Genomic DNA, 111,574 nt, shown 5'->3' on the forward strand with positions numbered 1-111,574 from the left:
TTCCGCTGCCTCGCCGCGCGCCAACGCGGCGGCGAGGTCACGCTGACCTCCAAGTCCGGCAAGCCGCTCGGGCGCTACTTTCCCGATGTTGTCGCAATGCTCGGAGCACTCCAGGCAAAGGACTTCCTCCTCGACGGCGAACTCATCATCCCGGTCGGCAACGCGCTTTCGTTCGATGCGCTGCAGCTCCGCCTTCATCCGGCCGAGAGCCGCGTGCGCAAGCTCGCCGCCGAACATCCGGCCGAGCTGATGCTGTTCGACCTGCTGGAGCTCGACGGCGTCGACCTCACCAGCAAGCCGCTTGCTGCCCGGCGCGAGGCGCTCGAAGACTTCTTTTCTGCAAACCAGATTCCGGGGCTGCACCTGTCCCCAGCCACTCTCGACCGCAGCACCGCTGTGGGCTGGCTCGAGCGCAGCGGCGGCGCGCTCGACGGGGTGATCGCGAAGCGCACCGATCTCGAATATCGCTCCGGCGAGCGGGCGATGATCAAGGTCAAGCAACAGCGGACCGCCGACTGCGTCGTGGGCGGCTTCCGCTATGGAGCCAAGCAACGCCAAGTCGCGTCACTCATGCTCGGCCTCTACAATGACGCAGGCCAGCTCGACCATGTCGGCTTTACCTCGGCGATTCCGACTGCCGACCGGCCGGCCCTGACGGACAAGCTCGAAAAGCTCGTCGGCGGCAGCGGTTTTACCGGCAATGCGCCGGGCGGGCCGAGCCGCTGGAACCGCGGCAAGGAAGTGCCGTGGCAGCCGCTCGAACCCAAACTCGTCGTCGAGGTCCGCTACGACCAGATCAGCTCGCGCCGCTTTCGCCACGGCACCGGCTTTGTCCGCTGGAGGCCCGAAAAGGATCCGAAGCAATGCACATTCGACCAGCTGGCGCCGGAGCTGAAGCCGTCCGAGCTCAAGGAATTGTTCGCCCAGTGAGCCTGCTGTTCGACGCCCCTTTGATCGACGGGCTCGTCTATCGCGACGAAGTCATCTCCGCCGCGGACGAACAAGCGCTGGTCGCGCAGCTTAGCGCGACTGACCTCGCGCCGTTCCGCTTCCATGGCTGGACCGGCAATCGGAAGACGAAGAGCTTCGGCTGGCGCTACGATTTCGACGACGCCAGCTTCTTGCCGACGGAGCCGGTGCCCGACTGGCTTAATCCGCTGCGGCAAACGGCAGCCGCCATCGCCCAAGTCGCACCGACCGACTTCGTGCATGTCCTTCTTGCGCGATACGATCCTGGTGCCGGTATCGGCTGGCACCGCGACCGCGACGTCTTCGGCCAGGTGGTGGGCTTCTCCCTCGGCACGCCCGCAACCCTGCGCTTCCGCCGCCGCAAGCCAGGCGGTTTCGACCGGGCCAGTATCGACGTCCTGTCGCGCTCGGCCTACTTGCTTTCAGGCGCCGTTCGCACAGATTGGGAGCATAGCATCGCGCCCGGCGACCAGCTGCGCTTCTCCATCACCTTTCGCACATTGTCGGAGAAGGGGCGGCGGATCGCCGCCGCCTAGCGACTTTCGAGTCCGGCGATGCACTCGGCGACCCAGCGCGCGGCCGTCAGTGCACTGAGGTCCGTGCTGTCGAGCGGCGGATCCCATTCGGTGAGGTCGATAACGCGGACGCGGTGATCGCCGGCAATACGCCGCACCGCCCAGAAGAAATCGTTCACGTCCATGCCGCCAGGCCTTGCACCGGGCGCACCGGGCATTTGCGCGCGGTCGATCACGTCGATGTCGCAGTCGAGCACGATGGCATCCGCGTCCGCGAGGTGAGCGAGCGCCCTGTCGACAGCGGGGCGGATGCCTTCCCGGCGCACCTCTTCGATGCTGACGACCAGATTGCCGGCGGCGAGCGCGTCCCGGTGCATCTTCGCGGTATTGGCGAAGCTCGCGAGGCCGATCTGAGCGATATTCCTTCCCGGCAGTCCATCGGCGAGGAGCGCCCGAACCGGATTTCCGTTGCTCAGGCCATCGTCGAGCTCGCGCATATCGAAATGCGCATCGAGCGTGATCAGCCCAATCCGCGCTATCGGCAGGTCTAGTGCGAGCAGCGCAGGCCGCGTCACGGCGTTGTTGCCGCCGGCAACGAGCGTCAGCGCATGCTCCGAAGCGCTCGCCGCCACGGCGGCGCGGATCGGGCCAGTCGCTTCCTCGATCGTCATGCCCTCGAGCGCGACATCGCCGCGGTCGCGTACCGGGGAGAACAGCGATCGGCCGGTCTCGATGTCGTAGCGGCCGATGCGCTTCAGTGTCTGGCGCAGCCTGCCCGGCGCCTGATCGCAGCCGCCCGGCGTGACGGAGCCTACTGCCAGCGGCGCGCCGACAAGGCCGATCGGCACCTCGCCCTCGCTGACCAGAAGTTCCGACAGATTGGGCCAAGCGCTCTCCATGGCTTTGCCGTAGCAACCCGCCTCGCCTATGCGCAAATCATGTGGGACCGGCTGCTCGTCGACTGCAATATTGCCACCTTCGAGGAGAGCCCCGGCAACCCGCTTGGGCTGATCGAAAATGGCGCCATCGGCATCGCCGACGGCAAAATCGTTCGCGTCGGCAAGCGCACGGAGCTGGCCGGCTACAGGTCCAAGAAGGTCGATGCGCTTGGCGGCGCCTGGGTCACGCCCGGCCTGATCGACTGCCACACGCACCTGGTGTTCGGCGGCACGCGCGCCGACGAACATGCGATGCGCCGCGCCGGCGCCACTTATGAGGAGATCGCGAACGCGGGCGGTGGCATCGCCTCGACTGTCAAGCGCACCGCCAAGGCTTCCGACGAGCAGTTGCTGGAGCAGAGCCGGCGGCGTTTGCGGTCGCTGATGCGAGGCGGCTGCACGAGTGTCGAGGTGAAGTCGGGCTATGGGCTCAGCCCCGACAGCGAGCTTCGGTTGCTGCGCATCGCGGCGCAGCTGGGCGAAGGCGCAGCGGTGCGGATTGTCCCGACATTGCTTGCGCTCCACGCGCTCCCTGCGGACCAGAAGGACCGCCGCGCGCACTATGTCGGCGAGATCATCGACAAGCTGATCCCTGCGGCGGCGGAGCAGGGGCTCGCGACCAGCGTCGACGCCTTCTGCGAAGGGATCGCCTTCACCCCTGACGAGGTCGAGCGCCTCTTCAAGGCCGCTGCGCATCATGGCCTCCGCGTTCGCCTCCACGCCGAGCAACTGTCGAACCAGAAGGGCGCGGCGCTCGCGGCCAAATATAAGGCACTGTCCGCCGACCATCTCGAACATCTCGACGATGCAGGTGCCAAGGCGATGGCCGCCGCGGGCACGGTCGCCGTTCTCCTTCCCGGGGCATTTTACGCGCTCCAAGAGGAGCGGAAGCCGCCCGTCGCGATGCTGCGCAAGCACAAGGTTCCGATCGCGGTCGCCACCGACTGCAACCCCGGCACGTCGCCGCTCCTGTCGCCGACCTTAGCCATCAATATGGCGTGCACCTTGTTCGGGCTGACGCCGGAAGAGGCGATTGCCGGCATGACGGTCAATGCTGCGCGGGCGCTCGGCCTCCGTCATAAGATCGGCACGATCGCGCCGGGCAAGCAGGCGGACCTGTGTGCCTGGAAGATCGAAAGCCTGGCCGAGCTCGGCTATTGGATCGGTCTCCCTGGCCCGGAACGGCGCATCTTCAACGGAGCAGACAGCTGAACACCGACACACGCGATAACTCACGCCACATCCGCGCCAGGCGCGGGAGCGAGCTGAAGGCGAAGAGCTGGGCCACCGAAGCGGCCGTCCGCATGCTGATGAACAACCTCGATGATGAGGTCGCGGAGGATCCGCAGAGCCTCGTCGTCTATGGCGGGATCGGCCGAGCGGCGCGCAACTGGCAATGTTTCGACAAGATCGTCGAGGTGCTCGAGCGGCTGGAGGAAGACCAGACCTTGCTCGTGCAGTCGGGCAAACCGGTCGGCGTCTTCCGCACGCACAAGGACGCGCCGCGGGTCCTCATCGCGAATTCGAACATCGTGCCGAAATGGGCGAACTGGGAGACGTTCAACGAGCTCGATCGCGCCGGGCTCATGATGTACGGCCAGATGACCGCCGGCAGCTGGATCTACATCGGCACGCAGGGCATCGTCCAAGGCACGTACGAGACCTTCGCCGAAATGGGCCGCCAGCATTTCGGCGGCGACTCGCGCGGCAAGTGGATCCTCACCGCAGGGCTCGGCGGGATGGGCGGCGCGCAGCCGCTTGCGGCGGTGATGGCCGGCGCTCACTGCATCGCCATCGAATGCCAGGAAAGCCGCATCGAGAAGCGGCTCGAAACTCGTTATCTCGACCGGCGCGCGTCAACCATCGACGAAGCGCTCGAGATCATCCGAACGGCCACGGAGCCGACCAGCGTCGGCCTCCTCGGCAATGCCGCGGAGATTCTTCCCGAAATGCTCGCACGCGGCATCCGCCCCGATGCGCTGACCGACCAGACCAGCGCTCATGATCCGGCCAACGGCTACTGCCCAATGGGCTGGAGCGTCGCCAAATGGCAGGAGATGCGCGAGCGCGATCCGGCCGCAGTCGCCGAGGCCGCCCGCATCTCCATCGCCCGCCACGTCGAAGCGATGCTGTCGTTCAAGGAGATGGGCGTCCCCACCTTCGACTATGGCAACAATATTCGACAGGAAGCGAAGGATATGGGCGTTGCCCATGCGTTCGACTTCCCCGGCTTCGTCCCCGCTTACGTGCGTCCGCTGTTCTGCCGCGGCGTCGGCCCGTTCCGCTGGGTCGCGCTCAGCGGCGACCCTGAGGACATCTACCGAACGGACCAGAGGGTGAAGGAGCTGATACCCGACGATCCGCACCTCCACCGCTGGCTCGACATGGCGCGCGAGCGGATCGCCTTCCAGGGATTGCCCGCGCGTATCTGCTGGGTCGGGCTAGGCCAGCGCCATCGCCTCGGCCTCGCCTTCAACGAGATGGTGCGGAACGGCGAAGTTTCGGCACCGATCGTCATCGGCCGCGACCATCTGGACAGCGGCAGCGTCGCTTCCCCGAACCGCGAAACCGAAAGCATGAAGGACGGCAGCGACGTCGTCTCCGACTGGCCGCTGCTGAATGCCCTGCTCAACACTGCGTCAGGCGCAACCTGGGTCTCGCTCCATCACGGCGGCGGGGTCGGCATGGGCTATTCGCAGCACGCCGGCATGGTGATCGTCGCCGACGGGACCGACGACGCGGCGCGCCGGCTCGAGCGCGTGCTGTGGAACGACCCCGGCACCGGCGTCATGCGCCACGCCGATGCCGGCTACGACATCGCCGTCGACTGCGCGCGCGAGCAGGGCCTGGACCTGCCGATGATCGGCTGAACCCACCTCAGCTCGCACGAGCATGTAGTGTGCGGTCGTCGCTGCGCTTGACCTCGTAAAGCGCGGCGTCGGCGACGCTGAGCAGCCGAGTCAGGTCTGGCCCATGCTCGCGGCCGCTTCCCGAACCGACGCTCGCGCCGGTGTGGATGATCCGCCCCTCGATCTCGTACGGCTCGGCTAGGGAGCGGGCGATCCGGCGCGCCATCAAATCGGCCTGGTCGTCATGGTCGACATTCGTTTGCAGCACCGCGAACTCGTCGCCGCCCAGGCGCACCGGCAGGTCGCCGCCGCGCAGCAGCCGTTTCAGCCGCTGTGCGACCAGCTTCAGCAAGGCATCGCCGACCACATGGCCGTGGACGTCGTTCACCGGCTTGAACCGGTCGAGGTCGAAGCAGTGCAGGACGACCCTCTTACCGCCGCATTCGCGCACAGCTCGCAGGAACGCATCTTCCAGCGCCAGCCGGTTGGGAAGGCCGGTCAGCGGGTCGGTTCGGGCGAGCGACGCCATCGATGGCGAAGCTCGATCGCCTCGACCGCATCGCGGTATCGCGCGATCATGCTGTTGGTTCCGCCGGCGAGCAGCGCGGCCAGGACGACCGCAAGCAGCGGATGAGCCGCTCCCTCGACCGCCAGGGACGCGCTTATTACCGGAATGACCGCCAGCAGGACGGAGGGAATCGCGATCCACGGGCGCAGCGAAATGCCGATCGCGACCCCGGCCGCATAGCCGACCACCAGCGCAACGATGGGCAGATGATCCGGGACTGGTGCGGAATGGATGCACAAAGCGGCGAAGATGCCGAGCAGGAGCTAGAAGCTCAGCGACACCGTCGCATAGGCCTGCTCGACCGCTCGCGCTTCGGCGACGTGAAAGGACGGCTGGCGCGCGATTCGGCGCAGGACGAGCAGGACTCCCAGGCGAAGCAACCCAACTGCCGACCCCGCCAGTGCAAAGCCCTCGATCGCCGGCGCGCTGCTGTCGTGAGCGCAAATCGCGGAGGCGAGGATGAAGAGCGCAGTCATGATCGTGCTCGGGACGAGCGATGTCAGCAAGCTCTGGACGAGCTCAACGTAGGTGCCGTCTGACACCATCAGGCGTTGCGTGCGGGTCATGAACGCTAAGGATGCGCGGCCATTCATTGTTAGTGGCTGAAACTTGCATCCGAACTGGATCTGTTTGCCTTCGCAGCGCTGCTTGATTGATGATGCGCGGCAAAGGCGGCTAGGGAACGCCGGTGCTTAGCCTTGACCCTTCATCGATCGACCTCGCCATCTTGCGCGACCTGTGGCGCGGCGCGCCGATGCGGCTGGCCGATGCCGCGATGGAGCGGATCGACAGTTCCGCTCAAGCGGTCGATCGCATCGTCGCGTCGGGCGACACCGTTTATGGCGTGAACACCGGCTTCGGGCTTCTGGCCAACACCCGCATTCCCGACGACCGGCTCGCGGAACTGCAGACCAACCTGATCCTGTCGCACAGTGCCGGCTTGGGCGAGCCGTTTCCGCGGCACGTCACGCGCTTGATGATCGTCCTCAAGCTGCTCGGGCTCGGCCGCGGCCATTCGGGCGTGCGCCGCCAAGTGATTGACGCCGTTCAGCGCTTGCTCGATGCCGACGCCATGCCGCTGATCCCCGCGCAGGGCAGCGTCGGCGCGTCGGGCGACCTCGCGCCCCTCGCTCACTTGATCGCCGCACTGATGGGCTACGGCCGCATCGACGTCGCCGGCGACATCATGCCCGCACGCGACGCGCTAGGGCGCATCGGTCTGAACGAGCTCCAGCTTGGCCCGAAGGAAGGGCTGGCCTTGATCAACGGCACGCAGGCGAGCTGCGCGCTGGCGCTCGACGCTCTGTTCGCCGGCGAGCGCGTGTTCGCCGCCGCAATCGCCGCCGGCGCTTTGTCCGTCGATGCACTGAAGGGTTCGGCCAAGCCGTTCGACGCGCGCATTTCGGATCTTCGCGGCCAGCCCGGGCAGATCCGGGTCGCCGCTGCAATCCGCGAGCTTCTCGACGGCAGCGAGATCCTGACCAGCCATGTCGCCTGCAGCCGTGTCCAGGACCCCTACAGCTTCCGCTGCCAGCCGCAGGTGATGGGCGCCGCGTTCGACCTGATTGCCGGCGCCGCGCGCACGCTGACCATCGAAGCCGCCGCCGTGACCGACAATCCGATCATCTTCGCCGATGAGGACAGCGCCATTTCCGGCGGCAATTTCCACGCCCAGCCGGTGGCCTTCGCGGCCGACATGATCACCATGGCTTTGTGCGAGGTCGGCTCGATCTCCGAGCGGCGGATCAGCGTCCTCGTCGACCCGAAGATGAGCGGGCTGCCGGCCTTCCTGACCGAGGATAGCGGCGTCAATTCAGGGCTGATGATCCCGCAGGTGACCGCCGCCGCCCTCGTCAGCGAGAACAAGAGCCTCGCCTTTCCGGCCAGCGTCGATTCGATTCCGACGTCAGCCGGGCAGGAGGATCATGTGTCCATGGCGCCGATCGCCGGACGCAAGGCGGCGCAGGTCGCGCGCAATGCCGCGGGCGTGATCGCGGTCGAGCTGATGGCTGCGGCCGAGGGCATCGACTATCATGCGCCGCTCAGGACCTCGCCGAAGCTGCAGGCGATCTACGAAGCGGTTCGCGCGCTGTCGCCGCACTTCACCGCCGACCGCTATTGGGCCGACGAAATGAGCGCGCTTCAGGCAGCGGTGCTGGAGGGCGGCATTGCCGCCGAAGGCGTCGCTTTTAGCTGACGCGCGTCCAGCGCTGTTCCTTGCAGATGATGCCGGCAATCGCGCAGGCGCGGACGATCATCACGTTCGGCCCGGCCTGGCGGACGGTCGCGGATCCGGCGATGTCGCGCTTGGGCTCGAAGGCGCGGCCCTTGAACGTGCCGTCGCCGGCAGGCCTCAGGCCGGTCAGCACGCGGGTGCCGGGCGTCACGCCCTTCTGACGGTTGTGCGCCGAAGCCGAGGCGACGGTGCCGCAATAAGCGCCGCCGCACGGCGCGACGCGCACGATGACCGTGCCCTTGGCATTCTTCCATTGCCCCTCGATCGGCGCTGCAGAAGCTGCGGCCGGGATCGCCAGGGCGGCTGCGGCGAGGGCCGCTTTGGTCAGAATCGCTTTCATGTTCATGCTCTTAGATCGGCTTTATGGCGGAAATGGCACGCTCAGCTTGCGCTTGGATGAACTGAAGGCGCCGCCGGCCTTCCAGCTGAGTCGCGCCATTGACTCCTCTCTCCCAAAAAGTGGAACATAAAGGGAACAAAGGAGTCGTCGAGTCGCTTATGCCTGCCGTCCTCAACCCGAGCCTCGATTCGCTGCGTGCGCAAGTGCGCGCGATCGAATCGGCCGGCGCGGCGGCGCGGCACAAGGTGCTGCCCTTCGGCATCCCCGACATGGACGATCGGCTCGCAGGCGGCGGGCTCGCCCGCGACGCCTTGCACGAGGTTGCGGCCGCCAGTGCGGCGCTCAGCGACGATGCTGCCGCGACCCTGTTCGCCGCCGGGATCGCCGCACGGCTGAAGGGCGCCGTGTTATGGGTGCTCGGCCGCCACGACCTGTTCGCGCCGGCGCTCGCCCAGGCCGGCCTTCCGCCCGATCGCCTCATCTATGCCGAATGCCGCAAGGACGAAGACGCGCTGGCGGTCACCGAAGAAGGCGTCCGCCACAAGGGCATCGGCGTCGTCGTCGCCGAAGTCGGCCGGGTCGCCATGACCGCGACTCGCCGGCTGCAGCTCGCCGCCGAAGACAGCGGCACGACGGCGCTGCTGATCCGCCGCTGGCGGAGCGCGGCCGACCCGTTGATCGGGCCATCGGCGGCGGCGACCCGCTGGCGCATCGCCTGCGTGCCGTCGGAACCGTTGGCGGTCGCCGGCATCGGCCGTCCGCGCTGGGCGATCGAGCTGGTGCGCCAGCGCGGCGGCCCCACTTACGACTGGATCATGGAGGGAAGTGATGAAGCGGGTCGCCTCGCTCCACCTGCCGGCGCTCAGCATCGAACGGCTGCGCCGGCGCGGGCCCTCAACGCCGCCTGAAGCGGTCCCGCGCGCCTGGGTTCCGACCGCGCGGATCCCTGAAAACACCAAGGAGCGTCAGCAGCTGCTCGCGCTTCGCGAACGGCTGGAACAGGACAGCGGCCTCGCTCCTGAAGGTGTAGCGATCGAGGATTGCTCCTGCCCGCGCGGCGGCGGCTGGCGTCCCGGCGCGCGCTGGGCGAGCCGCGAAGCCCGCCAGGCCGAAATCGACGCGATGCCGGCCCACCAGCGCCCGCCGATGCGCATGCTCGGACGGCGCAGCGAAGCGGTCAAATCGCTCCAGTTCCCCGGCGAAAGCCGGGGAGTGGGAGCGCCGCAACGCGCTGCCGCCGGGGCACCGCTGGCGACCACCCACCGCACCGGCCAGCGAATCACCCTCGCCGCCGTCTCCGCCGAAGCTGTCGCCCTCGGCCTCACGCCCGGCATGGCCGTCACCCACGCACGCATGCTCGTTCCCGACCTCGAGCTCCGCGATTCGGACGCGCAAGCCGACGCCGCCGTCCTCACCCGCCTGGCCCTTTTCGCCGCTCGCCGCTGGACCCCGCATGCGGCCGTCTCGGGCGCCGACGGGCTGTGGCTCGACCTCAGCGGAGTCGCCCATCTGTTCGGCGGTGAGCAGGCGATGTGTGCGCGCATCCTGCGTTTTTGCGCGCGGCTCGGCTTCACCGCCCGGATCGCCGTCGCCGGCACGACCGGCGCTGCCCACGCCCTTGCCCGCTTCTCGCGCCAACCGATCACCCTCTGCCCGAACGGTGCCGAAGCCGATGCCATCGCCCCGCTCCCGCCAGCCGCGCTGCGCCTCAACGAAGCGGCACTCAGCGCCGCCCGCCGTTTCGGCATCGGCTCGGTCGCCGAGCTTCTGCAAATGCCCCGCGGTCCGCTCGCCCGCCGCTTCGGCAAGCCGGTGCTGACCCGCATCGACCAGGCGATTGGCCGGGCAAGCGAGCCGTTCGACCCCATCGTCCCGCACGAACCGCCGCGCGCGACCCTGCGCTTGCTCGAACCGATCGGCACCGCCGAAGCGATCGCCCAGGTTATCGCCGACCTCGCCACCCTCCTCACGAAGCAGCTTGCCGACCAGGGGCTCGGCGCCCGCCGCATCCTCCTCGTCTGCGACCGCGTCGATGGCGGCGAGCAGCGCCTCGCGATCGGCATGGCCGGCGCCACGCGTGACCCCAAGCACCTCACCGGCCTGCTCGCCATGAAGGTCGAAGCCATCGAGCCGGGCTTCGGCATCGAAGCGATGCACCTCGTCGCCACCCGCTCCGAACCGCTCGCCCCCAAACAGATCGGCAGCGATGAGGACGCCGACCTGCCGCCGCTCGTCGACCGCATCGCCGGGCGGATCGGGGCTGACCATGTTTTCCGCATGAGCGCGCTTGAAAGCGACGTTCCCGAACGCAGCGCCACGCGGGTCGCCGCGCTCGACACGCCGGTTGAATGGCCGCGCCACTGGCCACGGCCGGTGCGCATGCTCGCCCGTCCCGAACCGGTCGACAAGGTGCTCGCCGAATTGCCCGACCAGCCGCCGCTGCGCTTTTCCTGGCGTGGCAAGACCTATCGCGTGCGCAAGGCGGACGGGCCGGAGCGGATCTTCGGCGAATGGTGGCGCCGCACCGGAGAGGCCGATGCAGTGCGCGACTATTTCCAGGTCGAAGACGAAGGCGGCGCCCGCTTCTGGCTGTTCCGCCGCGGCGACGGGCTCGATCCCAAGACCGGCGACCTCAGCTGGTGGATGCACGGGCTGTTCGGATGACTTACGTCGAGCTCAACGCCACGTCGCATTTCAGCTTCCTGCGCGGCGTCTCGTCTTGCGAGGAGCTTTGCTCGGCCGCGGCGATGCTCGGTTACAAGCAACTTGGCTTCACCGACCGGAATTCCGTCGCCGGCCTCGTCCGCGCCACCATCGCCGGCGACCAGACCGGCATCCGGCCGGTGATCGGCTGCCGGCTGGACCTGGTAGACGGCGCCTCCGTCCTGGTCTGGCCCGAAGATCGCGCCGCCTGGTCGCGGCTGACCCGGCTCCTGACCGTCGGCAAAGGCCGCGCCGACCCGCGCAAGGGGGAGAAGGGGCAATGCTTCCTCTATTGGGAAGACGTCGCCGCTTGGGGCCAAGGCCTCGTCGCCGCGCTCGTCCCCGGCAAGGCCGATGCGGTCACCGAAATGCAGCTCGCGCAGATGGCCGACATCTTCGGGTCTCGCGCCCACCTTGCGCTCAGCCTGCGCCGCCGACCCGGCGACGCCAAACGCATTCACGACCTCGACGGCCAGGCGCGCCGCTTCGGCATCCGCAGCCTCGCTGTCGGCGATGTCCTCTACGACAGCCCGGACAAGCGCCTGCTCCAGGACGTCGTCACCGCCATCCGCAACAAGTGCACGGTCGACGAGCTCGGCTTCAGGCGCGAGCGCTTCGCCGACCGTCACCTCAAGAGCGCCGCGCAAATGGAGCGCCTGTTCGCGCGCTATCCCGACGCCATCCGCGCCACGCGCGACATCGCCGACCGCTGCACCTTCTCGCTTCGCGAGCTCAGCTACCAATATCCCGACGAGATCGTGATGAGCGGCCGAACGCCGCAGCAGGCGCTCGATCAAATGACCCGCGCAGCGCTGGCCGCCAAATTCCCGGACGGCGTCCCCGACAATTACGCCAAGCTCCTGGCCCACGAGCTCGAGCTGGTCGGCCGCCGCGGCTACGCGCCTTACTTCCTGACCGTGAACTCGATCGTCGCTTTCGCGCGCAGCCAGGGCATCCTCTGCCAGGGCCGCGGATCGGCCGCCAATTCGATCATCTGCTATGTGCTCGGCGTCACCTCGATCGACCCGATCAAGCACGAATTGCTGTTCGAACGCTTCATCTCCGACGCGCGCGACGAGCCGCCGGACATCGACGTCGATTTCGAACATGAGCGGCGCGAGGAAGTCATCCAGTGGATCTACGAAACCTACGGCCGGCGCCACGCGGCGCTGACCGCCGTCGTCAGCCGCTATCGCGCGCGCGGCGCCGTCCGCGAGGTCGGCAAGGCTTTGGGCTTGCCCGAAGACGTGACCGCCGGTCTCGCCGGCTCCGTGTGGGGTTGGTCGAACGAAGGCGTGCAGCAGAAACATGTCGACGAACTCCACCTCGACGCGACCGAACCGCGCCTCGCGCTGACCCTCGACCTTGCCCGCCAGCTGATCGGCACGCCCCGGCACATGAGCCAGCATCCCGGTGGTTTCGTCCTCACCCGCGATCGTCTCGACGATCTCGTCCCCATCGAACCCGCGGCGATGGACGACCGCCAGGTGATCGAATGGGAGAAGGACGATATCGAGGAATTGCGTTTCATGAAGGTCGACGTGCTCGGCCTCGGAATGCTCGGATGCATGCGCCGCGCCTTCGACCTGCTCGCCGAACACAAGGGGCAGCGGCTGGTGATGGCGGACCTGCAGGACGACGATCCGCAGGTGTTCGCGATGATCCAAAAGGCGGACACCTTGGGCGTCTTCCAGATAGAAAGCCGCGCGCAGATGAGCATGCTGCCGCGCATGAAGCCGAAGGAATTCTACGACCTCGTCATCGAAGTCGCGATCGTCCGTCCCGGTCCGATCCAGGGCGACATGGTGCACCCCTATCTCCGCCGCCGCGAAGGCAAGGAGAAGCCGGAATATCCGCGCCCGGAGCTCGAGGCGGTGCTGAAGCGCACGCTCGGCGTGCCCCTGTTTCAGGAACAGGCGATGAAGGTCGCGATCGTCGGCGCCGGGTTCACGCCTGCCGAAGCCGACGCGCTCCGCCGCTCGATGGCGACCTTCAAGTTCACCGGCGGCGTCAGCAAATTCTACGACAAGCTGGTCGAAGGCATGGTGTCGCGCGGCTACCCGCGCGAATTCGCCGAACGGACCTTCAAGCAGATCGAAGGCTTCGGCAGCTACGGCTTCCCCGAAAGCCACGCGGCCAGCTTCGCCAAGATCGCCTACGCCTCATGCTGGATGAAGTGCCACCATCCGGACATCTTCTGCGCCGCGCTGCTGAACGCGCAGCCGATGGGTTTCTACGCCCCCGCCCAGATCGTCCGCGACGCCCGCGACCATGGCGTCGAGATCCGCCCCGTCAGCATCAACGACAGCCGCTGGGACTGTACCTTGGAACCCTCTCCCGCCTGCGGGAGAGGGAAGGGTGAGGGCCTGTCTTCTTACCTCCCCCTCCGCCTCGGCCTGCGCATGGTGAAGGGCCTCGCCAACATCCACGGCGCGCGCATTGTCGCCGCACGTTCCGACCGCCCGTTCGAGAGCATCGAAGACGTGTGGAAGCGCTCGGGCGTACCGGTCGCCGCGCTGGAGCGGATCGCCGATGCAGACGGCTTCGCCTGTCTCGGAATCGACCGCCGCCAGGCGCTGTGGCGGGTCAAGGCCCTGGGCGAAACGCCGCTGCCCTTGTTTGCCGCCGCCGATGCACGCGAAGAGGGCCGCGAGCCGGCTGTCGTGCTCAACCCGATGAGCGACGGCCGCGAGGTCGTCGAGGATTACCGCTCCATCCAGCTGTCGCTCCGTGCGCATCCGCTGGCCTTCCTGCGCGGCCGGCTCGATGCCGAAAAGGTCACGCCCTGCGCGGGCCTCGCCTCAATCAAGGACGGCCGGCGTGCGATCGTCGCCGGCATCGTCCTCGTCCGCCAGCGTCCGGGATCGACCAATGTCACCTTCATCACCATCGAGGACGAAGGCGGCATCGCCAACATCATCGTCTGGGCGAACCTGTTCGAAAAATACCGCCGCATCGTCATGTCGGCGACGATGCTGAAAGTGCACGGGACCGTTCAGCGCGAAGGCGAGGTCATCCACATCATCGCCAGCCATATCGAGGACGCCTCGACGATGCTGACCTCGATCGGCGAAGCGGCCTTCCCGCACAAGGTGATGCCGGCCGACGGTGCCAGCGGCGGCGGCGCGCCCGACCCGCGCAGCCCCAAGCTCGTCCGTCCCCGCGACGTCTATATTCCGCCCTTCACCGAAGCCGCCGCCGAAGGCCACGAGATCCCCATCAAGTCACGAAACTTCCACTAAAGGCAGCGGTCGCACGGCACCGCCGGCGGCGCGCCTTCAATCTCCGTCAGGAAGCGCGAAATCCCGCTGACGATATCGCTCATCACCGGGCGGTGCACGGCGAAGCCGGCGTGGCGCGAATCGACCTCGATCGCCCGATCCACTTCATCTTCCCGCCCACGCGCTGCGCCCGGCGCAACGATCCCGTCGCGCCGCGACCAGAAGGCCAGGGTCGGCACCGGCGGCTTGGCCGCATAGCGGCGGAACGGCGGCTCGTTGACGTCGTGGCCCGCAACCCGCTCATACAATGCGCAGACGTTGGTGTTGGTCTTGAGGTCGCCCGAAAATGGCGAGCCGAGCGTCACGACGGCGCGGATCTTGTCCGGACAGCGGTGCGCCAGCTCGCGAGCGAACATGCCGCCGAGGCTCCAGCCGACGACCAGCACCTTTCGCCCCTCGGCGACGGCGTCGATTCGGCTGCACAGCAAGTCCATGGTGTCGGCCTTGGCGCCGCGGTTGAAGCCCAGCAGCCACGGATGCGTGCGCCATCCGCCGCGTGCCAGCGCGCGGCGCAGGTCCATGGTCGTTCGATCGTTGGCGAGGAATCCGGGGATCACCAGCGCCGGCGGGCCGTCCTCGGGTCCGCGCGGGCAGATCGGCCCGAGACCGGCGAGCGACCGCGGCAGGCGCCACGCCAGTTCGACATATCGTGCGTAGCCTGGAGGCGCGAGATGATCCGGATCGACCGGCGGCAACTCGACCGGGCCGAGTGGCGCCGGTGACCGCCGCCACACCAATCGGTCGATGTGCAATCTTTCCAGCACCGAAATGACAACGCTACGGATTAGCGCTTTGTTGCATCCACCTCATCCAGGAAGCTCACGATCTCACGTGCCGCCCGACGGGCCACCCTGGGGGACATCGCAAAGCCCATGTGGGTCGTATCCAGCTCCACGGCCTTGTCGCGCGTGTTCTCGGCGCCCCGAGCCGACGGTGCCCCGACGATCCCGTCGCGTCCCGACCAGAGCGCGAGCGTCGGCACCGGCGGCTTGTCCTCGATGTGCGGGATCGGCGGCTTGTCGACCGGATGGCCGGCGACGCGCTCATAAAGCTTCCACACGCTGGTGTAGCGCCGAAGGTCACCCCAGACCGGCGATCCCATCGTCACCACCGCACGCACCCGGTCGGGCTCGGCGCGCGCGATCTCTCGGGCATAGAGGCCGCCGAGGCTCCAGCCGACGATCAGCATCGGCTCCTTTGCCCCGCAGGCATCGACGGCCCGCTTCAGCCGTTCGAGCGTGTCCGCACGCGCGCCCCAGTTGAACCCCTGGCGCCACGGATGAACCCGGAATCCTGCTTCCGCCAGCGCACGCCGCATCTCGGTCGTGTGCCGGTCGTAGGAAAGGAAGCCCGGGATCACCATCGCCGGCGGCCCGTCCGCCGGACCGCGCGCGCGAAGATGGCCGGCCGAACGGGGAAGATAGGCAAACAGCGCGCCGATCTCCTTCAGCCGCTGGCTCCGCTTGGGTCGTCCTTCCTCGCTCACCTGTGCCTAAAGGTATTCGGCGCCCATCAGTTCCTGCAGCGCTGCAGGCAGCCGCACGCGGCCGTCCTCCGTCTGATGATTCTCCAGCAGCGGCACGAGGATCCGAGGCGAGGCGAGCGCGGTATTGTTGAGCGTGTGCGCGAACCGCACCTTCCCGTCGCCGCCCCGGTAGCGAATGTTCGCCCGCCGCGCCTGCCAGTCGTGAAGCGTCGAGCAGCTGTGGGTCTCGCGATATTTGCCGAGGCTTGGGACCCAGCTCTCGATATCGTTCATCCGATACTTCCCGAGGCCCATGTCGCCGGTCGACGTCTCGATCACCTGGTACGGGATTTCCATCGCCTGCAGCATTTCCTCGGCCAGCCGCAGCAGAGTCGCATGCCATTCGGCCGACTGCCTCTCGTCCGCTTCGCAGACGACATATTGCTCGACCTTCACGAACTGGTGGACGCGCAGCAGCCCGCGCACGTCCTTGCCGGCGCTTCCCGCCTCCCGCCGGAAGCAGGGCGAATAGCCCGCATAAGTGATCGGCAGCTTGTCGGCCTCGATAATCTCGCCCGAATGGAGCGAGGTCAGGACCACTTCGGCCGTGCCCGCCAGCCACAGATCGTCGTTGGGAAGCTCGTATGTCTCCTCGCGGTGGCCGGGGAACTGCCCCTGGTTGAGGAAGGCCTGTTCACGCGCGATCGCGGGCACGGTGATCGGCGTGAAGCCTGCCTTGCCGATCCGCTCCAGCGCCCAGCCCATCAGCTTGGTCTCAAGCAGCGCCAGCGCGCCTTTCAGGCAATAGGTCCGGCTACCCGAGACCTGCGTGACGCGGCTTAGATCGCCCCAGCCGTTCTTCTCGATAAGCGCGACATGGTCGAGCGGCTCGAAGCCGAACTTCGGCGGCTCGCCGACGGTGCGGATCACCTCGTTGAAGCTCTCGTCCGGCCCGACCGGCGCGCCTTCGTACGGGATCCCGGGCAGCTTCATCTGAAGTGCCTTGAGCGCCGCTTCCTTGTCGCCGATCTCCGCTTCCAGAGCCGACGCCTTCGTGCCCGCTTCCTTGGCCTTGCGCCCAAGCTCCGCTTTCTCCTGCGGCGAGGCGTCCTTGAACTTCGCGCTGACGGCGTTCCGCTCGGCACGCAGCTGGTCGATCTCGGTCTTGGCCGCGCGGACCTCGGCGTCGAGGCTCAGCACCTCGTCGAGGTCGACATCGACATTCTTATCGCGGATCGCGCGCTCAACGGCGGCGCGGTTCGCCTTCACAAAATCCAGTGCCAGCATGAGCGGGGCACTAGCGAAACCCTGCCGTCATTGCGAGCGGCGAAGCCGCGCGGCAATCTAGCCGCGCTTCTGGATTGCTTCGTCGCTTGCGCTCCTCGCAATGACCGGTAATCGACAGTCATGCCCTCAGGCCTGATCGCGCTCCTCGACGACGTCGCCACCATCGCCAAGCTTGCCGCCGCGTCGCTCGACGATGTCGGCGCTGCGGCCGGCAAGGCCAGCACCAAGGCGGCGGGCGTCGTCATCGACGACACGGCGGTCACGCCTCGCTACGTCACCGGCCTCGCGCCGGAGCGGGAGCTGCCGATCATCGGCAAGATCGCGCTCGGCTCGCTTCGCAACAAGCTGCTGATCCTGCTTCCCGCGGCGCTGCTGCTCACCGCTTTCGCGCCGTTCCTCGTGACGCCGCTGCTGATGATCGGCGGCTCCTATCTCGCCTTCGAAGCCACCGAAAAGATCCTCGAAAAGCTCCTTCACGAGCATCATCACGAGGAGGAATTGGTCGACGCCATGGCCGACCCGGCCGAGCTCGAAAAGCTCCAGGTGAAAGGCGCGATCCGCACCGATTTCATCCTCTCGGCGGAGATCATGGCGATCGCGCTCGCCAGCCTCGAGCATCTCAGCCTCATCACCACCGCCTTCGCGCTGGTCGCGGTAGCGCTAGCCATCACCGCCGGCGTCTACGGCGTCGTCGCGGTGATCGTGAAGCTCGACGACATCGGCCTTCACATGGCCGAGCGCGGCGGCGCCGGCACTCGCGCCTTCGGCAACGCACTGGTGCAGGTCGTGCCCAAGATGCTCAGCGCGCTCGCCATCATCGGTACGGCGGCGATGCTTTGGGTCGGCGGCGGCATCCTGCTGCACGGGCTGGAGGAGATGCATGTCCTCGAGCCGCTGACCCATGCGGTCGAATCCCTCGCGCATGGCGCGGGCGAAGCGGCCGGAGCCCTGGGCGGCCTCGCCGAGTGGCTGGTGCACGCCATTGCCGGCGCCATTGCCGGCCTGATCGTTGGCGGCATCATCGTCGCGGTCGTCCGCCGCTTCACCAAGCATCCCGAAGAGCTGGTGGTCGACCTCTAGGCTTCTCAGTCGAAGTGCAGCCGGCGGTACTTCCCGCGGAAGTATAGGAGCGGATCGAGACCGGCATCGAAGCTCGCCTTCACAACCTGGCCGACCAGGATGTGGTGGTCGCCGCCGTCGTAGACGGCATAGCGTTCGCATTCGAACACGCAGAGCGAATCCTCGAGGATCGGGGCCCCGCTCTCGCCGCGCGACCACGGGGTCTTGCCGAACCTGTCCTCCACCCGCGTCGAAAAGGTGATGGAGGCGGGCTGCTGCTCGTTCTGCAGCACGTTGATCGCGAACTGCTCCGCCTCGATCAAGGCCGCGGCGCTCAGCGCCTGCTTGTGAAGGCACACGAGCAGCAGCGGCGGGTCCAGCGACACCGACGTGAAGCTGTTGACCGTCAGCCCCGCCGGCTCACCCTCGCCATTGAGGCAGGTGACGACCGTGACGCCGGTAGCGAAGCAGCCGAGCGCGTCGCGCAGGGTGCGCGGGTCGTGCCCGGTGCGATACTCGCCCCGCTGCGACTGATCGTTCGGCCGGTCTGCCATCGCGCATGGCTATAGGAGCCAATCTCCGCCGCGACACCCCTCCCTTCGAACTACAGCGCGAGCAGCGCTTCGGCATCCAGCGCCATCACCTCGGCGATCGTCGCGTCGAGCGACTCCGAGACCAAATAGCGCGGCTGGAAAGCGTCATGTTTGTAGGCCGTGTGCACGGCTCGCGACGCGCTGAAGGGCAGCCGCTCCACCATCTCGTCCTCCAGGCTGAAATGCGCCTCGCCGAAGCTCGACGCCAGCCCGGCGCCCAGGATCTTCAGCGAACCCTCTTCGCGCCCGAGCCCGAACTCGACGCTGTGCCAGTAGAGCCGGGCGGCGCGCGCTCCCTCGCCGGCGGCGATCGCCGCCAGCCCAAGCTCGCCGATGTGCCGGGCCATGTCAGCGAACCCCGGATGAGCAAGCATCGGGATGTGGCCGAACATGTCGTGAAAGCAGTCCGGCGCCTCGAGATAGTCGAGCTGCTCGCGTTTGCGGATGAAGTTGCCGACCGGGAAGATACGCTCCGACAGCATGGCGAAGAAGGCTTCGTCCGGCACCAGACCGGGCACCGCAACGGTGCGCCACCCGGTCCTTGGCTGCAGGATGGCATTCAGCCCTTCGAGGTCGGGGACGCCTGGGTGGGATAGGCGCAGGAGGTCGATCCCCTGCAGGAATGGCGAAACGACGCGGCTGCCGAGCAGCTCCACCTGCCGGGCGAAGAGCAGGTCCCAGACCGCATGGTCTTCGCCCGTGAACGCTTCCCAGCATTGCGGAACGACATAGTCGCGCCAGTGCTCGGCCGGATTTGCCGTGTCGATCTTCTCCCGGAGCATCTCAATTCCTTCCGTCGGGCAACAAAAAACCCGCCGAGCTTTCGCTGGCGGGCTGAGGTTGGTCGTCTGAAGCTTACGCGCGCGTCAGCCGATCCCAACCTCGTCGGGATAATAGTAGCTGCGGCAGGCGGACGTGCGCGTCATTGCGGGCCTTTGTGCCCCGCTGCAGCTGAACCTTCAATGGCCGCGAGCCGGCGCGGTGATCATTTCAGATTGTTGCTGACGTTCTGATAAGTGTTGTTGAGATTGTTGCCGAGCGTGTGGAACGCTCCAACGGCGGCCACCGCGATCAGCGAAGCGACGAGCGCATATTCGATCGCGGTCGCCCCGCGCACGCAGCGGAAAATCCGTGTTAACCGCACCATGGCCCCACTCCTTGTTAACCCTGGCCATCTGGCCTGCCCGACTTTGCTCTCTCCCGCGCTGCCAAATGCTTGCCGGTCGTGGTTAACGAAGGCGGCTGAAATGCCCCGTTTGATTAGCCGCTCACGCTAGCGGCACGGCGGTCGTGAACTTGACGATCCGCTTGATGAAGCTCGTTTCGTAACGGCGCACGATCGCCATGCTCGCGAGCCGGTCCGTGAAGCTGTTGAAATGCTCCATGTCGGTAACCGCGACCATCAGGAGGGCGTCCATCGCACCGCTGATTTCGACGAATAGCTGCACTTCGGGAAAGGTACGGATCGTCCGCCTGAATCGGTCGGCTTCCTGCGGTTGGTGCCGGTCGAATTGGATATTCACGATAGCGGTGACCCGCTTGGCGAGGAACCGCTCGTCGAGAACGGCGACTTCCCTCGCAATGACGCCCACACGCTTCAGGCTCTGGATACGGCGAGTGACCGCTGACCGCGAAAGGCCGAGTTCCTGGCCGAGCCGATCGGCGGATCGGCTGCTGTCTTCCTGCAGCAGGGTGAGCAGAGTGCGGTCGATTTCATCCATTCACATATGTTGCGCTCTCGGGGCCTCTTGCACAACTCTTGTGCGAACTCGTTCGGATGTCTGGGCACATTCGTCGCCTGCATCGAATAGCCTTTTCGCTGCTTCCGGTCGGAAGCGGGTAGATGGGCGAGGTCGCGCGACGATGTACGGTCTGCTTCGTATCGCAGGAATTTGCGTTCTAACGATCGGCCTCGCCGCGTGCGGCGGAGGCGGAGGAGGAGGAGGCGTCCAGCCCATTCCGACGCCGCCCGCGCCGCCGCCGCCGCAACCACCACCACCTCCCCCGCCTCCCGGCAGCGCGTTCAACACGCAGGAATATCAGGATTCGAAGGCTGCGGCGGCCGCAAGCGCGATTGTCGCCTATGACAATGGCGCCACCGGAAAAGGCGTCACGGCGGCGATCATCGACGACAGTTTCGCCTCGACCATCCCCGCCTTCGCGGGCCGCGTCCATCCTGCGTCCGTCGACGTCGTGGCTTCGCGCAGCCTTGATGGCGAACACCACCATGGCACGCCGGTCGCCACCATCCTCGGAGCGTCGCGGGACAATAGCGGAATGCACGGAGTCGCTTTCGATGCGACGCTGCTGATGCTGAGGACGGATACGCCGGGCACGTGCACCGCCTCATCGGTCACCTGCCAGTTCAACCAGTCGGACCTTGCGAAGGCCTATGACATCGCGGTCGCGAATGGCGCGCGTGTCATCAACATGTCGATGGCATTGTATCTGGAACCGGTCCTCATTGACGCGATCTCCCGGGCGACGGCGGCCGGCGTGGTCGTCATCCTTCCGGCCGCGAATAACGGCGATCCGGAGCCTTTCGCATCGGCGCTCATCGCGACCAAGCCAGAAGCGCACGGCGCCGTCATCATCGCCGGTGCGCTCAACGCCAGCGGGACCGCGCGGGCTACCTTCAGCAACAAGGCCGGCAGCGGCGCCAATGTTTATCTGTCGGCAGTGGGCGACGGCCTCCCCACCTACGACCGCGACGGTTCCTTCGTCTGTTGCGGATCGGGGACCTCTTTGTCCGCGCCGGCCATTGCGGGAGCCGTCGCGCTTCTCGCTCAGGCCTTTCCGAACCTGACCGGCCAGCAGATCGTCGAGCTGCTGCTGTCGACGGCGACAGACATGGGCACTCCCGGCACCGACGCCGTTTACGGTCGCGGCAAGCTGAACCTGACCGGGGCTTTCACGCCTCAAGGCGCGACCTCCCTGGCCGGGTCGACGGCGCCGCTGTCCCTGATCAGCAACGGCACCCTGTCGCCCGCCATGGGCGATGCGTCGGGCGAGCTTCCGGGGACGGTAATCCTGGACAGCTATAGGCGCGCGTTTCGCATGGATCTGGGCCGCACCCTTGCACCGAGCGCGCTCGACCGGCCCCTCCATGCCGCGCTTGGCGGCAGCTTTCACACCAGCTCGGCGGCGATGGGGCCGCTAGCGGTGTCCGTTACGACGGAAGCGTCAGGCCTGCCGCCGCTTGCGCAGTTACAGCTGTCGGGCAGTCAGGCGGCCAGCGCGCGCGCGATTGCCGCGACCGCGCTCGCGCGAGTGTCGCCCCGCACCGCATTTGCGTTCGGCTTTTCCGAAACGGGCCGGGCGCTGCAGCAACGGCTGGCGGGCGATGGCGGGAACCCCTTCTTGGTCGCCGGAGATGCGCTTGCCGGTAACGGCTTCCGGGGCCGGGTCGGCACCACGGTCGGCGTGCGCCACGACGTCGGACCGCTGGGGCTGACGATGACTACGGAGAGGGGCGAGGTGCGCAGCTACCGCTCGGCACGGGACTTCGACAATTCGCAATACCGGTCGACCGCGCTCGTCGCCGACCGAAGGTTCGGCGTCCTCAAGACTCGGTTTGGCGCTGCACGGCTGACCGAGGAGGCGACGGTGCTCGGCGGCCGGTTCGGTTCCGTCTTGTCCAACGCCGGGTCGACCAGCTGGTTCGCCGATGGCGAGGCATCGCTCGACCTTGGCTCGGGCTGGGCCGCCGGCGCCGCTTACCGCCGCGGCTGGACGTCGATCGGCGCCAGCAACGCATTGGTCGCGGGCGGGCGGCTGTCGACTTCGGCTTTCGCGTTGGACGTGACCAGGACCGGCACGTTCGCCCGCGGTGACAGGATCGCATTTCGCCTCACCCAGCCGCTCCGCGTCCGTCGCGGCGGGTTCGATCTCAACCTGCCCGTCACCTATGATTATGCGTCCGGCCAGGTCGGCTATGCGCGCCGCTTCCTGAATCTCGCGCCGACCGGGCGCGAGCTCGATTATGAACTCACTTATGGAAGGCCGCTGTTCGGCGGGACCATCGCGGCCAACGCATTCCTTCGGACCGAGCCCGGCCATGTGCGCGCCATGAGCAAGGACCTCGGTGCCGCCTTGCGCTTCAACCTTCGCTATTGAACCCTGACTGTGCTGCCAGACGGCCGATCGCCTCCGCCAGCGCCACATCGCGATCCGTGACGCCGCCGGCGTCATGGCTGGTCAGCCGCAAATCAACGCGGTTCCAGACACTCGTGAATTCCGGATGATGGTCGACCTTCTCCGCATGCATCGCCACGCGGGTCAGGAAGGCGAAGGCCTCAGCGAAGTCCTTGAAGGTGAACGTCCGCACCAGCGCTTTGCCACCATCTTCGACCGTCCAGCCTTCCGGCGCTTCCATCCACATTCTCCTGTCCTACACGGGCCCTTCGGGACTAGCCCCGGTCGTGGCCCGATTCGTTTGCTCATGCGGGGCAACCGCCGAATCGTCCGCCGTCATAGCGAAGATTGGAAGATTGGCCCTCGTGCCGCTCCGACTTGAAAAGGCGGCAAGCTCGGAGCAGGTGAGCCCAAAAGGAGTCACTTATGGCTACGGCAGTCGCTGAAAAAGGTCCCCTCGGCCTCGAAAATCCGATGGGCACCGACGGTTTCGAGTTCGTCGAATATACCGCGCCCGATATCGAGCTTCTGCGCTCGCTCTTCACCAAGATGGGCTTCCCCGAGGTCGCTCGGCACAAGACGAAGAACGTCACCCTCCACAAGCAGGGCGATTGCAACTTCATCATCAATGCCGAGCCCGGCTCCTATGCCGAGGAATATGCTAGGGCTCACGGGCCGAGCGCCTGCGCGATGGCGTTCCGGGTCAAGGATGCAAAGGCCGCGCACGGCCGAGCGCTCGAACTCGGGGCGACCAACGTTCAGGTCAGCCGCGGCGACGGCGAGCTCGACCTTCCCGCGATCGAGGGCATCGGCGGCTCACGCCTCTTCTTCATCGACCGCTATGGCGACAAGGGCTCGATCTACGAGGTCGACTTCGACTTCCATCCCGACTGGCAGCAGCGGATGGCCGAAGCGGATTCCAAGCTCACCTATATCGACCACCTCACGCACAACGTGAACCGTGGGAACATGGCGACCTGGGCCGATTTCTATGAGCGGCTCTTCAACTTCCGCGAAATTCGCTACTTCGACATCGAAGGGAAGGTGACCGGCCTGTTCTCCAAGGCCATGACCTCGCCCTGCGGCAAGATCCGCATCCCGCTCAACGAGAGCCAGGACGACAAGAGCCAGATCGAGGAATTCCTTCGCGAATATAAGGGCGAGGGCATCCAGCACATCGCGCTCGGCACGACCGACATCTACCAGAGCGTCGACATCATCCGCGCGCGCGGCATTCCGTTCCAGGACACGCCGGACACCTATTACGAAATGCTGCCGCAGCGCATCCAGGGCCATGACGAGGACATCGCCGAGCTGGAAAAGCGCCGCATCCTGATGGACGGCGCGCCGACCGAAGGGCAGGGCCTGCTGCTGCAGATCTTCACCCAGAACGTGATCGGCCCGATCTTCTTCGAGATCATCCAGCGCAAGGGCAACGAGGGCTTCGGCGAAGGCAATTTCAAGGCGCTGTTCGAAAGCATCGAGCTCGACCAGATGCGTCGAGGTGTGATCTGACCGAAGCTTTCATCTGCGATTATATCCGCACACCGATCGGCCGCTACGGCGGCGCCCTCAGCAGCGTTCGCGCCGACGACCTTGCTGCGATCCCGATCAAGGCGCTCATCGACCGCAATCCCGGCGTCGACTGGGCCGACCTCGACGACGTCATCTTCGGCTGCGCCAACCAGGCCGGCGAAGACAACCGCAATCTCGCGCGGATGGCGGGCCTGCTCGCAGGCCTGCCCGACAGCTCGGGCGGCGTCACGCTCAACCGCCTCTGCGGCTCAGGCCTGGACGCCGTCGCAATGGCCGCCCGGACGATCCGCGGCAGCGAGGCCGACCTGATCATCGCCGGCGGCAGCGAAAGCATGAGCCGCGCGCCGTTCGTCGTTGCCAAGGCGACGAGCGCGTTCGACCGCAATGCCGAAATGTACGACACCACCATCGGATGGCGCTTCGTCAATCCGAAGATGAAGTCGGCCTATGGCGACGACACCATGCCGAGCACTGGCGAGAATGTGGCGCAGGAATTCGCCATCAGCCGCGAGGACCAGGATGCGTTCGCGCTGCGGAGCCAGGACAAGGCTTCGGCTGCGCAAGCTAACGGCCGCCTCGCGTCTGAGATCGTTCCCATCGAGATCCCGCAGCGCAAGGGCGACCCGCTCCTCGTCGACAAGGACGAGCATCCGCGGACGACCAGCATGGAAGCGCTGGCGAGGCTGAAGCCGATAGTTCGCTCCGACGGCACCGTGACCGCGGGCAATGCCTCGGGCGTGAACGACGGCGCGGCGGCGCTGGTCATTGCATCGGAAGAGGCTGCCAAGCGCAACGGCCTCACGCCCAAGGCGCGCATTCTCGGCGCCGCCGTCGCCGGCGTGTCGCCGCGGATCATGGGCATCGGCCCGGCGCCCGCGTCGGAAAAGCTGATGAAGCGGCTCGGCCTCTCCATCGCCGACTTCGACGTGATCGAATTGAACGAGGCTTTTGCCGCGCAAGGCCTTGCCGTGATGCGCAAGCTGGGCCTTGCCGACGACGACCGCCGCGTGAACCCCAATGGCGGCGCAATCGCGCTGGGCCACCCGCTCGGAATGTCCGGGGCCCGCCTCGCGGGCACCGCCGCGCTCGAACTCGAGCGGACCGGGGGCCGCTACGCGCTCGCCACCATGTGCATCGGCGTCGGCCAGGGAATCGCGCTCGCCCTCGAACGGGTGTAATATGTTCCCCATGGCCGGGGTGGATATGATGCTCGACGAGGCGGCGATCATGGCCGTGCTCGAAACCGTGCCCGATCCCGAAATCCCGGTGCTGTCGATCACCGACCTCGGCATCGTGCGCGGCTTTGCCGCCGATCCGCCGCGTGTGCGGATCAGCCCGACCTACACCGGCTGCCCCGCGACCGTCGCCATCGAGCAATCGATCCGCGAAGCGCTCGACGCGGCAGGCTACCGCCAGGTCGCTGTCGAACGGGTGCTGTTTCCGCCTTGGAGCACCGAATGGATCACCGAGCGTGGACGCGAGCGCTTGCACAAGTACGGCATCGCCCCGCCAAGTCCCTCAGCGACCGCGGAATGCCCGCAGTGCGGTTCAGGCGATACGGTCGAGGTCAGCCGCTTCGGCGCGACGCCGTGCAAGGCTCAGTGGCGCTGCACATCATGTCTGGAGCCGTTCGAACGCTTCAAATGCCACTAAGCTTTTAGCCGCTCACCACTCGGCGAAGCTTCCGTCCTCGGTGCGGAAGATCGGGTTGCGCCAGCGGTGGCGGTCCTTGTCGGCCTCCCGCACCGCCGCTTCGTCGATCTCGATGCCGAGGCCCGGGCCTTGCGGTACCGGCAGATAGCCGTCGACCGGCGTCAGCACCGACTTGTCGGTGCAGAAGTTCAGAAGGTCGTGCCCGCCGGTGTTGTAGTGGATGCCAAGGCTGATCTCTTGAATCGCGTGGTTCGGCGTGCAGGCCGCGATCTGCAGGCAGGCCCCGAGTGCGAGCGGCCCGAGCGGGCAGTGCGGCGCGACTGCGACGTCATAGGCCTCGGCCATCGCCGCGATCTTGCGCACTTCCAGGATGCCGCCGGCATGGCTGAGGTCCGGCTGGATGATGTCGACCGCACCGCTCTCGAAGAACGGCTTGAACTCCCAACGGCTGTAGAGCCGCTCGCCAAGCGCGATCGGAGTCGCCGTCGAATTGGCGATCTGCGCCAGCCCTTCATGATTCTCCGAAAGCAGCGGTTCTTCGATGAACAGCAGTCCGAGCGGCTCGAGCGCCTTGGCGAGCTGCTTCGCCATCGGCCGGTGGACTCGCCCATGGAAGTCGAGGCCGACATCCATGCCCATGGCCTGTGCCGCTTCCACCCGCTTCACCACTTCGTCGAACGCCTTGGGCGTGCCGATCCAGTCCATCTCGGCCGTCGCGTTCATCTTGATCGCGGTGAAGCCCTGTTGCTTGCGGACGTCCGCGGCGTCGGCGACATCGGCCGGCCGGTCGCCGCCGATCCAGGCGTAGGAGCGCACCTTGTTGCGGACCTTGCCGCCCAGCATCTCCCACGCCGGGAGCCCGAGCACTCGGCCCTTGAGGTCCCACAAGGCCTGTTCGAGGCCCGAGAGCGCCGACATGATGACCGCGCCGCCGCGGTAGAAGCCGCCGCGATAGCCGACCTGCCAGATGTCCTCGATGGCGAACGGATCGGCGCCGATGAAGCGGTCGCGATAAGCCTCGAATACGCCATCGACGGCTTCGGCCCAGCCCTCCAGGCTCGCTTCGCCCCAGCCGAAGGCGCCGTCCTCGTCCTCGACACGGACGAACAGCCAGCGCGGCGGGACGAGGAAGGTTTCGATGCGAGCGATCTTACGCGCCATTATTCCGCCGCCCTCTTCGCCGCTTGGCTGAGGCCGCCGCGGTTGGTTCCGCCATCGTCCTCGATCGCCGAATAGTCGCCGATCTTTTTGATCGGCACGACCAGGCACACGCTGGAGGCCGGCAGCACGTTGCGCCAGTCGGCAATCAGCTGCTTGTACGCGCGGCCGACGTTGCGGATCTTGCGGTCCAGGTCGAACAGCCCGAGCGGGTTCACATTGCCGTTCTTCTCGCGAAGCGCGGTGTCCCAGTCGACCTGGTCGATCAGGCTGTACCAGGTGAAGCCGACAGTCGGGATTCCGACGTTGCGAAGCCGAAGCACGTTCGCCCACTCCTTCCACAGCCACTTCACCGCTTCGTCGCCGTGCGCACCCTCCCAAAGGTTTGTTTCGGTGTGCATCACCGGCAGGCGGTAGCGGTTGTAATATTGGCGGGTGATCTCGGCATAGCCGAAGGTCTCGCCGGCGGCGACCGTGTGGCCGTCGGCGAAAACGCGATGCTCGTTGAGCTGGTAATAATCGTTGCCGAAGATGCAGTGCTGCTTGAGCCGGTGGTTCAAGAACCACTCATATTCTTCGCGCGTCATGCCGTTGTCGAGCAGGTACTGGTACATGCCGCTGTCGACCCGCCGGCCATAATTGAGGTCGAGGCTCAAGAAGCGCATCTGGTTCAGCACTTCGGCACGGCCAATCGCGGCCGGTGAGTCGGCGTGATAATATTCCGATGATTCCGACTGGATGAAGATGGCGTCGTGCCGGCGCTTGAGTATTTCGATCATCCCCATGACGTTCGCTTTGACGATATGCTTGAGCGCGGTGACGAAGCTTGTGTCGTCCTTCTTCTGCTCGTTCCACCAGCCGTATTTCGCCGAGAAGACCGAGCAGATGAACATCTCGTTGATCGGCGTGTACAGCTGCACCCACGGATAGCGCTCCGCGAATTCGCCGGCGTAAGCGGCGAACAGCTGCGGAAAGTCGGGGTTCTGAAAATTGCCGATCCAGTCGGGGACCCCGAAGTGACACAGGTCTACGATGGGCGTGATGTCGCGGCGCTTGAGCTCCGCCATCGTCAGGTCGGTGAATTCCCAGTCGAACTTGTTGGGCGCAAGGTAGGTCTTGTGGAACGGCGGTCCGTAGCGGAGATAGTTGATCCCGATTTCCTGGATGCAGTCGAAATCCTCCCGCCACCGTTCGTAATGGTTGGCGGCCTCCATCTGGTCGACGCGCGTCTTGCCGTGATTGATCGTGGGGTAGCTGTTCTCGATCCCCGTCGCGAACATGAAGTTGGCGATGACTAACTCTCCTAAACGTCGCTCGTCGTGTCAGCCCGCGAAGGGTACCTGGGGCGTGCCCTTCACCCCTGGTCTCACCATAAACAACCCCCCGGCGTTTGGTTGCATCTTGAGCGCCTCGGCGTCGAGGCCGATGCTGGCCGAGGTGATGTAAAGCCGGTCGAGCTCAGGTCCGCCAAAAGCGCAGCTGGTCGGAAGCGCGACCGGCACGTCGATCTTCTCCAGAAGCTCTCCGGCCGGCGAGAAGCGGCGAACGCACCAGCCGTCCCAGAAGGCGATCCACAAGCAGCCTTCGGCATCGACGGTCATCCCGTCCGGATAGCCGTCGCCTTCGCTGAACTGGAGGAATGTTTCGCGCTCCGAAACGCTGCCGTCGGCATCCACGGCGAAGCGATAAGTTACCTGCCGGGCGCTGTCGTTGTGGTAGAACAAGTCGCCCGACGGGCTGAACGCCGGGCCATTCGTCACCTTGTAGCCGTCGTCCACGGCCAAGCAGACCCGGTCGGCGCCGATGCGGTACAAGGTGCCGATCGCTTGCGTCTCCGAATCGTCCATCGTGCCGGCCCAGAAATTGCCATGGCGGTCGACCTTGCCGTCATTGAAGCGGTTGCCCGGCAAGTGGCGTTCGGGCTCCAGGACGATCTCGAATCGCGGTCCGTCGATGTCGATTTCGGCAATGCCTTCGTCGGTTCCGGCGATGAAGCCGCCGGCACTGCGCGGGGCCAGCGATCCGACGCGGAACGGCGTGTCCCAGCTGTCGAGCCCCCCGTCGTCGCTGAGGCGAAAGATCTTCCGGCCCTTGATGTCGACCCAGTAAAGCGCCTGGTCCCGCTCCACCCAGACCGGGCCTTCGCCGAGGATCGCATGAACGTCGGCGACGCATTGAACTGTCGAGTCGTTTGCCATCGCCGCTGCGATAGTCCGCCTCCACAAAAAGAAAACCGCGAAGGAGCAAGGTTGCGTACTCGTTGTTGTCATGGTCATGAGCGGCACCATGCGCTGGACGGACGGTTTCATCGCGGCCGATTGGGGGACGACCAATCGCCGCGCCTATCGCATCGGCGCTTCCGGCGCCTGCGAGGCGGAGTTCGAGGACGGCAAGGGCGTGCTGTCGGTGCCCTCGGGCGGCTTCCCTGACGCCGTCGCCGAGATCCGCGAGCGGCTCGGCGACCTACCACTCCTTCTCGCCGGCATGATCGGCTCCAACCGCGGCTGGAAGGAAGCGCCATACGTCGCCTGCCCGGCCGGGATCGACGAGCTGGTGAAGGGGCTGGTCTGGGCGGGCGAGCGAGAAGCGGTCGTTCCCGGCGTGTCCTTCATAGGCGATGATCGCGCCGACGTGATGCGCGGCGAGGAAGTGCAGCTGCTCGGCGCGGTCGCCGGCGGCCTGGTCGACCCCGACGCGCTGGTCTGCCACCCCGGCACCCACAACAAATGGGCCCAGCTGCGCGGCAGCCGGCTGCAAAGCTTCCGCACGGTGATGACGGGCGAGCTGTTCAGCCTGCTCAAGGAGCACAGCATCCTCTCCGACCTGCTGCAAGGCGAGGTCGAGGACAATGACGTGTTCCGCACCGCTGCCCGCCACGCGGTCTTCAACGAAACGCTCCCCGCCGAGCTGTTCACGGTCCGGGCACGGGTGCTGCTGGGGCAGGGCCGGAAAGAGGATGCGGCATCCTATGCCAGCGGCCTTCTCATCGGCACCGACGTCCGGATCGGTTTGATGACCCCGACGTCCGCGCAAGTCGTGGTCATGGGTCGGCCGGAACTGACCCGCCTCTACGCGGCCGCGGTTCGCGAAGCGCGGCGCGAGGCGATCGAGCTCGACGGCGAAGAATGTTTCCTCGCCGGCATCCGCGAAATTGCGAAAAGGATCAGCAAGTGAGCGCGAAGGAACTGCTGCGCCGCCAGCTCGACCAATGCCCGCTGGTGGCGATCATCCGCGGCGTAACGCCGAGCGAAGCGGAGGGGATCGGCGCCGCGATCTTCGAAGCGGGCATCCGAATCGTCGAAGTGCCGCTCAATTCGCCCGAGCCGCTGAAGAGCATCGAGCAGCTGGCGAAGACCTTGGGCGAGGACATGCTGGTCGGCGCGGGCACCGTGCTCAGTACGGCGGATGTCGCGCGGGTGCGCGATGCCGGAGGACGGATCATCGTCTCGCCCGATACCAACCCTGAGGTGATCGCGTCGGCCGCCGAAGCCGGGCTGGTCTCCTCGCCCGGCTATTTCACCCCGTCCGAGGCGTTCACCGCACTGCGCGCCGGCGCGCACGCGCTGAAGCTGTTTCCGGCGGAGGCTGCGTCTCCCGCGGTGCTCAAGGCGCAGCTCGCGGTGATACCGCGCGGCGTTCCACTGATCGTGGTAGGCGGCGTGAAACCCGATACCATGGCTCCGTGGCTGGAGGCGGGCGCTGCAGGTTTCGGCCTCGGCGGCGGGCTCTACAAGCCGGGGCAATCGGCGGAGGAAACGCGCGAGAAGGCCCGCGCTTATGTCGCGGGGCTGAAGGCATGAAGCCGATCCGCATCGCCATCCTCGGATACGGCAAGATCGCGGCCGACCAGCATGTGCCGTCGATCGCGACCGTGCCGCGCTTCGACCTCGTCGCAAGCTCCAGCCGCAGCGGCCAGGGGGTCGGACAGCAATTCACCGACTGGCGCGAACTGATCCGCAACGTCGAGGGGCTCGAAGCGGTCGCCATCACCACGCCGCCGGGCCCCCGCTACGACATCGCCCGCGAATGCATTGCTGCCGGGCTTCACTGCCTGCTCGAAAAGCCGCCGACGACGGGTCTTGCGGAGATTGCGGACCTTGCCTGCCGCGCCGAGGCGGCCGGCGTGACGCTCTTCACCACCTGGCATGCGCAGCATCATTCGACCGTCGATGCGGCAGCGCGCGCCCTCGCCGGCAAGCGCATCGCCCGAATGGAGATCCATTGGCACGAGGATGTGCACAAATGGCATCCCGGGCAGCAGTGGATCTGGGATGCCGGCGGGTTCGGCGTGTTCGATCCCGGCATCAACGCCTTCTCGATCGCGACCAAGCTGTTCCCGGGCGAGCTGTTCGTGCGTGCCGCGAAGCTGAGCTTCCCCGAAAATGCGCAGACGCCGATCGCGGCCGATGTCACATTCTACAGCCCTGAGGCGGACGGGCCGCTGACTGCCAGTCTCGACTGGCGGCGCAGTGCGGACGAGGAATGGACGATTGCCATCGAGACGACGGACGGCGTCACGGTGCGGCTGGAAGAGGGCGGCGCCAAGCTGACCCTCAATCGCGCGGCCAGCCGCGACGAGGGGCCGGGCGAATATCCCGACATCTACCGCACCTTCCTCGACCTGATCGACGAGCGGCGCAGCCTGGTCGATGTCGCGCCGCTGCGGCTGGTTGCCGACTGCCACCTGGTCGGAAGCAGGAAGATCGTCGACGCCGTTACCATGTAATGGAGCCAAGCGGCTGTCCGCGCATTGAACCCGTTTGATGGGGCGCGGGCTCGGCCCAGCGGATGCGCGCCCCTTTTCCGACGCTGGGGACATGGACATGGCGCAGGTCACGACCGACGAACTCATTCAGGCCGACGAGGCCTTTGCGGGCAATCGCCTGCTGGCGACCTTCCCGCGGGATGCGCGCGCGCTGATCGAACCCTTCGCGACGATCGTCGATATCGAGCCGGGCGAGCTGATCCTCCAGCGCGGGGAGCATGTCCGCTCGAGCCTGTTCCCAATCGGGTCGACGATGATTTCGATGGTCGTCGAGCTGGCGCGTGGCCGCTCGATCGAGGTCACGTCGATCGGCAGCGAAGGGGCTGTCGGCGGCATCGTCAGCTGCGGCGCCGCGCCCGCCTTCTCACGCGCCGAAGCGCTGATCGGCGGCAAGGCCTTCCGCGTGCCGATGGACGCGCTGGAGGATGCGAAGCGGCGTTCCGGCTTCATCGCCAATCTCTTCTGCCGCTATTCCGATTACCTGCTCTCGACGGTCATGTCCGCCGTCGCCTGCAACGCCTTCCATTCGATTTCCGACCGTGCTGCGCGCTGGCTGCTCCATGTCCAGGACCGCGCCGGCGACCGCATCGAGCTCACGCAGGAAGCGCTCGCCGGGCTGCTCGGCGTCCAGCGCACGACCGTCAACGCGGTGATCAAGGAGCTTTCTTCCGAAGGCCTGATTGCAACAGGCCGTGGAACCCTGCGGGTCACCGACCGGGCGGGGCTCAAGCGCCGCGCCTGTGAATGCTACCAGCAGCTCCAGGACCATTATGGATCGGTGATCGGCGCCACCGGGACCGGCCGCGGCGGCTGCTAGCCGGCGAACCTCCAGCGCAGCGTCTCGCCGGCATGGAACGGCACCAGGTCGATGCCGTCATGCCCGATGCGTCCTGGAACCTCGACGTCGGCGCGTTCGAGCGTCACGCTGCCCTCGTTCAGCGGAAGGCCGTAGAAACGGGACCCGTTGATTGATGCAAAGGCCTCGAAATGGTCAAGAGCACTCTCCTCCTCGAAGACGGTCGCATAGCTTTCGAGTGCAAACGGCGCGTTGAAGATGCCCGCGCATCCGCAGCCGGATTCCTTGGCATGCCGCGGATGCGGCGCGCTGTCGGTGCCGAGGAAGAATTTGGCCGAGCCCGAGGTCGCTGCCTTCCGCACCGCCGCCCGATGGCGCTCGCGCTTGGCGACCGGAAGGCAGTATGCGTGGGGCCTCAGCCCGCCGGCGAACAGAGCGTTCCGGTTGATGATCAGATGTTGCGGGGTAACCGTGGCACCCACCGTCTCCGGTGCTTGCTCCACGAACAAAGCGGCCTCCTCGGTCGTGATATGCTCAAGCACGATCTTGAGCGCCGGGAAGTCGCGGACCAGCGGACCCAGGATCCGGTCGATGAATACGGCCTCGCGGTCGAAAACGTCCACCTCGGGATCCGTCACTTCGCCGTGGATGCACAGCACCATGCCGATGTCCTGCATCCGCTCGAGCGCCGCGTGGATGTTGCGGATGTCGGTGACGCCGCTCGCGCTATTCGTCGTCGCGCCGGCGGGATAGAGCTTGGCCGCGACCCAGACGCCGTCGCGATACCCGCGTTCGAGGTCGTCCGGGTTCGTCTGGTCGGTCAGATAGCAGGTCATCAACGGCGTGAAGCCGGGCCCGGCCGCTTCGACGATCCGGTTCCGATATGCCGCCGCCATCTCCGGCGTCGTCACCGGCGGCACCAGGTTCGGCATCACGATCGCACGCCCGAACTGGCGAGCCGTGTACGGGGCAACGGCCCGCAGCATGTCGCCGTCGCGCAAATGGACGTGCCAATCGTCGGGACGGCGGATGGTCAGCGTTTGCGAAGCCACGGGCCGCTCCCTAACTGACACTCATGGCTGCGACTACCCTGACCGACCGTGCCCTGATCCGCTTGTCCGGCGAGGACGTGCGCGGCTTCCTGCAAGGGCTGGTGACCAGCGATGTGGCCGGCACCCTGCCGGTCTGGACGGGGCTGCTGACGCCGCAGGGCAAGTGCCTGTTCGATTTCCTCGTCTGGCCGGACGGCGAGGACCTGCTTCTCGACTGCGAGGCGGAGGCGGCGGACGACCTCGCAAAGCGCCTTGCAATTTACCGGCTGCGCCGCCCGATCAGGATCGACCGCGACGGCTCTCTGGCCGTCCACTGGTCGGTGGACCCGAGTGAAGGCGTTCCCGACCCCCGCCTGGCGGCGCTGGGGAACCGCTGGCTTGCGCCAGCTGGCGACCCGGCAACCGGCTGGCGCGAGCACCGTTTAAGGCTCGGCGTGTGCGAAGGACGCGCCGAACTCGGCGACCTGCTGTGGCTCGAATGCAATGCCGCGGAGCTCAACGGCGTCAGCTTCACCAAAGGCTGTTTCGTCGGCCAGGAGAACACCGCGCGCATGAACTGGCGGCAGAAGATCAACCGCCGCCTGTTCGTCGTCGAAGGCCCGAGCGGCGAGCGCGCGCGCGTCGAACATTCCGATCTTGGCCTCGCGATCGTCCATGTGCGGATCGACGCGATCCCCGCCCATGCGATTATCCCGGAGTGGCTGGCACCGGCGCTTGCTCGCCGACCACGGCATAAGCGCGCACCGGGAAGGTCCCCATTCCTTTGACCTTCGGCGGTACGGCCGAGAAGCGGAACTGCTGCTGCGACAGCTGCCCGAGTCCGGTCATATGCTCGCAGACAGGGATGCCAGCGGCCAGCAAGGCGGTATGTACCGGCCGCGTGCGCAGCCGAGTGTCGTCGATATTGTGGCTATCGATCCCGACCAGCGCGGCGCCATTCTCGGCGAGCCACGCCGCAGCCCGCTCGGTGAGGAACGGGTGATCGGCATAATAAGCGTCGCTCCGCCAGTGCCGGTCCCAACCGGTCTCGACGAGCACCGCGCATCCGCGGACATCCTGCCCAGCGAAAGAATCGACGTCCACCGCGAGCGACTGTTCGAACGGCAGCCTGACTACCAGCCCGGGCAGATTGGCGAGGCTCTCGAGCCGAAGCTCCGACAGATCCGCTCCGTCTTCGTAGCGGTGGAATGGGCTGTCGAGGTAGGTGCCGGTATTCGCAACCATGTCGATGCGGCCGATCTGGAAGCTCGAACCGTCGTCATAATTGGCCGCAGAGGCTTCGCGGCTCCAGAAGTCGCAAATGTGCGGGCCGGGCAGACCTTTGTAGGTGGTCATGCCTTCCTCGATCACGTGACTGAGGTCGACGAGCCTTTCCTGCGTGCGATGCGCCATAATGCGACTCCTCCGATCAGCAGCCATAGGACGTTGAGCGCGGCCGACGGAATGGCGCCGTGCCACCAACCGTTGACCACGAACCCGGCCGCGCCGACGACATTCATCACCTGATAGACGACGGATTGCCCGGTAAGGCGCCCCGCGGACAGGAACAGGTAAGCGAGAAGGATCAGCGAGGCGCCGATCCACCCGGCGATTTCGACCGCCAGTTCGACAGGGGTCACCAGCTCGCCCCGTCGACATGCTTCACCGCCACGCCGCTAAGCAGGGCCGCGTCGAACAGGCGGGCGTTGACGCCCATCCGCTCGTGCGGCGGCGGGGACAGGAGCACCCAATGGGTCGCAATGCCGCAATCCTTGCACCGCATCGTGCGCAGATACTGCTCGTCGAGGTCGGCCCGCACATAGGAGTCGAACTCGCCGGAAACCTCGACCTCGCTGGGGCTGAAATAGATGCCTCGCCAACCCGTCTTGCGGCACAGGCTGCAATTGCACTCGACGACTTCCTCGGGGCTACGCGGGATGCGGATCCGGCAGGCGCCGCAATGACATGTGCCCTCGAGAACCGCCGGTTGCGTCACGCGGCCGCCAGCCTCCGCAGCACGTACTGGAGGATGCCGCCGGCCCGGAAATATTCGAGCTCGTTATAGGTGTCGATGCGGCACCGGGCGGTGAAGCTGAACTCCTCGCCCTTGTCCCGCGTCACCTGCACCTCGACATCCTGGCGCGGCTTCAGCTCCGCGATGCCGGCGATCGTATATTTCTCCTGGCCCGTCAGGCCGAGGCTCTCGGCCGTGTTGCCCTCGTTGAACTGCAGCGGGAGCACGCCCATGCCGACCAGGTTGGAGCGGTGGATGCGCTCAAAGCTTTCGGCGATCACCGCCCGAACGCCCAGCAGCACCGTGCCCTTGGCTGCCCAGTCGCGCGACGATCCGGTGCCATATTCCTTGCCGGCGATGACGACGAGCGGCCGGTTGTCCTGTTTGTACAGCATCGCCGCGTCATAAATCGCCATCGTCTCGCCGGTCGGCGCATAGCGGGTGAAGCCGCCTTCGACCCCGTCCAGCATTCGGTTGCGGATGCGGATGTTGGCGAAGGTGCCGCGCATCATCACTTCATGATTGCCCCGGCGCGAGCCGTAGCTGTTGAACTGGCCGCGGCTGACCTGCCGGTCGAGCAGGTAGCGGCCGGCCGGGCTGTCCGGCTTGATCGCGCCCGCGGGCGAAATGTGGTCGGTGGTGATCGAATCGCCGAACACGGCCATCGGCCGGGCGCGAATGATGTCGCCCGGCGGTACCGGCTCCATCGTCATGCCGGTGAAGTAGGGAGGGTTCTGAATGTAGGTCGATCCCGCCGGCCAGCTATAGGTGTCGCCGCCGGTGACATCGATCGCCTGCCAGCGCTCGTCGCCGCGATAGACGTCGGCGTAGCGGCTGCGGAACATGGTCGAATGGACGTGGGCGTCGATCAGCTCGCGGATCTCATCATTCGACGGCCAGATGTCCTTCAGGAACACCGGCTCGCCGTTCGAGCCGGTGCCGAGCGGCTCGCCCACCATGTCGGCGCGCACCGTGCCCTTGAGCGCATAAGCGACGACCAGCGGCGGCGAGGCGAGGTAATTGGCGCGGCAATCCGGCGACACGCGGCCTTCGAAGTTGCGGTTGCCGGAAAGGACGCTGACGGCGACCAGGTCGTTCTCGTTGACCGCCTTGCTGATCGGCTCGGGGAGCGGACCCGAATTGCCGATGCAGGTCGTGCAGCCGTAACCGACCAGGTCGAAGCCGAGTGCGTTCAGATCTTCGCTGAGGCCGCTCTCGTTGAGATAGTCGGTGACCACTTGGCTCCCGGGCGCGAGGCTGGTCTTCACCCACGGCTTCACCTGCAGCCCCTTCTCGCGCGCCTTGCGGGCGACCAGGCCGGCGCCGATCAGCACCGACGGGTTCGACGTGTTGGTGCAGCTGGTGATCGCGGCGATGACGACGTCACCGTTGCCGAGGTCGTGCTCCAGGCCCTCGACCGGCACCCGCGGATCGTCGAGCTTGTTGTAGACCTTCTGGAGATCGCCGTTGAACTGCTCGTCGACGTCGCTGAGCAGGACCCGGTCCTGCGGCCGCTTGGGGCCCGCAAGCGACGGCTCGATCGAGCTCATGTCGAGCTCCAGCGTGTCTGTGAACAAAGGCTCCGGCCCATTCGCGTCACGCCACAGGCCTTGAGCCTGGGCATAGGCGCGGACCAGCTCGATCCGCTCGTCGTCGCGGCCGGTGAGCTTCAAATAATCGATGGTGCGCTCGTCCACCGGGAAGAAGCCGCAGGTCGCGCCATATTCCGGCGCCATGTTCGCGATGGTCGCCCGGTCGGCCAGCGGCAGATTGTCGAGGCCCGGCCCATAAAATTCGACGAAGCGGCCGACGACGCCCTTTGCACGCAGCATCTGCGTGACGGTCAGCACCAGGTCGGTCGCGGTGATGCCTTCGCGAAGCTCGCCGTCGAGCCGAAAGCCGACGACTTCGGGGATCAGCATGCTGACCGGCTGGCCGAGCATCGCGGCTTCGGCCTCGATCCCGCCGACGCCCCAGCCGAGCACGCCCAAGCCGTTGACCATGGTCGTGTGGCTGTCGGTGCCGACAAGGGTGTCCGGGTAAGCGATGGTTTCGCCGCTCTGGTCCTCGCTGGTCCAGACGGTCTGGGCGATATGTTCCAGGTTCACCTGGTGGCAGATGCCGGTGCCCGGCGGCACGACCTTGAAATTGTCGAAGGCTTTGCTGCCCCACTTCAGGAATTCGTAGCGCTCGCCGTTGCGCTCATATTCGAACTCGACGTTCTTTTCGAAGGCCTGCGGGTTGCCGAACTCGTCGACCATCACGCTGTGGTCGATGACCAGGTGGACGGGCACCAGCGGATTGATCTTCTGCGGGTCGCCGCCAAGCTGCTTCATCGCGTCGCGCATGGCGGCGAGGTCGACGACCGCGGGGACGCCGGTGAAATCCTGCATCAGCACGCGCGCCGGGCGATACTGGATCTCGCGGTTGATCTTCCGCTCCTTCAGCCAGTCGGCCATCGCCTGAAGGTCGTCGCGGGTAACGGTGTCGCCGTCTTCGAAGCGCAGGAGGTTTTCCAGCAGCACCTTCATCGAGAAGGGCAGGCGCGACACGTCGCCGAGCGTCTCCGCCGCCTTGGGCAGCGAATAATAAGCGAAGCTCTTGCCCTGGACGGTGAGGGTCGAACGGGTGCGGAGGCTGTCCTGGCCGGTGGGAATCATTGCTGGCTTTCTAGAAAACTTGGGTCGCGTGGGATCGCCGCGCGCTTAGCAACCCCGCCCTTTGGCCGCAAACGCCCTAAATCCAGCCGCGCTTCCTCAAATAGAGATAGGGGCCGATGGCGCTGACCAGCATGACGATCAGCGCGACGGGGTAGCCGTACCTCCAGTCGAGCTCGGGCATGTAGTGGAAGTTCATGCCGAAAATGCCGGCGATCAGCGTCGGCGGCAGGAATACGACCGCGGCCCAGGAGAAGAGCTTCATCGCCGCATTCTGCTCGATGCTGATGAGCCCGAGCGATGCATCGAGCAGGAAGGTGAGGTTGTCCGACAGGAAGCTTGCATGCTCGCTCAAGGCGGCGGCGTCGGTGGCGAGGCTCTGCACCTGGTTGCGAAGGTCCGCGCGGCTGTCCTCGTGGAGCAGGTGGGATGCGGCGAGGAAGCTCAGCATCCGGATGGTCGTGACCGCCGAGAAGCGGATCTTCGTGAGCAGCGTCTGGGTCCGCCCGATTCGGGTGAGGAGCAAGGTGAGCTTGTGCGCCGGGATCCGGCGTTCGTCCTGCTGTTCCTCGAAGACAGCCTCCGACAAGGCTTCCATCTTGCCGCCGGCGGCTTCGATCTCGTCCGCGAGGCGGTCGATGATCGCGTCGAGCAGGCGGATCAGCGCCGTGGGGCCGTCGCGCACCAGATCGGGGTCGCGACGCGCATGGCTGCCGAAGTCGCGCACCGGCTTGGGCGTTTCGTAGCGGATGGTGACTAGGCGGTTGCCTGCAAGGACGAAGCTGATCGGCGTCGTTGCCGGCCGGTTCTCCTCGATTCCGCGAATGACGCTGGCCGTCATGTAGAGCGCCCCGTCCATATCGTAGAGGCGGCTCGACGGCTCGATTTCCGCCATTTCGTCATGGGTCGGAACCTCGACCCCGATGCACTGCTCCACCAGGCGTTCTTCCTCGTGCGTCGGCTCCTCGAGGTCGATCCAGGTTGCTTCGTCCGGAATGCGCTGGTGCGCCGCGTTCAGGATGCTTCCGTCGCAGTTGGGCCCATAGGTTCGGAGCATGGACGTTCATGTCCGCCGAAGCGGTCGGCTTTGCAAGCGGCGCGGCTCTGTTAAGCCCGCAGCATGAAGACGAGCCGCACCGTCATTGCCGCACTGCTGATCGTTGCTGTGGCGGCCGCCGCCGAGCTGGCGATGGGCCGCAACCCGATCTGCACCTGCGGCACGATCGACCTGTTCGTCGCCAGCCGCGACAGCCCGAAGACCAGCCAGATGCTCGCCGACTGGTACAGCCTCAGCCACATTGTCCACGGGCTACTGTTCTATGCGCTTCTGTGGCTCGTCGCGCGGCGCTGGCCGGTGGGCCGACGCTTCGTCGCGGCGATCGGCATCGAAGCGGCTTGGGAGCTGCTCGAAAACACGCCGTTGATCATTGACCGCTATCGCGAAACGACGGCGGCGCTCGGCTACACCGGCGACAGCGTTCTCAATTCTGTGTCCGACATCGCGATGATGGCGCTGGGTTTCCTCGCCGCGCGCAAGCTTCCGCTCTGGGCCGCCGTGCTGCTGGTCCTCGCGCTCGAAACGATCCCGCTGTTCGTGATCCGCGACAATCTGTTCCTCAATGTCTGGAACTTGCTGGCGCCAAACGCGGGAGTCGCGGCGTGGCAGGCCGGCGGGTGAGGGCACATTGAGCGCCGCTAAGCATTGTGCCGGCATGTTCCGACCGCTGCTGATCGCCTCCGCCATTCTCGCCGCCGCGCCCGCCGATGCTCAGGAGCTGTTCGGCGGTGTCTTCATCCACGGCGTCGATACGCCGCTCACTTTGGGCGGCGATCCGGAAAACGGCCTCGACCTGCAACTCGGCGTCCGTGCCAGGAGCATTGGCACGATCTTCGGCCGTCCGATCCAGCCTTACGCATTCGGCGCCCTCAACACGGCGGGCAAGACCAGCTTCGTCGCCGCCGGCGTTTCCACGAAGTTCGGCGATCGCGTCTACGTTCGCCCCGGGATCGGCCTGGCGCTGCACAACGGCCTGACCGAGCAGTTCGACAATCCCTTCAACCGCCGCGTCGAGTTCGGCTCGCGCCTGCTGTTCGAGCCGGAGGTTGCCGTCGGCGTGCGGATCAACCCGCGGCTGACTGCGGAGGCGAGCCTGGTCCATCTCAGCCATGGCACGCTGTTCGGGGGCCAGAACCCCGGCATCGACACGATCGGCGTTCGGCTGAACCTCGGGCTTTAGCGGCCGACCATCGTCTCCGGCTTCACGACCCGATCGAACGTCGCCTCGTCGACAAGGCCAAGCTCGAGCCCGGCCGCTTTCAGCGTCAGGCCCTTCTTGTGCGCATGCTTGGCGATGGTCGCCGCATTGTCGTAGCCGATCTCGGGCGCCAGCGCGGTCACCAGCATCAGCGACTCGTTCATCAGCCTGCTGATCCGCTCGCGGTCCGGCTCCGTGCCGTCGAGCATGCGCTCCGTGAAGCTTTCCATCCCGGTCGACAGCAGGTTGATCGAGCGGATCACATTGGCGCCGATCAGCGGCTTGAACACGTTCAGCTCCATATGGCCCTGAAGCCCGCCGACGGTGACTGCGACGTGATTGCCCATCACCTGCGCGGCGACCATCGTCAGCATCTCCGCCTGCGTCGGATTGACCTTGCCCGGCATGATCGAGCTTCCCGGCTCATTCTCAGGAAGCTTCAATTCGCCCAGGCCGCAGCGCGGACCCGAGCCCAGCAGCCGGACGTCATTGGCGATCTTGGTCAGCGCCACGGCGATCACATTGAGCACGCCCGACAACTCGACCAGGTCGTCGTGCGCGGCCAGCCCGGCGAACTTGTTCGGCATCGACGTGAAGGGCAGCTGCGTGAGGTTCGCGACTTCCTTCGCGAACTCCTCGGCAAAACCCTTGGGCGCGTTCAATCCAGTGCCGACCGCAGTGCCGCCCTGCGCAAGGCGAAGCACACGCGGCAGCACGCCTTCGACCCGCGCGATGCAGTCCTCGATCTGCGCCGCATAGCCGGAGAATTCCTGGCCAAGCGTCAGCGGCGTCGCGTCCTGCAAGTGGGTGCGGCCGATCTTGACGATGTCGTCCCAGCGCTGCGCCTGGTCGGCGAGCCGCGCGTGGATCATGCGCAGGGCCGGCAGCAGCTTTTTGTTGACCGCCACCGCCGCGGCAATGTGCATCGCCGTCGGGAAGCTGTCGTTCGACGACTGGCCCTTGTTGACGTGATCGTTCGGATGGACCGGCTCCTTGCCGCCGCGCTTGCCGCTAAGGATTTCGTTGGCGCGGCCGGCGATCACTTCATTGGCATTCATGTTCGACTGGGTGCCCGACCCGGTCTGCCAGATGACGAGCGGGAACTGGCTGTCGAGGTCGCCGCGCGCGACTTCCGCCGCCGCCTGCTGGATCGCTTCGGCAAGCTGCGGGTCGAGCCCGCCTATGCGCGCATTCACCCGCGCCGCCGCCTGCTTCACGAAGCCCAGTGCATGGACGATCTCCAGCGGCATCTGCTCGCGCGGTCCGAAGGGGAAATTGCCGATGCTGCGTTCGGTCTGCGCGCCCCAATAAGCGTCCGCGGGGACGTCGATCGGACCGAAGCTGTCGGTCTCGGTGCGCGTGTCGTTCGCCATGGATAATCCTTCGCTGGTCGTCGCTGCTGAGGCTGTGGCGCGCCACTAGACCTGCGCGCCCAAGAGCGTCAACGCAGGCGCGGCAGCATCCATGTCAAGCATGCTTTACCACGAAATTTGCGGCGCCGCCGAGTCCGGATTAAGCGCCCCCGCTCAACGAGGAATCAGCGGCTGACCAATGAGTGACCGGGACCCAGACCTGCGCCGCAACGCGCCCAAGCTGCAGCTGCACGTGCCGGAGCCGCCATTTAGGCCTGGCGATACGCCGGACTTTTCGTCGATTCAGGTGCCCGCGGCCGGCGAAGCGCCGCGTCCCGACAGCACTGCGGCTGCGGCCGAAACTCACTCGCTCGCCACCTCGCTCGTGCGCGTGCTCGACGATGACGCGAAGGCAGTCGGCCCGTGGGACCCGAAGCTCGACGCGGACACGCTTCGCAAGATGCTCCGCGACATGGTCACCGTTCGCGTCTTCGACGACCGGATGTACCGGGCTCAGCGGCAGGGGAAGACCAGCTTCTACATGAAGTGCACCGGCGAGGAGGCGATTGCGGTCGCGGCGGCCACCGCGATGGACCGCGACGACATGCACTTCCCGACCTACCGGCAGCAGGGGCTCTTGATCTCGCGCGGCTATCCGCTGGTCGAGATGATGAACCAGATCTACTCGAACCGCGGCGACAAGCTTCGCGGTCGCCAGCTGCCGATCATGTATTCGGATAAGGCGCACGGCTTCTTCTCGATCTCCGGCAACCTCGGCACGCAGTTCCCGCAGGCGGTCGGCTGGGCGATGGGCGCCGCGATCAAGGGCGACAGCCGCATCGCGATGGGCTGGATCGGCGACGGCGCGACCGCGGAAGGCGACTTCCACAGCGCCATGACTTTCGCCGCCGTCTACAACGTGCCGGTGATCCTCGCGACGGTGAACAACCAGTGGGCGATCTCCAGCTTCTCCGGCATTGCCGGCGGCGAGCGCGCGACCTTCGCGCAGCGCGGCGTCGGCTATGGCGTCGCCAGCCTGCGCGTCGACGGCAATGACGCGCTTGCCGTCTACGCCGCGGTGCAATGGGCGGCGGAGCGCGCGCGTTCGAACAGCGGCCCGACGCTCATCGAGTTCTTCACCTACCGCGCCGAGGGCCATTCCACGTCCGACGACCCCTCCGGGTACCGCCCGACCAACGAAGCCAAGGCGTGGCCGCTCGGCGATCCGATCGAGCGGCTGAAGTCGCACCTGATTGCACTCGGCGAGTGGGACGAACAGCGGCAGGAGGCGCTGGTCGCCGAATGCGACGCTGCGGTCCGCGCGGCCCAGAAGGAATCGGAACGGCGAGGCATCCTGCCGCAGCAGGGCAATGAGAATATCGAGAGCATGTTCGAGGACGTCTACGCCGAGGTGCCGTGGCACATCGCCGAGCAGCGCGACGCGTCGCTGAGAGAGGCGCGCGACTGATGCCGACCATGAACATGATCCAGGCGCTCAACGACGCGCACAAGGTGGTGATGGCCGCCGACGAGGACATCGTCGTCTTCGGTGAGGACGTCGGCTATTTCGGGGGCGTCTTCCGCGTCACCGAAGGGTTGCAGAAACAGTTCGGCAAGACGCGCGCATTCGACGCGCCGATCAGCGAGGGCGGCATCGTCGCCGCCGCGGTCGGGATGGCGGCCTATGGCTTGAAGCCGCTGATCGAGATCCAGTTCGCCGATTACATCTACCCGGGCTACGACCAGATCGTCAGCGAAGTCGCGAAGATGCGCTACCGCACGGCCGGCGAGTGGACGATGCCGATGGTCATCCGCACGCCCTATGGCGGCGGCATTTTCGGCGGTCAGACGCACAGCCAGTCGCCCGAAAGCCTGTTCACCCACATCGCCGGCCTGAAGGTGGTCGTGCCCTCGACGCCCTACGACGCGAAGGGCCTCCTCATCTCCGCAGTCGAGGATCCCGACCCGGTGATCTTCTTCGAGCCCAAGCGCATCTACAACGGCCCGTTCGACGGCCATCACGACAAGCCGGTGAAGCCCTGGTCCAAGCACCCGGCCAGCGAGGTGCCCGAAGGCCATTACACCGTGCCCATCGGTAAGGCGGCGGTCGTTCGTGAAGGCGAAGCGCTGACGGTGCTCACCTACGGCACCATGGTGCACGTCAGCCTCGCCGCGGTCGAAGAGAATGGCATCGACGCCGAGGTGATCGACCTGCGCACCCTCGTTCCGCTGGATCTCGCGACCATTGAGGGATCGGTGAAGAAGACCGGTCGCTGCCTAGTCGTCCACGAAGCGCCCCGCACCAGCGGCTTCGGCGCGGAACTGGTCAGCCTGGTGCAGGAGCGCTGCTTTTACCACCTCGAAGCGCCGGTCGAACGCGTCACCGGCTGGGACACGCCCTATCCGCACGCCTACGAATGGGCCTATTTCCCCGGCCCGAAGCGCTTGAAGCACGCTCTTGAAAAAGTGATGGCAGACTAATGGCTCGATACGAATTCAAGCTGCCGGACATCGGCGAAGGTATTGCCGAGGCGGAGATCGTCGCTTGGCACGTGAAGGTCGGCGACACGATCGGCGAAGACCAGCAGATCGCCGACATGATGACGGACAAGGCGACGGTCGAAATGGAATCGCCGGTCGCCGGCAAGGTCGTGGAGCTGGCCGGCGAAGTCGGTGACCAGATACCGATCGGCTCGGTCCTGGCGGTGATCGAGACTGAAGGCGCTGCTGGCGGCGACGCGTCGCTTCCGACCAGCGAGCAGGACGGCACCGAGACCAGTGGCGGCGGCCAGCGTACCGATGATGTGCCGATGGCCGACGGTGCAGTCACCCCGACGCCGGCGCAGGAAGAAGAGCTGCCGATTACGAAGGTCGAAGAGGCCAGCAAAGCCGCGCGCCCTGAGCCGTCTTCCAATTCTGTGCCGCAAGTCGAAAGCAGTGCTTCGACAAGCTCAGCACGAACGGGAGGAGCCCACGTCCTCGCCTCGCCGGCCGTCCGCCAGCGCGCGCGCGACCTCGGCGTGGATCTCTCCCAGGTAAAGACCGCGTCCGACCGTATCCGCCACTCGGACCTCGACGCTTACCTGCTGTACAACGGCGGCAACGTCTCCAGCCGACCCGCTTCGGCGCCGCGGCAGGACCAGACCATCAAGGTCGTCGGGCTGCGCCGCAAGATCGCCGAGAACATGGCCGAGGCGAACCGGCGCATCCAGCATTTCACCCTGGTCGAGGAATATGACGTAACCGCGCTTGAGGAAGCGCGGCAGATGATGAACCGCGACCGCGGCTCGAACCCGAAGCTAACGCTCCTGCCGTTCCTGATCACGGCCTTGTCGCGCGGCCTCGCCGAATGGCCGATGCTCAACGCGACCTTCGACGATGAAGCCATGGTCGTCACCCGCCATGGCGCCGTGCAGATGGGCGTCGCGACGCAGACCCAGAATGGGCTGATGGTCGCGACCATCCGCGACGCGCAATCGCGCTCGATCTGGGAGCTCGCGTCGGAAATCCTCCGCCTCTCCGAAGCCGCGCGCAGCGGCAAGGCGAGCCGGGAGGAGCTGTCCGGCGCGACCTTCACCGTCTCGAGCCTCGGGCCGATGGGCGGGATCACTTCGACGCCGGTGGTCAATCCACCTCAGGTCGCAATCGTCGCCGTGAACAAGATCGAGGACAAGCTCGTCCCCGTCGGTGGCGAAATCGAAGTTCGGAAGCGGATGAACCTTTCGCTCAGCTGCGACCACCGCGTGGTCGACGGCTGGGACGCTGCTAGCTTCATGCAGACCTTGAAGGGCTACATCGAAAACCCGCTGCGGTTGCTTTCGGCCTAAGCCGGAACAATGTCGCCGGTGTTGAAAGCCGGCAACAAAATACCATTTAGTTTCAATGCTTTCATTGAAGATGCGAGCGGCAGCTGTAGCTGCCGCAACACTCCTGTTCGGCTGCAATGCGGGCCAGCGCCCTCAAACCGCCTCCGCCGCTCCGCAGGCCGCTCAGGTCGTTGCGGCGGTAAAGGAGGCTGCCTTGCCGGTAAGCGGCGCCGGCTCGGACTATGATCGGCTGCTGAGCGCCGCGGCGGGCGCCACGCGCGTGCTGCTGGGCGAGTCCACTCACGGCACTCACGAATATTATCGTGAGCGCGCGCGCATTACGCAGCGGCTAATCCGCGAGCATGGCTTCAATGCCATTGCGATCGAAGGCGACTGGTCTCCGACCTATCGCGTCAACCTCTACGTTCGTGGGCTAGGCGACGACCGTTCCGCCACGCAGGCGCTCGGAAGCTACAAGAAGTTCCCGAAATGGATGTGGCGCAACAGCGACTTCCGCGACTTCGTGGAGCAACTGCGCGCTTACAACATGACGCTTCCTGCCGCCCAGCGCGTCGGCATCTATGGCGCGGACGTTTACGACCTGTTCGAGGCCGCGGACGCGGCGGTCGCGCACCTTCGCTCGGTCCACCCGGCGGCGGCGCGCCAGGTCAGGGCCAAGTACAATTGCTTCAGGGATTTTCGGCGGGACGTTCATGCCTACGGCACGGCCGCCCAGACGCCCGGCGTCTCCTGCGCCAAAGAGGCGAGCAGCGCCCTTGCTCTAGTCCGCCGCTTGCCTGCTGCCGACGGCGTCGGGCCAGCCGAAGCGCGCTTCGCCGCGATCCGCGCAGCCGAATCGGTCGCCGCCGCGGAGGAATATTTCCGGACCGTCTATGCGCAGCGGGACGGGTGGAACCTGCGTGACCAGAAGATGGCGGCAAACATTGAGGCCGTAGCCGCCCATGCTGCGCAAATCACCGGCCGCGAAGGCAAGGTCGTCATGTGGAGTCATAACAGCCACACTGGCGATGCGCGGGGGACGGGCGCTTCGCTGAAGGGCGAGTTCAATATCGGACAGCTGATGAAGCAGCGCCACGGCGACCGGGCGATGCTGGTCGGCTTTCTCACTCATTCGGGCACGGTCGCCGCGGCCCCGGCCTGGGATCAGGACCATCGTGAGTTCACGCTGAAGCCGGCGATTGCCGAAAGCGACGCCGACCTCTTTCACCGCACCGGGCTCGACAATTTCCTGCTGGTGCTGAGGCAAGACACGAAGCTGTCGGCGGCCCTGACGACCCCGCTCCTGCAGCGGGCGGTCGGCGTCGTTTACGTGCCCCATGCCGAGATGCAGAGCCATTATGGCGCCGCGTCGCTTGCTCAGCAGTTCGACGCGACAATCTACTTCGATCGTACGCGGGCAGTCCGCGCGATCTAGGCGAGGCAGGGCGGCCGCTGACCGCCCTGCGCTGGCTCAAGCAGCGAGTGCGAGTTCCGCACCCAGCGCCGCGTTGATCGAGGCTTCGCGCTGCTCGGGGCCGATCGCCAGACCGTCCGCTGCGACGAACTCCGGGTCGATGCCGATGAAGCCGAACACGCCGCGCAGGTAGCTCTCCAAATGCTCCAGCGGTGCAGACGGCGAACCTTCGTCATAGATGCCGCCGCGGGCGAGGGCGATGATGACGCGCTTGCCGCCGGCGAGACCTTCAGGGCCGTTCTCCGTGTAGCGGAAGGTCGTGCCCGCCACGAGAATGCGGTCGAGCCAGGACTTGAGCTGGGTCGGCAGCGTGAAATTGTACATCGGCGCGCCGATCACGACGGTGTCCGCCGCCAGGAATTCGTCGAGCACGCTGGTGTCGGCGAACGCGTCCAGCGTCAGATGCGGCAGCGGGTCGGCGACGAGGTCGCGATAGACGACCTTCTCGCCCGACAAGGCGGACTTGAGCTGACTGACGATGTTGCGTGAAATGGCCCGGCTGGCGCTGTTTTCGCCAGTGATGCTGCTATCGAGATGCAGGATAGTCACTATTGCCTCCTAAGTATTGCTTTGATACCGAGGCACCCTACGTAACCACGAGCCGAAGAGCGGCAAGAACGGATATTTTTGTGCGCGACGAACAAATTTGTGGCGCAGGAACAAGGAGGTAACCGGCATGAAAGACCCAAAGGACCCGGTATGCCGGACGATCAGCACCCTGCTGTCGCGGATCGGCGACAAATGGACGGTTCTGGTCGTGCAGACCCTCGGCAGCGGCCCGAAGCGGTTCAACGAGCTGCGTCGGGAGATTCCGAGCGTCTCGCAGCGGATGCTGACGCTCACCCTGCGAAATCTCGAACGCGACGGCCTAGTCAGCCGCACGGTGACGCCGAGCATCCCGCCGCGCGTCGACTACGAACTTACGGAACTCGGCCAATCGCTTCAGAAGCCGATCTGCGGGCTCGCGACATGGGCCAATGAACATGTCGGAGAGATCCACCATGCCCGCTCGCGTTTCGATGCGGAGCAGGACGCCAAGGCGGAGGCGGCCTGACGATGGCCGAGCTGCCGGGCGGCGTCGTTCACGACCTCCCGCAGGACTTTGCCGAGGCGCTGCGGGCCGACGAACCGGCGCTGGCAACCTGGCAGGACATCACGCCGCTCGCCCGCAACGAATGGATCTGCTGGGTCGAGGACGCGAAGAAAGCGGAGACGCGTTCCAAGCGCATCCGCTGGGGCACCGAAAATCTCAACGCCGGCAAGCGCCGCCCCTGCTGCTGGCCGGGATGCAAACATCGCTAATGCCGCCGCGCCGGGCGGCGCGTGACAATTGAAACAATAAGGTTCGCGCCGCAGCATCGAACCGCGACGCTCAGGGCGGAAAAGGCTCCCATTGGACAACCGACGGAGCTTCGTATGACCCCCCTTCAGGTACGGCTGGTGCAAGACAGCTTCTCAGCTGTCATGGCGCAGCGCGCCGAGGCGTCCGTCGTCTTTTATCGCCGCCTGTTCGCGGTGGCGCCGGATATGCGCCGGCTGTTCAGCGGCGATCAGAGCCGCAAGGCGCTGCAGGTGCTGACCACGATCGTCGACAATCTCGACCAGCTTGGGCTGCTTCTCGATTCCGTCGAATATCTCGCACAACGGCACGCCAGCCTCGGCGTCCGCGAGCACCATTATGCGCTCGTCGGCCAGGCGCTGATCGAGACTCTCCGCGAGTGCCTCGGCGAGCGCTTCACTCGCGAGACCGAGCGGGCGTGGGGCTATGCCTACACGATCCTTAGCGGACGGATGGTCCGCGCCGAACTGGACGGGCGCCGACTAGCTGCGTGAGGCGCCGGTCAGCTCGACCAGCAATTCCCGGATGCTCTGCCGGTTGAACGGCTTCTCGATGAACGGCCGCCCGGCTTCGCCAAGGAAGCGCGTCGCCGCAGGGCCCAACGTATCGCCGGTCACATAGCCCAACCGCCCGGCCATGTGCGGCCGGTTCGCGGACAGCCATTTCAGCAAAGCGGGCCCATCCACGTCCGGCATCCTGAGGTCGGACAGGATGACGTCGAACTCCTCCGCTGCCGCGATCTCGATCGCTTCGCGGCCGCTGTTCACGACCGTGCAGCCATAGCCTTCTCGCTCGAGGAAGCGCGCCAGAGAGCTCGCAAGCTCCGGCTCGTCGTCGACGACCATTGCACGCCCGACCCGGGGCGCCGGCCGCGCCGGCGGCGCAACTTCCGCAGGCTTTGCCGCCGCATTAACCGGCAGCTCGATCAGGAAGCTCGCCCCCTTGTCCCCGCTTTCGAGCGACAGCCGCCCGCCATGCGCCTCGACGACGCCGTGGCTGAACGACAGGCCGATGCCCGTGCCCGCCCCCTGCGGCTTGGTCGTGAAGAACGGCTCGAAGATACGCCGGGCGATCTCCGGAGGAATGCCGGGACCATTGTCGGCGACCCTGATGCACACGCGCTCGGCTTCGGCATTGTAATGGGTCGACACGCGGATCTCGCGCTCCTGGTCGCACTCCTCCAGCGCCTGCTGGGCGTTGATCAGCAAGTTCACGAGCACCTGGTGGAGCTGGTCGCTGTCCGCGGCGACCGGCGGCAGATCGGGCCCGAAGTCCGTGATCACCTTGATGCCGTTGCTGCGCAGCCCGTAATTGGTGAGCTCAAGCGCGGCACGAGCGACGGATTCCACCTCCAGGCGAACCCGCTGTGGCTCGCGCTGCCGCGCCATCGCAAGGAAAGTCTGGACGATCCGCGAGCAGCGCTCGGCCGACTTGCGGATGCGCTCGGCACTTGCCGCAAACTCCGTGCCCTCGGCATCTTCGCCGAGCAGGATCGCTTCTCCGACCACCACCGCCAGCGGGTTGTTGAGCTCGTGACTGACCCCGGCCAGCAGCGAGCCGAGCGCGGTCAGCTTTTCCGACTGCGCCAGTGCCTCGCGCGATTGGACCAGCGCCTCCTCGGCCTTCTTCTGGGCAGTGATGTCGACATAGATGCCGCCGACCTGCGTCAGCGCGCCAGTCTCGTCGGGTACAGGGAACCTCGTGTTCAGGCCGTAAATGCGCCCCGCGGGCAGATCGAAAACCTGTTCGTCGGTCCGCGGCGTGCCGGTCGCCAGAACCTCGCGCTCGATTTCCGCGCCGGATATGGCAACTTCGGAAGGCGCCACCTCCGCTGCCGTTTTCCCGACGACGTCTTCGACGGCAAGGCCGAGGTTGGTCGCCGCTTCCTGGTTGATGAGCAGGTAGCGGCCGTCCGCATCTTTCAGGAACATCGTGATCGGCGCGTATTGCATGAAGGCGGCAAGCCGCGCCTCGCTGGCGCGCAGCCGCCGTTCGGCCTCGATCCTGTCGGTCGTGTCGAGGATGACGCCGCCGATGAAGCGGTTCTTCCCCTCTTCGTCCTGCACGGGGAATCGGATCGCCAGTCCCGAACGCCTGCCGATGCAGGTGTTGAACTCGCTTTCCAGGATCTGCGGCTCGCCGGTCTCGCGGATCAGGCGATCGACTTCGGCCGCTTCCTGGGCGGTTTCCGGCTCGATCAGTTCGTCCGGGTGAAGGCCGATCAACGCATCTGGGCTGGTCTCGAACCGGTCGGCCATGAAGCGATTGACGACGACGAACCGCCCATCCTCGTCCTTCAGGTACATTGCTGCAGGCGCGTGATCGAGGAAGGCGGTCAGCTTGGCCTCGCTGTCGCGAAGTTTCTTCTCCGCTTCGACCTGGTCGGTGACGTCGATCAGGACGACGCCGATGTGCGTCACTTCGCCCTTACGGTCGCGGATCGGGAAGCGGGTCGAGACGGTGTGCGTGATCTTGCCCCGGGTATGGAAGGTCTGCTGCGTCACCAGCGGCTCGCCGGACTCGATCACTTGCCGGTCGAGCTCCGCCACTTCGTCCGCCTCGTCCGACCGGACGACGTCTCGCGCATATTTGCCGACGATTTCCTCGGCCGGGTGGCCCATCATCGTGCCGGTATAATCGTTGACGCGCTCGTAGCGGCCGTCGCGCGCTTTCAGGTACATCGCCGCCGGCGCATGCTCGAAAAAGGCTTCGAGCCGCGCTTCGCTTTCGCGCAGCGCCGCTTCGGTCTCCATCTGCTCGGTCAGGTCACGAACCGATGCGGTGAAGATGCGGGTTCCGGTCGGCGTATAGGCTTCGGTAAGCGCCAGCTCGGCCGGGAAGACCGACCCATCCGAGCGCATCGCTTCGACGTTCACGCGCTGTCCGACCACGCGCGGCCCGCCGTCGCGAACGTAGCGCGCCATGCCGTTGTTGTGGGCGTCGCGGTGCTGCGGCGGGATGATGAGTTCCGAAATCGGCTGGCCGATCGCCTCGTCCCGGCGATAGCCGAACGCGGCCTCGGCGGCCGGGTTGAACTCGAGCACGACCCCGCGCTCATCGATTACGACAATGCAGTCCAGCGACGCGGCGAACACCGACGCCAGCATTGCGTCCTTATTAGCAGTCATCTGTGCCCCTAACCCCTTGAGCATCTTAGCAGAAGGCGGCGGGCCGTAAACAAGGAACTAACGGGCAGGACGCTGCCGGCAGCATTGCCGGCGGCGGAGGGATTTTAGAGGGCCGTCAAGCTATCCCAGCGCATCAGCACCGCGGTCACTGCGAAGCTGGCGAACGATATCGCCCAGGGGCTCGAAGCAATCCTGCTCAGCACCCGCGGAAGGTCGGCAATCTTGTCGCTGAGGCGCCGGCGCTCGCGGTTCATGGGGGCGAGACTAGCCATCATCCGAACAACTGGTGAGAGAAGAACAGCTCGTAGCCGGTCCGCAGCGTCGCAAAGGTCAGCGCCGTCGTCACGATCATGACGCGGTAGACCTTGGGCGGGAGGGCGAAACCAGACATGCTCATTCTCCATTGGGGCGAACCATGCCCTTCTGGGCTGCCGATGCTGCCCCCGCGTGTCGCTGCCTGAAGAATATTGTTTCAATTGTGTCAGGAGGCGCTCGCCAGCGCGCCGGTGAGGACGCGCTGAAGCTTGTCCAAGCGCTGGATTCTTCTCTACGGCGCAAAGCGAACGGCAGGGCTCCGACAAGCGCCGGCCGAACGGAGTTTGCTTGTGCTGAAGCCCGTCACGACCGACATTGAAGCGCTGAAGACAGTCGAGGAGCGGCTGCGCTGGCTCTCCGCCTGGACCATCCACCACGCCAATCACATCCGCGAGAGTGCCGATGGCCTGAAGGTCGGCGGACACCAGGCGAGCTGCGCCTCCATGACGGCGATCATGGCCGCGCTTTATTTCCACGCGCTCGGCCCGAACGACCGGGTCGCGGTCAAGCCGCATGCCGGACCGGTGCTCCACGCCATTCACTATCTGCTCGGTTCGCAATCGCGCCAGGCGCTCGAGAATTTCCGCGGCTTCGGCGGCGCGCAGAGCTACCCCAGCCGCACCAAGGACCGCATCCCCGTCGACTTCTCGACCGGCTCGGTCGGCCTCGGCGTCGCGATCACGTTGTTCGCGAGCCTCGTGCAGGATTACCTCTCGGCCCGCGGCTCGCTCGAGGAGCAGGGCCGGGGCCGGTTCGTCGCGCTGATGGGCGATGCCGAACTCGACGAAGGCAATATCTACGAAGCCATTATCGAGGGCGCGAAGCATGACGTCCGCAACCTCTGGTGGATCGTCGATTACAACCGCCAGAGCCTCGATGCGACCAGCGCCGACCGCATGTTCGAGCGCTTCGACGAGATCTTCAAAAGCTGCGGCTGGCGCGTCGTCGAGCTTCGCTACGGCAAGACGCTCAAGGCCGCTCTGGACGGCAATACCGCGCTGAAAAGCTGGTTCGAGCAGCTGTCGAATGCCGACCTGTCCGGGCTCCACTACCAAGGCGGCGCCGCATGGCGGACGCGCATCGAGGCGGAGGTCGGCAAGAAGGCCGCGCCGTTCCTTGAGCAATATGACGACGAGGCGCTTGGGCGGCTGTTCACCGACCTTGGCGGCCATTGTATGGAGACCTTGGTCGAGGCTTTCGATGCCGCGCAGGACGATGTGCCGACCTTCTTCATTGCCTGGACGATCAAGGGCTTCGGCCTGCCGTTCGCCGGCCATAAGGACAATCACGCGGGGCTGATGAACCCGACGCAGACAGCGGCGCTGCGCGAGAGCATGGGTGTGCGCGAGGGACGGGAGTGGGAGCCGCTCGAAGGCATTGGCGACAATGCGCTGCCCGGCGTCGAAGCGCTGATCGAGCGCAGCCGGGTGGCGCGGGAAAAGCGTGGTCGCTCGTTCGGCAGCGTGAAGGTGCCGGCGCTCGCCGCTCCATCGGGTGAGGAGCAGTCGACCCAGGCCGCGTTCGGCCGCATCATGCTCGACCTGTCGAAGGCGGGCGGCGACCTCGCCGACCGGATCGTCACCACTTCACCGGACGTGACCGTATCGACCAACCTCGGCGCCTGGGTGAACCAGCGCGGCCTCTTCCGCCGCGCCGACATGCCGGACGTGTTCGCCAAGGCGAAGATCGCTTCCGCGCAGAAATGGGGCGCGACCAACCAGGGACAGCACATCGAACTGGGCATCGCGGAATCCAACCTGTTCCTGATGCTGGCGGCGGCGGGCCTGTCCGGAGAATTGTTCGGGACGCGCCTGTTCCCGGTCGGCACGCTCTACGATCCATTCATTGCGCGCGGCCTCGATAGCCTCAACTACGCCTGCTACCAGGACGCGCGCTTCCTGCTCGTCGCAACGCCGAGCGGCGTCACCCTTGGCCCGGAAGGCGGTGCCCACCAGTCGATCAACCCGCCGCTGATCGCGCTCGGGCAGCCGGGCCTGAGGCACTACGAACCGGCTTTCGCCGACGAGCTTGCCGCGATGATGGAAGAGGCCTTCCGGCTGATCGACGACCCCGACGGCGAAAGCACCTATTTGCGCCTGTCGACGCGAAGCATCACCCAGGTAGCGCGCATCGGAGACGAATGGCGCGCAGGCGCGCTCGCCGGCGGCTATTGGCTGCGCGAACCCGCCGCCGGTGCCGAAGCGGCGATCGTCGCCATGGGCGCGGTGTTGCCCGAAGCACTTGCCGCCTGGGACGAACTCAAGGACGACGTGCCCGGACTCGGCCTGCTCGCCGTCACCTCGCCCGACCTGCTCCACCGCGGCTGGACCGCCGCGCAGGCGAAGCGCTGGAGCGGGGCACGCGAGGCGAGCCATGCCGAACAGCTCCTCTCGCGCCTCTCACCGACTGCCGGCCTCGTCACCATCGCCGATGCGGCGCCCGCCTCATTGTCGTGGCTCGGCGGCGTACTCGGCCAGCGTGTCGCGCCGCTTGGCGTCGAGAAGTTCGGCCAGACCGGCAGCCTCGCCGACCTCTACGCGGCATACCGCCTCGACGGCGACGCAATCACGCAAGGCGTTGCCGAGCTTCTGCTCCCTGCCTAGGACGCAAAGCATGCCGGGACGCTTTTTTGATCAGTGGCAGGTTGGCGAGACGATCGCTCACCCGATCACCCGCACGGTGACCGAGACCGACAACCTCCTGTTCTCGACGCTCACGCACAACCCGCAGCCGCTGCACCTCGATGCCGAAGCGGCAAAGGGCAGCGAGTTCGGGCAGATCCTCGTCAACAGCTGCTTCACCTTCAGCCTGGTGGTCGGCGTCTCGGTTGCGGAGACGACGCTCGGCACGCTGATCGCCAACCTCGGCTTCGACGAAGTGAAATTCCCGAAGCCGGTGTTCCTCGGCGACACACTGCGGATCGAGAGTGAATGCGTCGCCACTCGCGCGAGCAATTCACGGCCGGGTGCGGGCATCGTCACTTGGGAGCATCGCGCCATCAACCAGCGCGGCGAGACGGTCTGCACGATGAAGCGTTCCGCGCTACTGCACGGCAGCAGCAATGGCTGAGCCGCGCAGCTGGCTGTTCGTGCCGGCGGACAGCGAGAAGAAGATCTTGAAGGCGCTGGAAAGCGAGGCCGATGCGCTCATTTTCGACCTCGAGGACAGCGTCGCGCCGGCGCAGAAGGCCGCCGCGCGTGATATTTTGAAGGGGCTTCCGAAGCGCTCCGGCGGTCCGCAGTGGTGGATGCGCATCAACCCGCTCGCGTCCGACTATCTGAAGGACGATCTGGAGCTGATCGGCAAGGCCGACATTCACGGCATCGTCCTGCCCAAGGCGGAGAGCGGCGCCGACGTCATCGAGCTCGCCCACCGCACCGGCAACATCCCGGTCCACGCGATCGTCACCGAAACGCCAGCCAGCCTGTTCGGCCTTTTGTCCTATCGCGATCCCAAGTCGCCCTTGGCCGCCATGAGCTGGGGTGCCGAGGACCTCTCCGCGGCGATCGGCGCGTCGGCGAAGACGGATGCCGATGGCGAGCTCAGCTTCACCTATAAGCTGGCGCGGTCGCTATGCCTTGCTGGCGCCGTTGCTGCGGGCGTGCAGCCGGTCGACGGCGTCTATGCCGACTTCCGCGATGAAGAGGGCTTGCGTTTGGAAGCCGAGGCTGCCCGCCGCGAAGGCTTCACCGGCAAGCTCGCGATCCACCCGGCGCAAGTGGCCGTGATCAACGCCGCCTTCACGCCGTCGGCCGACGAAGTGTCGCACGCCGAACAGGTGGTCGCCGCCTTCGAGGCGCATCCGGAAGCGGGCGTGTTGTCGGTCGGAGGCAAGATGGTCGACCGCCCGCATCTCGTTCAGGCGCGGCGCGTTCTGGAAAGGGCCACCAGGGAGTAGTCGATGGCTGAAGCGGTGCATCTAGTTCCTTCGGACTTCAACGCCCGCATCGGTCCTCAACAACTCGCCGAGCTGCACAGGCAGGCGGACAGCGATCCGGATCGCTTCTGGCTCGACCAGGCGCAGCGGCTGACCTGGGACAAATTTCCGACGCGGGCCGGCGACTGGTCGTTCGCCGAGGACGATTTCCGCATCCGCTGGTTTGAGGACGGGCAGCTCAACCTGTCCATAAATTGCCTCGACCGGCACCTTGCCGAACATGGCGACCGCACCGCCATCATTTTCGAAGCCGACGAACCCGACACAGGTCACCGCTGGACCTATCGCCAGCTCTACGAAGAGACCTGTCGTTTCGCCAACCTGCTGAAGCAGCGCAGCGTTCGGCGCGGCGACCGCGTCATGATCTACATGCCGATGATCCCGGAAGCCGCGGCGGCGATGCTCGCCTGCGCGCGGATCGGCGCGGTCCATTCGGTGGTGTTCGGCGGCTTCTCGCCGGAAAGCCTGCACGGCCGCATCGTCGACTGCGACGCGGTTGCCGTGATCACCGCCGACGAAGGCGTTCGCGGCGGCAAGCGCATCCCGCTCAAGCGCAATGTCGACCAGGCGCTCGAGCCGCGCGACGTCGGCACTGTGATCGTCGTCACGCGCACCGGAGGCGACGTGCCGCTGAAGGATGGCCGCGACGTCCTCTATTCGGACGTCCGCAACAGTCTCGGCATAGAATGCGAGCCGGAGGCGATGAACGCGGAAGACCCGTTGTTCATCCTCTACACGTCGGGCTCCACGGGAAAGCCCAAGGGCGTTGTGCACACGACCGGCGGCTACGCAGTCTGGGCGGCGACGACCTTCGACTGGATCTTCGACTATCGCGACGACGACATCTTCTGGTGCACTGCCGACGTCGGCTGGATCACCGGCCATTCGTATGTCGTCTACGGCCCGCTCGCGAACCGCGCGACGACGGTGATGTTCGATGGCGTCCCGAACTATCCCGACTTCGGCCGCTTCTGGGAGACGGTCGACAGGCTCGGCGTCACCATCTTCTACACGGCGCCGACGGCGATCCGCGCGCTGATGCGGGAAGGCGAAGCGCCGGTGAAGGCGCACAGCCGCAAGTCGCTGCGCCTGCTCGGAACGGTCGGCGAACCGATCAACCCCGAAGCCTGGGAATGGTATTGGCGCGTCGTCGGCGACGGCCGCTGCCCGGTCGTCGACACCTGGTGGCAGACGGAAACCGGCGGCATCCTGATGTCGCCCTTTCCTGGCGCGGTCGACATGAAGCCCGGCTCCGCGACCAAGCCGGTTCCCGGCATCAAGCCGCTCCTCCTCGACGCGGAACACAACATCCTGGAAGGCGCGACCAGCGGCAATCTGTGCCTCGCGACCTCATGGCCCGGGCAGATGCGCACCGTCTGGGGCGATCACGCCCGCTTCTTCGAGACCTACTTCAAGACCTATCCCGGACTGTACTTCACCGGCGACGGCTGCCGGCGGGACGAGGATGGCTATTATTGGATCACCGGCCGCGTCGACGATGTCATCAATGTGTCGGGCCATCGGATCGGCACTGCGGAGGTCGAAAGCGCCCTTGTCGCTCACCCGAAGGTCGCGGAAGCGGCGGTCGTTCCCTTTCCGCACGACATCAAGGGCCAGGCGATCTACGCTTATGTAACGCTCAACGCCGGGGAAGATGGTGACGACGCGTTGCGCGCGGAACTCAACCAGGCCGTCCGCAAGGATATCGGTGCACTGGCCGCGCCGGAGAAGATCCACTTCGCGACCGCGCTTCCCAAGACCCGTTCGGGCAAGATCATGCGCCGCATCCTGCGCAAGATCGCCGAAGGTGCCAGCGACGGCTTCGGCGACACCTCGACTCTGGCGGATCCGACGATCGTCGACTTCCTGCTTGCGGGCCGCCAATGATCGCCGTTCTCGTTGCGGCGGCTGTGGCGACATCGGACGCGGCACAGTTTGCGTTCAACCCGATCGACTTCTTCCGCGGCCGCACGCGCGGCGATGGCACGCTCAAGGTGCTCTTCCAGAAGCCGAAGCGTATCCAGGTCGAAAGCGAAGGCGTCGAGCAAAAGGACGGCACGCTGGTGCTGCGGCAGCTGATCAAGGAAGCCGGCAAGAAGCCGCGCACGAGGTTCTGGCGCCTTCGCCAGGTCGCGCCGAACCGCTTCGAAGGAACGCTGACCGACGCCGCGGGACCCGTTCGCGTCGACCTGGTCAAGCAAGGCGTGCGCATCCGCTATACCGCGCCCAATCATCTCAACTTCGACCAGCTGCTCGAACCTGCCGGACCTGGCGAAGTCCACAACCACATGCGGGTCAGGCGCTTCGGCGTCACCGTTGCCCGGCTAGAGGAAGTCATCCGCAAGCTGGACTGATCAAACGGAGCCGCTATCCCTCGCACCACTAGGGGGAGTGGGAATGGCAAGCGTAGCCGAAGCTGAAGAGCGCAAGCCGTGGTCGATGATGCGCGTGGTTGTCGCGTCGTCGGCGGGCACGGCGTTCGAATGGTATGACTTTTTCATCTTCGGCAGCCTGGCGCCTGTCATCTCCAAGGTGTTCTTCGCAGGCCTCGACCCCACGCCGGCGCTGGTCGCCGCGCTTGCGCTGTTCGCGGCCGGCTTCGCGTTCCGGCCGCTCGGAGCGCTGATCTTCGGGGTCGTTGGCGACCGGCTCGGGCGCAAGGGCGCCTTCCTGATCACTGTCAGCCTCATGGGCGGCGCGACTTTCCTGATCGGGCTGCTGCCGACCTATGCGCAGGCGGGCACGCTCGCCGCGGCCCTCCTCATCGTCTTGCGCATCCTCCAGGGGATCGCGCTTGGCGGCGAATATGGCGGCGCGGCGATCTATGTCGCCGAGCATGCGCCCGACGACAAGCGCGGCGCGTCGACTGGGTGGATTCAATCGTCGGCCTCATTCGGCCTCCTTGCAGCGCTGCTCGTCATCGTCGTGACGCGTACCGCGGTCGGCGAAGACGCGTTCGCAAGCTGGGGCTGGCGCATCCCGTTCCTGGTATCGGCCGTGCTCCTCGCCGTCTCGGTTTGGATGCGCGCGAAGCTCGCCGAGAGCCCGCAGTTCAAGAAGCTTCAGGAAGAAGGCGAGGTCGTCCGCCAGCCGCTGCGCGAATCCTTCGGGCGCTGGAGCAACGTCAAGCGCGTGCTCATCGCCTTCTTCGGCATCATGTGCGCGCAAGGTGCCGTCTGGTACTTCACTTTCTTCTACCTGCAGGTGTTCCTCGAACGGTCCCTCGGCCTGCCCGCCGCGACGAAGGACATGCTGCTGATCGTCATGACGCTCGTCAGTGCGCCGCTCTATGTTTTCTTCGGCTGGCTGAGCGACCGCGTTGGACGGAAGCCTGTCATGCTCGGCGGCATGCTGCTCGCCCTCGCGCTCTATTTCCCGGGTTCCTACTGGATCGCGGGCACTGCCAATCCGCAACTCGTCGCCGCCCAGGAAGCGACACCGATTTTCGTCGCAACCGACCCGTCCACCTGCTCCGCGCAGTTCGATCCGGTGGGCACGGCAAAGTTCGTCAGTGCCTGCGACATCGCGAAGAGCACCCTGATCACCAGGGGCATCTCGTTCGAGACCCGTCGGTCAGGCAATGGCCGGACGTATGTGATCGTCGGTACCGAAACCGTGCCGATTACGGGCGGTGAAGGGCTGTCTGGGGCGGAGCTCAAGTCGCTCAAGAGCGCGACCGGCGAGACGGTCAAGGCCGAGCTCACCGCGGCCGGCTATCCGGCGAGCGCTCATCCATCCACTGGCGAGCTCATCATGCTCACCGCGATCCTGCTGCTGTTCGTCGTCGCGGCGACGGCACTCTACGGGCCGCAAGCCGCCGCGCTCGTTGAAATGTTCCCGACGCGCATCCGCTACACGGCAATGTCGCTGCCTTACCATGTCGGCACCGGCTGGGTCGGCGGATTCTTGCCGGTCACCAGCTTCGCGCTGGTGGCGATCACCGGCGATATCTATCAGGGCCTTTGGTACGCCGTGATCTTCACCGCCATTTCGGTCTTCGTCTCGCTGTTCTTCCTCAAAGAAACGGCGGGCAGGCGCCTCGAGGACATCTAGCCGCTTAGGGGCACCAGTGAATGTCGATCGGCTGCTCCGCCTCGGCCAGGACGCGGCCGATCGGCAGCTTGGAGCTGTGGCCGTCGGCGATCGCCTGCTCAAGGATGTCGCGCTTGTCCTGGCCGGTGATGGTGATCAGCACGGTGCGCGCCGACAGGATCGACGCGCGCGTCAACGTCACCCGGGCAACCTCCGCTTCTGCCGGCATCGGGTCCGGCATGACCCCCACGGCACGTCGCGCCTTGGGCGCTTCGAGCGCGGCCTGGAGATCCGGCCCGGCGAAGATCGACGCTGTGTGCCCGTCCTTGCCCATGCCGAGCCAGACGAGGTCCGGCGGCCACGGGAGGTCCTGCAGACGCGCATCCGCCGCATTCCCCGCCATCTGGTAATCTTCCGCGGCTCCACCGGTTAGGGGGATGACGCGCGCGCCGAGCGGCAGGAAAGCCCGGGCAATCTCGCGCACATTCGACAGCTCGCTATCGACGGGCACGATCCGGTCGTCGGTGGGAACGATCGCGACCTTCTTCCACGGCAGCTTGGCGGCGGCGAGCTTGGCGAAAATGGCCGGTCCGGTCTTTCCGCCGGGCACTGCGACCAGCGACGCGTCGCGCGCGTCGATCGCGCTCTCGATGATGAACCCGACATCGCCGGCGACGGCGTCGGACAGCTCGTCGAGGGAATCATATTCCCACCATTCTGCTTCGATCATGTGAGTCCTTCTTAATTATCGCGGGGCTGGTTGCGCATATCCGAACCATCCCGCAACCGCCTGCCCGCGCCGGTTCAGCGCGGGACGGAAGCGAAGCCGGTCGTGCGCGATGTTGCAGAGCGTCGAATCGATCGCCGCAACGCCGGTCCCGCGGTCTACCGTGCATTCGCTGACGAATCCGCGCGCGTCCACCTTCAAGCGCAGGAAAACGGTCTGGCGGCCGGGCCACTGGTCGAGGATGGTCCTTGGAAAGTCGCGGCCTCGGAGCACCGGCGATGCAAGCCGCGGCGCAACCGCGACGCCGCCGTCGCCGCCCCCGCCGGACCCGCTGCCGCTGCCGGTGCCCGTTCCAGTGCCGGATCCGCCCGTACCGGTCCCCGGACCGGGGACCGGGGCGGCCCCCTGCGTCGGCGACGTACCCTGGCGCGGCGTCTCGCTGGTCGCGACTGTCGGGACTGGCGGCACGACGACCCTCGGCTTGATCCTTTTGATCGGCGTGGCCTCGCTCTTGAGGTTGGGCGCCGATCCGCCCGGATCGTCCTTCGGCTTGGGCCTGGCTTTCTCTTGCTGCGGCGGAGGCGGCGGTGGCGGTGGTGGCGGGGGTGGCGGGTCCGGCGTCAGGTCGAACGTGCGAATGGCGCTGTCCACCCCCGGCAAATCCATCTGACCCGACAGGTTCAGGAGCGCGAACACAAGCGCCGCATGCAGCGCCACAACGGCCGCCATGGCGCCGCTTCTTTGTTTGGTGTCGATGTCGTTGCGGTAGGACACAGCGAACTAACGCCGTGCCGACTGCTGCGTTGCGGCAGCCGCCGATTGGGGCAAGCGGCTGCCGATCCCGCTTTACCGTTTCGTGCTCTTGCGCCCGCCGCCGTGACTGGCCTTGCCGCCCTTGCTTGCGATCTCGCGCTGCTTGGCCGGATCCATCGCTGCGAAGCCGCGCTTGGAGCCGCCGCTTTTGCTCGTTGCCATCCTTGTTCCTCCCGTTGAGTGACAAGGCGATAACCGACCAGCGAGACGGCAGTTCACAATGCTGATCGAGGTTAGAAACAGCCGTAGGAACAGCTGTTACGATCCTCTTCGTGACAAATCTGTTGCACGCGCGGAACCAATTCGCGTTGCAGCGGATTGTGCAGCAGCATCTTCTCAGATCATGCGAGGATGCTGCGTATTAAGGGGGCTGGATGCTGCGAAAGGGAAGCGCAGTCATTTCGGTCGCTATTCTCGCGCTTGCGGGCGCGAGCCTTGCGGCATGTGACCGGAAGACTGACGATCAAGGTACGGGGGCGAAGGCTTACGCCTCGCTGCCCGGTGGTCCAAGAGCGACTCCCGCAGCGGCGGCTTTCCCGCAGGACGACGGCAATTGGACCATGCCGTCGAAGGACTATGCGGCGTCCCGCTTTTCGGCGCTAAACCAAATCACGCCCGCGAACGTCGGTAATCTCAACCTTGCGTTCACCTTCTCGACCGGCACCGTCAAAGGGTTCGAAGCGCCGCCGTTGGTCGTCGACGGGACGATGTATATCATCACGCCCTACCCGAATAATCTCTACGCACTCGACCTGACTAAGCCGGGTGCCCCGACGAAATGGGTGTTCAAGCCGAAGCCTGCGGCAGCGGCGCAGGGCGTCGCCTGCTGCGACGTGGTGAACCGCGGCGCCGTCTACGATTCCGGCAAGATCTTCTTCAACACGCTCGACGGCCAGACGATCGCGGTGGATGCGAACAGCGGCCAGCTCGCGTGGCGCACGCAACTCGGAAACATCCAGCGCGGCGAGACCATCACCATGGCGCCGCTGGTCGCGGGCGGCAAGGTGCTGGTCGGCAATTCCGGCGGTGAAATGGGCGTGCGCGGCTGGCTCGCGGCGCTCGATGCCGGGAGCGGCAAGCTCGCGTGGAAAGCTTATAGCACGGGCCCAGACAAGGACGTCCTGATCGACGGCGACTTCAAGCCATTCTACGCGATGGATCGCGGCAAGGACCTAGGCGTCAAGTCGTGGCCGCCCGAACAGTGGAAGATCGGCGGCGGCACCGTCTGGGGCTGGATCAGCTACGATCCGGAAACGAAGATAATCTTCTACGGGACCGGCAACCCGGGTCCCTGGAACCCGGAGCAGCGGCCGGGCGACAACAAGTGGACAACGGGCGTTTTCGCCCGTGATGTCGAGACGGGGAAGGCGCGCTGGTTTTACCAGACGACGCCGCACGATTTGTTCGACCACGACGATATCAACGAGATTATCCTTGCGGACATCCCGGCGAACGGCGGCCGACGACCCGTTATGCTTCGTCCCGCGCGCAACGGCTTTTTCTACGTCCACGACCGGCGCACCGGCCAGGTGCTGAGCGCCGCGCCATTCGGCTATGTGAACGCCTACAAGGGCGTCGATCTTCGCACCGGCAAGATCGTCCCCAACCACGAAAAAGACCCCAAGGTCGGCCGCATCGTGCGCGACATCTGCCCGGCAGCGCCGGGGCTGAAGGACTGGAATCCGGCCGCGTTCAGCCCGGTGACGGGCCTCGTCTACATCCCGCACAATAACCTGTGCATGGACTTCGGCGCGATGCAGGCGAACTATATCGCCGGCACACCCTACGTCGGCGCCGACGTGAAGATGTATGCCGGGCCAGGCGGCAATCGCGGCGCCTTCACGGCCTGGGATCCGCTTCGCCAGCGCAAGGTGTGGGAGATCCCGGAAGACTTCCCGGTGTGGAGCCCCGCACTGGCCACCGCGGGTGGGCTGATCTTCTACGGAACCATGGACGGCTGGTTCAAGGCGGTCGACGCCCGCAACGGCAAGCTCGTCTGGCGCTTCAAAGCGGGCAGCGGGATCATCGCCCAGCCGATCAGCTACCGCGGGCCGGACGGTCGCCAATATATTGCGGTCATCGCGGGCGTCGGCGGATGGCCAGGCGTGGTCGTCTCGAACAACACCGATCCCAAGGACCCGACGGCAGCGCTCGGCTTCGCCAATGCGATGAAGGACCTGCCGATGAAAACGACTGCGGGAGGCATGCTCTATGTCTTTGCCCTTCCGCGCTAGCTTGCTCGTCGCCGGCGCCGCCGGGCTGCTGCTTGCAGCCTGCGATCGCGAAGAGCATCATTCGCGCGCCAAGCCCTTCGGTGAAACCATCCCCGCGAGCGCCAGCCCCCCGACGGTCTTTCCCGGGAACAGCGCGCCTCCGGGCAAGGACTTCCGCGCTGCCGTCTACGACAACAATGCGAACGCGATCGGCCGCGGGCAGCAGCTCTACATACAGATGAATTGCGTCGGCTGTCACAGCCATGGCGGCGGCGGAATGGGCCCCCCGCTGATGGACGATGAGTGGCGCTATGGCAGCAGCATCGACCAGATTGCGGCGACGATTGCGGAAGGTCGGCCGAACGGCATGCCGGCGTGGCGCGGCAAGCTCACCGAAGACCAGATCTATCAGATCTCGGCTTATGTCCGCTCTCTGTCCGGCTTGCCGAGCAAGGATGCCGTGTCGAGCCGGGCCGAAGGGATGAGCGCCGGCACCCCGCAGACGCTGACGCCGCATCCCGACACCAAGAATTCGGACGCCCCCAAACAATGAGCGTGCGCGCGCGTTCGGCCGCAGCCATGTTCCTGCTGCTCGTCGCCGGCTGCTCGTACCAGAATTACCAGTCCGACTTCGGCAGCGCGTCGATCCAGGATCAGCAATTTTTGACGCTGTTCTGGATTTTCGTCGCGGTTTGCGCCGTCATGTATGTGCTGGTGCTGGGGTTCATGATCGCGGCCATGATCCGCCGCAACCGCACCCGCGACCTCAATGTCGTCGAGACAGGCCGGCATCATCGCAGCCATCCGGCGCTCACGGCGACGCTCACCGGCTGGGCCGCCCTGATCGGCATTGGCCTCGCCATCCTCGCCGTTGCAAGCTTCGTTGCCGACCGCTCCATGGCTCAAGCTGCGACTAACGAGAAGCTGGCGATCAGGATCACCGGCAATCAGTGGTGGTGGGACATCGTCTACAAGTCCGACACGCCTTCAAAGACGCTGCGCACCGCAAATGAGCTTCACCTGCCCGTCGGCGTTCCGACGCGAATCTATCTCAACAGCGCGGATGTCATCCACAGCTTCTGGGTGCCTAGCCTCGGCGGCAAGCAGGACCTCATCCCCGGACGTGAGAACGACATCACGGTCACGCCGACGAAAGCTGGCATCTACCGCGGACAATGTGCGGAATTCTGCGGCGTCCAACACGCCAAAATGGCGATGGTGGTGGTCGTCGAACCGTATGCCGATTTCGTGAAATGGTGGGACGCGCAGCTGCAGCCGGCAGCGCCGCCGCGCACGCCTGAACAGCTCGCGGGCTTTCAATATGTGACCAGCGGTCCGTGCAGCGCTTGCCACAATATCGGTGGCACGCCAGCGAGCGGCCAGATCGCGCCCGACCTCACGCACATCGCCAGCCGCAGGAGCCTGGCGGCGGGCACGCTGCCGATGAACCGCGGGAACCTCCATGGCTGGATCGCCGACCCGCAGTCGCTCAAGCCCGGCAACAAGATGCCGACCATCGGCATGGAGGCGAAGCAATTGCACGGCGTCGTCGCTTATCTCGAGAGCCTCAAATGACCGACAGGGCGACCGGCAAATCTGAAGGGGCGATGGGGCGGCCTGCTCCCGGGGAGCGTGATCGCATCGAGGCCGAAAACCGCCAACTCGAGCAACAGCGCAAGAAAATCGCACGCGATGGCCCGAAGCTCACCGGCGAGAAGCTTGCGATGCGCCTCGAAGCGACGTGGCGGCGGCCGCCCGGCTTCGTCGGTTGGCTCTCGACCGTCGACCACAAGGAGATCGGACGCCGCTACATCATCACCGCGCTGCTGTTCCTGGCGCTGGCCGGCGTGCTTGCCCTGGCCATGCGCATGCAGCTTGCGCAACCCGACGCGGCGCTGATCGGCCCGGACCGGTACAATCAGATCTTCACCATGCACGGCACGACGATGATGTTCCTGTTCGCCGTGCCGGTGATGGAAGGCGTGGCACTTTACCTCATCCCGCTGATGGTCGGGACGCGCAACTCCGCGTTCCCGCGTCTCAACGCCTTCAGCTACTTCATGTACCTGTTTGGCGGGCTGCTGCTTTGGGGCGCCTTCCTTCTCAACATCGCGCCGGACATGGGGTGGTTCGCCTACACGCCGCTCTCAGGCCCGCAATATTCGCCCGGCAAACGCGCCGACATCTGGGCGCAGATGGTGACCTTCACGGAAGTCGCCGCACTGTCGGCAGCCGTCGTGCTGACGAGCACGATCCTGAAGCTTCGCGCCCCCGGCATGACGCTCGCGCGCATGCCGCTGTTCGCCTGGGCGATGCTGGTCGTCGCAGTGATGATCATCTTTTCGATGCCGTCCGTCGCGCTTGCGTCGGGCATGCTGCTGTCGGACCGGCTGATCGGCACGCATTTCTTCAACGCCTACGAACATGGCGACAATCTGTTGTGGCAGCACCTGTTCTGGTTCTTCGGCCACCCGGAAGTCTACATCATCTTCCTTCCGGCGACGGGCTTCGTCAGCATGATCGTCGAGACCTTCTGCCGCCGCCCGATCTTCGGCCATTCGGTCGTCGTGCTGGCGCTCGTATCGACCGGCATTCTGTCGTTCGGCCTATGGGTCCACCACATGTTCACGACCGGCCTCCCGCGGGTCGGTTACAGCTTCTTCACCGCTGCAAGCATGACGGTCGCCATCCCGACGGGCCTCCAGATCTTCTGCTGGATTGCGACGATGTGGGACGGGCGGCCACGCTTCGCGGTGCCGATGCTTTACGTCATCGGCTTCATCGTCACCTTCGTCATCGGCGGGCTTACCGGCGTGATGCTGGCCGCCGTGCCGATCGACCTGCAGCTGCACGATACCTACTTCGTCGTCGCCCATTTCCATTATGTGCTGATCGGCGGCGCGGTGTTCCCGCTGCTCGGCGCGCTGACTTACTGGTATCCGAAGATCACCGGTCGCATGATGAGCGAGAGGCTGGGCAAGATCGGTTTCTGGACGATGTTCATCGGCTTCCAGGTCGCATTCTTCCCGATGCACATCGCGGGAATGCTCGGCATGCCGCGGCGCGTGTACACCTATCCTGCCGGACTTGGTCTCGAGATCCCCAACCTCATCTCGACGGTTGGTTCGTTCGCGGTCGCGGCGGCCGTGGTCATGTTCGTCGTGAATGGAGTCATGTCGCTGTACCGCGGCAAGATCGCCACCGCGAACCCTTGGGACGGCGCGACGCTCGAATGGGCGACCAGTTCGCCGCCGCCCCCGTACAACTTCCCGCACATTCCTGCAGTCGAGAGCAACACGCCCTTGTGGGATTCGCCCGGTGAGCTTCCCGTCGTCACCGGCCTGCGCGTGGACGACAAGGAGCTGCTGGTCACGACGGTCGTCGCGGCAACGCCGGACCTGCGCGAACCCGTCCCGCACCCGAGTGTCTGGCCGTTCATCGCCGCCGTCGCGACGGCGATCGTTTTCATCTGCTCGATCTTCTCCCCCTGGGCGCTCGCCTTCGGGCTTATCCCCGCCGCGATCGCCCTGATTTGCTGGTTCTGGCCCAAAGAACTCAAGCGCCAGCCGGAGCCGGTGATCACATGATGGGGGACGTGCGCTTCACCCAGGATGTCGCCGAGCTGCCGACCCACAAGTTCGGGCCGAGCAGCCTCACCTGGTGGGGCATCATCGCCTTCATGGTCATCGAGGGCATGTTCTTCGCCCTCGCGTTCGCTGCTTATTTCATGATCATGGGGCATGAGCAGGGATGGCCGCCGGAGGGTCGCCAGGCCGCGGACCTCATCCCCGGAACCCTGTTCACGATCGGCATCCTGCTCAGCGAGATTCCAAACACGATCATCAAGAAAGCGGCGGAACGCTACGACACGCCGGCGGTGCGGCTGTGGATGCCGATCATGGTCGCGATCGGCGCGGCGCTGCTGATCATCCGCGGCTTCGAGTTCAACAATCTCAACTGCCGCTGGACCGATGATGCGTACAGCTCGATCATCTGGGCGCTGCTGCTCCTCCACACGACGCACTTGCTCACCGACTGGATCGACACGATCGTCCTCGCCGCCCTGATGAACACGGACGAGGGTTACGAAGGGCGGCGCTTCGTCGATGTCGACGAGAACAGCCTTTACTGGCGCTACGTGTGGCTGATGTGGCTGCCGATCTACGCCACGATCTACCTGGTGCCGCGGCTGTGAAGACGGAGTCCTTCCGCGACCGTTTCATGCCCTGGTCCGGCCTCGCACTGGGGACGTTGGGGACGGGCATCGCCCACCAGCTCGGCGCCGACGCCACCTTCCAGGATTGCACCGTTGGAAGCCCGCTGGTCGTCATCATCGCGACGGTCGTCGGACTCATCCTGGTCGCGCTCGGCGCATTCGGCTCATGGCGCGTGTACGCCGGCAAGAACGAAGGGCCGGCGCGCCACCTCGTCGCCAGCGTGTCGCTGATGGCCTGCGCCCTGTTCGCGATGGCCGTGATCCTGCCGTTCATCGCCGCAATGCTGATCCCGCGATGCTTCCAATAAGGGCAATCTTCGCGCTTGTGGTGGCGTCGATCGCGACGCCGGCGTTCGCGCATGCGCGCGAAGATCATGGCCTCGGCTGGACTTGGAGCCCGCTGCTGACGGTGCCGCTCGCGCTCACGCTGATCGTCTACCTGGTCGGTTGGCGGCGATTGTCCAAGCGCGCATCCAAGCCGCCCGCGGGCGTCGGCTACTTCCTCAGCGGCTGGCTGGTTTTGACACTCTCGCTTGTCTCGCCGCTGCACGAGGCGGGCGAGCGAAGCTTCACCATGCACATGATCGAACATGAGCTGATCATGCTCGTCGCGACCCTGCTTCTTGCCATGTCGAGTGCGGGCGGGATGCTCGCCTGGGGCTTGCCTCGCTCAGTGCGCCTGGCGCTCGGCGGCAATTGGACGTCGCCGCTCCAGCGCACGTGGAAAGTCTTGACGGAGCCGGTGACCGCAACCGCGATCCAGGCCGTCGTCATGTGGGGATGGCACGCCCCGATGCTGTTCAACCTCGCCCTTCAGCGGACCGGCTGGCACATCGCCCAGCACGCCAGCTTCGTCGTCAGCGCGCTCCTCTTTTGGTGGGCGATGCTGCACCCGCGCGGCCGAGCCAGCGGCTATGGCGTGTCCGCCGCCTGCCTGTTCGCCACGTCGCTGATCGGCGGCGCTCTGGGCGCGTTGATGAGCGTCTCCGACAGTCCCTGGTATTCGGCTTACGCGGCCATGGGCATGGCGCCGTTCGGGCTGGACCCGGTCGACGACCAGCGGCTTGCAGGGCTGATCATGTGGGTGCCGGGCGGGCTGTTCCATGGCGTCGCCGCGCTCGTGCTCGCGTACAAATGGCTCAAGGCCTCGGAGGGCGAGCATGTTGCGCTCAATCTCCACTAAGAAAGCGTTCGCCCTCCTCGCCATCCTCGTCGTTGCGGCGATCCTGATCGGAGTCGTTCGCGAGTATGCGCAGCAGCGCACCAGGCTTCGTACCCATGCAGCGACGATGACGGGCGGCGACCCGCGGCGCGGCGAAGCGATGTTCATCCAGTACGGCTGCGGCAGCTGCCATCACATGACCGCGGTGCGCAACGCGACCGGCATGGTCGGGCCGCCGCTCGACACGATCGGGCTGCGCGCGATCGTCGGCGGGCGTCTCGCCAATAATCCAGCCAACATGGAGAAGTGGATCCGCGATCCGCAGCAGGTGTCGCCGGGGACGGCCATGCCTGACCTCAACGTCGGTGCGCAGGACGCACGCGACATTACGGCGTTCCTCTACACGCGGGCGAAATAGCTCAGCGCAGGCGCAGGCCGATCCACAGCGTCCGAGGCATCGCGCGTTCCACCGAGCCGTCGCCGTTCACCGCTGCCATCACCAAGGCATTCGCCAAATTCTCGCCGCGCGCGACGATCTGGAGCCGTTTGCTCAACGGCCATGATGCGAATGCGTCGAACGTGGTCGCGCCGCTCAGCGTGCGCGTGTTGAGGTCGTCCTCGAACTGCTTGCCGACCCGCCGCAGCACGACCTGCAGCGCCTTGCCCTCCCGCTCCCATCCGCCGGCGAGCGCCGCGGTGAAGTTGGGGGTTTGCGCCGGGCGGAGCCCATCGAGCAATGCAGCGGGGCCGCTCGCGCTCATGCGAGCGCGCGTCAGGCTGGCGCCGACCCGCGCGAACCAGGCGTCGCGAGTCCATTCCGCCGACCCTTCGACGCCGCGCACCCGCACCCCGTCGACATTCTGCCGCTGCCGGTAGGTGCCACCCAGAGGCACGAAGCCGACGCCCGGGAAGACACCCGGGCCCTGGCCCAAAGTGACGTTCGCGATCGATTCCCGCAGCCGGTTGACGAAACCGGTCAACTTGAGCGCCAGCGGCCCGCGTCGGTAGTCGACGCCGCCCTCGACGCCGGCGACCCGCTCAGGGTCGAGCGCGGCATTGGCGGCAGTCGCGTCCTGTCCGGCGCGAAACGGCCGGAACAGTTCGTTGAGCGTCGGCATGCGCCAGCCGAGATAGACGGCGCCACGAATGCTGACGCCGGCACCGGCCGGCATCGAGAAGCCAGCGCGCGCGGTCGGCAGCCAGCCGCTGCGCCTGGCGTCCTCCTGATCGGTCAGGATCGCACCAGTGGCGATCGTCTCTTCGAACAGATGGCCGTTAGCGATCGACCAGCGGTCGAGTCGTACGCCGCCGGTGACGGTTGCGCGGCCGAGCTCGGCGCTGGTCTCCGCGAAGAGGCCGGCTGTCCAGCTTTCCCCTCCGGCGGCGCGGCGGCGCGTCGGGCTGCCGGCGACATAAGAATAGAATTCCCGGGACTCGCCGGTGGTACGCCGCGCATCGGCGCCGATGCGCAGCTCGACCCCTTGGGGCATCGGCGGCCGCACCTCGACGCTGCCGCCGGCACCATATGAAGGTACCGAATATTGAAGCGAGGCGCGCGTCGCGGCGGCCCTGTCGGGCGCGACGCTGGCGAAGCTGCTCATCAGATTGCGCCATTGCCAATAGCCGAGCGCGCTCCACTGCCAGGCACCACGGCCAACCAGCCGAAGCGATGCGTCAGCGCCATTGGTGCGGTTCTCGGTGAATGCGACACCTCGGGTCCGCCAGTCGTGGAAACCGGCGACCGTTGCCTGCAGCTCGGCGGCGTCGCCGATCGGCGTGACAAACCGAGCGCGGCCGTTGAACGCGCGGTAGGGCGCCCGGACATCGGCAGCGCCCCGCGTCGCTTCAGTAACAGGGACGAAGCCGTCGCCCCGCTGTGCGCGTGCGGAAAGCACGAACACGCCGCCGGCCACGTGCGCACCTAGCCACGCCCCGCCGTCGATCGACTTTCGACTGCCGACGTCGATGTCGCCCGCAACGCCGGCGTCCGAACGGCTCGTCATCTCAATCGTGCCGGCGAGCGCGCCGGGACCGTTCGCAACCGAACCGCCGCCACGCACGACACGAATGTCAGAGAGGTCCGCCGGGTCGTAGGCCGGCCAATTGACCCAGCCGCCGAACGGGTCGGTCTGCGGGACCCCGTCGAGCACCAGCAAGGCGCGGCTCGAAGCATTGCCGCCGAGCGCGCGAAGCGTGACGCCCTGGCTCGTCGGGTGGCCGCTCCGGGCGTCGGATCGGCGGAACAGCTGCACCCCGGGCACGTTCTTCAGGAGCTGGTCGAGCTGCTGGCTCGGCGAGCGTTCGATCTCCCGCCGCGAAATTCGCTGTACGTCGTAGACGCCGTAGGCGGTCGACTGCGGCAACGCTTCGCCGGTGATGACGATCGCCGCCTGCGGCGGCTGCGGCGGCAAAGCCTGCGGCACGCCTAGAGGATGTCGTTGATCGTGACGACGATGGTCAGGATGCAGGTCGCGACGACGGCGAGAAGCGCCCACGGCGCCCACCACGGCCACGACAGCTGGTTGGTTTTGTCATGCTCGGCCATCGAAAAGCTTCAATGCCTGAAAGCTCCACCGGCTCCAAGGCGAATTCCCGCGTCGGGACGGCCGACCGCCGCCGTGGCTTCAATCTCCGCTAATTTTGAGTTGCTGATCAGGAGGTAAATTGCTCTACTTTGGCACTTAATCGCGGATCCGACTCGGGGTTCGTGACGGGGAAGGGGGCACCCCGAAGTGACGTTCGGCTTTGTCGTGAATGGATGCACGCGCGCTCGCGTCGGGCGCGCGCAATTGCTCGTATCGGCCTTGCTGGTCGGCGCGCCTGGGGCGGCCGCCGCGCAATCGGCGACGCAGGTCATCCCCCCGACCCGCGAAGAAGTGGTCAGCCGATGTCGCCGCCGCTCGTCCGCCGCGCGCCGCGGCTCGATGTCGAAGGCGGGATCGAGCGGGCGCCCTGCGCACTGGATCGACCACAGTTTGCAACCATCCGCTTTGTGCTCCGCGGCGCGAGCTTTGATGGCCTTCAGGGGCTAAGCGCAGATCAGCTGTCGAACGCTTACGCAGCCTATGTCGGACGCGAGGTGCCGATCAGCATCGTCTGCGAGATTCGCGACCGCGCGGCGACCATGCTCCGCGACGCCGGCTATGTCGCTGCGGTCCAGGTGCCGGAGCAGAAGATTGCCGACGGAACGGTCGCATTCCGCGTGCTGATGGCGCGGCTGACCCAGGTCAGGGTGCGCGGGGACGCGAGCGGCGCGGAAAAGGTCATCGCCGGCTATCTGAACCACCTGACCAAGCGCCCCGTCTTCAACCGCTATGAAGCCGAGCGCTACCTGCTGCTGGCCAGCGATTTGCCGGGCTACAGCGCGCGGCTGACGCTGCGGCCGGCTGGTACGACTCCCGGTGAAGTCATCGGCGAGGTGACGGTCCAGCGGCAGCGCGCTTATGCGGACGCCAATATCCAGAACGGGGGATCGGACGAGCTCGGCCCGTGGGGCGCGTTGCTGCGAGGCCAGCTGTTCGGCCTCACAGGACTGGCAGACCGCACGTCCTTGTCGCTGTTCAGCACCGCGGACCTTCACGAGCAGCAGACGGTCCAGCTCGGCCACGACTTCCGCTTGGGATCGAGCGGGCTCAGCGCGTCGAATGTGTTCACTCATGCCTGGGCGCGGCCGTCCGGCGCGGGCGGGGACGTGCTTGCGCGGACTTTGCTCAACACCACCGAGCTTGGCTATCCGCTGATCCGCCGGCAGACGCAGACGCTGCGCGGTTCGGTCGGCCTGGACATCGTCAACCAGCAGGTGCGTCTCGACTCGCTCACGATTACGCGAGACCGGCTCCGCGTTAGTTTCCTTCGCCTCGGCGGGGATGTGGTGGCGCCCGACTTCGGCGGCATCGCCTTCTCGGAAGTCGAGCCGCGCGCCTCCGGCCTCGAGTAAGACACGACTCAGCGGCTCATGACCGGCTTGTTCTCGGCGCCGCCGGGCACAGCGACGGCCACAGCGTTGCGCATGTCGCAGCGCCACTTGATGGACGACGCGAATACGTCGCATCCCTTCTACTGGTCGGCTTTCGCTGCGGTCGGCGACGGGGAAATCCCGGTGATCCGCGCTCCGCAGCAGGTCGCGGCGGCGAAGTAAGCGGCGCTTATTGTTCCTGGTCGGGTTGCGGCTGCGCGCCGCCGCAGCGGCAACTGGTCACGCGGGCGATGCGGCGCGGCTTTGGCGTGCTCGTCTCGTCGGGCGTCGCTTCGGCGCGAACGTCGCTCGCCGACGCAAGGACGACGCGCGGGGTCGAAGCACCGCTTTGTTCCGGCTGACGCGGCGGCTGAACGGGCTCCGCGGCGATGGCGGCTCCGGCCATCGAAGCGGCAGCGGCTAGCAGCGCGAAACGAGCAACCATGACGGACTCCTCGACCGTTATTGCCCGTTGCTACGCGCCGACTGGTTACCGCGGCGCTTCGATGCGTGATTAACGGGTAACTGCCCGCCGCTGGTTGCAAGCCTCGCTCAATCGTTGCATCCGGGGTCATGTCACACACCAAGTCGATCGAAGGTGCGGTCGACCGCCTCGAAGAGATTTTCGACGAATCCGTTGCCAACCTTCGGGCCGCTGTCCGCGCCTACATCCGCGACGGGACCGTTCCCGACGTCGCCGCCCGCGAGGCGGGGGCCTTCGCTTACCCCGAGCTGCGGATCGAATATGACGGCAAGCTACCGCGTCCCGCGGTCACGCGCGCCTTTGCGCGGCTGACGCAACCGGGCATCTACGCCAGCAGCATTGCCCGGCCGCGGCTGTTCCGCGCCTATTTGACCGAGCAGCTCGAGCATCTCGTGCGCGATTATGGCGTCGAGATCTCCGTCGGCCGCTCACACAGCGAAATTCCTTATCCCTACGTGATCGAAGACAGCGGGATCGAGATCGGCGATGTGCGCGCCGCCGAGCTGTCGAGGCTCTTCCCGTCCAACGAGCTCGTCTACATCGGCGATGAAGTTGCCGACGGAACCTGGGAGCCGGGCGGCGTCCGCCCTCTCGCGCTGTTCGACGCGCCGCGCACCGACTTTAGCCTCGCGCGCCTGAAGCACTACACCGGGACGCCGGCGGAGCATTTCCAGCACTTCGTCCTGTTCACCAATTATGTCCGCTATGTCGACGAGTTCGTCCGCGTCGGCATTGCCGAGGTGCGGCGGCCGGGTTCGCGCTTCACGGCCTTGTCGGTTCCCGGCGCGCTGTTCGACCATGGCGAGCTTGCCGACGCGGAAGAGCAGATTGCCGCGGGCCAGTGGCGGCGGCACCAGATGCCAGCCTACCATCTGATGGCGGAAGGCGGCACAGGCATCACCCTGGTCAACATCGGAGTCGGACCGTCGAACGCCAAGACGATCTGCGACCATGTCGCGGTGCTTCGGCCGCAGGTCTGGTTGATGATCGGCCATTGCGGCGGCCTTCGCCCGAGCCAGACAATCGGCGACTATGTGCTCGCTCACGCCTATCTGCGCGATGATCATGTGCTCGACGACGTGCTGCCGCCGGAAATCCCGTTGCCGGCGATCGCCGAAGTCCAGCAGGCGCTGTTCCGTGCCGCGCTGACGGTTACCGGCGAGGATGAGGAAAGCGTCAAGCTGCGCCTGCGCACCGGAACGGTCGTGACCACCGACGACCGCAATTGGGAGCTTCGCTACGCGGCCTCGGCGCTTCGTTTCGACCAGAGCCGCGCGGTCGCCATCGACATGGAATCGGCAACCGTCGCGGCGCAGGGCTATCGCTTCCGCGTGCCCTATGGGACTTTGCTATGCGTGTCCGACAAGCCCCTCCACGGCGAGCTTAAATTGCCGGGCCAGGCGAACGCCTTTTACGAACGGGCGATCAGCCAGCATTTGCGCATCGGCGTCGAGGCGCTCGGGCTGCTCGAGGGCGAAGGCGAGGGCCTCCACAGCCGCAAGCTGCGCAGCTTCGACGAACCGCCGCTCCGCTAGCGAAGCGTAATCCGATCAGCTTTCGGCGGCGTGCGGCCGTCCGCAATCCAGGCGAGCATCGCGTCGATATCGATGATCCCCGGGTCGCTGACGTCCGTGCCGGCGGTGAAGCCGCTCAGCCCGTCGCCACCTGAAGCCAGGAAATTGTTCACGACGACGCGATAGTTCGCCTGGGGCTGGATCGCCTTGCCGTTCAGGCGCAGCTGGGAGACGCGGCTGCCTTCCGGCTGCTTCATGTCGACTGCGTAGGTGAAGCCAGACGATGGGGCGAGCGCCGCTGGGCGGTTGAAGCCGGGGCGAACCCGCGCCGCATATTGCTGCTCCAGCACCCGCTTCAGCTGTTCGCCCGTCAGGGTCATGACCAGCAAATTATTGCCGAACGGCATCATCGCGAACGCGTCCTTGTAGCGGACGTTCCCGGCCGGAAGATCGACGCGAATGCCGGTCGCGTTAACGAGCGCCAGCTGCGCACCGCCATCGCGCGCGTCGCGCGTCGCCGCCAGCATCGAATCGGCGATGAGGTCGGCGGCAGCGCTTTCGAAATCCTCGACGTCCCGCGGAGCGGCGGCCGAAAGCCGCCCGACAACCTTGCTGGCGACCGGTGCAATCGCCGCGGCATAGCGGCTGACCAGCGCAGTCTGTGCGGCGTCCTCGCCCTGCTCGCCGCCGCCGACGATTACGTTGCGCGCCGACTGGGCGACCAGGCGATGGGTTGCAGGATCGAACTGCAGCCGCAGGTCGGTGACGAAATAGCCGTTCTTGCCGGCGCTGGTCAGCAGCCGACCCGGTCCGGTCACCGGCGTGCCCTTGCACACGTAAGCCCAATGCGTGTGGCCGGACACGACGGTTGTGATCGCCGGATCAACCTTGGCAAGCACCGGCTCAATGTCGCCGCTGAACCCATCGCAGCCATTGCCGCTGGTGAATTTGCTGAGCTTTCCGCCTTGGTGGATTAGCAGCACGATCGCGTCGGCGCCCTGAGCCTTCAACTGCGGAACGAGCGCATTCGCCGTTGCTGCCTCATCGGCGAAGGTCAGGCCCTTCACGCCCGACGGCGTCACCAGCGTGCTCGTCTCCTTCAAGGTCATGCCGATGAATCCGATAGTAATCGGCCCCGCCGGCGTCTCGAAGCGCTTCAACCCGGTTCCGGGGAAGATCGTCGATCCGTCCGCCTGGCGGACATTGGCGGCGAGGTAGCGGAACTCGGCGCCGCGGAACGGCTCGACGGCGCACGGGATGCGGCGCGTGAACTTGGTGCAGCCGCCGTTCTGGATCCGCTTCAGCTCATCGGAGCCGCGGTCGAATTCGTGATTTCCCACTGCGTTGAACTCGACCTTCATCAGGTTCATCGCCGTGATGGTCGGTTCGTCGAGATAATAAGCGGAGATGAGCGGCGAGGCGCCGATCGAATCCCCTGCCGAGACCGTGACCGTGTTCGGCTTGCCCGACCGCAGGCGCGTGAGCGCTGTGCCGAGCCGTGCAACGCCGCCGGTCTGGACCTTGTTCTTGCTGCCGTCGTTCTGGACGATCTCGACGGGCGCCGGGGGCTCGAGATTGCCGTGAAGGTCGTTGATGGCGAGGATCTGCACTTCGACCGGAGCGGCCGGCGCGATCGGCGCGCGCACCTGCGTCACCGGCTGCGCCGCGCAACCCGCGAGGCCCAGCGCCAGCGCGATCCACAACCGCGTCACTTGCCCGCTTCTCCGGTTCCCAGCGGCTGCGGCTCGGCGAAGATAGCGTTGAGATAAGCGGCCAGCCGAACGCCGGCCTGGCTCAGCCTTTTCTCCATCACCGGCGTGTATTTGTAGAGATAGGAGTAGGATAGCTCGGGCAGCTCCTGCTCGGCCGCCTTACCTTTCTTGCGCGTCGCCTGCGGCTTGGGCGCGGGAACCTTGGGGTAGATGGTTTCGCGGACCTGCGCGCTTTCGCTGATCCAGTCGCGCGGGTTGATGTCCCACCAGGCGACCACATCCTCACTGCTGGTATGGCGGCGCAGCTGCTCGGCATATTCGGTGAACGACAATTGCTGGTCGTCGACCATCTGCGAGTCCCAGACGGAATGGAGGTTGGTGGGCTTGCCGAACCATTTAACCTTGATGTCATTGCCGCCGCGGTCGCAGCATTTGCCGACGTGCAGCGGCTGGTGAAGGTCGCCGACCAGGTGAACGATGAAGCGTAGTGCGAGCTGCTTGTCGGCGCGGCTCGCGTTCGGGTCCTTGAGCGTAGCGGTGAAGCGCTGCAGCGCCTCCAGTGCATTGCCTTCCGACGGCGCGTGGTCGTAGATGATCCCGTTGAGAGTCACATAGTGCCAGGGCGTCGAGGTCTTCTGCCAGAAAGGCGCGGGGTCGGACCGCATCCAGTCCGGCCAGTTCGCCGCTTCGTCGAGCGATTCTCCGGGCCCAAGGATCTGCTCGACATGAGCGCGGGCGAGGCCCGACAGCTGCCGGTCCGCAAGCGAGGCGACGACGCGGTGTCCGGTCTTGCCCCAGGCGAAAGCGGGGGCAGGGAGGGCTGCAGCCGCCAAGGCGGCGGCAATGAAGAATCTACGCATGCGAATCGGCGCTCTGTTGTTCGGCATGGCTGGCGCATGCCCTCTGCGGCCGTTTAAGGACAAGAGCATGACGGACGATGAACTGATCGGCCTTGCCCGCCAAGCTTCCGCAAAGGCCTATGCGCCTTATTCCAAATTCAATGTCGGCTGCGCCGTCGAAAGCGCCGGCGGCGAGGTCGTGACCGGCGCCAACATGGAGAACGCCTGTTATCGTCTGGGCATCTGTGCGGAACAGAGCGCGCTTAGTGCCGCGCAGCACAGCTTCGGCATCGATCAGGTCGCGCGCATCGCGGTGGTGGGCGGCGACGGGGATATGGTCTGCACTCCGTGCGGCGGCTGCCGCCAGGCGATCCTCGAGGCGGCGCAACTGAGCGGCCGCGACGTCGAAATCATCTGCTCGAGCGGCGACGGCTCTTCGGTCGAACGTCATCGCATCAACGCTCTGATTCCCAACGGATTCGGACCGGCGAACCTGGCCGGCTAAACTCGGGCCCCGGCTGGCCTCCTCGCGAATCTTCGCGGTGACGGCGGGGGAATGCGAAGATTGGCGGCCCCCGCAAAAGAGCCGATTCACCCGCAAGGCATGCGGTGACGGTGAAGCATGAAAGGGTCCATGTAGGACAGCGGTTTCTCCGGGGGCCGCCAGGATTTGGCTAGGCGGGGAGGAGCCGCCGCTCCAGCTCGGCAATGATCCTCTCGCCATAATGGCGATTGGCGTGAGCGCCGCCGATGTGGAATTGCTCGCGAAGGAAGCCGCCCTCCACGGTGCCAGGCGGCGGCATCATCACTTCGATGCCGCGCTTGGTGCAGAATTTGTGCACGATGCTCGTCTGCAATGCCCAAAGCTTCCGGCGAAGGGCCGGCGGCGACACGCCCCGGCTGTGAATGCCGCCTTCGGCGAAAAAGCTCTCAAACCGCCTGGCGATGCGCGCGCCGTTTTCGATTGGCGGCGGCGCGACGATGTGCAGGACGCGAGCAGACGTGCCAGTGCGCATCGCTTCAAGCGCCGCACCGTCCCCGTGGATGTGCAGGCCTTCGCCCTCGAAACCGTCGAGGACGGCCTCGGTAAGGAAGGCGCGAAGCGCGTGAAACGGGATGATCTCCACGTCCTCGCCCGATCGGGCGGCTTCCCGAGGCAGGTAGAAGTCGAACGGCTGCGGATGCTGGATTGTACCGAACATTGCGTAATGGCTGCCGCCGACCATCGAGAGGACGATGTCGTCCGGAGCAAGTGCAGCGATGCGGTGAAGGAAGGCATCGAAGCTGATGTCGCCGATCTGCTTTCCATCCTTCAGCTTGCTGCGCCGAAATCCCTCGATCGGAACGGGTCGGCCCTGCTCGCGGCGCAATTCGAGAGCCTCTATTACGGCGATGCTGTGGCTGTCGCCGAACAGCAGAAGCCTCGGCTTCACCCTCTCATCCGGTGCAGGGACGCTCAATGCGGGGGCCCGCACGCTAGGTGAGCTTAATCTCGCGGAGCCGCTCCTGGAGATAGTCGTCAGCGGTGATCGGCGCCCATTTCGGCGCTTCGCCGGCAGGCACGGTGCCGGGCAGCGGTTCGATCAGGAAGTCGCTGCGGAAATGGAGAAAGAAGGGCATCGAATAGCGCGCCTTGCTTGCGCGGTCCGGCGCCGGGTTGACGACGCGGTGCGAAGTGGAGCGGAGCAAGCCGTTGGTCAGCCGCTGAAGCATGTCGCCGATGTTGATGACCATCTGCCCCGGCTCGGGCGACACCGGGATCCAGCGGCCGTCCTTTGTCAGTAGCTCGAGCCCCGCTTCCTCGGCGCCGAGAAGCAAGGTGATCGCATTGATGTCCTCATGCGCGCCGGCGCGGATATGCTCGCCCGTCGGCTCCTTCTGCGGCGGATAATGGAGCAGGCGGAGCACCGAATTGCCGTCGCGCACCGCGTCCTCGAAAAAGCTTTCGTCCACTTGAAGGTAACGGGCGATCGCCTTGAGGATGCGCAAACCCGCGCGGTCGAAGGTCGCGTACAATTCGGTGAAGGTGTCGCGGAAGCTCGGCACTTCCGCGGGCCAGACATTGTCCGGCATATGGTCGCGGAAGCGATGACCTTCGGCGAGGTCGCGGCCGACGTGCCAGAATTCCTTGAGGTCGTGCGCCTTGTGGCCCTTGGCCGTCTCGATCCCGAAGGGCGTATAGCCGCGCGCCCCGCCGCCCCCTGCGATGTGATAATTGCGCTTCACCTCTTCGGAGAGCGCGAAGAAGGCTTTCGACTTTTCCTCGGCGCGAGCGATCAGATCGTCGGGAATGCCGTGGTCAGCGATAACCGCGAATCCATATTCCTCGAAGCTGCGCCCAAGCTTGTCGGCGAACGCATCCGGGTCGCGGCCTTCGTCGGCGAGCGACACCGAGGCGATGTCGTCTTTCATGATCGTCGTCATGCCGCCCGCTTACGCCGGTAGCATCAGCCCCGCCAGCGCCGCGCTCATCAAATTGGCAAGGCTGCCGCCGAGCAAAGCGCGAAGGCCGAGCCGCGCGATCACCGGCCGCTGGTTCGGCGCCAGCCCGCCGGTGACTGCCATCTGGATCGCGATCGAGCTGAAATTGGCAAAGCCGCACAGGGCAAAGGTGATCATCGCCCGGGTCCGCTCGCTAAGCGCGCCAGGGTTCATGGCGCCGAGATCGATGAATGCAACGAATTCATTGAGCACGATCTTGGTGCCGAACAGGCCGCCGGCGGCGCCCGCCTCCGTCCACGGCACGCCGATCAGATACATGACAGGCTGAAACGCGAGGCCGACGAGGCGCTGGAAGCTCAAGTCGGGGATGCCGACGAGATTGCCGAGGCCGCCGAGCAGGCCGTTGGCGAGCGCGACCAGCGCGACGAAGGCCAGCACCATGGCGCCGACCGCGACCGCGAGCTTGACGCCGGTCTGCGCGCCCTGGGCAGCGGCCATGATGATATTAGCCGGCCGCTCGCCTTCCTCGAAGGTTTCGGCGAGTTGGACCCGCTGTCCGGGATTGTCCTCCGGCAGCAGGTCGGCGGGGCCTTCGCCGCTGATGCGCGATTCCGGCAGCTCGATGTGCGCCGGCTCCGGCGTATCGTCGTCGACATCCGGCATGATGATCTTGGCCATCAGGATGCCGCCCGGCGCCGACATGAAAGCCGCGGCGAGCAAATAAGGCAGGTAGCGTTCGCCGAGCAGCGCCGCATAGGCAGCGAGGATGGTGCCGGCCACTCCGGCCATGCCGACCGTCATCAGCGTGAACAGCCGCGCCGGCGGAAGCGCGGCGAGATAGGGGCGCACGACGAGCGGCGATTCGGACTGGCCGACGAAGATGTTGGCAGCTGCGCCGAGCGCTTCGACCCGGCCGATCCCGGTGATCCAGCCGATGGCGCCGCCGACCCAGCGCACGATCCGCTGCATGATCCCGAGATAGTAAAGAATCGAGACGAGCGCCGCGAAGAAGATGATCACCGGCAAAGCGGCGATCGCGAAAGTGTTGGCCAGCGGGTTGTTGGCAGTCGGGCCGAACAGGAATTCGGTGCCCTTGCCGGCATAGCCGAGGAGGTTGGAGACGCCGGTCGCCAGCGTTTCGATCACCGCGCGCCCGCCGCTGGTGTAGAGCACCAGAAAGGCGACGAACGCCTGCAGCGCGAAGGCTGCGCCGACCACGCGCGGTCGGATCGCCCGCCGGTTCGACGACGCCAGGAATGCGATGCCCAGAATGACGATGATGCCGGCAATGCCGAGCCACTTGCTGTTCAACTTCCGTCCCCGCCCTAAAGAACCATGCCCTGAGTAGCGTTCGCAGCGGCTTCGTCCAGCAATTGCAGCGCTTCTTGCGGGGTCGTCGCGACCAGGAGCTGGGCGCGGCGGGAGGGCGACATGAAGCCGCTTTCAGCCGCATGGTCGATGAACTCGATCAGCCCGTCCCAATAGCCTCCGACGTTGAGCAGGCAGAAGGGCTTGGAATGATAGCCGAGCGCGTTCCAGCTCCACGCTTCGAACAGTTCGTCAAGCGTGCCGATGCCGCCCGGCAAGGCGAGGAAGGCGTCGGCGAGGTCGGTCATCTTCGCCTTGCGTTCGTGCATGCTGGTGACGACGTGAAGCTCGGTGAGGCGCGGGTGGGCGACTTCGATGTCGACGAGCGCCTGCGGGATGACGCCATAGGCCTTGCCGCCGCGGTCCAGCACTTCGTCGGCGACCAGGCCCATGAGCCCGAGCCGGCCGCCGCCGTAGACGAGGTCGACGCTTTGTTCGGCCATCGCCGCCGCAGTGGCTTTGGTGGCATCCGCGAACACCGGGTCGCTGCCCATCGCCGAGCCGCAATAAACGGCAAGCTGGCGGAGGTTCTTCACAGGCCGACCACCTGGCGGAGGTCTCGTTCCGGGCGGGCACCGAAGTGCGAGATGACTTCCGCTGCGGCCGCTCCGCCGGCGTTCAGGCATTGCTTCAGCCCGCGGCCGCGCAACCGAGCGGCGAGGAAGCCCGCCGCGAACTGGTCGCCGGCGCCGGTCGTATCGACAATGGCGGCGACCTGCTGGGCCGCCACCTCGACCCGTTCGCCGCCCTCCGCTGCGGCCGCGCCATTAGCGCCGCAGGTGATCACGATCGTTCCGACTTTGCCGGCCAGCGCCTCGAAGCAGCCGGCGACCGACGTCGCGCCGCTGAGGTGGCGCATCTCTTCTTCGTTGCCGAACAGGATGTCGACGACGCCGCCTTCGACCATGCCGAGCACGCCGTTGCGGCGGTCGCCGATGCACAGGCTCTCCGACAGAGTGAACGCGACGGTTCGGCCCGCCGAATGGGCGATTTCGGCGGCACGCAGCATAGCCGCGCGCGGCCGCTCGGGCCCCCACAAATAACCTTCGAGGAAAGTGATGGCGGCGGAGCGGATGACGTCCGGATCGAGGCTGGAGACGGTCAGCTCGTGGCTGGCGCCGGGACAGGTGTTCATCGTCCGCTGCGCATCCGGCGTGACGAGGATCAGGCAGGTGCCGGTCGGCGGCGGCCCGGGGATGGCAGGCGTCGAAAAGTCGACCCCGAGCGCGCGCATGTCATGGGCGAAGATGGCGCCGAGCTGATCGTCGGCGACCTGGCCGACGAACGCCGCGCGGAGCCCCATTGCCGCCGCGCCGGCCATGCTGTTGGCCGCCGACCCGCCGCTGCTCTCACGCGCCGGACCCATGGAGCGGTACAGGTCTTCCGCCTGGTCCGGGGTGAGCAGCCGCATCGAGCCCTTGTCGAAGCCGCGCGCGGCAAGGAATGAGTCGTCGCAGGTCGCGATGACGTCGACGATCGCGTCGCCGATCGCGACAAGGTCAAGCTTTGCGGAATTCACGAGCGCGAGCGCTACCCGCGCGCGGCGATATCGGTCAACGGCGGTTGCGCAGTTCGCTGAACCGGTTAGCACCGGGACATGGCTTCAGGAAAAACGCTCCCGCTCTCGCTCTTCGCCTTCGCCGTCTTCTACGGCGGCATGGTCTGTATCGCCGGCGTGCTCGGCAACAAGCAGGTGGCGCTGGGGCCGCTGGCGGTCGAGGCGGGGATCTTCGCTTTCCTGCTGCTGGTCGTCACCTCAAGCGCTGTCGCCGAGCTTCATGGGCGTTCCACCGCGAATCGGATGGTGCTGTTTGGCTTCGTGCCGCTGCTGATGTCGCTGGCCTTGACCCTGGTGGTCCTTGGCCTTCCCGCATCGCCGCAGATGGAGGCCGAGCGCCTCTCCGCCTTCGAGTTGATGATGAGCGGCACGCCGCGCATCTGGCTCGGCGGGATCATCGCCTACGGCATCTCGACCCTGCTCAACGTCACGATCTTCACGAGGCTCAAGGCCCGCGAGGGCGGCGGCCTGCTGTGGCTGCGCTCCGGCATCGCCAGCGTGCTCAGCCAGGTCGTGGACACGTTGATCTTCATCACCGTCGCCTTCTACGGGGTCTTCCCGGTCGGCGAACTGCTGCTTGGCCAGATGCTTGCGAAGGTTGTGCTGTCCGCGGTGCTGGTGCCGCCGCTGGTTTACCTGATGGTATGGCTCGGCAACCGGCTCGATAGTGACGGCAACGGCGCACGCGCGGCCCACGACTAGGTTCCCGGCGAACAGCCGTTATCCCCAGAAAATTGAGCAGTGTGGCTGCTCCGCAACAACCCGAATCGGAATCCGCTGCTAAGGCTCGCCCCGTAATATTAGTGACTTGGAAGCCGCCTAGCGGCCCCGCATCCGCTTAAATATCCAACTCGACTCGGGGGAGTTCTTTCCGTGAAGACATCTACGCTGCTGCGCTCCTGTGCGGCTCTCGCTTTTGCCGTTTCCGCAACCACGGTCATTCCGGGGTCCGCCTTCGCACAGCAGATCACCAGCTCCATCACCGGTCAGGTGACCAATGCGGCGGGTGCGCCGGCTGCGGGCGCCGAAGTCGTCATCACCGACACGCGCACCGGCGCTTCGCGGACGATCACCACGGACGAGGGTGGCCGCTTCAACGCGACGGGCCTGACGACCGGCGGTCCCTACACCATTACCGCGACCGCGAACGGCCTGCAGGGCCAGACGGTCCAGGGCATCCAGACGACCCTCCAGGGCCCGACGCAGCTCACCTTCGCTCTGACCCCCGCTGCGGCGGGCGACAGCGCCGGCGCGATCGTCGTCACTGCTCAGCGCGTCCGCGCGACCCAGCTCGAGATCGGCCCCGGCACCTCGTTCAGCCAGGAAGTCATGCAGGCTGCGCCGACGTTCGACCGTGACATCCGCGACATCATCAAGCAGGACCCGCGCGTCACGCTCGACCGCCAGGACGTCGCTGCCGGCGGTTCCGGTTCCGACCGCATCTCCTGCCTCGGCGGCAACGACCGCTTCAACACCTTTACGGTGGACGGCATCCCGCAGAGCGACATCTACGGCCTTAACGAAACGGGCTTCTCGTCGCGCAGCTCGACTCCGGTGCCGTACAACGCGGTCCGCGAAACGCAGATCCAGTTCGCGCCGTTCGACGTCGAATATGGCCAGTTCACCGGCTGCGCCATCAACGTCGTTACCCGCTCGGGCTCCAACCGCTTCCATGGCGGCGGCTATTACGAGTTCACCAACGACGGCCTGCGCGGCAACACGGTCGCCGGCCGCGACGTTCCCGAAATCCAGCCCGACCGCCGATGGGGCGTCTCGCTGGGCGGACCGATCTGGCGCGACCGCCTGTTCTTCTTCGGCGCTTATGAAAAGCAGAAGTCCGGCCAGGCGCAGGACGACGGTCCGACCGGTGCCGGCTACGCCAATGAGATCGCCGGCGTGAGCGTCACGCAGTTCAACGAAATCGCGGACGTTCTGCGGACGGTCTACAACATCGACCCGGGCCCGCTGGTTTCGACCCGTCCGTTCAGCAACAAGCGGCTGTTCGGCCGCGTCGATGCGCAGATCACCGACGACCATCGTCTCGAGCTGACGCACCAGCGGCTGAAGGAAAGCAGCGTCCGCACCGACGACTTCAACACCAACAACAATGTCGTCACCGGTTTGAACAGCTTCTACACCAGCGGCACCAACTCGCGTTATTCCTCCGCTCGCCTCTATTCGAACTGGACCGATCGGCTCTCGACGCAGCTGAGCTTCGCCCGGTCGAACATCCGCGACCTCCAGGATCCGGTCGGTGGCGGCGACGCCTTCTCGGAAAACCCGGTCCCGCGCATCGTCGTCGGCGTCGACAATCCGGGCAGCGCGACGGACGGTACCGTGGTCGCAGGACCCGGCTTCTCCCGCTCGGCGAACGACCTTCGCACCAAGCTCAACCAGTATAAGGCGGTCGCCAACTGGGATGCCGGTGCACACAAGCTGAAGTTCGGCTTCGAGCTCAACAAGGCCGACCTGTTCAACGTCTTCGTGCAGCAGGCCACCGGCACGCTGGTGTTCCGCAACATCAACGACCTCAAGGCGGGCCTGCTCTCGCCGGGTGCGTCGACCAGCAATCCGATCGCCAGCGTGACCATCCCCGGCACCGCCGCGGGTGCGGCGATCCAGGCGACGGCGTCGGGCGATATTCGTGACGGCGGCGCGGAGTTCAGCCGCTCGATCTATTCGCTCTATGCGCAGGACGACTGGCAGGTCAGCGACGCGTTCAAGCTCGTCGGCGGCGTGCGCGTCGATTGGCTCACGGGCGACCGGCCGAAGCTCAACGAGAATTTCGTCAAGCGCTACGGCTTCGGCAACGATTTCGGGTTCAGCGACCTCGACCCCGTCGTCCTTCCGCGCATCGGCTTCACCTACAACTTGCCGGAAATGGGCGTCCTGCGCCGCAGCAAGGTCCAGGGCGGTGTCGGCATCTTCTCGGGCGGCGATCCGCTCGTGTGGTTCGGCAACGTGTTCCAGAACAACGGCCAGGCCTTCGCCCAGGCGGCGAGCGGCGCCGGCAACGGCACGACTTGCCCCGCGGGCCAGATCGACGTCGTCGTCAACGGCCAGTTCACCGGCTTCCCGCAGTGCGTCGTCGACGCGGCGCAGGCGACCGCGGCCAAGGGCACCGGCTTCACCCAGGCGGTGGATCCGAACCTCAAGCTCGGCACCGTGTGGCGCGCCAACATCGGCTATTCGACCGGGGTCGACTTCAACGACACCGCCTTCGGCCGCGGCTGGCAGCTGAACCTCGATTACATCTACAGCCAGTACAAGAACCCGTTCACGATCGCCGACCTGTCGCAGGCCGTCGATCCGTCCAAGGGTCTCAACGGCTACACCGTCGACGGCCGTCCGATCTATTCGACGATCGACCCGCTTCGCGCGGGTTGCGCGGCGACCCTGGTCGGGATCACGCCAACTCCGATCTACGAAGGCGTGACTGCAGCCTGTTTCCAGACCGGTACCCGCGGCGAATATGTCCTGACCAACGCAGGCGATTACCGCACGCACGTCGCGTCGGCGATCGTCACCAAGCGCTTCGACAGCGGCATCTTCACGCCGGGCGGATCGAGCTACTTCACCTTCGGTTACGCATACACGAACGCGCATGATAACCGGAACATGTACAACTCGACCGCCGGTTCAAACTACAACGTCACGGCCGTGTTCGACCGGCAGGATCCGGCACCGTCACGAAGCTTCTACGAGAGCCGGCACAACGTCACGCTGTCGGGCAACTTCAAGGAGAAGTTCTTCGGCGATCTCGCGACCTCGGTCGGCTTCACCTACGTCGGCCGCTCGGGCCGTCCGTACAGCCTGACCTTCTCGGGCTCGGGCGTGTTCAACGCGAACCAGAGCAGCAGCACCAACGGCAACCTGGTTTACCTGCCGACCGGCATCGACGACCCGAACCTGTCGCCAACGTCGAACAAGGCGGCCGTCGCGCGCCTGGTCGCGTTCGCCGACACCATCGGTTGCGCGAAGAAGTATCGCGGCAGGACGGTTCCGCGGAACACCTGCAACAACAATTGGTACAACGACCTCGACCTCCGCTTCGCCCAGGAGCTTCCCGGACCGGGAGCGCTGCTCGGCCGGCCGGCGGGGATGAAGGACAAGCTGACCGCCTATGTGGTGTTCAACAACTTCTTCAACTTCCTGAACGAGAACGCCAACGTGAACCGTCGGCGTGACTTCGGCGGGCGCCAGGAGATCGTCGGCATCAGTGGTGTCGATGCCCAGGGCCGCTACATCATCAGCAACTCGAACCCGCTGAACCCCAGCGCGACCACGGGGCTGACGCCGTACCAGACGGCCAACACGATCAACACCACCACCTCAGTGTGGCAGGTGAAGCTCGGCCTCAGCTACGACTTCTAAGCCGAAGCGAAGCAAGAAAAGGAGGGCGCTCGCAGCGATGCGGGCGCCCTTTTTTGTGCGTCGGTCAGGATGAGGAAGTGGCGGAGAGGGTGGGATTCGAACCCACGGTACGGTTGCCCGCACGCCGCATTTCGAGTGCGGTGCTTTCGACCACTCAGCCACCTCTCCGCGATGAGACCTGGGGTGCTGCCCGCGGCATGCGCGGCTGGTCGCGGCGGGGCTCTAGCAGGGGGCCTATCCCTTGCCTAGATGGCAGCCGCGCCTAGATTGTCGTTCATGAGCCCATTTGAACCGCTCGGACGTTCCCCCGCCATGGCCCAGAAGATGGACATGCCCCTGGCCCGCTTCGCGATCGGCGACGTCGTCCGTCACAAGATGTTCGACTTCCGCGGCGTGATCTTCGACGTCGACCCGTTCTTCGCAAACACCGAGGAATGGTACGAGGCGATCCCGGAGCCGCTACGCCCGTCGAAGGACCAGCCCTTCTACCACCTGCTCGCCGAGAATGAGGAGAGCAGCTACGTCGCTTATGTCAGCCAGCAGAACCTGGTTGCTGACGATAGCGACGACCCGATTGACCATCCGGCCCTGGCGTCGATGTTCGACGGGATCGAGGGCGGCCGGTACCAGCTCCGCCCGGAGCACCGCCACTAGGGCGATGGGCCCTCAAGCGGTTGACACCTGCGCCCCTGTCCCATAGGCGGCACGCTTTCGCGCACGCCCTCGCGGGAGCCGTTCGCGCGAAGCCAGTTTAAGAGAAGAGAAGAGCCAATGTTCGCAGTCGTGCGCACGGGCGGCAAGCAATATCGCGTCGCCCCCGGAGACAAGATCGTCGTCGAGAAGCTCGACGGCAACGCCGGTGACCAGATCACCCTTGGGGAAGTCCTGCTCGCGGGCGACGGCTCTGACCTCAAGTCGACCGACGGCCTGACCGTCGCGGCCGAGATCATCGCCCAGGCAAAGGGCGAGAAGGTCACCGTCTTCAAGAAGCGCCGCCGGCACAATTATCGCCGCAAGAAGGGCCATCGCCAGCAGCACACGATCCTGAAGATCGTCGCGATCGGCGACCAGAAGGAGCAGAAGAAGTCGGCTCCGAAGGCGGAGAAGGCCGCGAAGTCGGATACCGCGCCGGCCCAGGTCGACGCCCAGCCGACCGAGAACCCGGCTCCCGCGAACGCGGAAGCAGCGAACGCGCCCAAGGCCAAGAAGGCTGATAAGCCGACGGCGGAAACCCCGTCGACAGAAAATGCTGCACCTGCTAAGGGCGGCGCCAAGAAGGCCCCGAAGGCCAAGTAATCCAGGGCAGATTTCGCAATGGCACATAAGAAAGCAGGCGGCTCGTCCCGCAACGGCCGCGACTCGGAGAGCAAGCGTCTCGGCGTCAAGAAGTTCGGCAGCGAAACCGTTCGCGCCGGCAACATCCTCGTGCGTCAGCGCGGCACCAAGTGGCACCCGGGCGACAATGTCGGCCTGGGCAAGGATCATACCCTCTTTGCGCTTATCGACGGCCAGGTTGCGTTCCGAGATGGCAAGCTCGGCCGCAAATATGTGCATGTCATGCCGGCGGTGAACGAAGCATAGGAACGGTCAGAACGGGACCGTTCCCACGAGGGGGCGGCCCGGACGAGATCTCAAGACAGATCGAGACCACAAGGGAGAAGAGGGAAGCCCCTTCCTTCTCCCTTCTTTGTATCTGAAGGGGCTCAATCTTCTCCCGAAACTGTCACGGGCGCCGCTTAAGCGCCCGCGCGAGGAGAAGATGCGATGTTCGCGAGGACGCCCAGATTGCTGCTGAGGCCCGGCTTCCCGGAGGATGCGGCGGCGCTCGCCGCTGCGCTCGGCGACGTGTCGGTCGCGCGCAACCTTGCCAGCGTGCCGTGGCCGTTCAGCATGCGCGACGCCGAAGCCTTCCTCGCCGCTCCGCGCGACCCGGTGCTGCCCTCGGTGCTGATCTTCGAACGCACGGATGGCGCGCCGCAGCTGGTCGGCGCCTGCGGGCTCGGCCGGCGGCCGTCCGGCGCGGTCGAGATGGGCTATTGGATCGGGCGGCGCTTCTGGGGCCGCGGCTTCGCGACCGAAGCCTGCACCGCCCTGGTCGACATGGCGCGGGCGCTCGACCTCGAAAGCCTCGAAGGATCGCACTTCATCGACAATCCGGCCTCTGCCCGGGTGCTGGAGAAGCTCGGCTTCAGGGCGCTCGGCCTACTTGCGCCGCGGATGAGCTGCGCGCGTGGCGAAGAAGTACCCGCGCGGCTGATGCGCCTGCAGTTGGCGGGCGCGGCGGTGACGGACGAAGCGGAGGAGCCGCTCGCCGCCTAAACGGCGGCGCGGACCTTCCGCTTCGGCTCGTCGCCGGCGGACAGGTCCGCGTAGCCGGCGAGCAGGTGGCGGTCGTCCTCGTTCCACGGGTGGAAGCGGGGCAGGAAGAACTTCAGCCACGCGCCGCCGATCTTGCGGAACATGCCGGGGCGGACCCACAGGTACCAAAGCAGCTTGGACCAGGCGGCGAAGCCGGTGACTCCGTCCTGACGCATCAATTCCAGCGCGCCCGCGGTGCGGTCGACGACGAAGTTGCGGGTGACATAGAGCATCACCTTGGCCTTCACGTTCCAGCGCTTCCACCGCGTCCAGTGGCGCGTCGCGTGCAGCCAGGTGTCGTAGGCGACGCCCTTATGCTCGATCTCTTCGACCGCATGCCAGCGCCACAGGTCGGCGGTGTCCTTGTCCGCGCCGTCGAGGTGGGCCGGGTGAGCGAGAAGCTCATGCGCGAGGATGGCGGTGAAATGTTCGAGCGCCATGGTCGCCGCGAGGCTGACGATCGGCGGCTTGTCGCGGGTGACGGCAAGCCTCTTTTCGACCTGCGCTTCGAGCTTGGTGAGGTCGTATCCGGATTGCTCGGCGCGCTTGTTGAACGCGTCATGCTCCCGGCTGTGAATGGCCTCCTGCGTCGTGAAGGCCTTGATCTCGGACGCCAGCTTCGGAGGCGTGCCTTCGCGGAAGGCGCGGACGCTCTCGACGAAGAAGGCTTCGCCTCGCGGAAAGGTGGTCGAGAGGGCATTGTAGATTGCGGTCGCTTCGACGCGCCCGCCGTGCCAAAGACGCGGGGTGGCTGCTTCGCGGCCGAACCGGCGATCGCGCGGCGTGATGCTGAGCTCCGCCGGGGTCGGGAAAGTGGTCGCACTCATGGGGGCCAAGTTAGTTTAACTGACAACAGTGTCAATAAGCCGCAGGAGATTGACCCCGGAAGCGAGCCGGTCGGCCGCCATCGAAGCGGCGCGCCAGCTGCTGCTTGACGAAGGGCCGCAAGCGGTGACCCTGAAGGCGGTCGCCGCCAAGGTCGGCCGCACCCACGCCAACCTGCTCCACCATTTCGGTTCCGCCGCCGGCCTGCAGGGCGAGCTTGCGCGCTCAATCGCCGAATCGGTGACCGCAAGCATTGCCGAGACGGTCGAACGCGCCCGCGCCGGCGAGGCCCATGCCCGCGACATCGTCGACCGCACCTTCGACGTGTTCGACCGCGAGGGGGCCGGGGCGCTCGCCGCGTGGATGATCCTGACCGGCAATCGCGACGCGTTGAACCCGATCCTCGATTCGATCCGCGGCCTCGTCCAGCAGCTTACCGTCGGCCACGAAGAGCATCACGTCGCCGAAAGCACGCTGTCGCTGGTTCTCAATGCGCTTGGAGATTCGCTGCTCGGCGCGCCCATCGCCGAAGCCCTGGGCCTGCCGCGCGACACCGCCCGAGCGCTTGCCGCCGACCGCCTCCGCCACCGCATCGGCGAGCATCATCCGGAAGATTGAGCCTGCCGGCCAGGCGGCCAAGCCAAGGCACAATCTCGTTGCACACTCGTTACGGCCCCCGCCGTGAGAAAATTCTTCAACCGCTGGGCCGCATCGACCTCGGTCGCCGCAGGGCAACCGCTGACCTTCGGGATCGCGGTCGGGCTGATCTTCTTGTGGGCGATCACCGGTCCGATGTTCGACTATTCGGACACCTGGCAGCTGGTCATCAACACCGGGACGACCATCGTCACCTTCCTGATGGTGTTCCTGATCCAGAACAGCCAGAACCGCGACGCTGCCGCGATGCAGGCGAAGCTCGACGAGCTTCTGCGCGCCGTCGACAAGGCCCGTGAGCAGTTCATCGGCATCGAGCATCTGACCGACAACCAGATCGAGCTGATCAGAAGCGCGCTGGAGCGCCACGCGAAGGAGCAGCGGGGCAAGCAGAAGACGGCGGACGACAGCGTCGACCGGCTGCTCGCGCGCATGACAGGCGGCGACGAGGACGACTAAGCGCCTCGGTAGCTTCCCTTATTCCCGCGTAGCGCCCGTTTGCGCATTCTGGCCGCGTGAACTGGAAGAAGATCCGTCTTGAGCTCGCCGGCACCAGCGACCATCCGCGCGGCTCCGTCAGCCGCGGCTATTTGATCTGCGCGCCGCTCGACGAGAGCGGCGTCGTGGATGAGGAAGTGCTCGCCCGCGCGCCACACAAGGCGACGGTGCGGCGCTTCTGGTCGACCGAGCCGGACGAGAAGGGGCAGCTCGTCCGCTCTGACGGTCATCTCGCCTTGCGCTGCAACGGCAAGGCCGATCGCCTGCTCCCCTTGAACGGCGAGCTCAGGCTTGGGGCGCGCGTCGACGTCGTGGGGGCGGACGGCCGCGCTCTCCCGTTCCGCATCGCCAGCATCGCCCAGCTCGGACGGGAAGTGCTGCCCTCTTGAGGGCGGCGCTGCTATCCGCTCAGCCGATGGATCAACAAGCTGACCCCGCGCGCGCGACCGAATCCCACCTGCGCTCGATCCTCGCCACCGTTCCCGATGCGATGGTGGTGATCGACGAAAAGGGCCTGATCCTGTCGTTCAGCGCCGCGGCCGAGAAGATGTTCGGCTATTCGGAAAGCGAAGTGATCGGCGAAAATGTGTCGATGCTGATGCCCTCGCCCGACCGCGAGCGCCATGACGGCTATCTCGACCATTATCGCGCGACGGGGGAGCGGAAGATCATCGGCATCGGCCGGGTTACCACCGCGCGCCACCGCGACGGCAACAGCTTCCCGATCGAGCTGTCGGTCGGCGAGGCGTGGGTCGACGGGCGGCGGATCTTCACCGGCTTCATCCACGACATCACGCAGCGGCAGCAGACGATGCTGATGCTCCAGGACTTGCAGGCCGAACTCGCCCACGTCGGGCGCCTGAGCGAGATGGGGACCTTGGCGTCGAGCCTGGCGCACGAGCTCAACCAGCCGCTGACCGCGATTGCCAGCTATTGCGAAGGCGCCCGTACGCTCCTCGACGGAAATCCCGATGCCGAGGCGCTGGAGACCACGCGCCAGGCGCTGGACGAGGCCGCGCAGGAGGCGGTCCGCGCCGGCGAGATCGTCCGCCGGATGCGCGAATTCCTCAGCCATGGCGAAACCGAGCGGCGGGTCGAGAACTTGCCGCGCCTCATCACCGAAGCGAACGCGCTGGCGCTGGTCGGCTCGCGCGAGCACGGGATCGAGGTCCAGACCTCGCTCGACCCCGCAGCGCGCGAAGTGCTCGCCGACCGTGTCCAGGTGCAGCAGGTCATGGTCAATCTGATCCGCAACGCCATCGACGCGATGGTCGACAGCCCGGTGCGCTCCCTGACCATTTCCACAGCCGCCGGGCCGCCGGGCTTCGTCACCATCGGCGTCGAGGACACGGGTTCGGGGATCAGCGAGGCCGTCGCGGCCCAGCTGTTCCAGCCGTTCGTGACCTCCAAGAAGAACGGGATGGGCATCGGCCTGTCCATCTGCCGGACGATTGTCGAGGCGCATGGCGGACGCATATGGACGACAAGCGGTATCGAAGGCGGCACCCTGTTCCGCTTCACCCTTCCGACGCCCGAGGGAGACGAATGAGCGACAACAGACTCGTGCACCTCGTCGACGACGACGCAGCGATCCGCCGCTCGCTCGGCTTCATGCTCAAGACGGCGGGTCTCCAGGTCCGCACGTTCGAAGGCGGCTTGGAGCTGCTGGCGGCCGCCGGCGAGCTGGAGGACGGCTGCATCCTGCTCGACATCCGAATGCCGGGCATGGACGGGCTGGAAGTGCAGCAGGCGCTTCAGGACAAGGGCGTCCATTTGCCGGTCGTGATCATGACTGGGCACGGGGACGTCAGCTTGGCCGTGAAGGCGATGAAGGCCGGCGCGGTCGACTTCGTCGAAAAGCCCTTCGCGAAGGAGACCTTGCTGTCCGCCCTTCAGGAGGGCTTTGCCCGGCTGCAGCGCAAGGAAGCGACGGACGACCGCGCCCGCGACGCGGCGATCCGCCTTCAGGCGCTAACCCCGCGGGAGCGCGACGTCCTGGACGGGCTCGCCAAGGGGCTGCCGAACAAGACCATCGCTTATGATCTGGGCATTAGCCCGCGGACGGTTGAGATCCACCGCGCGAACCTGATGACCAAGCTCGGCGTCCGCAGCCTCTCGGAAGCCCTGCGCATCGCCTTCGCCGCTCAGGACGAGGCTTCGTAGAGGTCGTCCGCGGTCAGTTCGGCCGGGTTTCGCCTTCCAGCCTCTTGTCGGCTTCGTCGATCGCTCGAAGAAGCTCGTTGAAATGCGGGGCATCCTCCACCGGCCAGATTCGGTCGAACGTCGGACCGAGCAACTTCAGGTCACGGCGCGTGAGGAGGCCGATAGCGACAATTCGTTCGGACATGGCACACGCTTTCGGTTCACTGGCGTCATTCACGCTGACTTGGATTAGGAAACGCGCCTAAGCGCCTGCAGTGCCTATAGTTTCGGCCTTGCATCGGTGGCCTGCGCTCTCGCGTGGGCCAAGTGTGTGCTGAGGGCCACTTGCCGAACGGCGCAGGAACGCCACATCCGGCCTGCACGTTCGCTTGCGCGATCACGAGTATTCGAGGGCATGGAAACAAGCTTCCCCCATTGGCAGCAGCTGGCGCTCTATGCCGTCGCGGCGGCGGTCCTCATCATGCTTCTTCAGCGGATCCCTTATGTCGGGCGCTTCATCCGCTTCGCCATTTCGGCCGGCCTGCTCGCCTTCCTGATCTTCATCCTGCTCCAGCAGGCACCATACCAGCCGGGGCTGGCGCGCTGGACCGGAAAGCTCGGCCTCGACGACCAGATGGTGTCCGGCAAGGAACTGAAGGTGAAGATGGCGTCGGACGGCCACTTCTGGGTGACTGCGACGATTAACGGGGTTCCGCGGCGGATGCTGATCGATAGCGGCGCGACGGTCACGGCGCTGTCGCCGGAGACGGCGACCGCGGCGCGCGTGGACGCCAAGGCGGGCATTCCGCCGGTGATCCTGCGCACCGCGAACGGGGCCGCGCCGGCGCGTACCGGCGCCACGACGAGCTTCGCGTCGGCAACATTGTCGCCCGCAACCTGCGGATCGTCACCGCGCCGGGCCTCGGCGAAATGGACGTTCTCGGGATGAATTTCCTGTCCAAGCTCGAAAGCTGGCGGGTCGAGGGGCGGACCCTGGTCCTGGTACCGCACCATCCGCAGGACCTGCCGGCCGCTTAGGGCGTTAGCTTCCCCTCATCCGCCGCATCGCGTAACCCGCCGCCAATGCATTTCCTCGACCAGGCCAAAATCTTCATCCGCTCCGGCGCCGGCGGCCCGGGCGCGGTCAGCTTCCGCCGCGAGAAGTTCATCGAGTTCGGCGGGCCGGACGGTGGGGACGGCGGCAAGGGCGGCGACATCGTCTTCGAAGCGGTGCCGGGCCTCAATACGTTGATCGACTTCCGCTACACCCAGCATTTCCGGGCGCCGCGCGGCAAGGGCGGTTCCGGCTCGAACCGCACGGGAGCGGGCGGCGACGACCTCGTTATCAAGGTTCCGGTCGGCACCCAGATCCTTGCCGACGACGAGGATCGGACCCTGCTGGCCGATCTTACCGAGGTCGGGCAGCGCCTGACCTTCCTCCAGGGCGGCATGGGCGGCCGCGGCAACGCCAGCTACAAGACCTCGACCAACCGCGCACCTCGCCAGCACCAGACCGGGATCGAGGGTGAGGAAATGTGGGTGTGGCTGCGGCTGAAGCTGCTTGCCGACGTAGGCCTGCTGGGCCTGCCGAATGCCGGCAAGTCGACCTTCCTCAATTCGGTCACCAACGCCTCGGCGAAGGTCGGCGACTATCCGTTCACGACGCTGCGCCCGCAGCTTGGTGTCGTTCGCCACAAGGGGCGCGAGTTCGTGCTTGCCGACATCCCCGGGCTGATCGAAGGCGCGGCGGACGGGGCAGGGATCGGCGACCGCTTCCTGGGCCATGTGGAGCGCACCCGCGTGCTCCTCCACTTGATCGACGGCGCGGGCGATGACCCGCTGGAGGCCTGGCGGATCGTCCGCGACGAACTCGGCGCTTATGGCGCCGGGCTTACGGAGAAGGACGAGCTGATCGCCATCACCAAGGCCGACCTTCTCGACCAAGAGCAGCGCGAGGAGCTTATCGCTGCATTGCGCGCCGAGAGTGGCTCGCCGATTTTCCCCATTTCCGCGCCAATTGACGAAGGCATGGAGCCGCTGCTCGACGCGCTGATCGAACGCCTTGGGACGCCTGCCGGCGAGCCGCAAGGCGATGCGCCCGCTGAAAGGCCGTGGTCGCCGCTATGAAGCTCGCCGTCACCGGCGCGACCGGCTTCGTCGGCTCCCACCTGCTCGACGTCGCCACCGCCGCCGGTCACGAGGTGCAGGCGCTGACACGCCGCGAGCAGCCGGAGCGGGCGCAGGTGCAATGGATCCGCGGCGATCTCGAAAGCCGCAACGCACTTCATGCCCTAGTGGAGGGCGCCGACGCGGTCATCCACGTCGCGGGCACGATCAACGCGCCGAACGCCGCCGGCTTCGACAAGGGCAATGTCGAAGGCACGCTGGCGATGCTTGCCGCGGCGACTGCGGGCGGAGTCCGCCGCTTCGTCCACGTCTCGTCGCTAGCGGCGCGCGAGCCGAAGCTGTCGCTCTACGGCGGCTCGAAGGCGAGGGCGGAGGAGCTGGTCCACAGCTCGGGCCTCGACTGGACCATCGTCCGCCCGCCCGCCGTCTACGGGCCTGGCGACAAGGAGACGCTTGAGCTGTTCCGAATGGCCAAGCTGGGGCTCATGCTGATGCCGCCCAAGGGCCGTATTTCCGTAATCCATGCCGACGACCTCGCCCGGCTGCTGATCGCCGCCGCGGGCCCGAACGCCCCGGCCAACATCCTTATCGAGGCCGACGATGGGCGGCCGAGCGGCTGGAGCCATCGAGAATTTGCCAAGGCGCTGGCCGCGGCGGTGGGCAAGAATGCCGCGGTGATCTCCTCGCCGGGCATCCTGCTGCGCGCAGCCGCACGCGTCGATCAGCTGGTGAGGGGCGAAAAAGCCAAGCTGACCGCCGACCGCGCGGCTTATTTCTCGCACCGCAACTGGGTGATCGAGCCGAAGCGCGCCGCCCCGCCGGAACTGTGGAAGCCCGAGATCGAAACGCATGAGGGGCTGAAGCAAACCGCCGACTGGTATCGCTCAAAGGAGTGGCTCTAGCCGCGCTCGCGCCGCATTGCGGCCCCATATCGTTGCGAAGGGCGGGTACGGAGACTAACGAACCGCCATGGCAGACCGCGACCAGATCAGGGCCAAGACCCTCGAACTCATCGAACCCTTCAACAAGAAGGGGGTCGAGATCAGCGACGGCACCCGCTTCGCCCAGGACCTCGAATGGGACAGCCTGACCGTGCTGGACTTCGTCGCCAATGTCGAAGACGAATTCGACGTCATCATCAGCATGAACATGCAGGCGGAGATCGAGACCGTCGGCCAGCTCATCGACGCGCTCCAGAAGCTGACGCAATGACCTTCCGCGCCGTTCGCCCTGAGCCTGTCGAAGGGCTGATTTTCTTTTCTGGCGAAGGTGCAGGACAGGGCTTCGACAAGCTCAGCCCGAACGGGTGCGCGCGTTGAACGACCTCTTCGCCAAGTTCGACCCGCTGATCGAGATGCGGGAAGGGCTGCTGAAAAGCGGCGTCACCGACCCGTTCAACCTGGTGATGGAGCGGGTTGAAAGCCCGACCGTCGCCATCTGCAACGGCAAGCGCACGATCCTTCTCGGCACCTATAATTATATGGGGATGACGTTCGACCCGGACGTGATCGCCGCGGGCAAGCAGGCGCTCGAGGATTTCGGGTCGGGGACGACGGGAAGCCGCGTCCTCAACGGCACCTATGTCGGCCACAAGGCGGTCGAGCAGGCGCTGAAAGACTTCTACGCCATGGACCACGCCATGGTCTTTTCGACCGGCTACCAGGCGAACCTCGGCATCATTTCGACGCTTGCGGGCAAGGATGACTACATCATCCTCGACATCGACAGCCATGCGTCAATCTACGACGGCTGCGCGCTCGGCAACGCCCAGATCGTACCCTTCCGCCACAACGATATCGAGGCGCTGGAGAAGCGCCTGAAGCGCTTGCCGCCCGAGGCCGGCAAGCTGGTCGTGCTCGAAGGCGTCTATTCGATGCTCGGTGACGTCGCGCCGCTCACCGATATGGTGCGCGTCTGCAAGGAAAATGGCGCGATGGTCCTCGTCGACGAGGCCCATTCCATGGGTTTCATCGGCGAGCATGGCCGCGGCGTGGCCGAGGCCCAGGGCGTGATCGACGATGTGGATTTCATCATCGGCACCTTTTCGAAGTCGGTCGGCACCGTCGGCGGCTTTTGCGTATCCAATCACCCGAAGTTCGAAATACTTCGGCTGGTCTGCCGCCCGTATGTCTTCACCGCGTCCTTGCCGCCTTCGGTGGTCGCCACGGCGGCGACGTCGATCCGCAAGCTGATGCACAGCGCCGACAAGCGCGCGCATCTTTGGGTAAGCTCCAAGCGGCTCCATGCCGGCCTCCGCGAGCTCGGCTTCAAGCTCGGCACCGAGGAAGCTCAGTCGGCGATCGTCGCGGTCATCATGCCCGACCTCGAGACCGGGGCCGCCATGTGGGAAGCGCTGCTCAACGAAGGGCTGTACGTCAATCTTGCCCGGCCGCCGGCCACGCCCGCCAACATGACCCTGCTGCGCTGCTCGCTATGCGCGCTGCACACCAAGGAGCAGGTCGAGGAGATCCTGGGCATGTTCGCTGCGGCAGGGCGTGCCACCGGCTGTATCAGCTGAAAAACTCCGCCAAGCACCCGCTTCCCCGAAATGGTTAACGGGCGTAGATTGGCAACATGTTAGGGGACGGGGACGAGGACGAGATCCGGTTCGACTGGCGTCGCGGCGGTGCAGCGGCGGCGGGCCTGGCTGCCGCTTTGGTCCTCGTCGTCATGGTGTTCCTGGTCAAATTCGCCAATGACGACCGCCAGCGGGCGCTCGATGCCGAGCGCCGCGCCTATGACGTGGCGCTGATCGTCCGCAACGTCAGTTCCAGCGTCGCCCAGTCGGAAGCGGCGCTCGCCCGCTTCGTCCTCGACGAGGATGTGAAGACCAGCGGCAATATCTATGCCAGCGACTGGCGCCTCGCGGGCTCGCAGATCGACCGGCTCGACCAGCTGATCAAGAACAACCCGCAGCAGCGCACGCGCGTGGGCGAGCTGAAGCGCCTGTACCGGATCCGCGGCGAGGAACTCGCGCTGGCGGCGCGGGCGGCGCTCGCCAAGCAGGGGGACGCCGGGATCGGCTATTTCTACTCGGCCGCTGCAACCGGCTCGGGCACCCGGCTCGACAACAAGCTCGAGGAGATCATCCGCGCCGAGCGCGAGGCGCTTCGGGCGCGGCAGGAGCAGAGCCAGGTCTTCTCGGCGGAGGCGGACAAGCTCACCGATTATCTCAGCTGGCTGGGCATCATCGTCGGCTTGGGCGCGGTTTTCCTCGGCGTCGTCGCGGTCCAGGCGCTCCGCCAGAACGCGTCGGCGCGCAAGCTCGCGCAGGATGAGGCCGAGCGCGCCGAAATGCTCGAGCTGGCGGTGCGCGACCGCACGCAGGAGCTTTGGGAAGCCAACCAGGCGCTTCGTGCCGAGGCGATGGAGCGCGAGGCGGCGGAAGCCCAGCTGCGCCAGGTTCAGAAGATGGAGGCCGTCGGCCAGCTGACCGGCGGCATCGCCCACGACTTCAACAATATGCTGGCGGTGGTCGTCGGCGGCATCGACCTCGCGCTGCGCCGGCTCAACGGTCCGCGCCGCGAGGTTATGATCCACCTCAACAATGCGATGGAAGGGGCGACCCGCGCCGCGGCGCTGACCCGGCGGCTGCTGTCCTTCGCGCGCTCGGAGCCGCTGCTGCCCGAACGGGTCGACTCGGCCGGGCTGATCGCGGGCATGTCGGACCTTCTCGACCGCACGCTCGGGGAGCGGATCCGCATCGAAGTCGACCTGGAGCGCGACGCCTGGCCGATCTACGTCGATCCGCACCAGCTGGAGAATGCGATCGTCAACCTGGCCGTCAACGCCCGCGACGCGATGAACGGCGAGGGGCTGATGCGGATTTCGAGCGAGAATGTGACGCTCGCCGCCAACCAGGTCGGCGACGTTCAGGCCGGCGATTATGTGAAGATCAGCGTCACGGACACCGGCTGCGGCATGCCGCCGGACGTGCTCGAGCGCGCGTTCGAGCCCTTCTTCACCACCAAGCCCGTCGGCAAGGGCACGGGCCTGGGCCTCAGCCAGATCTTCGGCTTTGCGCACCAGTCGGGCGGAGAGGTCGGGATCGAAAGCGAAGTCGGCCGAGGCACGACCGTCTCCATCTATTTGCCACGCACCGCGCAGGCGGCTGCCGAAGTGCGGGTCCATCCCGCCGTCCAGCGCCGCGAGGACCGCGATCCGCACGTCGCCGGCGCCCGCATCCTGCTGGTCGAAGACGATCCCAGGGTCCGCACCGCCACCGTTGGGGCGCTCGAGGATTTGGATTACGAACCGGTCGCCTGCGGCAGCGGCGCCGAAGCCATCGAGCTATTCGCCGCCCAGGAGTTCGACCTAGTGATCAGCGACGTGATCATGCCGGAAATGACCGGTCCGGAGCTGATCCGGCACTTGAAGCAGACCTCGCCGCGCGACTTCGCCGTGCTGTTCGTGACCGGATATGTCGGCGAAGGCGAAAGCGACGACCTGCGCGGTCACGAAATGCTGAGGAAGCCGTTCACCGTCGGTGCGCTGGCCAGCGCGGTTGCGACCGCGCTTTCGCGCCACACTAGCGAATCGCGCCCGACCTCAGCAGCTTCGGCAGGAGCGTAACCGCGGCGAGCAGCGGATGCCGCTGCTGCCAGGGTTTGAGCTGGATGTCGGTGCCGGCGTGGCGGTTGATCTTCCACGCGATGTAATCGGCGCCCCCCGCGAAAGTCAGGCTCGCCTTTGCGAGCCGCGGGATCGAGTAGAGCTTGCCCTTGCGCTGCTTGGCCCGCCACCAGGCGGGGCCGTCCCGGCCGAGATGGTTCATCAGCAAGCCGGCGGCCTGCGCGAACCGCTCGTAGCGTTCAGGATCGGCATCGACGATCAGCGCCGAACGATCCTCCCGCTCGGCGCGCAGCTCGGCGGCAAATGTCTGCCGGAAAGCCCGTTTCCAAAGGTCCAGCCCGGATTCCTGCGGCGCAACCGATAGCGTCCAGCCGAGCAGCGTCGGCGCTGCGGTCGCGACAATGTCCGTCACTTGCACCCGCGCCTGGTGGCCCGCGGTCCACACCAGCCGGGATGGCTGCGCGAACCGAGCGGCGGTGGACACGGTCCAGGCTAGCGGCGAACATTCATGTGCGAAGTCCGCTTCGCTCAGCACCGCATATTTGGCGCGCAGGCCCTGATGCTCGAAATAGAAGACGTTCGGCGGGATCAGGCGGTTGGCGGCCGCGAGCCAGCCTTTTGCATAAGCGGCGCGATAGTCGGAAACGATCAGGTAGAAATCCAGCATCAGCCCCTCGAGCTGCTGCTGGCGCAGGCACGATCCGTAGAACAGCACCGCCCGACTGGCGGCGCCATGCTTCGCCGCGATCGCCGCCGCCATCGCGGTCACGCGCGGGTCCACAGGCCGGCTAAGCTCCTCGGCGACGAGGGCGCGCAGGTCGGCCATGTTGTCGGGGTTAAGCCGCCAGCTTGACGAACGACAGCGGCTCGGCGGTCCGCAGGCGGATCGGGCGGCCGAGTTCGGCGCGGAAGCTTTCGCCGTCGAGGATCAGTTCGGAGCTTTCGCCTTCAATCGTGATCTCGTCCGCTTCCTTGATGTGCACGCCTTCCAGCTCGGAACGGCCGAGCTTGCCGAGGATGCGCGCGCCGATCGCCCGAAGCAGCGACTTGGGCCGGGCTTCGATCGCCAGCAGCTTCAGCATGCCTTCCCGGTGTGCGCCCATGTCGGTCGACAGCAGCAGCCGTTCGAGCGTGGTGATCGCGAGGACGGAAAAGCGCCCGGTCAGGGTCGCCTGCTGCGACAGCGAGACGTTCAGCGGGCTCGAATCGGGCGGTAGGAAGCTGGCCTTGATCCCGAACAGCTGCTTGGCCGCGGCGGCGACGGCGGTGATCGCGTGGGCGATGCCGTTCGGAAGGCCGAGCGGATAGATCTTCTCGCGGCAGTAGAGCATCGTGTCGGCCAGGCCCGCACCGCCCAGAAACATGCCGATCACCGGCTTGTCGGAGGCCGAGCGCCGCAAGGCGATCAGCTCGCGAGCGACGGTGTAGCGCTCAAGGTGCTCGCTGCGGGCCAACTCGATCAGCCGCTCGAGCGTCTGGATCGGGTCGCCGCGCGCGCCGAGGTCCAGCGCGATCAGGTTGGTCTTGCCGCTCGGAAGCACCGCCACGGGCGGCGGCGAAGCGCCGAAGTGGCCGCCATTGTGAAGCTCGGTCAGCGCCGCCTGGACGGTGCCGTCGCCGCCGTTGATGACCAGCACCTTGGGGCGCACGCGGGCGATGATCCGCATTGCGTCGCCGATCTGGCTCGCCTGCTCGACCTCGTAGTGGAAGATGTCGGGGTGCGAATCGCAATAAGCGCGGATGGCGGGCAATTGCGCGAGATTGCCGGTAGATTTGGGGTTCGACAGCAAGGCGATGCGGGTGCGGTCGCCGCGCGCGGCACGGCAAGGCGCGGCTGCGGCCATGGCGCCGCCTCCACCTTCCGCTTCCAGCACTGGCGATACTTTCAACATGTATTCACCGCCGGGTCCGCTATACGCTTCGCTTCGATCGGGGTGGCCGGGGGGTCCGGACGCACCTCATCGATATGCACTCTGGCCCTGCTTTGCGGCCAAATGATGGTGTTCGGACGACCAAATTGCCCAGTATCGGCCTCATCGACCGCTATCTTGCGCGCTCCATCGCGGTGCCGCTGATCGGCTCGCTCGTGCTCGCGGCGATGCTGCTGATCCTCGATAAGATGCTGCGGCTGTTCCAATATGTGGTCGACGCAGGCGGCCCGGTCAGCGTCGTCTGGCGGATGCTCGCCAACCTGCTGCCCGAATATCTGTCGCTCGGCATCCCGATCGGTCTGATGCTCGGCATCCTGCTGGCGTTCCGCAAGCTGGCCTTGTCGTCGGAGCTCGACGCGCTGCGCGGCATCGGCGCCGGCTACGGCCGGCTGCTTCGGGTGCCTTATGCTTATGCGATCCCGCTCGCGCTCATTAACCTCGGCATTGTCGGCTACCTCCAGCCGTTCAGCGAATATCGCTACGAAAGCCTGCGCTTCGACCTGAAATCCGGCGCCCTCGGCGCGTCGATCAAGGTCGGCGAGTTCAACCAGCTCGGCCGCCGCCTGACTCTCCGCATCGACAAGAGCGAGAACAAGGGAACGCAGCTCCACGGCATTTTCGTCGCGACCGAAGACAATAAGGGGATGCGGGTGGCCGCGACCGCGCTCCACGGGCGCTTCCTGGCGACGGACGACCCGGACAAGATCCTGTTCCGGCTGTCGGAAGGGCGCCTCGTCCAGAATTCTCCCAAATTCTCGACGCCGCGCACGCTCGCCTTCGAAAGCTACGATCTGCCCGTCACCCTCCCGATGATCGACCAGTTCCGGGGCCGCGGCGGCAGCGATGCCGACGAGCTCTACCTGCACGAGTTGTGGCGCATCGGCTATGGCGGCGGCGCCAGGGACCGCGACCAGAGGCTCGAAGCGCAGGCGAACTTCAATTTCCGCATCGTCGAGGTGCTGATGATGGTCATGCTCCCGCTGCTGGCGCTCGCGCTCGCGGTACCGCCGAAGCGAAGCTCGTCCGGCCTCGGCATCTTCATCGGCATCCTGATCGTCGTCGCCTATCACAAGGTGAACCAATACGGGCAGCAGGCCGGCGCCAACGGCCGCGTCGATCCGATCATCGCCTTGTGGGTGCCGTTCGTGATCTTCAGCGCAATGATCGGCTGGATGTATCATGTGCTCGCGCATCGGCCTGGCGGGCAGCCGATCGGCGCGCTCGAGCGCTTCTTCTCGCGCATCGGCGCCTTCTTCCGATCACTTACCAAACGGCGGCAGGAAGCATGATCAACTTCGGCCTGTTCCGGTCGCGGCGGCTCGCGCTGTACATGGTGCGGCTGTTCCTGACGCGCAGCATCGCCGTGCTGTTCGCGCTGATCCTGGTGCTGATGACGCTCGACCTGCTCGGCGAAGCCGGCAAGATCCTCGCCGTTCCCGGCAACAGCGACGCCGACTTGTGGCACTATGTCGCGCTTCGCATCCCCGTGCTGGTATCGCGCTTCCTGCCCTTCTGCGTTCTGCTGGGGACGCTGATCGCGTTCGTCGGGCTCAACCAGAACAGCGAAGTGGTGGCGATGAAGGCGGCGGGCCTGTCCGCGCACCAGATCCTGGCGCCGCTCGTCCTTGCAAGCGTCCTCGTCGCCGGCGCCTTGTTCGCGTTCAACGAAGGGGTGGTCGTCAACAGCACCCGTCACGTCAACGCCTGGTCGAACAACGACTACAAGCCGGTGCCGCCCGCCAGCGGCATCAACAGCAATGTCTGGCTGCTCGACGGCGACGACCTCGTTCAGGCCGGGATCGTGGCCGGCCGGGGAGAGGGCATGCGGCTGCAGGGCGTCAGCATCTACGATCGCACCGGCAGCGTGCTGCAGCGCACGATCACTGCCGAGAGCGCGCGGCGCGACGCGGCCCACGACGGCTGGCTGCTCGAGAAGGTCACGATCTACGATGCCGGCCAGAACGTGGTTCGGCGCCTGCCGCGGCTCGAGGCCTTGCCGGGGGTTCAGCCCGCCCAGTTCACGCTCGCCAGGGTGGAACCGGGCGAACTCGATTATTGGACATTGAAGCAGCGCATCGCGCAGTTGGAGGCGGCGGGGCGTCCGGCGGACGAAGCGCGCGCCGGACTCGCGCACAAATTGTCGGGCCCGCTGTCGACCGTGCTGATGCCGCTGCTCGCGGCGATCGCCGCCTTCGGCCTCGCCCGCTCGGGCCATGTGCTGCTTCGCGCAGTGATGGGCATGGCGCTCGGCTTCGCTTATTTCGTCGCCGACAATTTCGCGCTCGCGATGGGCAATGCCGGCGTTTATTCCCCGATGGTCGCCGCCTGGGCGCCCTTCCTGCTGTTCCTCCTGATCGGCGAAACGGTGCTGATCCGCACCGAGGAATGAGCATGGCGGACGATGCAACCCTGCTCGATGGGCTGAGCGAAGCCGCCCTCCTTGAGCGCGACGGGCGCGTCATCGCCGCCAATGAGCCGGCCCGCGCGCTGCTCGGGGATGGGATCGCCGGCGCCAAGTTGGACAAGGTCGTCACGCACCCGGCCGCGCGCGAAGCGCTGGAGCGCGGCAGCGGCGGCGGACTCGAAGGCGTCGAACTGACCGGACTCGACGGCAGCCGCCGTCACTGGCTGATGCGCACGGCCGAGCTTGCCGATTCGACGCGGCTAATCCGCTTCCTCGACCGAAGCGAGGCGCGCGCCGCCGAGCAGATGCGGGTCGACTTCGTGGCCAATGCGAGCCACGAACTGAGGACGCCGCTCTCGACCCTCATCGGCTATACCGAGACGCTGCGAGAGCAGGCGGAGTCGATCGACACCGCGACCCGCGAACGCTTCCTCTCGGTCGTCCACGACGAGGCGCGCCGGATGCAGCGGGTCGTCGAAGACCTGATCTCCCTCTCTCGGATCGAAGCGGAGAAGTTCACCGCGCCGACCGACGCCATCGACCTGGTGCCGCTGATCGATCATGCGATCGAAAGCGCGCGGCGGATGGCGAGCGAGCGCAATTCGGAGCTGGTCCGCAAGGTGGCATCCGACCTGCCGCCGATCGCCGCCGACGGCAGCCAGATCCTCCAGCTGCTCGACAATCTCGTCACCAATGCGCTCCGCTATGGCGAGCCCGGAACCCCGGTGACCGTCACCGCCGAATGCGACGGTCCGCTCGTGCATCTTGTCGTGTCCGACCAGGGCGACGGAATTGCACCCGAGCATATCAAGCGGGTGACGGAACGCTTCTACCGCGTCGACACCAGCCGCAGCCGATCCCTGGGCGGCACCGGCCTTGGCCTGTCGATCGTCAAGCATATCGTCGAACGCCACCGCGGGCGGCTGATGATCGACAGCACGGTCGGCGAGGGCACGAGCGTCCATGTGCTTCTGCCGATCGCGGGGACGCTGTCATAATCTTGTAATCGAAGAGTCACGGTACGAACGCGGACCACGTCTAGCTCGCCCGTCAAACAGGTGACGGAGGAATGACGTGAGAAAGATTTTTGCCGCGACGAGCGCTGCCCTGCTGCTCGCCGCCTGCAGCAGCGGAAATGATCCGAAAGAGCAGAATGCCAGCGGCAGCGCGACCGGTGCCCAGATCACCGGCGCCGGCTCGACCTTCGTTTATCCGGTGCTCGCCGCCTGGGCGTCCGATTACCAGAAGCAGTCGGGCACCGCGGTCAATTACCAGTCGATCGGCTCGGGCGGCGGCATTTCGCAGGTGAAGGCCGGCACTGTCGAATTCGGCGCGACCGACCAGCCGCTCGACAGTGCCGAACTTGCCGCAAGCAACCTCGCGCAATTCCCCGTCGTCGTCGGCGGCATCGTTCCCGTCGTCAACATCAGCGGGATCGACAATGGCAAGCTGCGCCTCACCGGGCCGCTGCTCGCCGACATCTTCGCCGGCAAGGTCAAGAAGTGGAACGATCCCTCGATCGTGAAGGCCAATCCGGGCGTGAACCTACCAGACGCGGCGATCGCCGTCGTCCGCCGCTCCGACGGTTCAGGCACGACCTTCAACTTCACCCACTATCTCAGCCAGGTCAGCCCCAGCTGGAAGGCGGAGATCGGCGAGGGCAAGAGCGTCAAGTTCCCGACCGGCGTCGGCGGCAAGGGCAATGAAGGCGTCGCCGGCTATGTGAAGCAGCTGCCCAACTCCATCGGCTATGTCGAATATGCTTATGTAAAGCAGAACGGCATGAACTTCGCGCAGGTCCAGAATGCGGCCGGCAATTTCATCGCGCCGAGCGCCGACAGCTTCGCCGCCGCCGCGGCGACCGCCGACTGGAAGAACGCCAAAGACTTCAACCTGGTGATGACCAACGCGCCGGGCGCGAACGCTTACCCGATCGCGGCGACGACCTTCGTGCTGGTGCGCAAGCAGCCCAAGGACAAGGCGAAGTCCGACGCGGTCCTCGCCTTCTTCAAGCATGCGCTCGAAAACGGGCAGGAGCAGGCCAGGAAGCTCGACTATGTCCCGCTTCCGGCCGAGCTCGTGAAGCAGATCCAAGGCTATCTCGCTCAAAAGCTGAAGTGAACTCGGCCGCCGCCTCGAATGTCGGCATGAAAAAGAGCGGCGCTGGCGCGGATCGGGTTTTCCACCTGGTCACGGCCGGCGCCGCCTGGTTCGTGCTGTTGCTGCTCGCCGGCGTGGCTTTGTCGATGGCGTGGGGCGGGCGGCTGGCCTTCGAGACGTTCGGCCTCGGCTTCATCACCAGCACCGAATGGGATGCGGTGAATGGCGATTTCGGTGCGCTGGTGCCGATCTACGGAACGCTCGTGACCTCGGCGATCGCGCTGGTCATCGCCGTCCCGGTCAGCATCGGCATCGCCCTGTTCCTGACCGACATCGCCCCGCGCTGGACCCGCGGGCCGATTGCGATTGCCATCGAGCTTCTCGCCGCCATCCCCAGCATCATCTACGGCATGTGGGGCCTGTTCGTTTTCGCGCCCTTCATGGCCAACCATGTCCAGCCGTGGCTTGTCGAGCATCTCGGCGAAAAGGCGGTGATCGGCGCGCTTTTCTCGGGGCCGCCGATCGGCATCGGCATGCTGACCGCCGGGATCGTGCTCGGCATCATGGTCATTCCGTTCATCGCGTCGGTCGCGCGTGAAGTGTTCAGCGCCGTTCCCGCGCCGCTCAAGGAATCGGCCGTCGCGCTCGGCTCGACGCGATGGGAGATCCTCAGCCGCGTGACCTTGCCCTACACGCGGTCAGCGATCATCGGCGCAGTCTTCCTCGGCCTCGGCCGCGCGCTTGGCGAGACGATGGCCGTCACCTTTGTCCTCGGCAACGCGCACGATCTGTCGATATCGCTGCTGATGCCGAGCAATTCGATCGCCGCATCGATCGCCAATGAATTCACCGAAGCCGATAGCGAGCTTTACCGCTCGTCGCTGATCGCGCTCGGCCTGCTGCTGTTCGCTGTCACTTTCGTTGTCCTGTCTATCGCCAAGCTGCTGCTTCTCCGCCTCAACCGACAGATGGGGAGGACAAGCTGATGGCCGTGCCGGTGCGACGCCGCGCCGCCGACGTGACCGCCTTCGCCTTCGCGACCCTCGCAACCGCATTCGGGCTGATGTGGCTGTTCTGGATTTTGTGGACGACGCTCGCCGAAGGCGCGGCGGCGCTCAGCCCGACCTTGTTCCGGGAAATGACCCCGCCGCCTGGCGAAAGCGGCGGCATCCTCAACGCGCTCTACGGCAGCGCGGTCATGATCCTGCTCGCGCTCGTCATCGGCACGCCGATCGGCATCGCGGCGGGCACCTATCTTGCCGAGCACGGCCGCTATACCCGCGTCGCCAAGGTCGCGAGCTTCGTCAACGACATCCTCTTGAGCGCCCCGTCGATTGTCATCGGCCTGTTCGTCTACGAACTGATCGTCCGCACCTCCGGCCATTTCTCTGGCTACGCAGGCGCGGTCGCGCTGGCGATCATCCTTCTCCCGATCGTCACCCGCACGACCGAGGAAGCACTGCGCCTGATCCCCGACACGATGCGCGAGGCCGGCTTCGCGCTGGGACTACCGCGCTGGCGGGTGACTCGCCAGATCCTCTACAAGGCGGCGCTCAGCGCCATCACCACCGGCATCCTGTTGGGCGTCGCCCGCATCGCCGGCGAGACCGCGCCCTTGCTCTTCACAGCGCTCAACAACCAGTTCTGGAGCGCCAACCTCAACGAGCCGCTGGCTAACCTGCCGGTGGTGATCTTCCAATATGCGATGAGTCCCTACGACGAGTGGCACACGCTCGCCTGGGCCGCCGCTTTCGTCCTCACCGCCTTCGTGCTGGTGCTCAACATCGTCGTGCGGCTGATCGCACGGAAAGGCCGATAGACGTGAACGACATGACGACAGCCGTGCGTCCGCAGGCGACCGGCGCACCTTCGCCGGCGCGGGGCGCGATCGAGATCCGCAACCTCGATTTCCATTACGGAAAGTCCCGCGCGCTCGCGCAAGTGACGATGAGCGTGCCTGCCAAGAATGTGACGGCGATCATCGGCCCGTCGGGCTGCGGCAAGTCGACCCTGCTGCGCAGCATCAACCGCATCTACGAAATGTATCCGGAACAGCGCGCGTCGGGCGAAATCGTCATCGACGGGCGCAACGTGTTGCATCGAAAATATCCGCTGTCGGACCTGCGCCGGCTGGTGGGCATGGTGTTCCAGAAGCCGACGCCATTCCCGTCGTCGATCCGCGCCAACGTCGCCTTCGCGCTCAGCTATTACGAGCGGCTGTCGAAGTCGGAAATGAACGACCGGGTCGAAGATGCGCTTCGCCAGGCGGCGCTGTGGGACGAGGTCAAGGACAAGCTGAACCAGAGCGCGCTGGGGCTTTCGGGCGGCCAGCAGCAGCGGCTGTGCATTGCCCGAACCATCGCGGTGCGCCCGGAAATTCTGCTGCTCGACGAAGCGACCTCGGCGCTCGACCCGATCTCGACGGCCAAGATCGAGGAGCTGATCCACCAGCTTCGCGAGAAGTTCACGATCGTCATCGTCACCCACAACATGCAGCAGGCCGCGCGCGTGTCGCAGAGGACAGCTTTCTTCCATCTGGGCGAGCTGATCGAGTTCGGCGACACCTCGCAAATCTTCACCAATCCTCACGTCCAGCGGACGCAGGATTATATCACCGGCCGTTTCGGCTGAGCGGAGCGTTGATGATGCAACAGCAGGCCCATACGCTCAAAGCGTTCGACCAGGACCTTAAGGAGCTGCGCGAGCTCATCACCGACATGGGGTCGTTCGCAGAAGCCGCGATCGAGGAAGCGATGCGCTGCCTTGTCGAGCATGACGAGGCCGCTGCCGCCGAGCTGGTCCAGGCCGACGTCCAGCTCGACGAGCTGGAGCTCGAGGCCGAGCGCCGGATCGTCCAGCTCATCGCCCTTCGAGCGCCGATGGCGGACGACCTTCGCGAAGCCGTCGCGGCGTTGAAGATCGCCGGCGTCGTCGAGCGGATCGGCGACTATGCCAAGAACATCGCCCGCCGCGTCCGCCGCCTGCCGAAGAAGGGCGAGCTCGAACCGATGTCGCTGCTTCCCGAAATGGCGAAGCTTGCGTCGAGCATGGTCCGAGATGTGCTGCGCGCGTTCAGCGAGCGAGATCCGGAGCTGGCGCGCAGCGTTTGCGCCCGCGACGACGCGCTCGATGATTTCTACGAAAGCCTGTTCCGCACCTTGCTGACCTACATGATGGAAAATCCGCAGACGATCAGCGCGTCGACAACCCTGCTGTTCGTTGCAAAGAACTTGGAGCGGATCGGCGATCACGCGACCAACATCGCCGAGATGGTTTATTATTCGGCGACCGGCGAAAGGCTTGCCGAGGACGACGGGGAGTAAGGCTGGCATGAGCCGCAAGAAGCTTTTGCTGATTGAGGACGACAAGGCGCTCGCCGAGCTTCTCATCTGGCATTTCGAGCGCGAGGATTTCGATGTCCGCCGCACCGGCGACGGCGAAGAAGCGCTGATGCTTGCGGAGGAGGACCATCCGGACGTCATCATCCTCGACTGGATGATCGAGGGCATTTCCGGCCTAGAAGTGTGCCGCCGCCTGCGCCGCAAGGAAGCGAGCGCCAACGTGCCGATCATCATGCTGACGGCGCGCGGCGAGGAAAGCGACCGCATCCGCGGGCTGGAGGTCGGGGCCGACGATTATATCACCAAGCCGTTCAGCCCGCGCGAGCTGCTTGCCCGGGTGAGCGCGGTGCTGCGCCGGGTCCGCCCCGCGCTTGCCGCCGAGCAGCTTGCTTATGCCGATATCGAGATGGACATCGCCGCGCACCGTGTGCGCCGGGCCGGCAAGGCGGTGCAGCTCGGCCCGACCGAATTCCGGCTGCTGAAGAAGCTGCTCGAAAATCCGGGCCGAGTCTTCTCCCGCGAACGGCTGCTCGACAGCGTCTGGTCGCACGACCCGGACATCGACGCGCGCACCGTCGACGTCCACATTCGCCGCTTGCGCAAGGCGCTTAACAACAGCGGCGGATCCGACCTCATCCGCACCGTCCGTTCGGCTGGCTACGCACTCGACGCGGACGCTTGATGTCATGCAATTGCAGCAAACTTGTCACGGCCGCGCCGTGCGGACGGCTCTAAAGATGCCGCAGAACAGCAACGGACAGGTGAACATGAAACGGACGATCATTGCCGCGTTGGTTTGCGGCGCCTCGTTGGGGACAATCGGGACCGCGCAGGCTCAGACCAAAGCCGATCCGTCGCTGGAGCTGGTCGTCGCCAGCCGCGGCATTTCCAAAGGGCTCGCCCAGACCAAGGGTCCGCAATTCCTCGCCCGGGGCGAGCTGGCGTTCGGCAGCCTCTACGTCGGCAGCTATGCGAAGAACGTCACTTCCTCGTCGGCGGAAGGAGAGGCGGCGGCGCTGGTCGGCGTCCGGACCAAGGCTGCGGGCTTCGACCTGAACGT

Annotated in this window: 113 protein-coding genes, 1 tRNA gene and 1 pseudogene (2 of these 115 running past the window's edge); 72 read left to right on the forward strand and 43 right to left on the reverse strand. The window is 66.0% G+C overall.

The features are described from left to right. Window positions 1-930, forward strand: partial view of an ATP-dependent DNA ligase gene (locus VIL42_05875; protein HEY8592377.1) — the 3' portion only. 90 nt of this gene lie to the left of the window's left edge; 930 of the gene's 1,020 nt are visible here — the last part of the coding sequence; its start codon lies beyond the left edge, outside the window; it ends in the stop codon at window positions 928-930. Continuing rightward, complete coding sequence (locus VIL42_05880) at window positions 927-1,505, forward strand: alpha-ketoglutarate-dependent dioxygenase AlkB (GenBank protein ID HEY8592378.1); 579 nt, start codon at window positions 927-929, stop codon at window positions 1,503-1,505. The genes VIL42_05875 and VIL42_05880 overlap by 4 nt, the downstream gene beginning before the upstream one ends. Here VIL42_05880 and VIL42_05885 read toward each other — a convergent pair. Continuing rightward, complete coding sequence (locus VIL42_05885; protein ID HEY8592379.1) at window positions 1,502-2,383, reverse strand: arginase family protein; 882 nt, start codon at window positions 2,381-2,383, stop codon at window positions 1,502-1,504. The two genes, VIL42_05880 and VIL42_05885, sit on opposite strands and share 4 nt — an antisense overlap. Before the next feature lie 39 nt (window positions 2,384-2,422). Here VIL42_05885 and hutI point away from each other — a divergent pair, with 39 nt between their 5' ends. Then, window positions 2,423-3,634: an imidazolonepropionase gene (hutI, locus tag VIL42_05890; GenBank protein ID HEY8592380.1), complete on the forward strand. Its 1,212-nt coding sequence runs from the start codon at window positions 2,423-2,425 to the stop codon at window positions 3,632-3,634. Further along, window positions 3,631-5,292 carry a urocanate hydratase gene (gene hutU / locus VIL42_05895; protein HEY8592381.1) on the forward strand — a complete coding sequence of 554 codons (1,662 nt, stop codon included), beginning with the start codon at window positions 3,631-3,633 and terminating at the stop codon, window positions 5,290-5,292. The genes hutI and hutU overlap by 4 nt, the downstream gene beginning before the upstream one ends. Before the next feature lie 7 nt (window positions 5,293-5,299). On the opposite strand, the gene VIL42_05900 is transcribed toward hutU, so the two are convergent. Genes VIL42_05900 through VIL42_05910 form a run of 3 tightly spaced genes read right to left on the reverse strand, consistent with a single transcriptional unit; the run spans window position 5,300 to window position 6,405 of the window. Beyond that, entirely contained in the window at window positions 5,300-5,800 is a 501-nt protein-coding gene (locus VIL42_05900; GenBank protein ID HEY8592382.1) for a GGDEF domain-containing protein, read from the reverse strand. Then, window positions 5,770-6,078 (reverse strand): hypothetical protein, encoded by a 309-nt coding sequence (locus VIL42_05905; protein HEY8592383.1) that lies wholly within the window; start codon window positions 6,076-6,078, stop codon window positions 5,770-5,772. Before VIL42_05905 ends, VIL42_05900 begins: the two co-directional genes overlap by 31 nt. Window positions 6,079-6,102: 24 nt before the next feature. Then, a complete protein-coding gene (locus VIL42_05910) occupies window positions 6,103-6,405 on the reverse strand; it encodes a hypothetical protein (GenBank protein HEY8592384.1) in 303 nt (100 codons plus the stop codon). A 122-nt stretch (window positions 6,406-6,527) separates the two neighbouring features. Here VIL42_05910 and hutH point away from each other — a divergent pair, with 122 nt between their 5' ends. Beyond that, complete coding sequence (gene hutH / locus VIL42_05915) at window positions 6,528-8,036, forward strand: histidine ammonia-lyase (protein HEY8592385.1); 1,509 nt, start codon at window positions 6,528-6,530, stop codon at window positions 8,034-8,036. On the opposite strand, the gene VIL42_05920 is transcribed toward hutH, so the two are convergent. Further along, window positions 8,029-8,415 (reverse strand): DUF2147 domain-containing protein, encoded by a 387-nt coding sequence (locus VIL42_05920; protein ID HEY8592386.1) that lies wholly within the window; start codon window positions 8,413-8,415, stop codon window positions 8,029-8,031. The genes hutH and VIL42_05920 overlap by 8 nt on opposite strands. Window positions 8,416-8,573: 158 nt before the next feature. On the opposite strand from VIL42_05920, the gene VIL42_05925 reads away from it, so the two are divergent. From VIL42_05925 to VIL42_05935, 3 genes are read left to right on the forward strand one after another with little or no spacing between them, the layout of a single operon-like run. Beyond that, window positions 8,574-9,323, forward strand: coding sequence for a protein ImuA (locus VIL42_05925; protein ID HEY8592387.1), 750 nt, complete (start codon window positions 8,574-8,576; stop codon window positions 9,321-9,323). Continuing rightward, window positions 9,244-11,079 (forward strand): DUF6504 family protein, encoded by a 1,836-nt coding sequence (locus VIL42_05930; protein ID HEY8592388.1) that lies wholly within the window; start codon window positions 9,244-9,246, stop codon window positions 11,077-11,079. The genes VIL42_05925 and VIL42_05930 overlap by 80 nt, the downstream gene beginning before the upstream one ends. Continuing rightward, complete coding sequence (locus VIL42_05935; protein HEY8592389.1) at window positions 11,076-14,360, forward strand: error-prone DNA polymerase; 3,285 nt, start codon at window positions 11,076-11,078, stop codon at window positions 14,358-14,360. Before VIL42_05930 ends, VIL42_05935 begins: the two co-directional genes overlap by 4 nt. Here VIL42_05935 and VIL42_05940 read toward each other — a convergent pair. The 3 genes from VIL42_05940 to serS are packed head-to-tail and all read right to left on the reverse strand — an operon-like array spanning window position 14,357 to window position 17,151. Next, the gene (locus tag VIL42_05940; protein ID HEY8592390.1) at window positions 14,357-15,163 is read right to left on the reverse strand and encodes an alpha/beta hydrolase; all 807 of its coding nucleotides are present in this window, start codon (window positions 15,161-15,163) and stop codon (window positions 14,357-14,359) included. The two genes, VIL42_05935 and VIL42_05940, sit on opposite strands and share 4 nt — an antisense overlap. 20 nt (window positions 15,164-15,183) lie before the next feature. Continuing rightward, the gene (locus VIL42_05945) at window positions 15,184-15,885 is read right to left on the reverse strand and encodes an alpha/beta hydrolase (GenBank protein HEY8592391.1); all 702 of its coding nucleotides are present in this window, start codon (window positions 15,883-15,885) and stop codon (window positions 15,184-15,186) included. A gap of 6 nt (window positions 15,886-15,891) precedes the next feature. Beyond that, window positions 15,892-17,151, reverse strand: coding sequence for a serine--tRNA ligase (serS, locus tag VIL42_05950; GenBank protein HEY8592392.1), 1,260 nt, complete (start codon window positions 17,149-17,151; stop codon window positions 15,892-15,894). A gap of 120 nt (window positions 17,152-17,271) precedes the next feature. On the opposite strand from serS, the gene VIL42_05955 reads away from it, so the two are divergent. Beyond that, window positions 17,272-18,231, forward strand: a complete 960-nt coding sequence (locus tag VIL42_05955; GenBank protein HEY8592393.1) for a DUF808 domain-containing protein — start codon at window positions 17,272-17,274, stop codon at window positions 18,229-18,231. 5 nt (window positions 18,232-18,236) lie between these two features. On the opposite strand, the gene VIL42_05960 is transcribed toward VIL42_05955, so the two are convergent. The 4 genes from VIL42_05960 to VIL42_05975 form a co-directional block, all read right to left on the reverse strand. Then, window positions 18,237-18,764: a flavin reductase family protein gene (locus tag VIL42_05960; protein ID HEY8592394.1), complete on the reverse strand. Its 528-nt coding sequence runs from the start codon at window positions 18,762-18,764 to the stop codon at window positions 18,237-18,239. Window positions 18,765-18,814: 50 nt separating this feature from the next. Further along, entirely contained in the window at window positions 18,815-19,585 is a 771-nt protein-coding gene (locus VIL42_05965; protein HEY8592395.1) for a phenylalanine 4-monooxygenase, read from the reverse strand. A gap of 203 nt (window positions 19,586-19,788) precedes the next feature. Then, entirely contained in the window at window positions 19,789-19,950 is a 162-nt protein-coding gene (locus VIL42_05970; GenBank protein HEY8592396.1) for a Flp family type IVb pilin, read from the reverse strand. A gap of 121 nt (window positions 19,951-20,071) precedes the next feature. Continuing rightward, window positions 20,072-20,524 (reverse strand): Lrp/AsnC family transcriptional regulator, encoded by a 453-nt coding sequence (locus tag VIL42_05975; GenBank protein ID HEY8592397.1) that lies wholly within the window; start codon window positions 20,522-20,524, stop codon window positions 20,072-20,074. A 142-nt stretch (window positions 20,525-20,666) separates the two neighbouring features. Between VIL42_05975 and VIL42_05980 the strand changes: the two genes are divergently transcribed. Then, window positions 20,667-22,919 carry a S8 family peptidase gene (locus VIL42_05980; protein HEY8592398.1) on the forward strand — a complete coding sequence of 751 codons (2,253 nt, stop codon included), beginning with the start codon at window positions 20,667-20,669 and terminating at the stop codon, window positions 22,917-22,919. Here VIL42_05980 and VIL42_05985 read toward each other — a convergent pair. Further along, window positions 22,903-23,178, reverse strand: a complete 276-nt coding sequence (locus tag VIL42_05985) for a 4a-hydroxytetrahydrobiopterin dehydratase (protein HEY8592399.1) — start codon at window positions 23,176-23,178, stop codon at window positions 22,903-22,905. The genes VIL42_05980 and VIL42_05985 overlap by 17 nt on opposite strands. A gap of 185 nt (window positions 23,179-23,363) precedes the next feature. On the opposite strand from VIL42_05985, the gene hppD reads away from it, so the two are divergent. Genes hppD through paaD form a run of 3 tightly spaced genes read left to right on the forward strand, consistent with a single transcriptional unit; the run spans window position 23,364 to window position 26,126 of the window. Further along, window positions 23,364-24,452 (forward strand): 4-hydroxyphenylpyruvate dioxygenase, encoded by a 1,089-nt coding sequence (gene hppD, locus VIL42_05990; GenBank protein HEY8592400.1) that lies wholly within the window; start codon window positions 23,364-23,366, stop codon window positions 24,450-24,452. Next, on the forward strand, window positions 24,449-25,651 hold the full coding sequence (gene pcaF, locus VIL42_05995; protein ID HEY8592401.1) for a 3-oxoadipyl-CoA thiolase: 1,203 nt from the start codon (window positions 24,449-24,451) through the stop codon (window positions 25,649-25,651). Before hppD ends, pcaF begins: the two co-directional genes overlap by 4 nt. 10 nt (window positions 25,652-25,661) lie before the next feature. After that, entirely contained in the window at window positions 25,662-26,126 is a 465-nt protein-coding gene (gene paaD, locus VIL42_06000; GenBank protein ID HEY8592402.1) for a 1,2-phenylacetyl-CoA epoxidase subunit PaaD, read from the forward strand. Between the two features lie 12 nt (window positions 26,127-26,138). Here the strand turns inward: paaD and dgoD are convergent, their stop codons facing one another. Genes dgoD through VIL42_06015 form a run of 3 tightly spaced genes read right to left on the reverse strand, consistent with a single transcriptional unit; the run spans window position 26,139 to window position 29,482 of the window. Beyond that, window positions 26,139-27,287, reverse strand: a complete 1,149-nt coding sequence (gene dgoD / locus VIL42_06005) for a galactonate dehydratase (GenBank protein HEY8592403.1) — start codon at window positions 27,285-27,287, stop codon at window positions 26,139-26,141. Next, window positions 27,287-28,564 carry a family 1 glycosylhydrolase gene (locus tag VIL42_06010; protein ID HEY8592404.1) on the reverse strand — a complete coding sequence of 426 codons (1,278 nt, stop codon included), beginning with the start codon at window positions 28,562-28,564 and terminating at the stop codon, window positions 27,287-27,289. Before VIL42_06010 ends, dgoD begins: the two co-directional genes overlap by 1 nt. Before the next feature lie 42 nt (window positions 28,565-28,606). After that, on the reverse strand, window positions 28,607-29,482 hold the full coding sequence (locus VIL42_06015; protein HEY8592405.1) for an SMP-30/gluconolactonase/LRE family protein: 876 nt from the start codon (window positions 29,480-29,482) through the stop codon (window positions 28,607-28,609). A gap of 88 nt (window positions 29,483-29,570) precedes the next feature. Between VIL42_06015 and VIL42_06020 the strand changes: the two genes are divergently transcribed. From VIL42_06020 to VIL42_06035, 4 genes are all read left to right on the forward strand, one after another. Continuing rightward, window positions 29,571-30,458 (forward strand): 2-dehydro-3-deoxygalactonokinase, encoded by an 888-nt coding sequence (locus VIL42_06020; protein ID HEY8592406.1) that lies wholly within the window; start codon window positions 29,571-29,573, stop codon window positions 30,456-30,458. Beyond that, window positions 30,455-31,084 carry a 2-dehydro-3-deoxy-6-phosphogalactonate aldolase gene (locus tag VIL42_06025; protein HEY8592407.1) on the forward strand — a complete coding sequence of 210 codons (630 nt, stop codon included), beginning with the start codon at window positions 30,455-30,457 and terminating at the stop codon, window positions 31,082-31,084. Before VIL42_06020 ends, VIL42_06025 begins: the two co-directional genes overlap by 4 nt. Next, on the forward strand, window positions 31,081-32,010 hold the full coding sequence (locus VIL42_06030) for a Gfo/Idh/MocA family oxidoreductase (GenBank protein HEY8592408.1): 930 nt from the start codon (window positions 31,081-31,083) through the stop codon (window positions 32,008-32,010). Before VIL42_06025 ends, VIL42_06030 begins: the two co-directional genes overlap by 4 nt. 97 nt (window positions 32,011-32,107) lie before the next feature. Beyond that, window positions 32,108-32,866 (forward strand): Crp/Fnr family transcriptional regulator, encoded by a 759-nt coding sequence (locus tag VIL42_06035; protein ID HEY8592409.1) that lies wholly within the window; start codon window positions 32,108-32,110, stop codon window positions 32,864-32,866. Here VIL42_06035 and pyrC read toward each other — a convergent pair. Next, window positions 32,863-33,897: a dihydroorotase gene (gene pyrC, locus VIL42_06040; GenBank protein ID HEY8592410.1), complete on the reverse strand. Its 1,035-nt coding sequence runs from the start codon at window positions 33,895-33,897 to the stop codon at window positions 32,863-32,865. The genes VIL42_06035 and pyrC overlap by 4 nt on opposite strands. A gap of 23 nt (window positions 33,898-33,920) precedes the next feature. On the opposite strand from pyrC, the gene VIL42_06045 reads away from it, so the two are divergent. Next, on the forward strand, window positions 33,921-34,664 hold the full coding sequence (locus VIL42_06045) for a folate-binding protein (GenBank protein ID HEY8592411.1): 744 nt from the start codon (window positions 33,921-33,923) through the stop codon (window positions 34,662-34,664). On the opposite strand, the gene VIL42_06050 is transcribed toward VIL42_06045, so the two are convergent. The 5 genes from VIL42_06050 to VIL42_06070 form a co-directional block, all read right to left on the reverse strand. Further along, complete coding sequence (locus tag VIL42_06050) at window positions 34,585-35,289, reverse strand: cyclase family protein (protein HEY8592412.1); 705 nt, start codon at window positions 35,287-35,289, stop codon at window positions 34,585-34,587. The two genes, VIL42_06045 and VIL42_06050, sit on opposite strands and share 80 nt — an antisense overlap. Continuing rightward, window positions 35,244-35,516 carry a hypothetical protein gene (locus tag VIL42_06055; protein HEY8592413.1) on the reverse strand — a complete coding sequence of 91 codons (273 nt, stop codon included), beginning with the start codon at window positions 35,514-35,516 and terminating at the stop codon, window positions 35,244-35,246. Before VIL42_06055 ends, VIL42_06050 begins: the two co-directional genes overlap by 46 nt. Continuing rightward, window positions 35,513-35,872 carry a GFA family protein gene (locus VIL42_06060; protein ID HEY8592414.1) on the reverse strand — a complete coding sequence of 120 codons (360 nt, stop codon included), beginning with the start codon at window positions 35,870-35,872 and terminating at the stop codon, window positions 35,513-35,515. Before VIL42_06060 ends, VIL42_06055 begins: the two co-directional genes overlap by 4 nt. Then, window positions 35,869-38,550: an aconitate hydratase AcnA gene (gene acnA, locus VIL42_06065; protein HEY8592415.1), complete on the reverse strand. Its 2,682-nt coding sequence runs from the start codon at window positions 38,548-38,550 to the stop codon at window positions 35,869-35,871. The genes VIL42_06060 and acnA overlap by 4 nt, the downstream gene beginning before the upstream one ends. Before the next feature lie 76 nt (window positions 38,551-38,626). After that, a complete protein-coding gene (locus VIL42_06070; GenBank protein ID HEY8592416.1) occupies window positions 38,627-39,604 on the reverse strand; it encodes a magnesium transporter CorA family protein in 978 nt (325 codons plus the stop codon). Window positions 39,605-39,667: 63 nt separating this feature from the next. Here VIL42_06070 and VIL42_06075 point away from each other — a divergent pair, with 63 nt between their 5' ends. Both VIL42_06075 and VIL42_06080 read left to right on the forward strand, forming a co-directional pair. Beyond that, window positions 39,668-40,225 (forward strand): DUF2585 family protein, encoded by a 558-nt coding sequence (locus VIL42_06075; GenBank protein ID HEY8592417.1) that lies wholly within the window; start codon window positions 39,668-39,670, stop codon window positions 40,223-40,225. Window positions 40,226-40,259: 34 nt separating this feature from the next. Beyond that, window positions 40,260-40,784 (forward strand): acyloxyacyl hydrolase, encoded by a 525-nt coding sequence (locus tag VIL42_06080; GenBank protein HEY8592418.1) that lies wholly within the window; start codon window positions 40,260-40,262, stop codon window positions 40,782-40,784. On the opposite strand, the gene fumC is transcribed toward VIL42_06080, so the two are convergent. Then, window positions 40,781-42,175: a class II fumarate hydratase gene (gene fumC / locus VIL42_06085; protein ID HEY8592419.1), complete on the reverse strand. Its 1,395-nt coding sequence runs from the start codon at window positions 42,173-42,175 to the stop codon at window positions 40,781-40,783. The genes VIL42_06080 and fumC overlap by 4 nt on opposite strands. Window positions 42,176-42,353: 178 nt before the next feature. Between fumC and VIL42_06090 the strand changes: the two genes are divergently transcribed. The 4 genes from VIL42_06090 (at window position 42,354) to VIL42_06105 (ending at window position 47,395) form a co-directional block, all read left to right on the forward strand. After that, a complete protein-coding gene (locus VIL42_06090) occupies window positions 42,354-43,622 on the forward strand; it encodes a 3-methyl-2-oxobutanoate dehydrogenase (2-methylpropanoyl-transferring) subunit alpha (protein HEY8592420.1) in 1,269 nt (422 codons plus the stop codon). Between the two features lie 8 nt (window positions 43,623-43,630). Next, window positions 43,631-44,635 carry an alpha-ketoacid dehydrogenase subunit beta gene (locus tag VIL42_06095; GenBank protein HEY8592421.1) on the forward strand — a complete coding sequence of 335 codons (1,005 nt, stop codon included), beginning with the start codon at window positions 43,631-43,633 and terminating at the stop codon, window positions 44,633-44,635. Next, window positions 44,635-45,981: a dihydrolipoamide acetyltransferase family protein gene (locus tag VIL42_06100; GenBank protein HEY8592422.1), complete on the forward strand. Its 1,347-nt coding sequence runs from the start codon at window positions 44,635-44,637 to the stop codon at window positions 45,979-45,981. Before VIL42_06095 ends, VIL42_06100 begins: the two co-directional genes overlap by 1 nt. Before the next feature lie 193 nt (window positions 45,982-46,174). Continuing rightward, window positions 46,175-47,395, forward strand: coding sequence for an erythromycin esterase family protein (locus VIL42_06105; protein HEY8592423.1), 1,221 nt, complete (start codon window positions 46,175-46,177; stop codon window positions 47,393-47,395). A 36-nt stretch (window positions 47,396-47,431) separates the two neighbouring features. Here the strand turns inward: VIL42_06105 and VIL42_06110 are convergent, their stop codons facing one another. Then, window positions 47,432-47,983: an NAD(P)H-dependent oxidoreductase gene (locus VIL42_06110; protein HEY8592424.1), complete on the reverse strand. Its 552-nt coding sequence runs from the start codon at window positions 47,981-47,983 to the stop codon at window positions 47,432-47,434. 127 nt (window positions 47,984-48,110) lie between these two features. Between VIL42_06110 and VIL42_06115 the strand changes: the two genes are divergently transcribed. The 3 genes from VIL42_06115 (at window position 48,111) to VIL42_06125 (ending at window position 49,267) form a co-directional block, all read left to right on the forward strand. After that, the gene (locus tag VIL42_06115) at window positions 48,111-48,488 is read left to right on the forward strand and encodes a helix-turn-helix domain-containing protein (GenBank protein HEY8592425.1); all 378 of its coding nucleotides are present in this window, start codon (window positions 48,111-48,113) and stop codon (window positions 48,486-48,488) included. Window positions 48,489-48,490: 2 nt separating this feature from the next. Further along, window positions 48,491-48,736 (forward strand): YdeI/OmpD-associated family protein, encoded by a 246-nt coding sequence (locus tag VIL42_06120; GenBank protein ID HEY8592426.1) that lies wholly within the window; start codon window positions 48,491-48,493, stop codon window positions 48,734-48,736. Between the two features lie 114 nt (window positions 48,737-48,850). Beyond that, on the forward strand, window positions 48,851-49,267 hold the full coding sequence (locus VIL42_06125) for a globin domain-containing protein (GenBank protein HEY8592427.1): 417 nt from the start codon (window positions 48,851-48,853) through the stop codon (window positions 49,265-49,267). Here VIL42_06125 and VIL42_06130 read toward each other — a convergent pair. Further along, window positions 49,256-51,901, reverse strand: coding sequence for a PAS domain S-box protein (locus VIL42_06130; protein ID HEY8592428.1), 2,646 nt, complete (start codon window positions 51,899-51,901; stop codon window positions 49,256-49,258). The genes VIL42_06125 and VIL42_06130 overlap by 12 nt on opposite strands. A 104-nt stretch (window positions 51,902-52,005) precedes the next feature. Beyond that, window positions 52,006-52,155: a hypothetical protein gene (locus VIL42_06135; GenBank protein ID HEY8592429.1), complete on the reverse strand. Its 150-nt coding sequence runs from the start codon at window positions 52,153-52,155 to the stop codon at window positions 52,006-52,008. A 351-nt stretch (window positions 52,156-52,506) separates the two neighbouring features. Between VIL42_06135 and VIL42_06140 the strand changes: the two genes are divergently transcribed. Genes VIL42_06140 through VIL42_06165 form a run of 6 tightly spaced genes read left to right on the forward strand, consistent with a single transcriptional unit; the run spans window position 52,507 to window position 60,206 of the window. After that, the gene (locus VIL42_06140) at window positions 52,507-54,819 is read left to right on the forward strand and encodes a transketolase (protein ID HEY8592430.1); all 2,313 of its coding nucleotides are present in this window, start codon (window positions 52,507-52,509) and stop codon (window positions 54,817-54,819) included. Between the two features lie 10 nt (window positions 54,820-54,829). Next, window positions 54,830-55,285, forward strand: coding sequence for a MaoC family dehydratase (locus tag VIL42_06145; GenBank protein ID HEY8592431.1), 456 nt, complete (start codon window positions 54,830-54,832; stop codon window positions 55,283-55,285). After that, window positions 55,278-56,114 carry a CoA ester lyase gene (locus VIL42_06150; GenBank protein HEY8592432.1) on the forward strand — a complete coding sequence of 279 codons (837 nt, stop codon included), beginning with the start codon at window positions 55,278-55,280 and terminating at the stop codon, window positions 56,112-56,114. Before VIL42_06145 ends, VIL42_06150 begins: the two co-directional genes overlap by 8 nt. 3 nt (window positions 56,115-56,117) lie before the next feature. Beyond that, on the forward strand, window positions 56,118-58,040 hold the full coding sequence (acs, locus tag VIL42_06155) for an acetate--CoA ligase (protein HEY8592433.1): 1,923 nt from the start codon (window positions 56,118-56,120) through the stop codon (window positions 58,038-58,040). Continuing rightward, window positions 58,037-58,507, forward strand: coding sequence for a DUF3833 family protein (locus VIL42_06160; protein HEY8592434.1), 471 nt, complete (start codon window positions 58,037-58,039; stop codon window positions 58,505-58,507). Before acs ends, VIL42_06160 begins: the two co-directional genes overlap by 4 nt. 43 nt (window positions 58,508-58,550) lie before the next feature. Next, window positions 58,551-60,206: an MFS transporter gene (locus tag VIL42_06165; GenBank protein ID HEY8592435.1), complete on the forward strand. Its 1,656-nt coding sequence runs from the start codon at window positions 58,551-58,553 to the stop codon at window positions 60,204-60,206. Between the two features lie 4 nt (window positions 60,207-60,210). Here the strand turns inward: VIL42_06165 and pgl are convergent, their stop codons facing one another. The 3 genes from pgl to VIL42_06180 all read right to left on the reverse strand — a co-directional run bounded on the left by pgl (window position 60,211) and on the right by VIL42_06180 (window position 61,887). Beyond that, window positions 60,211-60,915, reverse strand: a complete 705-nt coding sequence (gene pgl, locus VIL42_06170) for a 6-phosphogluconolactonase (GenBank protein HEY8592436.1) — start codon at window positions 60,913-60,915, stop codon at window positions 60,211-60,213. A 15-nt stretch (window positions 60,916-60,930) separates the two neighbouring features. Then, window positions 60,931-61,641: an energy transducer TonB gene (locus tag VIL42_06175; GenBank protein HEY8592437.1), complete on the reverse strand. Its 711-nt coding sequence runs from the start codon at window positions 61,639-61,641 to the stop codon at window positions 60,931-60,933. Between the two features lie 117 nt (window positions 61,642-61,758). After that, window positions 61,759-61,887 carry a KGG domain-containing protein gene (locus tag VIL42_06180; GenBank protein ID HEY8592438.1) on the reverse strand — a complete coding sequence of 43 codons (129 nt, stop codon included), beginning with the start codon at window positions 61,885-61,887 and terminating at the stop codon, window positions 61,759-61,761. Window positions 61,888-62,099: 212 nt separating this feature from the next. Between VIL42_06180 and VIL42_06185 the strand changes: the two genes are divergently transcribed. The 8 genes from VIL42_06185 to VIL42_06220 are packed head-to-tail and all read left to right on the forward strand — an operon-like array spanning window position 62,100 to window position 69,734. Beyond that, entirely contained in the window at window positions 62,100-63,959 is a 1,860-nt protein-coding gene (locus tag VIL42_06185) for a PQQ-dependent dehydrogenase, methanol/ethanol family (GenBank protein ID HEY8592439.1), read from the forward strand. Next, window positions 63,937-64,491, forward strand: a complete 555-nt coding sequence (locus VIL42_06190) for a c-type cytochrome (protein ID HEY8592440.1) — start codon at window positions 63,937-63,939, stop codon at window positions 64,489-64,491. The genes VIL42_06185 and VIL42_06190 overlap by 23 nt, the downstream gene beginning before the upstream one ends. 2 nt (window positions 64,492-64,493) lie before the next feature. Further along, window positions 64,494-65,513, forward strand: a complete 1,020-nt coding sequence (gene coxB, locus VIL42_06195) for a cytochrome c oxidase subunit II (GenBank protein ID HEY8592441.1) — start codon at window positions 64,494-64,496, stop codon at window positions 65,511-65,513. Further along, on the forward strand, window positions 65,510-67,525 hold the full coding sequence (gene ctaD, locus VIL42_06200) for a cytochrome c oxidase subunit I (protein ID HEY8592442.1): 2,016 nt from the start codon (window positions 65,510-65,512) through the stop codon (window positions 67,523-67,525). Before coxB ends, ctaD begins: the two co-directional genes overlap by 4 nt. After that, window positions 67,522-68,133, forward strand: coding sequence for a cytochrome c oxidase subunit 3 (locus tag VIL42_06205; GenBank protein ID HEY8592443.1), 612 nt, complete (start codon window positions 67,522-67,524; stop codon window positions 68,131-68,133). Before ctaD ends, VIL42_06205 begins: the two co-directional genes overlap by 4 nt. Then, on the forward strand, window positions 68,130-68,462 hold the full coding sequence (locus VIL42_06210; protein ID HEY8592444.1) for a hypothetical protein: 333 nt from the start codon (window positions 68,130-68,132) through the stop codon (window positions 68,460-68,462). The genes VIL42_06205 and VIL42_06210 overlap by 4 nt, the downstream gene beginning before the upstream one ends. After that, window positions 68,450-69,337, forward strand: a complete 888-nt coding sequence (locus tag VIL42_06215) for a cytochrome c oxidase assembly protein (GenBank protein HEY8592445.1) — start codon at window positions 68,450-68,452, stop codon at window positions 69,335-69,337. Before VIL42_06210 ends, VIL42_06215 begins: the two co-directional genes overlap by 13 nt. Further along, window positions 69,315-69,734, forward strand: coding sequence for a c-type cytochrome (locus VIL42_06220; GenBank protein ID HEY8592446.1), 420 nt, complete (start codon window positions 69,315-69,317; stop codon window positions 69,732-69,734). The genes VIL42_06215 and VIL42_06220 overlap by 23 nt, the downstream gene beginning before the upstream one ends. 1 nt (window position 69,735) lies before the next feature. Here the strand turns inward: VIL42_06220 and VIL42_06225 are convergent, their stop codons facing one another. Beyond that, on the reverse strand, window positions 69,736-71,739 hold the full coding sequence (locus tag VIL42_06225) for a TonB-dependent receptor (protein HEY8592447.1): 2,004 nt from the start codon (window positions 71,737-71,739) through the stop codon (window positions 69,736-69,738). Between the two features lie 464 nt (window positions 71,740-72,203). Between VIL42_06225 and VIL42_06230 the strand changes: the two genes are divergently transcribed. Continuing rightward, entirely contained in the window at window positions 72,204-73,253 is a 1,050-nt protein-coding gene (locus VIL42_06230; GenBank protein ID HEY8592448.1) for a POTRA domain-containing protein, read from the forward strand. Between the two features lie 15 nt (window positions 73,254-73,268). Next, window positions 73,269-73,454, forward strand: a pseudogene (locus VIL42_06235) (CHAT domain-containing protein). Window positions 73,455-73,461: 7 nt separating this feature from the next. Here the strand turns inward: VIL42_06235 and VIL42_06240 are convergent. Continuing rightward, entirely contained in the window at window positions 73,462-73,716 is a 255-nt protein-coding gene (locus tag VIL42_06240; protein ID HEY8592449.1) for a hypothetical protein, read from the reverse strand. 128 nt (window positions 73,717-73,844) lie between these two features. On the opposite strand from VIL42_06240, the gene VIL42_06245 reads away from it, so the two are divergent. Continuing rightward, window positions 73,845-75,290 (forward strand): AMP nucleosidase, encoded by a 1,446-nt coding sequence (locus VIL42_06245; GenBank protein ID HEY8592450.1) that lies wholly within the window; start codon window positions 73,845-73,847, stop codon window positions 75,288-75,290. Here VIL42_06245 and VIL42_06250 read toward each other — a convergent pair. Together VIL42_06250 and VIL42_06255 are read right to left on the reverse strand one after the other, a co-directional pair. Beyond that, on the reverse strand, window positions 75,287-76,981 hold the full coding sequence (locus tag VIL42_06250; GenBank protein HEY8592451.1) for a bifunctional metallophosphatase/5'-nucleotidase: 1,695 nt from the start codon (window positions 76,979-76,981) through the stop codon (window positions 75,287-75,289). The genes VIL42_06245 and VIL42_06250 overlap by 4 nt on opposite strands. Beyond that, a complete protein-coding gene (locus tag VIL42_06255) occupies window positions 76,978-77,841 on the reverse strand; it encodes a S1/P1 nuclease (protein HEY8592452.1) in 864 nt (287 codons plus the stop codon). The genes VIL42_06250 and VIL42_06255 overlap by 4 nt, the downstream gene beginning before the upstream one ends. A 25-nt stretch (window positions 77,842-77,866) precedes the next feature. On the opposite strand from VIL42_06255, the gene cdd reads away from it, so the two are divergent. Then, the gene (cdd, locus tag VIL42_06260) at window positions 77,867-78,325 is read left to right on the forward strand and encodes a cytidine deaminase (GenBank protein HEY8592453.1); all 459 of its coding nucleotides are present in this window, start codon (window positions 77,867-77,869) and stop codon (window positions 78,323-78,325) included. A 169-nt stretch (window positions 78,326-78,494) separates the two neighbouring features. Here cdd and VIL42_06265 read toward each other — a convergent pair whose 3' ends face one another. Genes VIL42_06265 through VIL42_06285 form a run of 5 tightly spaced genes read right to left on the reverse strand, consistent with a single transcriptional unit; the run spans window position 78,495 to window position 83,149 of the window. Beyond that, entirely contained in the window at window positions 78,495-79,253 is a 759-nt protein-coding gene (locus VIL42_06265) for a hypothetical protein (GenBank protein HEY8592454.1), read from the reverse strand. A gap of 43 nt (window positions 79,254-79,296) precedes the next feature. Continuing rightward, window positions 79,297-80,244, reverse strand: a complete 948-nt coding sequence (locus VIL42_06270) for a 2-oxoglutarate and iron-dependent oxygenase domain-containing protein (GenBank protein ID HEY8592455.1) — start codon at window positions 80,242-80,244, stop codon at window positions 79,297-79,299. A 9-nt stretch (window positions 80,245-80,253) separates the two neighbouring features. Continuing rightward, window positions 80,254-81,573: a nucleoside transporter C-terminal domain-containing protein gene (locus VIL42_06275; GenBank protein HEY8592456.1), complete on the reverse strand. Its 1,320-nt coding sequence runs from the start codon at window positions 81,571-81,573 to the stop codon at window positions 80,254-80,256. Window positions 81,574-81,587: 14 nt separating this feature from the next. Then, window positions 81,588-82,166, reverse strand: a complete 579-nt coding sequence (locus VIL42_06280) for a TIGR00730 family Rossman fold protein (GenBank protein HEY8592457.1) — start codon at window positions 82,164-82,166, stop codon at window positions 81,588-81,590. After that, complete coding sequence (locus VIL42_06285) at window positions 82,163-83,149, reverse strand: adenosine kinase (protein HEY8592458.1); 987 nt, start codon at window positions 83,147-83,149, stop codon at window positions 82,163-82,165. Before VIL42_06285 ends, VIL42_06280 begins: the two co-directional genes overlap by 4 nt. A gap of 78 nt (window positions 83,150-83,227) precedes the next feature. On the opposite strand from VIL42_06285, the gene VIL42_06290 reads away from it, so the two are divergent. Both VIL42_06290 and VIL42_06295 read left to right on the forward strand, forming a co-directional pair. Continuing rightward, window positions 83,228-83,890, forward strand: a complete 663-nt coding sequence (locus tag VIL42_06290; GenBank protein HEY8592459.1) for a queuosine precursor transporter — start codon at window positions 83,228-83,230, stop codon at window positions 83,888-83,890. Window positions 83,891-84,061: 171 nt separating this feature from the next. Then, window positions 84,062-87,562, forward strand: coding sequence for a TonB-dependent receptor (locus tag VIL42_06295; protein HEY8592460.1), 3,501 nt, complete (start codon window positions 84,062-84,064; stop codon window positions 87,560-87,562). A gap of 78 nt (window positions 87,563-87,640) precedes the next feature. Here the strand turns inward: VIL42_06295 and VIL42_06300 are convergent. Then, window positions 87,641-87,730 (reverse strand) — tRNA-Ser (locus tag VIL42_06300). A 156-nt stretch (window positions 87,731-87,886) separates the two neighbouring features. On the opposite strand from VIL42_06300, the gene hspQ reads away from it, so the two are divergent. The 4 genes from hspQ (at window position 87,887) to VIL42_06320 (ending at window position 89,881) form a co-directional block, all read left to right on the forward strand. Beyond that, entirely contained in the window at window positions 87,887-88,216 is a 330-nt protein-coding gene (gene hspQ / locus VIL42_06305) for a heat shock protein HspQ (GenBank protein HEY8592461.1), read from the forward strand. Between the two features lie 117 nt (window positions 88,217-88,333). Further along, on the forward strand, window positions 88,334-88,858 hold the full coding sequence (gene rplU, locus VIL42_06310; GenBank protein HEY8592462.1) for a 50S ribosomal protein L21: 525 nt from the start codon (window positions 88,334-88,336) through the stop codon (window positions 88,856-88,858). Between the two features lie 18 nt (window positions 88,859-88,876). Next, window positions 88,877-89,143 (forward strand): 50S ribosomal protein L27, encoded by a 267-nt coding sequence (rpmA, locus tag VIL42_06315; protein ID HEY8592463.1) that lies wholly within the window; start codon window positions 88,877-88,879, stop codon window positions 89,141-89,143. A gap of 183 nt (window positions 89,144-89,326) precedes the next feature. Next, window positions 89,327-89,881: a GNAT family N-acetyltransferase gene (locus tag VIL42_06320; GenBank protein ID HEY8592464.1), complete on the forward strand. Its 555-nt coding sequence runs from the start codon at window positions 89,327-89,329 to the stop codon at window positions 89,879-89,881. Here VIL42_06320 and VIL42_06325 read toward each other — a convergent pair. Next, a complete protein-coding gene (locus VIL42_06325) occupies window positions 89,878-90,747 on the reverse strand; it encodes a metal-dependent hydrolase (GenBank protein HEY8592465.1) in 870 nt (289 codons plus the stop codon). The genes VIL42_06320 and VIL42_06325 overlap by 4 nt on opposite strands. 49 nt (window positions 90,748-90,796) lie before the next feature. Between VIL42_06325 and VIL42_06330 the strand changes: the two genes are divergently transcribed. From VIL42_06330 to fixJ, 5 genes are all read left to right on the forward strand, one after another. Continuing rightward, the gene (locus VIL42_06330) at window positions 90,797-91,363 is read left to right on the forward strand and encodes a TetR family transcriptional regulator (GenBank protein ID HEY8592466.1); all 567 of its coding nucleotides are present in this window, start codon (window positions 90,797-90,799) and stop codon (window positions 91,361-91,363) included. Window positions 91,364-91,426: 63 nt separating this feature from the next. Then, complete coding sequence (locus tag VIL42_06335; protein ID HEY8592467.1) at window positions 91,427-91,858, forward strand: low affinity iron permease family protein; 432 nt, start codon at window positions 91,427-91,429, stop codon at window positions 91,856-91,858. 56 nt (window positions 91,859-91,914) lie between these two features. Continuing rightward, window positions 91,915-92,286 carry a hypothetical protein gene (locus VIL42_06340; protein ID HEY8592468.1) on the forward strand — a complete coding sequence of 124 codons (372 nt, stop codon included), beginning with the start codon at window positions 91,915-91,917 and terminating at the stop codon, window positions 92,284-92,286. A 26-nt stretch (window positions 92,287-92,312) separates the two neighbouring features. Beyond that, window positions 92,313-93,446 (forward strand): PAS domain S-box protein, encoded by a 1,134-nt coding sequence (locus VIL42_06345; protein HEY8592469.1) that lies wholly within the window; start codon window positions 92,313-92,315, stop codon window positions 93,444-93,446. Then, window positions 93,443-94,060 (forward strand): response regulator FixJ, encoded by a 618-nt coding sequence (gene fixJ / locus VIL42_06350; protein HEY8592470.1) that lies wholly within the window; start codon window positions 93,443-93,445, stop codon window positions 94,058-94,060. Before VIL42_06345 ends, fixJ begins: the two co-directional genes overlap by 4 nt. A 13-nt stretch (window positions 94,061-94,073) precedes the next feature. Here the strand turns inward: fixJ and VIL42_06355 are convergent, their stop codons facing one another. Beyond that, window positions 94,074-94,244: a hypothetical protein gene (locus VIL42_06355; GenBank protein ID HEY8592471.1), complete on the reverse strand. Its 171-nt coding sequence runs from the start codon at window positions 94,242-94,244 to the stop codon at window positions 94,074-94,076. A 210-nt stretch (window positions 94,245-94,454) separates the two neighbouring features. Here VIL42_06355 and VIL42_06360 point away from each other — a divergent pair, with 210 nt between their 5' ends. The 6 genes from VIL42_06360 (at window position 94,455) to VIL42_06385 (ending at window position 100,738) form a co-directional block, all read left to right on the forward strand. After that, window positions 94,455-94,988, forward strand: coding sequence for a retropepsin-like aspartic protease (locus VIL42_06360; GenBank protein HEY8592472.1), 534 nt, complete (start codon window positions 94,455-94,457; stop codon window positions 94,986-94,988). 134 nt (window positions 94,989-95,122) lie between these two features. After that, the gene (gene obgE / locus VIL42_06365; GenBank protein HEY8592473.1) at window positions 95,123-96,166 is read left to right on the forward strand and encodes a GTPase ObgE; all 1,044 of its coding nucleotides are present in this window, start codon (window positions 95,123-95,125) and stop codon (window positions 96,164-96,166) included. Beyond that, window positions 96,163-97,068, forward strand: a complete 906-nt coding sequence (locus VIL42_06370; GenBank protein ID HEY8592474.1) for an NAD(P)-dependent oxidoreductase — start codon at window positions 96,163-96,165, stop codon at window positions 97,066-97,068. Before obgE ends, VIL42_06370 begins: the two co-directional genes overlap by 4 nt. 67 nt (window positions 97,069-97,135) lie before the next feature. Further along, window positions 97,136-97,378, forward strand: coding sequence for an acyl carrier protein (locus VIL42_06375; GenBank protein ID HEY8592475.1), 243 nt, complete (start codon window positions 97,136-97,138; stop codon window positions 97,376-97,378). A 103-nt stretch (window positions 97,379-97,481) separates the two neighbouring features. Further along, the gene (locus tag VIL42_06380; protein ID HEY8592476.1) at window positions 97,482-98,684 is read left to right on the forward strand and encodes an aminotransferase class I/II-fold pyridoxal phosphate-dependent enzyme; all 1,203 of its coding nucleotides are present in this window, start codon (window positions 97,482-97,484) and stop codon (window positions 98,682-98,684) included. A 56-nt stretch (window positions 98,685-98,740) separates the two neighbouring features. Further along, entirely contained in the window at window positions 98,741-100,738 is a 1,998-nt protein-coding gene (locus VIL42_06385; GenBank protein ID HEY8592477.1) for an ATP-binding protein, read from the forward strand. On the opposite strand, the gene VIL42_06390 is transcribed toward VIL42_06385, so the two are convergent. Both VIL42_06390 and VIL42_06395 read right to left on the reverse strand, forming a co-directional pair. Next, window positions 100,695-101,564: a hypothetical protein gene (locus VIL42_06390; protein ID HEY8592478.1), complete on the reverse strand. Its 870-nt coding sequence runs from the start codon at window positions 101,562-101,564 to the stop codon at window positions 100,695-100,697. The genes VIL42_06385 and VIL42_06390 overlap by 44 nt on opposite strands. Before the next feature lie 10 nt (window positions 101,565-101,574). After that, on the reverse strand, window positions 101,575-102,582 hold the full coding sequence (locus tag VIL42_06395) for an acylglycerol kinase family protein (protein HEY8592479.1): 1,008 nt from the start codon (window positions 102,580-102,582) through the stop codon (window positions 101,575-101,577). 173 nt (window positions 102,583-102,755) lie between these two features. Between VIL42_06395 and lptF the strand changes: the two genes are divergently transcribed. The 10 genes from lptF to VIL42_06445 all read left to right on the forward strand — a co-directional run. Continuing rightward, window positions 102,756-103,958: an LPS export ABC transporter permease LptF gene (gene lptF / locus VIL42_06400; protein HEY8592480.1), complete on the forward strand. Its 1,203-nt coding sequence runs from the start codon at window positions 102,756-102,758 to the stop codon at window positions 103,956-103,958. After that, window positions 103,958-105,058, forward strand: a complete 1,101-nt coding sequence (lptG, locus tag VIL42_06405; protein ID HEY8592481.1) for an LPS export ABC transporter permease LptG — start codon at window positions 103,958-103,960, stop codon at window positions 105,056-105,058. The genes lptF and lptG overlap by 1 nt, the downstream gene beginning before the upstream one ends. A 2-nt stretch (window positions 105,059-105,060) precedes the next feature. Then, window positions 105,061-106,071 carry an ATP-binding protein gene (locus VIL42_06410; GenBank protein ID HEY8592482.1) on the forward strand — a complete coding sequence of 337 codons (1,011 nt, stop codon included), beginning with the start codon at window positions 105,061-105,063 and terminating at the stop codon, window positions 106,069-106,071. Between the two features lie 76 nt (window positions 106,072-106,147). After that, window positions 106,148-107,194, forward strand: a complete 1,047-nt coding sequence (pstS, locus tag VIL42_06415; GenBank protein ID HEY8592483.1) for a phosphate ABC transporter substrate-binding protein PstS — start codon at window positions 106,148-106,150, stop codon at window positions 107,192-107,194. 26 nt (window positions 107,195-107,220) lie between these two features. Then, window positions 107,221-108,159, forward strand: a complete 939-nt coding sequence (gene pstC / locus VIL42_06420) for a phosphate ABC transporter permease subunit PstC (GenBank protein ID HEY8592484.1) — start codon at window positions 107,221-107,223, stop codon at window positions 108,157-108,159. Next, window positions 108,159-108,992, forward strand: coding sequence for a phosphate ABC transporter permease PstA (pstA, locus tag VIL42_06425; GenBank protein ID HEY8592485.1), 834 nt, complete (start codon window positions 108,159-108,161; stop codon window positions 108,990-108,992). The genes pstC and pstA overlap by 1 nt, the downstream gene beginning before the upstream one ends. 11 nt (window positions 108,993-109,003) lie before the next feature. Further along, window positions 109,004-109,804 (forward strand): phosphate ABC transporter ATP-binding protein PstB, encoded by an 801-nt coding sequence (gene pstB, locus VIL42_06430; GenBank protein HEY8592486.1) that lies wholly within the window; start codon window positions 109,004-109,006, stop codon window positions 109,802-109,804. Between the two features lie 11 nt (window positions 109,805-109,815). Continuing rightward, entirely contained in the window at window positions 109,816-110,496 is a 681-nt protein-coding gene (phoU, locus tag VIL42_06435) for a phosphate signaling complex protein PhoU (protein HEY8592487.1), read from the forward strand. A 7-nt stretch (window positions 110,497-110,503) separates the two neighbouring features. Beyond that, complete coding sequence (gene phoB, locus VIL42_06440) at window positions 110,504-111,196, forward strand: phosphate regulon transcriptional regulator PhoB (GenBank protein HEY8592488.1); 693 nt, start codon at window positions 110,504-110,506, stop codon at window positions 111,194-111,196. A 55-nt stretch (window positions 111,197-111,251) separates the two neighbouring features. Further along, window positions 111,252-111,574, forward strand: the 5' end (the start) of a protein-coding gene (locus tag VIL42_06445) for a TorF family putative porin (protein ID HEY8592489.1). The gene runs 385 nt beyond the window's last position; the window shows 323 of its 708 coding nt (coding positions 1-323); the start codon lies at window positions 111,252-111,254; the stop codon falls past the right edge of the window.

The organism is Sphingomicrobium sp. (genome assembly GCA_036563485.1).
Taxonomy (GTDB): Bacteria; Pseudomonadota; Alphaproteobacteria; order Sphingomonadales; family Sphingomonadaceae; genus Sphingomicrobium.

Coding starts and splice junctions, on each gene's coding strand:
- phoU (HEY8592487.1), top strand. CDS start 109,816: ATGATGCAACAGCAGGCCCATACGCTCAAAGCGTTCGACCAGGACCTT.
- VIL42_06320 (HEY8592464.1), top strand. CDS start 89,327: ATGTTCGCGAGGACGCCCAGATTGCTGCTGAGGCCCGGCTTCCCGGAG.
- VIL42_06325 (HEY8592465.1), bottom strand. CDS start 90,747: ATGAGTGCGACCACTTTCCCGACCCCGGCGGAGCTCAGCATCACGCCG.
- acnA (HEY8592415.1), bottom strand. CDS start 38,550: ATGATTCCCACCGGCCAGGACAGCCTCCGCACCCGTTCGACCCTCACC.
- VIL42_05965 (HEY8592395.1), bottom strand. CDS start 19,585: ATGCTCCGGGAGAAGATCGACACGGCAAATCCGGCCGAGCACTGGCGC.
- VIL42_06230 (HEY8592448.1), top strand. CDS start 72,204: ATGTCGCCGCCGCTCGTCCGCCGCGCGCCGCGGCTCGATGTCGAAGGC.
- VIL42_06150 (HEY8592432.1), top strand. CDS start 55,278: ATGGCTGAGCCGCGCAGCTGGCTGTTCGTGCCGGCGGACAGCGAGAAG.
- hppD (HEY8592400.1), top strand. CDS start 23,364: ATGGCTACGGCAGTCGCTGAAAAAGGTCCCCTCGGCCTCGAAAATCCG.
- VIL42_06410 (HEY8592482.1), top strand. CDS start 105,061: ATGGCGGACGATGCAACCCTGCTCGATGGGCTGAGCGAAGCCGCCCTC.
- cdd (HEY8592453.1), top strand. CDS start 77,867: ATGGCTGGCGCATGCCCTCTGCGGCCGTTTAAGGACAAGAGCATGACG.
- VIL42_06290 (HEY8592459.1), top strand. CDS start 83,228: ATGGCTTCAGGAAAAACGCTCCCGCTCTCGCTCTTCGCCTTCGCCGTC.
- VIL42_06045 (HEY8592411.1), top strand. CDS start 33,921: ATGGCTGCGACTACCCTGACCGACCGTGCCCTGATCCGCTTGTCCGGC.
- VIL42_05935 (HEY8592389.1), top strand. CDS start 11,076: ATGACTTACGTCGAGCTCAACGCCACGTCGCATTTCAGCTTCCTGCGC.
- VIL42_06100 (HEY8592422.1), top strand. CDS start 44,635: ATGGCTCGATACGAATTCAAGCTGCCGGACATCGGCGAAGGTATTGCC.
- VIL42_06090 (HEY8592420.1), top strand. CDS start 42,354: ATGAGTGACCGGGACCCAGACCTGCGCCGCAACGCGCCCAAGCTGCAG.
- VIL42_06010 (HEY8592404.1), bottom strand. CDS start 28,564: ATGTTCGCGACGGGGATCGAGAACAGCTACCCCACGATCAATCACGGC.
- rpmA (HEY8592463.1), top strand. CDS start 88,877: ATGGCACATAAGAAAGCAGGCGGCTCGTCCCGCAACGGCCGCGACTCG.
- VIL42_06070 (HEY8592416.1), bottom strand. CDS start 39,604: ATGCTCCGAACCTATGGGCCCAACTGCGACGGAAGCATCCTGAACGCG.
- VIL42_06125 (HEY8592427.1), top strand. CDS start 48,851: ATGACCCCCCTTCAGGTACGGCTGGTGCAAGACAGCTTCTCAGCTGTC.
- VIL42_05910 (HEY8592384.1), bottom strand. CDS start 6,405: ATGACCCGCACGCAACGCCTGATGGTGTCAGACGGCACCTACGTTGAG.
- rplU (HEY8592462.1), top strand. CDS start 88,334: ATGTTCGCAGTCGTGCGCACGGGCGGCAAGCAATATCGCGTCGCCCCC.
- pstC (HEY8592484.1), top strand. CDS start 107,221: ATGAAAAAGAGCGGCGCTGGCGCGGATCGGGTTTTCCACCTGGTCACG.
- VIL42_06115 (HEY8592425.1), top strand. CDS start 48,111: ATGAAAGACCCAAAGGACCCGGTATGCCGGACGATCAGCACCCTGCTG.
- VIL42_06180 (HEY8592438.1), bottom strand. CDS start 61,887: ATGGCAACGAGCAAAAGCGGCGGCTCCAAGCGCGGCTTCGCAGCGATG.
- VIL42_06190 (HEY8592440.1), top strand. CDS start 63,937: ATGTCTTTGCCCTTCCGCGCTAGCTTGCTCGTCGCCGGCGCCGCCGGG.
- VIL42_06130 (HEY8592428.1), bottom strand. CDS start 51,901: ATGACTGCTAATAAGGACGCAATGCTGGCGTCGGTGTTCGCCGCGTCG.
- VIL42_06390 (HEY8592478.1), bottom strand. CDS start 101,564: ATGGCCGACCTGCGCGCCCTCGTCGCCGAGGAGCTTAGCCGGCCTGTG.
- pstA (HEY8592485.1), top strand. CDS start 108,159: ATGGCCGTGCCGGTGCGACGCCGCGCCGCCGACGTGACCGCCTTCGCC.
- fixJ (HEY8592470.1), top strand. CDS start 93,443: ATGAGCGACAACAGACTCGTGCACCTCGTCGACGACGACGCAGCGATC.
- obgE (HEY8592473.1), top strand. CDS start 95,123: ATGCATTTCCTCGACCAGGCCAAAATCTTCATCCGCTCCGGCGCCGGC.
- VIL42_06015 (HEY8592405.1), bottom strand. CDS start 29,482: ATGGCAAACGACTCGACAGTTCAATGCGTCGCCGACGTTCATGCGATC.
- paaD (HEY8592402.1), top strand. CDS start 25,662: ATGGCCGGGGTGGATATGATGCTCGACGAGGCGGCGATCATGGCCGTG.
- VIL42_06185 (HEY8592439.1), top strand. CDS start 62,100: ATGCTGCGAAAGGGAAGCGCAGTCATTTCGGTCGCTATTCTCGCGCTT.
- VIL42_06205 (HEY8592443.1), top strand. CDS start 67,522: ATGATGGGGGACGTGCGCTTCACCCAGGATGTCGCCGAGCTGCCGACC.
- serS (HEY8592392.1), bottom strand. CDS start 17,151: ATGCTGGCACTGGATTTTGTGAAGGCGAACCGCGCCGCCGTTGAGCGC.
- VIL42_06355 (HEY8592471.1), bottom strand. CDS start 94,244: ATGTCCGAACGAATTGTCGCTATCGGCCTCCTCACGCGCCGTGACCTG.
- VIL42_05975 (HEY8592397.1), bottom strand. CDS start 20,524: ATGGATGAAATCGACCGCACTCTGCTCACCCTGCTGCAGGAAGACAGC.
- VIL42_06240 (HEY8592449.1), bottom strand. CDS start 73,716: ATGGTTGCTCGTTTCGCGCTGCTAGCCGCTGCCGCTTCGATGGCCGGA.
- VIL42_05960 (HEY8592394.1), bottom strand. CDS start 18,764: ATGGCAGACCGGCCGAACGATCAGTCGCAGCGGGGCGAGTATCGCACC.
- VIL42_06165 (HEY8592435.1), top strand. CDS start 58,551: ATGGCAAGCGTAGCCGAAGCTGAAGAGCGCAAGCCGTGGTCGATGATG.
- VIL42_06255 (HEY8592452.1), bottom strand. CDS start 77,841: ATGCGTAGATTCTTCATTGCCGCCGCCTTGGCGGCTGCAGCCCTCCCT.
- VIL42_06035 (HEY8592409.1), top strand. CDS start 32,108: ATGGCGCAGGTCACGACCGACGAACTCATTCAGGCCGACGAGGCCTTT.
- pstB (HEY8592486.1), top strand. CDS start 109,004: ATGACGACAGCCGTGCGTCCGCAGGCGACCGGCGCACCTTCGCCGGCG.
- VIL42_06030 (HEY8592408.1), top strand. CDS start 31,081: ATGAAGCCGATCCGCATCGCCATCCTCGGATACGGCAAGATCGCGGCC.
- VIL42_06215 (HEY8592445.1), top strand. CDS start 68,450: ATGCTTCCAATAAGGGCAATCTTCGCGCTTGTGGTGGCGTCGATCGCG.
- VIL42_06175 (HEY8592437.1), bottom strand. CDS start 61,641: ATGGCGGCCGTTGTGGCGCTGCATGCGGCGCTTGTGTTCGCGCTCCTG.
- VIL42_05980 (HEY8592398.1), top strand. CDS start 20,667: ATGTACGGTCTGCTTCGTATCGCAGGAATTTGCGTTCTAACGATCGGC.
- VIL42_06095 (HEY8592421.1), top strand. CDS start 43,631: ATGAACATGATCCAGGCGCTCAACGACGCGCACAAGGTGGTGATGGCC.
- VIL42_06120 (HEY8592426.1), top strand. CDS start 48,491: ATGGCCGAGCTGCCGGGCGGCGTCGTTCACGACCTCCCGCAGGACTTT.
- VIL42_05885 (HEY8592379.1), bottom strand. CDS start 2,383: ATGGAGAGCGCTTGGCCCAATCTGTCGGAACTTCTGGTCAGCGAGGGC.
- VIL42_06395 (HEY8592479.1), bottom strand. CDS start 102,582: ATGGCCGCAGCCGCGCCTTGCCGTGCCGCGCGCGGCGACCGCACCCGC.
- VIL42_06375 (HEY8592475.1), top strand. CDS start 97,136: ATGGCAGACCGCGACCAGATCAGGGCCAAGACCCTCGAACTCATCGAA.
- pgl (HEY8592436.1), bottom strand. CDS start 60,915: ATGATCGAAGCAGAATGGTGGGAATATGATTCCCTCGACGAGCTGTCC.
- VIL42_06370 (HEY8592474.1), top strand. CDS start 96,163: ATGAAGCTCGCCGTCACCGGCGCGACCGGCTTCGTCGGCTCCCACCTG.
- ctaD (HEY8592442.1), top strand. CDS start 65,510: ATGACCGACAGGGCGACCGGCAAATCTGAAGGGGCGATGGGGCGGCCT.
- acs (HEY8592433.1), top strand. CDS start 56,118: ATGGCTGAAGCGGTGCATCTAGTTCCTTCGGACTTCAACGCCCGCATC.
- VIL42_06245 (HEY8592450.1), top strand. CDS start 73,845: ATGTCACACACCAAGTCGATCGAAGGTGCGGTCGACCGCCTCGAAGAG.
- dgoD (HEY8592403.1), bottom strand. CDS start 27,287: ATGGCGCGTAAGATCGCTCGCATCGAAACCTTCCTCGTCCCGCCGCGC.
- VIL42_06160 (HEY8592434.1), top strand. CDS start 58,037: ATGATCGCCGTTCTCGTTGCGGCGGCTGTGGCGACATCGGACGCGGCA.
- VIL42_06135 (HEY8592429.1), bottom strand. CDS start 52,155: ATGAACCGCGAGCGCCGGCGCCTCAGCGACAAGATTGCCGACCTTCCG.
- VIL42_06145 (HEY8592431.1), top strand. CDS start 54,830: ATGCCGGGACGCTTTTTTGATCAGTGGCAGGTTGGCGAGACGATCGCT.
- VIL42_05930 (HEY8592388.1), top strand. CDS start 9,244: ATGAAGCGGGTCGCCTCGCTCCACCTGCCGGCGCTCAGCATCGAACGG.
- VIL42_05900 (HEY8592382.1), bottom strand. CDS start 5,800: ATGGCGTCGCTCGCCCGAACCGACCCGCTGACCGGCCTTCCCAACCGG.
- VIL42_06345 (HEY8592469.1), top strand. CDS start 92,313: ATGGATCAACAAGCTGACCCCGCGCGCGCGACCGAATCCCACCTGCGC.
- hspQ (HEY8592461.1), top strand. CDS start 87,887: ATGGACATGCCCCTGGCCCGCTTCGCGATCGGCGACGTCGTCCGTCAC.
- VIL42_06050 (HEY8592412.1), bottom strand. CDS start 35,289: ATGGCGCATCGCACGCAGGAAAGGCTCGTCGACCTCAGTCACGTGATC.
- VIL42_05920 (HEY8592386.1), bottom strand. CDS start 8,415: ATGAAAGCGATTCTGACCAAAGCGGCCCTCGCCGCAGCCGCCCTGGCG.
- VIL42_06020 (HEY8592406.1), top strand. CDS start 29,571: ATGCGCTGGACGGACGGTTTCATCGCGGCCGATTGGGGGACGACCAAT.
- fumC (HEY8592419.1), bottom strand. CDS start 42,175: ATGGCGAACGACACGCGCACCGAGACCGACAGCTTCGGTCCGATCGAC.
- VIL42_05955 (HEY8592393.1), top strand. CDS start 17,272: ATGCCCTCAGGCCTGATCGCGCTCCTCGACGACGTCGCCACCATCGCC.
- VIL42_06220 (HEY8592446.1), top strand. CDS start 69,315: ATGTTGCGCTCAATCTCCACTAAGAAAGCGTTCGCCCTCCTCGCCATC.
- VIL42_06270 (HEY8592455.1), bottom strand. CDS start 80,244: ATGACGACGATCATGAAAGACGACATCGCCTCGGTGTCGCTCGCCGAC.
- VIL42_05985 (HEY8592399.1), bottom strand. CDS start 23,178: ATGGAAGCGCCGGAAGGCTGGACGGTCGAAGATGGTGGCAAAGCGCTG.
- VIL42_06385 (HEY8592477.1), top strand. CDS start 98,741: ATGTTAGGGGACGGGGACGAGGACGAGATCCGGTTCGACTGGCGTCGC.
- VIL42_06360 (HEY8592472.1), top strand. CDS start 94,455: ATGGAAACAAGCTTCCCCCATTGGCAGCAGCTGGCGCTCTATGCCGTC.
- hutI (HEY8592380.1), top strand. CDS start 2,423: ATGTGGGACCGGCTGCTCGTCGACTGCAATATTGCCACCTTCGAGGAG.
- phoB (HEY8592488.1), top strand. CDS start 110,504: ATGAGCCGCAAGAAGCTTTTGCTGATTGAGGACGACAAGGCGCTCGCC.
- VIL42_06075 (HEY8592417.1), top strand. CDS start 39,668: ATGAAGACGAGCCGCACCGTCATTGCCGCACTGCTGATCGTTGCTGTG.
- VIL42_06080 (HEY8592418.1), top strand. CDS start 40,260: ATGTTCCGACCGCTGCTGATCGCCTCCGCCATTCTCGCCGCCGCGCCC.
- VIL42_05970 (HEY8592396.1), bottom strand. CDS start 19,950: ATGGTGCGGTTAACACGGATTTTCCGCTGCGTGCGCGGGGCGACCGCG.
- VIL42_05925 (HEY8592387.1), top strand. CDS start 8,574: ATGCCTGCCGTCCTCAACCCGAGCCTCGATTCGCTGCGTGCGCAAGTG.